This is a genomic window from Streptomyces sp. NPDC057424, assembly GCF_042803315.1.
In the GTDB taxonomy this organism is placed as follows: domain Bacteria; phylum Actinomycetota; class Actinomycetes; order Streptomycetales; family Streptomycetaceae; genus Streptomyces.
In genome coordinates this window covers 1-92,024 of the sequence record NZ_JBHVCP010000033.1, presented here as the reverse complement: position 1 = coordinate 92,024, position 92,024 = coordinate 1, and the positions used below count along the sequence as shown (strand labels likewise).

General features: G+C 72.0%; 65 protein-coding genes, 1 other RNA gene and 1 pseudogene. 28 read left to right on the top strand and 39 right to left on the bottom strand.

Annotated features, from left to right (window positions below; translation table 11 throughout):
- Window positions 1-73 precede the first annotated feature (73 nt).
- From ACFU3E_RS24495 to ACFU3E_RS24425, 15 genes are all read right to left on the bottom strand, one after another.
- Window positions 74-355, bottom strand: coding sequence for an HU family DNA-binding protein (locus tag ACFU3E_RS24495; protein WP_003990598.1), 282 nt, complete (start codon window positions 353-355; stop codon window positions 74-76).
- Window positions 356-692: 337 nt separating this feature from the next.
- Window positions 693-2,126 (bottom strand): NAD-dependent malic enzyme, encoded by a 1,434-nt coding sequence (locus tag ACFU3E_RS24490; RefSeq protein ID WP_384162003.1) that lies wholly within the window; start codon window positions 2,124-2,126, stop codon window positions 693-695.
- Window positions 2,127-2,457: 331 nt separating this feature from the next.
- On the bottom strand, window positions 2,458-4,755 hold the full coding sequence (locus ACFU3E_RS24485) for a HelD family protein (protein ID WP_384162000.1): 2,298 nt from the start codon (window positions 4,753-4,755) through the stop codon (window positions 2,458-2,460).
- 126 nt (window positions 4,756-4,881) lie between these two features.
- Window positions 4,882-5,712 carry an anti-sigma factor family protein gene (locus tag ACFU3E_RS24480; protein WP_384161997.1) on the bottom strand — a complete coding sequence of 277 codons (831 nt, stop codon included), beginning with the start codon at window positions 5,710-5,712 and terminating at the stop codon, window positions 4,882-4,884.
- Entirely contained in the window at window positions 5,712-6,233 is a 522-nt protein-coding gene (locus ACFU3E_RS24475) for a sigma-70 family RNA polymerase sigma factor (RefSeq protein WP_010039908.1), read from the bottom strand. The genes ACFU3E_RS24480 and ACFU3E_RS24475 overlap by 1 nt, the downstream gene beginning before the upstream one ends.
- A gap of 352 nt (window positions 6,234-6,585) precedes the next feature.
- Window positions 6,586-7,176 (bottom strand): CGNR zinc finger domain-containing protein, encoded by a 591-nt coding sequence (locus ACFU3E_RS24470; protein WP_384161994.1) that lies wholly within the window; start codon window positions 7,174-7,176, stop codon window positions 6,586-6,588.
- 285 nt (window positions 7,177-7,461) lie between these two features.
- On the bottom strand, window positions 7,462-8,613 hold the full coding sequence (locus ACFU3E_RS24465; protein WP_384161991.1) for a uroporphyrinogen-III synthase: 1,152 nt from the start codon (window positions 8,611-8,613) through the stop codon (window positions 7,462-7,464).
- A gap of 116 nt (window positions 8,614-8,729) precedes the next feature.
- Window positions 8,730-10,118: an MFS transporter gene (locus tag ACFU3E_RS24460; protein ID WP_384161988.1), complete on the bottom strand. Its 1,389-nt coding sequence runs from the start codon at window positions 10,116-10,118 to the stop codon at window positions 8,730-8,732.
- A gap of 189 nt (window positions 10,119-10,307) precedes the next feature.
- Window positions 10,308-11,267, bottom strand: a complete 960-nt coding sequence (locus ACFU3E_RS24455) for a hypothetical protein (RefSeq protein WP_384161985.1) — start codon at window positions 11,265-11,267, stop codon at window positions 10,308-10,310.
- Window positions 11,268-11,353: 86 nt separating this feature from the next.
- A complete protein-coding gene (locus tag ACFU3E_RS24450) occupies window positions 11,354-12,553 on the bottom strand; it encodes an acyltransferase (protein WP_384161982.1) in 1,200 nt (399 codons plus the stop codon).
- On the bottom strand, window positions 12,550-14,742 hold the full coding sequence (locus ACFU3E_RS24445; protein ID WP_384161980.1) for a bifunctional polysaccharide deacetylase/glycosyltransferase family 2 protein: 2,193 nt from the start codon (window positions 14,740-14,742) through the stop codon (window positions 12,550-12,552). The genes ACFU3E_RS24450 and ACFU3E_RS24445 overlap by 4 nt, the downstream gene beginning before the upstream one ends.
- A 307-nt stretch (window positions 14,743-15,049) precedes the next feature.
- A complete protein-coding gene (locus ACFU3E_RS24440; RefSeq protein ID WP_384161977.1) occupies window positions 15,050-16,033 on the bottom strand; it encodes a hypothetical protein in 984 nt (327 codons plus the stop codon).
- A 168-nt stretch (window positions 16,034-16,201) separates the two neighbouring features.
- Window positions 16,202-17,167: a LysR family transcriptional regulator gene (locus ACFU3E_RS24435; protein ID WP_384161974.1), complete on the bottom strand. Its 966-nt coding sequence runs from the start codon at window positions 17,165-17,167 to the stop codon at window positions 16,202-16,204.
- A 113-nt stretch (window positions 17,168-17,280) separates the two neighbouring features.
- On the bottom strand, window positions 17,281-18,129 hold the full coding sequence (locus ACFU3E_RS24430; protein WP_384161971.1) for a hypothetical protein: 849 nt from the start codon (window positions 18,127-18,129) through the stop codon (window positions 17,281-17,283).
- A gap of 12 nt (window positions 18,130-18,141) precedes the next feature.
- Window positions 18,142-18,387, bottom strand: a complete 246-nt coding sequence (locus tag ACFU3E_RS24425; RefSeq protein WP_384161968.1) for a hypothetical protein — start codon at window positions 18,385-18,387, stop codon at window positions 18,142-18,144.
- A gap of 249 nt (window positions 18,388-18,636) precedes the next feature.
- Between ACFU3E_RS24425 and ACFU3E_RS24420 the strand changes: the two genes are divergently transcribed.
- The 3 genes from ACFU3E_RS24420 (at window position 18,637) to ACFU3E_RS24410 (ending at window position 23,171) form a co-directional block, all read left to right on the top strand.
- On the top strand, window positions 18,637-19,845 hold the full coding sequence (locus ACFU3E_RS24420; RefSeq protein WP_384161965.1) for an MFS transporter: 1,209 nt from the start codon (window positions 18,637-18,639) through the stop codon (window positions 19,843-19,845).
- Window positions 19,846-19,920: 75 nt separating this feature from the next.
- Window positions 19,921-22,170: an alpha-xylosidase gene (yicI, locus tag ACFU3E_RS24415; RefSeq protein ID WP_384161963.1), complete on the top strand. Its 2,250-nt coding sequence runs from the start codon at window positions 19,921-19,923 to the stop codon at window positions 22,168-22,170.
- A complete protein-coding gene (locus tag ACFU3E_RS24410; protein WP_384161960.1) occupies window positions 22,170-23,171 on the top strand; it encodes a LacI family DNA-binding transcriptional regulator in 1,002 nt (333 codons plus the stop codon). The genes yicI and ACFU3E_RS24410 overlap by 1 nt, the downstream gene beginning before the upstream one ends.
- A gap of 48 nt (window positions 23,172-23,219) precedes the next feature.
- On the opposite strand, the gene ssrA is transcribed toward ACFU3E_RS24410, so the two are convergent.
- The 5 genes from ssrA to ftsE form a co-directional block, all read right to left on the bottom strand.
- Window positions 23,220-23,608: a transfer-messenger RNA gene (gene ssrA, locus ACFU3E_RS24405) on the bottom strand.
- A gap of 99 nt (window positions 23,609-23,707) precedes the next feature.
- Window positions 23,708-24,190 (bottom strand): SsrA-binding protein SmpB, encoded by a 483-nt coding sequence (gene smpB / locus ACFU3E_RS24400; protein ID WP_384161957.1) that lies wholly within the window; start codon window positions 24,188-24,190, stop codon window positions 23,708-23,710.
- Between the two features lie 46 nt (window positions 24,191-24,236).
- The gene (locus ACFU3E_RS24395; RefSeq protein WP_384161954.1) at window positions 24,237-25,406 is read right to left on the bottom strand and encodes a S41 family peptidase; all 1,170 of its coding nucleotides are present in this window, start codon (window positions 25,404-25,406) and stop codon (window positions 24,237-24,239) included.
- 68 nt (window positions 25,407-25,474) lie between these two features.
- Window positions 25,475-26,392, bottom strand: a complete 918-nt coding sequence (gene ftsX, locus ACFU3E_RS24390; protein WP_384161951.1) for a permease-like cell division protein FtsX — start codon at window positions 26,390-26,392, stop codon at window positions 25,475-25,477.
- A 40-nt stretch (window positions 26,393-26,432) separates the two neighbouring features.
- Window positions 26,433-27,122, bottom strand: a complete 690-nt coding sequence (gene ftsE, locus ACFU3E_RS24385; RefSeq protein ID WP_003990615.1) for a cell division ATP-binding protein FtsE — start codon at window positions 27,120-27,122, stop codon at window positions 26,433-26,435.
- A gap of 291 nt (window positions 27,123-27,413) precedes the next feature.
- Here ftsE and ACFU3E_RS24380 point away from each other — a divergent pair, with 291 nt between their 5' ends.
- Window positions 27,414-27,605, top strand: a complete 192-nt coding sequence (locus ACFU3E_RS24380; RefSeq protein ID WP_384161946.1) for a hypothetical protein — start codon at window positions 27,414-27,416, stop codon at window positions 27,603-27,605.
- A gap of 103 nt (window positions 27,606-27,708) precedes the next feature.
- On the opposite strand, the gene ACFU3E_RS24375 is transcribed toward ACFU3E_RS24380, so the two are convergent.
- From ACFU3E_RS24375 to ACFU3E_RS24360, 4 genes are all read right to left on the bottom strand, one after another.
- Window positions 27,709-28,362 (bottom strand): hypothetical protein, encoded by a 654-nt coding sequence (locus tag ACFU3E_RS24375; RefSeq protein WP_384161943.1) that lies wholly within the window; start codon window positions 28,360-28,362, stop codon window positions 27,709-27,711.
- 289 nt (window positions 28,363-28,651) lie between these two features.
- Window positions 28,652-29,758, bottom strand: a complete 1,107-nt coding sequence (gene prfB, locus ACFU3E_RS24370; RefSeq protein WP_384161940.1) for a peptide chain release factor 2 — start codon at window positions 29,756-29,758, stop codon at window positions 28,652-28,654.
- A gap of 58 nt (window positions 29,759-29,816) precedes the next feature.
- Complete coding sequence (locus ACFU3E_RS24365) at window positions 29,817-31,061, bottom strand: serine/threonine-protein kinase (RefSeq protein ID WP_384161937.1); 1,245 nt, start codon at window positions 31,059-31,061, stop codon at window positions 29,817-29,819.
- 122 nt (window positions 31,062-31,183) lie between these two features.
- Window positions 31,184-32,866: a serine/threonine-protein kinase gene (locus tag ACFU3E_RS24360; RefSeq protein ID WP_384161935.1), complete on the bottom strand. Its 1,683-nt coding sequence runs from the start codon at window positions 32,864-32,866 to the stop codon at window positions 31,184-31,186.
- Between the two features lie 362 nt (window positions 32,867-33,228).
- Here ACFU3E_RS24360 and ACFU3E_RS24355 point away from each other — a divergent pair, with 362 nt between their 5' ends.
- From ACFU3E_RS24355 to ACFU3E_RS24335, 5 genes are all read left to right on the top strand, one after another.
- Window positions 33,229-37,227, top strand: a complete 3,999-nt coding sequence (locus ACFU3E_RS24355; RefSeq protein WP_384162012.1) for an FHA domain-containing protein — start codon at window positions 33,229-33,231, stop codon at window positions 37,225-37,227.
- Between the two features lie 176 nt (window positions 37,228-37,403).
- Window positions 37,404-38,816, top strand: coding sequence for an ABC transporter substrate-binding protein (locus ACFU3E_RS24350; protein WP_384161932.1), 1,413 nt, complete (start codon window positions 37,404-37,406; stop codon window positions 38,814-38,816).
- Window positions 38,817-38,820: 4 nt separating this feature from the next.
- The gene (locus ACFU3E_RS24345) at window positions 38,821-40,167 is read left to right on the top strand and encodes a carbohydrate ABC transporter permease (protein ID WP_384161929.1); all 1,347 of its coding nucleotides are present in this window, start codon (window positions 38,821-38,823) and stop codon (window positions 40,165-40,167) included.
- Window positions 40,164-41,024 carry a carbohydrate ABC transporter permease gene (locus ACFU3E_RS24340; RefSeq protein ID WP_384161926.1) on the top strand — a complete coding sequence of 287 codons (861 nt, stop codon included), beginning with the start codon at window positions 40,164-40,166 and terminating at the stop codon, window positions 41,022-41,024. The genes ACFU3E_RS24345 and ACFU3E_RS24340 overlap by 4 nt, the downstream gene beginning before the upstream one ends.
- Before the next feature lie 142 nt (window positions 41,025-41,166).
- The gene (locus ACFU3E_RS24335; protein ID WP_384161923.1) at window positions 41,167-43,428 is read left to right on the top strand and encodes a CDP-glycerol glycerophosphotransferase family protein; all 2,262 of its coding nucleotides are present in this window, start codon (window positions 41,167-41,169) and stop codon (window positions 43,426-43,428) included.
- Window positions 43,429-43,437: 9 nt separating this feature from the next.
- Here the strand turns inward: ACFU3E_RS24335 and ACFU3E_RS24330 are convergent, their stop codons facing one another.
- Window positions 43,438-43,599, bottom strand: a complete 162-nt coding sequence (locus ACFU3E_RS24330; protein WP_384161920.1) for a hypothetical protein — start codon at window positions 43,597-43,599, stop codon at window positions 43,438-43,440.
- A gap of 32 nt (window positions 43,600-43,631) precedes the next feature.
- On the opposite strand from ACFU3E_RS24330, the gene ACFU3E_RS24325 reads away from it, so the two are divergent.
- The 4 genes from ACFU3E_RS24325 to ACFU3E_RS24310 all read left to right on the top strand — a co-directional run bounded on the left by ACFU3E_RS24325 (window position 43,632) and on the right by ACFU3E_RS24310 (window position 51,546).
- Entirely contained in the window at window positions 43,632-45,830 is a 2,199-nt protein-coding gene (locus ACFU3E_RS24325) for a CDP-glycerol glycerophosphotransferase family protein (RefSeq protein ID WP_384161917.1), read from the top strand.
- Between the two features lie 8 nt (window positions 45,831-45,838).
- Window positions 45,839-48,079, top strand: coding sequence for a CDP-glycerol glycerophosphotransferase family protein (locus tag ACFU3E_RS24320; protein ID WP_384161914.1), 2,241 nt, complete (start codon window positions 45,839-45,841; stop codon window positions 48,077-48,079).
- Entirely contained in the window at window positions 48,076-49,914 is a 1,839-nt protein-coding gene (locus ACFU3E_RS24315) for a hypothetical protein (protein WP_384161911.1), read from the top strand. The genes ACFU3E_RS24320 and ACFU3E_RS24315 overlap by 4 nt, the downstream gene beginning before the upstream one ends.
- Before the next feature lie 72 nt (window positions 49,915-49,986).
- Window positions 49,987-51,546: a hypothetical protein gene (locus tag ACFU3E_RS24310; protein ID WP_384161908.1), complete on the top strand. Its 1,560-nt coding sequence runs from the start codon at window positions 49,987-49,989 to the stop codon at window positions 51,544-51,546.
- Between the two features lie 20 nt (window positions 51,547-51,566).
- On the opposite strand, the gene ACFU3E_RS24305 is transcribed toward ACFU3E_RS24310, so the two are convergent.
- On the bottom strand, window positions 51,567-51,980 hold the full coding sequence (locus ACFU3E_RS24305) for an organic hydroperoxide resistance protein (protein WP_384161905.1): 414 nt from the start codon (window positions 51,978-51,980) through the stop codon (window positions 51,567-51,569).
- A gap of 95 nt (window positions 51,981-52,075) precedes the next feature.
- Between ACFU3E_RS24305 and ACFU3E_RS24300 the strand changes: the two genes are divergently transcribed.
- Window positions 52,076-52,591: a MarR family winged helix-turn-helix transcriptional regulator gene (locus ACFU3E_RS24300; protein ID WP_384161902.1), complete on the top strand. Its 516-nt coding sequence runs from the start codon at window positions 52,076-52,078 to the stop codon at window positions 52,589-52,591.
- On the opposite strand, the gene ACFU3E_RS24295 is transcribed toward ACFU3E_RS24300, so the two are convergent.
- Window positions 52,521-54,080 carry a hypothetical protein gene (locus ACFU3E_RS24295; protein WP_384162009.1) on the bottom strand — a complete coding sequence of 520 codons (1,560 nt, stop codon included), beginning with the start codon at window positions 54,078-54,080 and terminating at the stop codon, window positions 52,521-52,523. The two genes, ACFU3E_RS24300 and ACFU3E_RS24295, sit on opposite strands and share 71 nt — an antisense overlap.
- Before the next feature lie 157 nt (window positions 54,081-54,237).
- Between ACFU3E_RS24295 and ACFU3E_RS24290 the strand changes: the two genes are divergently transcribed.
- Both ACFU3E_RS24290 and galE read left to right on the top strand, forming a co-directional pair.
- A complete protein-coding gene (locus ACFU3E_RS24290; protein WP_384161899.1) occupies window positions 54,238-55,998 on the top strand; it encodes a glycosyltransferase family 2 protein in 1,761 nt (586 codons plus the stop codon).
- 70 nt (window positions 55,999-56,068) lie between these two features.
- Window positions 56,069-57,049, top strand: a complete 981-nt coding sequence (gene galE / locus ACFU3E_RS24285; protein ID WP_384161896.1) for a UDP-glucose 4-epimerase GalE — start codon at window positions 56,069-56,071, stop codon at window positions 57,047-57,049.
- A 342-nt stretch (window positions 57,050-57,391) separates the two neighbouring features.
- Here the strand turns inward: galE and ACFU3E_RS24280 are convergent, their stop codons facing one another.
- On the bottom strand, window positions 57,392-58,018 hold the full coding sequence (locus tag ACFU3E_RS24280) for a TetR/AcrR family transcriptional regulator (RefSeq protein ID WP_384161893.1): 627 nt from the start codon (window positions 58,016-58,018) through the stop codon (window positions 57,392-57,394).
- Between the two features lie 167 nt (window positions 58,019-58,185).
- Here ACFU3E_RS24280 and ACFU3E_RS24275 point away from each other — a divergent pair, with 167 nt between their 5' ends.
- The 4 genes from ACFU3E_RS24275 to ACFU3E_RS24260 all read left to right on the top strand — a co-directional run bounded on the left by ACFU3E_RS24275 (window position 58,186) and on the right by ACFU3E_RS24260 (window position 63,837).
- Complete coding sequence (locus ACFU3E_RS24275; protein WP_384161890.1) at window positions 58,186-59,097, top strand: ABC transporter permease; 912 nt, start codon at window positions 58,186-58,188, stop codon at window positions 59,095-59,097.
- Complete coding sequence (locus ACFU3E_RS24270) at window positions 59,090-59,920, top strand: ABC transporter ATP-binding protein (protein ID WP_384161887.1); 831 nt, start codon at window positions 59,090-59,092, stop codon at window positions 59,918-59,920. The genes ACFU3E_RS24275 and ACFU3E_RS24270 overlap by 8 nt, the downstream gene beginning before the upstream one ends.
- 78 nt (window positions 59,921-59,998) lie before the next feature.
- Window positions 59,999-62,194, top strand: a complete 2,196-nt coding sequence (locus ACFU3E_RS24265) for a CDP-glycerol glycerophosphotransferase family protein (protein ID WP_384161884.1) — start codon at window positions 59,999-60,001, stop codon at window positions 62,192-62,194.
- Entirely contained in the window at window positions 62,191-63,837 is a 1,647-nt protein-coding gene (locus ACFU3E_RS24260) for a glycosyltransferase family 2 protein (RefSeq protein WP_384161881.1), read from the top strand. Before ACFU3E_RS24265 ends, ACFU3E_RS24260 begins: the two co-directional genes overlap by 4 nt.
- A 173-nt stretch (window positions 63,838-64,010) precedes the next feature.
- Here the strand turns inward: ACFU3E_RS24260 and ACFU3E_RS24255 are convergent, their stop codons facing one another.
- The 3 genes from ACFU3E_RS24255 to ACFU3E_RS24245 all read right to left on the bottom strand — a co-directional run bounded on the left by ACFU3E_RS24255 (window position 64,011) and on the right by ACFU3E_RS24245 (window position 70,673).
- Entirely contained in the window at window positions 64,011-68,963 is a 4,953-nt protein-coding gene (locus ACFU3E_RS24255) for an NAD-glutamate dehydrogenase (RefSeq protein ID WP_384161878.1), read from the bottom strand.
- 459 nt (window positions 68,964-69,422) lie between these two features.
- The gene (locus ACFU3E_RS24250) at window positions 69,423-70,088 is read right to left on the bottom strand and encodes an HAD family hydrolase (protein WP_384161875.1); all 666 of its coding nucleotides are present in this window, start codon (window positions 70,086-70,088) and stop codon (window positions 69,423-69,425) included.
- 69 nt (window positions 70,089-70,157) lie between these two features.
- Window positions 70,158-70,673, bottom strand: coding sequence for a DUF6912 family protein (locus ACFU3E_RS24245; protein WP_384161872.1), 516 nt, complete (start codon window positions 70,671-70,673; stop codon window positions 70,158-70,160).
- Between the two features lie 646 nt (window positions 70,674-71,319).
- Here ACFU3E_RS24245 and ACFU3E_RS24240 point away from each other — a divergent pair.
- Window positions 71,320-71,976 (top strand): annotated as a pseudogene (locus tag ACFU3E_RS24240) (Rv3235 family protein); the annotation flags it as partial.
- 105 nt (window positions 71,977-72,081) lie between these two features.
- Here ACFU3E_RS24240 and secA read toward each other — a convergent pair.
- Window positions 72,082-74,928: a preprotein translocase subunit SecA gene (gene secA / locus ACFU3E_RS24235; protein ID WP_384161869.1), complete on the bottom strand. Its 2,847-nt coding sequence runs from the start codon at window positions 74,926-74,928 to the stop codon at window positions 72,082-72,084.
- Between the two features lie 280 nt (window positions 74,929-75,208).
- Between secA and ACFU3E_RS24230 the strand changes: the two genes are divergently transcribed.
- Complete coding sequence (locus ACFU3E_RS24230; RefSeq protein ID WP_384161866.1) at window positions 75,209-75,775, top strand: GNAT family N-acetyltransferase; 567 nt, start codon at window positions 75,209-75,211, stop codon at window positions 75,773-75,775.
- Between the two features lie 69 nt (window positions 75,776-75,844).
- On the top strand, window positions 75,845-77,017 hold the full coding sequence (locus ACFU3E_RS24225) for a winged helix-turn-helix domain-containing protein (protein ID WP_384161863.1): 1,173 nt from the start codon (window positions 75,845-75,847) through the stop codon (window positions 77,015-77,017).
- A gap of 9 nt (window positions 77,018-77,026) precedes the next feature.
- On the opposite strand, the gene ACFU3E_RS24220 is transcribed toward ACFU3E_RS24225, so the two are convergent.
- The 7 genes from ACFU3E_RS24220 to mtnA all read right to left on the bottom strand — a co-directional run bounded on the left by ACFU3E_RS24220 (window position 77,027) and on the right by mtnA (window position 86,201).
- Window positions 77,027-77,773: a response regulator gene (locus tag ACFU3E_RS24220; protein ID WP_384161859.1), complete on the bottom strand. Its 747-nt coding sequence runs from the start codon at window positions 77,771-77,773 to the stop codon at window positions 77,027-77,029.
- 205 nt (window positions 77,774-77,978) lie between these two features.
- On the bottom strand, window positions 77,979-78,674 hold the full coding sequence (hpf, locus tag ACFU3E_RS24215; protein WP_030837593.1) for a ribosome hibernation-promoting factor, HPF/YfiA family: 696 nt from the start codon (window positions 78,672-78,674) through the stop codon (window positions 77,979-77,981).
- 311 nt (window positions 78,675-78,985) lie between these two features.
- Window positions 78,986-79,909 carry a ComF family protein gene (locus tag ACFU3E_RS24210; protein WP_384161855.1) on the bottom strand — a complete coding sequence of 308 codons (924 nt, stop codon included), beginning with the start codon at window positions 79,907-79,909 and terminating at the stop codon, window positions 78,986-78,988.
- Between the two features lie 264 nt (window positions 79,910-80,173).
- A complete protein-coding gene (locus ACFU3E_RS24205; RefSeq protein WP_384161852.1) occupies window positions 80,174-82,003 on the bottom strand; it encodes an LpqB family beta-propeller domain-containing protein in 1,830 nt (609 codons plus the stop codon).
- Window positions 81,993-84,185, bottom strand: coding sequence for an MtrAB system histidine kinase MtrB (gene mtrB, locus ACFU3E_RS24200; RefSeq protein ID WP_384161849.1), 2,193 nt, complete (start codon window positions 84,183-84,185; stop codon window positions 81,993-81,995). The genes ACFU3E_RS24205 and mtrB overlap by 11 nt, the downstream gene beginning before the upstream one ends.
- Window position 84,186: 1 nt before the next feature.
- Window positions 84,187-84,876 (bottom strand): two-component system response regulator MtrA, encoded by a 690-nt coding sequence (gene mtrA / locus ACFU3E_RS24195; RefSeq protein ID WP_384161846.1) that lies wholly within the window; start codon window positions 84,874-84,876, stop codon window positions 84,187-84,189.
- A 176-nt stretch (window positions 84,877-85,052) separates the two neighbouring features.
- Entirely contained in the window at window positions 85,053-86,201 is a 1,149-nt protein-coding gene (gene mtnA, locus ACFU3E_RS24190) for an S-methyl-5-thioribose-1-phosphate isomerase (RefSeq protein ID WP_384161842.1), read from the bottom strand.
- A 140-nt stretch (window positions 86,202-86,341) separates the two neighbouring features.
- On the opposite strand from mtnA, the gene ACFU3E_RS24185 reads away from it, so the two are divergent.
- The 5 genes from ACFU3E_RS24185 to ACFU3E_RS24165 are packed head-to-tail and all read left to right on the top strand — an operon-like array spanning window position 86,342 to window position 91,946.
- On the top strand, window positions 86,342-87,682 hold the full coding sequence (locus tag ACFU3E_RS24185) for a glycerophosphoryl diester phosphodiesterase membrane domain-containing protein (RefSeq protein WP_384161839.1): 1,341 nt from the start codon (window positions 86,342-86,344) through the stop codon (window positions 87,680-87,682).
- Window positions 87,683-87,686: 4 nt separating this feature from the next.
- Complete coding sequence (locus ACFU3E_RS24180; protein ID WP_384161836.1) at window positions 87,687-88,454, top strand: DUF4129 domain-containing protein; 768 nt, start codon at window positions 87,687-87,689, stop codon at window positions 88,452-88,454.
- Entirely contained in the window at window positions 88,451-89,647 is a 1,197-nt protein-coding gene (locus ACFU3E_RS24175; RefSeq protein ID WP_384161834.1) for a DUF4350 domain-containing protein, read from the top strand. Before ACFU3E_RS24180 ends, ACFU3E_RS24175 begins: the two co-directional genes overlap by 4 nt.
- On the top strand, window positions 89,647-90,636 hold the full coding sequence (locus tag ACFU3E_RS24170; protein ID WP_384162006.1) for an AAA family ATPase: 990 nt from the start codon (window positions 89,647-89,649) through the stop codon (window positions 90,634-90,636). Before ACFU3E_RS24175 ends, ACFU3E_RS24170 begins: the two co-directional genes overlap by 1 nt.
- Window positions 90,636-91,946, top strand: a complete 1,311-nt coding sequence (locus ACFU3E_RS24165) for a DUF58 domain-containing protein (protein ID WP_384161831.1) — start codon at window positions 90,636-90,638, stop codon at window positions 91,944-91,946. The genes ACFU3E_RS24170 and ACFU3E_RS24165 overlap by 1 nt, the downstream gene beginning before the upstream one ends.
- Window positions 91,947-92,024: the final 78 nt, after the last annotated feature.

Here is a 92,024-nt window from a genome sequence, read left to right as displayed (position 1 = left end):
CACCCGGTTCGGGTGGCCGCCCCTTTGAGGTCACTCACTGGGTTCGTACACCGTCGGCGTACGAACGGCAGGGTTACTTGCCCTTGGCCGCTTCCTTGAGCTTCGAGCCCGCGGAGACCTTCACGCTGTAGCCGGCGGGGATCTGGATGGGCTCGCCGGTCTGCGGGTTGCGGGCGGTGCGAGCGGCACGGTGGGTGCGCTCGAAGGTCAGGAAGCCGGGGATGGTGACCTTCTCGTCGCCCTTGGAGACGATGTCGCCGACGACGTCGGCGAACGCGGCCAGCACGGCGTCGGCGTCCTTGCGGGTCACCTCGGCGCGGTCGGCCAGCGCGGCCACCAGCTCACTGCGGTTCATGTTGTTACTCCCGTGTTCATCTTGCCGTTGAGGCGTCAGATCGAAGCCGATGCTGCCAGGGTCCTCGATGAGTCCCCGGACCCGGGTCCGTCGTCAGACCCTCGCGCCCAGGGACGCATCCTGCCCCTACCTGCGGCGGGAAAGCCAATCCGGCACCGGCAGGAGTCGTGAGAACACCCTTGGGGAGTCACACGAAAAGAGGGCCTGAGCCTGGCGCCACGATAGCTGCGCTGCTGACAGGGTTCTTGCGACGCGCCGGGTTCCGGGCCGCCGTGGGGTTACTCACAGTCCCGGCCGACGGCCCCGGTCCCCCGAGGGGGACCGGACGGCCTCGGCCTCAGACGCCGGACGGGCTGCCCGCCGCCGCGCCGACCGCCTTGGCGGCCTCCCGCACGGCGCCGGCGACCGCGCCCGCGACCTTGTCGTTGAAGACGCTCGGGACGATGTAGTTCGGGTTCAGCTCGTCCTCGGTCACCACGTCCGCGAGGGCTTTCGCGGCGGCCAGCATCATCTCGGTGTTGACGGTCCGGGACTGCGCGTCCAGCAGACCGCGGAAGACACCCGGGAAGACCAGCACGTTGTTGATCTGGTTCGGGAAGTCCGAGCGGCCGGTGGCGACAACGGCTGCGGTCTGGCGGGCGATTGCCGGGTCGACCTCGGGGTCCGGGTTCGCGAGCGCGAACACGATCGCCCCGTCGGCCATGGCGGCCACGTCCTCGCCGTCGAGAACGTTCGGGGCCGAGACGCCGATGAAGACGTCGGCGCCGTGCACGGCCCCCTTGAGGGTGCCCGTGAGGCCCTCGGGATTGGTGTTGTCGGCGATCCAGCGCAGCGCCGAGTCCGGGGCGGCGTCCACCAGGTCCTCGCGGCCCGCGTGCACGACACCGTGGATGTCGGCGACGACGGCGTTCTTGACGCCCGCCGCGAGCAGCAGCTTCAGGATGGCCGTACCGGCCGCACCGGCGCCGGACATGACGACGCGGATGTTCTCCATCGCCTTGCCGGTCACACGAAGGGCGTTCGTCAGGGCGGCGAGGACGACGATCGCGGTGCCGTGCTGGTCGTCGTGGAAGACCGGGATGTCGAGGGCCTCGCGCAGCCGGGCCTCGATCTCGAAGCAGCGCGGGGCGGAGATGTCCTCGAGGTTGATGCCCGCGAAGCCCGGGGCGATCGCCTTGACGATCTCGACGATCGCGTCGGTGTCCTGGGTGTCGAGGCAGATCGGCCAGGCGTCGATGCCGGCGAACCGCTTGAAGAGGGCCGCCTTGCCCTCCATGACGGGCAGCGCGGCCTTGGGGCCGATGTTGCCCAGGCCCAGCACGGCGGAGCCGTCCGTCACGACCGCAACGGAGTTGCGCTTGATGGTGAGGCGGCGGGCGTCCTCGGGGTTCTCGGCGATCGCCATGCACACGCGGGCCACGCCCGGCGTGTAGACCATGGACAGGTCGTCACGGTTGCGGATGGGGTGCTTGGACGCCATCTCGATCTTGCCGCCGAGGTGCATGAGGAAGGTCCGGTCCGAGACCTTGCCCAGCGTGACGCCCTCGATGCCGCGGAGTTCCTCCACGATCTCGTCCGCGTGCGCGGTCGACGACGCCGCGATGGTGACGTCGATACGGAGCTTCTCGTGACCGGAGGCGGTGACATCGAGGCCGGTCACCGAGCCTCCGGAGGACTCCACGGCGGTGGTGAGCTGCGAGACGGCGGTTCCGCTCGCGGGCACCTCCAGCCGGACCGTCATCGAGTAGGAGACGCTGGGCGCCGTTGCCATGGCCGACTTCCTCTGCTTTCACCTGACGCTGAGTTGTGCCGTCCGATCGTCGCACCTACCGCTGAGTAGCAGGTAGCCGCCCTCAATTGCGAACGTTTTGTTCGCGGAACGGGCCGACAAAAAGAGACCCACGTCACGTGGACGTGGGTCTCTTCGGAAGTAAGCGGCACCGGCCCGCCATGCTCGCCTCGCGGCAAGTGGTCGCTCGTAGCGACGAAGGTTGGGCCCGGGGGCTTGGATCGAGCCGGTGCCACATCCAGGCTAACAAACAGATCCCGTAAGGCCATTCCCGTACCGGTAGTTCATTTCGCCGACAAGTGGGTAACGGGCCTCAGTCCCTGAGCAGGTCCGGAACTCCCGCCGCGTCGGGCTCGTCCCGGTCGGCCGAGACGACCGTGAGCTGCTGGGTGGCCCGGGTCAGCGCGACGTAGAGGACACGCAGGCCGGCCGGGGACTCGTCGGCGATCTCGGCCGGGGAGACCACGACCGTCGCGTCGTACTCCAGGCCCTTCGCCTCCAGACTGCCGAGGGCCACGACCCGGTCGCCGAGGCCGGCGAGCCAGCGGCGGGCCTCCTCGCGGCGCTGCATGGCGACGACCACGCCGACCGTGCCGTCGACGCGCTCCAGCAGCCGGGCCGCCTCGTCGCGGACGGTCGCGCCCAGCGTGTCCTCGACGACGGTGAAGCGGGGTTCGACGCCGGTCGAGCGGACCGCCTTCGGCGACACGGAGCCGGGCATGGCGAGGGCGAGGACCTTCGAGGCCAGCTCGGCGATCTCGGCCGGGTTGCGGTAGTTCACCGTGAGCTCGAAGCGGCGGCGGGGGCGGGTGCCGAGGGCCTCGTCGCGGGCCTGGGCGGCCTCGTCCGGGTCGGACCAGGAGGACTGGGCGGGGTCGCCGACGACCGTCCAGGTGGCGTGCCGGCCGCGGCGGCCGACCATGCGCCACTGCATCGGGGTGAGGTCCTGGGCCTCGTCGACGATGACGTGGGCGTATTCGACGCGCTCCTGAGCGAGGCGTTCGGCGCGCTCGCGCTGCGACTCCTCGCGCACCGGCATCAGCTCCTCCAGGCCGGTGAGCTGGTCGAGCGGGTCGAGTTCGCGCTTCCTTCGGGGCCGGGCCGGGGCGCCGAGGACGGCCTGCAGTTCGTCGAGCAGGGCGATGTCGTGGACCGTGCGGCCCTCGCGCCGCAGCGAGCGGGCGACCTTGCGGACCTCGCCGGGGTTGAGGATCCGGCGGGCCCAGCGGCCGAGGCGCCGTTCGTCGGCCATGGCGTCCAGAACGGCCGCGGGGGTCAGCTCCGGCCACCAGGCGTCGAGGAAGCCGATGAAGGCGTCCTCGGAGGTGATGTCCTCGTCGAAGGAGGACCGCAGCTCGGCCGCGAGCTCGGGGTCGGTGTGCCGGCCGGCCGCGCCGGACTGCTCCCACAGGGCGTCCAGGAGGAGCTTGCGGGCGCGGGGGCGCAGCAGGTTCACCGGGGCGGTGCCGCCGAGGGCGGCGCGGCGGATGCCGTCGAGCTCCCGGGCCTCCAGTTCCAGGCGGCGGCCGAAGGCGACCACGCGCAGCCGGGCCGGTGGATCGTTCAGCTCCAGGGCGCCGCGCGCGGCCTTCCGCAGCACCTTGAGCATGCGGGAGGAGCCCTTGGCGCGGGCCACGGACGGGGAGTCGTAGAGCGTGGCCTCGCTGCCCTCGACCAGGGAGCCGATGGCGCGGATGGCGACCTGGCCCTCCTCACCGAGGGAGGGGAGCACGCCCTCGGTGTAGGCGACGAGCAGCGGGGTCGGCGAGACGATCAGGATGCCCCCGGCGTAGCGGCGCCGGTCCTGGTAGAGGAGGTAGGCGGCGCGGTGCAGGGCCACGGCGGTCTTGCCGGTGCCGGGGCCGCCCTCGACGTAGGTCACGGAGGCGGCGGGGGCGCGGATGACCAGGTCCTGCTCGGCCTGGATGGAGGCGACGATGTCGCGCATGGTGTGGCTGCGGGCCTGGCCGAGCGCGGCCATCAGGGCGCCGTCGCCGATGACGGGCAGCTCGTCGCCGTCGAGGTGGGCCGTCAGCTCGGGGCGCATCAGGTCGTCCTCGACACCCAGCACCTGGCGGCCCTTGGAGCGGATGACGCGGCGGCGGACGACGCGGCCCGGGTCGACCGGGGTGGAGCGGTAGAAAGGGGCGGCCGCCGGGGCCCGCCAGTCGATGACCAGCGGCGCGTAGTCCTGGTCGAGGACGCCGATGCGGCCGATGTGCAGGGTCTCGGCGATGTCGGCGGTGTTGTCGGGGCGTACGGCCCCGTCCGCCGGCTCGATCGCGGTGTACGCCCCGTCGGGGCCCTTCTTGCCGTCCTTGCCGGTCAGCAGGTCGATACGGCCGAAGAGGAAGTCCTCGAACTCGTTGTTCAGCCGGCTGAGGTGGATGCCCGCGCGGAAGACCTGTGCGTCCCGCTCGGCGAGTGCGCCGGGGGTGCCGACCTGGCCGCGCCGGGCCGCGTCCTGCATGAGGAACTCCGCCTCGTGGATCTTCTCCTCGAGGCGCCGGTACACCCGGTCCAGGTGTTCCTGTTCGACGCGGATCTCCCGGTCACGTACCGAGTCGTGCACCGAACCGACCGCGCCTTGTCTCTGAGCCTGAACGGCCACCGGGCCCCCTTCTGACGTGCTGGGCAGCCGTCAACCGTACGCGAAGGGGGCCCCTGGAAGCTACGGGCGGGCCGACGGGCGCGGGACCATTTACCCCCATGGCGCCTGCCGTACGACCGGACAGGCCTACGCGTCGACCTCGACCAGCCGCTTGCCGTCGAACGTCACGACCTCGAAGTGGTCGATCTCGTTCGGCTCGAAGGCGGCGCCACCCTGGACGTAGAGGGGTTCCTTGGCCTTGTCGGACTTGGCGTCCGGCAGGCCGTAGCCCCACTCCGGGACGGACCAGGAGGACAGGGTCTCGCGCTCACCGTTCTTGCCGACCGCGATGAGGGCGCACTTCAGCGGGCCCTTGACGTTCTTCAGCTCCAGGACCATGCCCGTGCCCCAGTCCTTCTTCTGGACTGCGACGGTCGCGGAGACCTTGGTGCTCGGGTCGGTGGCCGTGATCTTGTCGGAGATGCCGTCGAAGGCCGCCTTGGCGGGGCTCGCCGCGACCGTGCGGTTCTCCGCGCCCCCGCTGTCGCCACCGCCGTTCGTCGCGACCGCGACGAACGGGCCGCCGATGATCAGCGCGCCGGCCGCGGCCACCATGTAGAAACTGCGGCGGCGCTTCTGGGCGCGGCGGTCGGCGACCTCGTCGACCAGCTTCTCGACCAGGCGCGGCCGGGGCTTCGCGGACAGCGACTCGCCGATCGCGGGGGTGCTGCCGGAGCCGGGCAGGTCGGCGAGGGCGGCGAGCATCGGCTCCATGCCGGCCAGTTCGTCGAGCTGCTGGGCGCACCATTCGCAGGTCGCGAGGTGAGCCTCGAAAGCGGTCGCTTCGGCGTCGTCGAGGATGCCGAGGGCGTAGGCACCGACGGTCTCGTGCTCGTTCGGCACCGGAGATTCCTGCATGGGACCAGACATACCCATGCCTCCCGTACCGAACCCTTGGTTACCCCCGTAAACACTCATCACGCCGTCACCCCCCGCTCCTCCAGTGCCAGCTTCATCGAACGCAGGGCGTAGAACACCCTGGAGCGGACGGTTCCGCTGGGTATGCCCAGGGTCTCGGCCGCCTCATTGACGGTACGCCCCTTGAAATACGTCTCGACGAGCACCTCCCGGTGGGCGGGCGTCAGGTCGTCGAGTGCGTCCGAGAGAGTCATCAGCCACAGCGCCTTGTCGATCTCGTCCTCCGCGGGGATGACCTCCAGCGGCGACGGGTCGACCTCCTGCGGCCGGGCCTGCCGGCTGCGGTGGCCGTCGATGACGATGCGCCGGGCGACCGTCACCAGCCAGGGGCGTACCGATCCGGTCGCCCGATTGAGCTGACCGGCGTTCTTCCAGGCACGGATGAGCGTCTCCTGCACGACGTCCTCGGCGCGCTGCCGGTCTCCGGCGACCAGGCGCAGGACATACGCAAGCAGGGGTCCGGCGTGTTCGCGATAGAGCGCACGCATCAGCTCCTCATCGGGTTCCGAGGGCTGGGACATGCGATGTCGGGCCCTCGGTGCACGTTCATTGGCCACGACGGAATCCTTGCGCACGCCCACCTCCGGTGTCCGGGGGTTCCCCCAGTCGGTCGCTCCACATGCCGTACGGACGCGAGCGGTTGGGCGTTCAAAGAGACCCGGCAGATTTCTTCGGATTGACGTGACGAGCGGGACATGAGGTCACATTCCCACCCCGCGTTCTTTACATTTCCGCCACATCGGCAAGATCAAGCCAGGCCTTCCCTACGGTGGCGTAGGTAAACGACGTGTAATCGAAATCACTTCGACAGCGCGGTCGCAGAAGTCGCATTTAGGACAGGGGAATTGAGTGCACGGACCACTCAATTCCGTTTCACGCGCGGGCGAGTGCCGCACGGCGACGATGCCGGGCGACGCGTTCGCGGTTCCCGCAGACCTCACTGGAGCACCAGCGCCTCCTGCGCCCCCGGGAGGTGTCGAGGTACACAATGGGGCAGTTGTCGCCTTCGCACTGACGCAGGGCCGCGCGGGCGACGGGGTCGGTCAGCAGCTCCACGGCGTCCCGGGCGACGGCCGCGAGCAGGGCGGCGCAACCGGGCGGATCCAACCGCCGCAGCAGTTGGCCGTCTTCGCCGCGGACCGCGCGCGGGGCCGGGGGCGCGGTGCGGGCCAGGTCGTTGACGCGGGCCAGGGCCAGGTCGTACGTCGCGACGCCCGGTCTCGGCCGGCTGCGCACCAACCGGTCGATCTGGGCACGCAGTTCACGGAAGGCCGGCAGCCAGCCGGTGTCGGCGTGGGCCAGGGAGGTGTCCGCCGGGACGAGTCCGGAGCCGATGATCCAGGCGCGCAGCACGTCGACGGAGTCGAGCCGTTCCTCCGGGTGCGTGGTGGAGAGCAGGTCCAGGCAGATCCGCCCGGCATCGAACCTCAGCTCGTAGGGGGCCGTGGCCGTACCCAGTGCCATGTGCCTGTCACCGCCTAGGGGTTCACCCCGGTCGCGAGGGCTTCGGTGAGACGCCAGTGAGAGGTCCGGTAAACCGTTCCCTCTTACATTGCCTGCCCGCCACGACGCCGGAAACCCCTCGCACACACCTCGCCGCGACGGGTGGCCTGGGGGACCCGCGCTCAGGCCACGCCCGGAGCCGGGCATCACACCCGGCGGCCGGACGCACGCGGACGCCCCGGGGGAGGAAGGCCGCTCCACCCCGGGCCGGTATCCGGCGTGTTCCGGCTCAACCTCCGGGCGGGCTCACGCGTCCGCGTACTTCGTCTCCGCGGTCGGGTCCAGGGCCAGGCGGTAGCCCCGTTTGACCACTGTCTGGATCAGCTTGGGCGTGCCGAGGGCCGTGCGGAGGCGGGCCATGGCGGTCTCCACCGCGTGTTCGTCACGGCCGGATCCTGGGAGGGCGCGCAGGAGGTCCGCGCGGGCGACGACCCAGCCGGGGCGGCGGGACAGGGCGCGCAGGAGGGACATACCGGCGGGCGGGACCGGTTTGAGGTGGCCGTCGACCAGGACGGCGTGGCCGCGGATCTCCACGCGGTGCCCGGCGACGGGGAGGGAGCGGGCCCGCGCGGGGAGTTCCTGGCAGAGGAGCTGGACCAGGGGGCCGAGCCGGAAGCGTTCGGGCTGGATCGTGTCGATGCCGCGGGACTGCAGGGGCAGAGCGGTGACCGGTCCGACGCAGGCCGGCAGGACGTCGTGGCTCAGCGCCGCCAGGACCTCGTCGAGCAGTCCGCGGTCCGCCGCCCGGGACAGGAGGGAGGCAGCGGCAGGGGCGCTGGTGAACGTGAGCGCGTCCAGGCCCCGGGAAACCGTCGCGTCGAGGAGACGGTCCACCGGGCCGATGTCCTCCGGCGGCATCCAGCGGTAGACGGGCACCCCGACCACCTCGGCCCCGCCCTCGCGCAGCGCCTCCACGAAGCCGGGCAGCGGCTCACCGTGCAGCTGGATCGCGATCCGCAGACCGTCGACGCCCTCCTCCAGCAGCCGGTCCAGCACTTCCGCCATGGACTCCGACGACGGCGACCACTCCTCCGTCAGCCCGGCGGCCCGCACCGCGCCCTTGACCTTCGGCCCGCGCGCCATGATCCGTACGCCGCCCAGCCGGGACAGCAGCTCCTCCCCCAGTCCCCAGCCGTCGGCGGCCTCGACCCAGCCCCGGAACCCGATCGCGGTCGTGGCCACGACGATGTCCGGTACCTGCTCGGTGATCTCCTTCGTCGCGGCCAGCAGTTCGCTGTCGTCGGCGAGGGGCACGATGCGCAGGGCGGGGGCGTGCAGGACGGCGGCTCCGCGTCGCTGCAGCAGCGCCCCGAGCTCATCGGCCCGGCGCGCGGCCGTCACACCCACGGTGAAACCCGCCAGGGGTCCGTGGTCCGGTCGCTGTTCTTCCTCGTACATGGCTCTCGTCCCGCATCCAGTCGTCGTACTTCGTGGGTACGGCGTACCTACATGCCGATCGAGCCTGTCAACGGCTCGTGACAGGCCCGGATCGGCTTGATGTCGCTGGTGTTACGTCACACCTCCGCGTAGCTGAGCTGCGGCTTCGCCTCGGTCGCCGAGGTGGCGTGGGTCTCCGAGGCGGCCGGGCGGCGAAGGTATACGGCCCAGGTGACCACGAAGCAGACGCCGTAGTAGGCGAGGAAGGCGATGAAGGCACCGGTTCCGGAGCCGACGGTGAGGAAGGACTGGCGCAGCGACAGGTTGATGCCGAGGCCACCGAGGGCGCCCACCGCGCCGATGAGGGACATGGAGGCGCCGGACAGCCGGCGGGCGTAGATCGCCGCGCCCTCACCGGTCATTCCCTTGGCCGCGGCCTTGGCGCGGTAGATGCCGGGGATCATCTTGTACGTGGAGCCGTTGCCGATGCCGGTGAGGATGAAGAGGGCGATGAACCCGCCGATGAACAGCGGCAGGGACTCCTGCACCGACGCGGTGACGATGACCGCGGTGGCGACGGCCATGAGCCCGAAGTTGCACAGCGTGACCTTGGCACCGCCGATCCGGTCGGCGAGCTGCCCGCCGATGGGCCGGATCACCGAGCCCAGCAGCGGACCGATGAAGGTGAGGGCGGCCGCCTGCAGCGGCGTACGGCCGAACTGGTTCGTCAGCACGAGTCCGAAGGCGAAGCTGTAGCCGATGAACGAGCCGAAGGTGCCGATGTAGAGGAAGGACATGATCCAGGTGTGCCCCTCCTTCACCGCCTCCTTGGCCGCCCCGGTGTCGTTGCGCACCGGCGCGAGGTTGTCCATGTAGCGGGCGCTCAGCACGGTCGCCAGGATGATGAGCGGAATGTAGATCGCCAGCAGGAGACGGGGGTGACCGGCACCGACGAGCCCGATGACCAGCAGACCCAGCAGCTGGACGACCGCGACGCCGATGTTTCCGCCGCCCGCGTTCATGCCGAGGGCCCAGCCCTTGAGGCGCAGCGGGTAGAAGTTGTTGATGTTGGTCATGGACGAGGCGAAGTTCGCCCCGCCCACACCGGTGAGGACCGCCACCAGCATGAAGGTGGAGTACGAGGTGCCGGGCTCCATCACGAACAGCAGTGCCGTGGTCGGCGCCAGCAGCAGACCCGCGCTGAAGATGGTCCAGTTCCGGCCACCGAAGCGGGCGACAGCGAAGCCGTAGGGCACCCGCAGGCAGGCGCCGACCAGGGAGGCGACGGCGACGAGGAAGAACTTGCCGGCGGGGTCGATGCCGTACTCGGGGCCCATGAACAGGGCGAGCACCGAGAACATGCTCCATACGGAGAATCCGATGTGCTCGGAGATCACCGAGTAGGTCAGGTTCCGGCGGGCGATGTGCTTGCCCTCCGACTCCCAGAAGGTCTCGTCCTCGGGATCCCACTGCTCGATCCAGCGAGACCCCTTCGGGGGTGTACTGACGGGGGTCGGGGCTGTCATCTCAGGCCTCCACGGTTCTCCGGGCTCAGGTCGCACTGCCAGTGGCTGGTCACGAAGGTAGGGAGGGCTCGTTTCCGGGCTGTGGCACCGGATGACCGGAAAGGGAATTTGCTCTCACCCGGTGGAGAGGGCGGATGAGAGGTCGTGTGGGTCGCCCTCTGCCTGAGGGCGGGACAGAGGGCGGGGGCGTCAGCGCTGCGGGGGCTGCCAGTGGGGGTTCTGCTGGTGGGGGTGAGGCTGGTGGTACGGCTGGCTGTACGGGCCGGGGGGGTGCGCGCCGTAGGGGCCGGGGGCGGGCTGGCCCTGGTACGGGCCCGGCGCGGGCTGACCTGGGTATGGGCCCGGCGCGGGCTGACCGGCGTACGGTGCCGGTGCGGGTGCGGGTGCGGGTGCGGGCTGACCGGCGTACGGTGCCGGTGCGGGCTGACCCGCGTAGGGGGGCGCGAGCTGACCGCCGTAGGGGCCGGGCGCGGGCTGGCCGCCGTAGGGGCCGGGCGCGGGCTGGGCATAGGGCCCCGGCGCCTGCTGCGCGAAGAGATTGCCCTGCCCGGGCAGCTGCGCCCCCGGCGGCAGATACCGCAGCCGGCCGGTCTCGTCGCTCACCGGCATGAACCCGGCCGCCTGCAACCGGGCCGCGAACTTGGCGTTGCGCTTGCGCGTCACGACCAGGCCGATCCCGAAGACCGCCATGAGCAGCAGCCACACCACACCGGCCGCGACGAAGTCGGTGGACTCGCCTCCGAAACGGAAGCCGAGGATCACACAGCCGGCAGTGACGCCCAGCGCCCCGTACCCCATGCGCTTCTCGGCGTTCTTGCCGGTGAGGTCGAAGTTGATGCGGGCCTTGAGGAGTTCGAACGCGTCCGGCACGAGGGGCGGCAGGGAGATCCCGTCGGCCGCGCCCGGGTACTGCGCCCAGTTCTGCCCGGCCCAGGCCCGGGCCTGCGGGCTGGGGTCGGGCAGAAGCAGCATGGTGAGCGCGCCGTTGCGGCCGTTGCTCTGGCGGACGTCGGCGTACTCGTAGCCGAACTGCTGGGCGATGAAGGCCAGCCGGGCGAGCTTCTTCACGGACGCCATCGGGCTGGTGAGTTCGACCGGTTCCCCGCTCGCCATCAGCCGCAGCATCTTCCGTGTCTGCCGCTTGCTCATCCCCACCGCTCCCGCCGACCACTTCGTTCACCAGCGCAACCCGGGCAGTTTTCCACAACGGAAGGGCCCGGGGGAACGCGGTCCCGTCAGGCGCGCCTCCGGCTCCCGCGAGCCCTCACCCGGGGCTCCCCCGTCGGCCACAACCGGGGCTTCTGCTTCGCCGCCAGGTCCTCCGCCCAGCCGAAGGCCAGGACGCAGCAGCCGATCAGGACCCAGACCAGGAACAGGACCGGCCAGACGCTCTCCAGCAGGCCGGGCACGTTCTGCTCCAGCACGGGGAAGCCCCAGAGCCGGTCCCACAGCGTGGCGGCGATCAGGATGCAGGTGTTGTGCCACAGGTAGATGGTCACGGCCCTCGAGTTGAGCAGCGTGATCGTCCCGGCGAAGGGGCGCAGCCGGCGCGGCCATTCGGTCCAGGACGGGCTGAGGTGCAGCAGCAGGAACACCGTGCCGAAGGACCACAGGGCCTGAGCCAGCGGCATGCTGTCCAGGTCGTTGCCGGTGCCGAAGCCGTGGTGCAGGGCGTACCAGAGACCGGCCAGGGCGATGACGGGTGCGACGGACGGCACGATGTAGCGCGGCAGCCGCCGCAGGATGCCCTCCTGGTAGGCCATGCCGAGGATCCAGCAGGCGCCGAAGGTGGAGAAGTCCGTGAGCGCCGAGGGGAACCGCTCCCCGGGCAGCGCGAGGTAGCCCTGCTCGAGGGCGACGGCCAGGGCGATCGGCGCGAGGATCGTGACGACCGGCAGGGCACGCAGGGCCTTCAGCAGCACCGGGGACAGCAGGACGTACCAGAGGTAGGCACGGATGTACCACAGCGGGCCCGCGAGGTCCGCGGCCCAGTTCTCGCCGATGAAGCCGTGGACGCCGGGCAGCCCCTCGGCGTACGGCGGGTCGCTGAGCGGGACGATCCAGAAGGTGAGGTGGAGCCACCACCAGCCGGGGTGCCCGTCCGCGTCCGGGCCCCAGCCCTGGAGGACCATGCCGGTGACGCCGACGACGCCGAGCAGCCACAGCGGGGGCAGCAGCCGGCGCATCCGGCCGCGGATCACCTGTACGGCCGGGCGCTTCAGCGAGCGGGCCATGAGGTTCCCGGCGAGCGCGAACATCACGCCCATGGACGGGAAGACCAGCGGCAGCCAGGCCCAGCCCGTCAGGTGGTACAGCACGACACGGAACAGGGCGAGGGCCCGCAGCAGGTCGAAGTACCGGTCGCGGCCGGGCTTCCCGGCGGAGGCCGGCTCCTTCGGCGCGGCCTCGGCCAGCGGGAGCGTGTGCGCGGTCATCCGACCGGCCTCCCGTCCATCTGCGGCCGGGTCTCGGCCGAACCGCCCCCGGGCAGGCCCACCGCGCCCGTGCGCCGCAGCTTCTGCCAGCGCAGCCGGCCGCCGGTGAGGGCGGTGATCCAGGACTGGAGCAGGACGACGTACATGAGCTGGCGGTAGAGGAGCTGCTGGAGCGGGAGGGAGATCAGGTGGGTCATGCGTTCCTTGTCCAGGTGGAACGCGTAGGCCGCGCACACCCCCTGCACCGCGAGGACGCCCAGCCAGGCGCCGATGGTCTTCTCGGTGGGGCCGAACACCAGCCCGTACAGCAGGAACACGTCGATCAACGGGGCCAGCAGCGGCGCCACGACCATGAACATCGACACCAGCGGCATGCCCACCCGGCCGAAGCGGCCCGAGGGGCCCCGCTCGACGAGGGACCGGCGGTGCTTCCAGATGGCCTGCATGGTGCCGTACGACCAGCGGTAGCGCTGGGACCACAGCTGCTGGACGGACTCCGGGGCCTCGGTCCAGGCGACGGCCTTCTCCGCGTACACCACGTGCCAGCCGTCGCGGTGCATGGCCATGGTGATGTCGGTGTCCTCGGCGAGCGTGTCGTCGCTCATGCCTCCGACGCGTTCCAGTGCGCTGCGCCGGAACGCCCCGACCGCGCCGGGGATGGTGGGCATGCAGCGCAGCACGTCGTACATGCGGCGGTCGAGGTTGAAGCCCATCACGTACTCGATGTGCTGCCAGGCGCCGATGAGCGAGTCCCGGTTGCCGACCTTGGCGTTGCCCGCGACGGCGCCGACGCGCGGGTCGCCGAAGGGCTGGACGAGTTCGCGGACGGTGGTCGGTTCGAAGACGGTGTCGCCGTCCATCATCACGATGAGGTCGTACCGGGCGTTGGCGATGCCCCGGTTGAGGGCGGCGGGCTTGCCCGCGTTGAGCTGGCGGACGACGCGTACGCCGGGCAGTCCCAGGTTCTCGACGATGCGGGCGGTGCCGTCGCTGGAGCCGTCGTCGATGACCAGCACCTCGATGGGGTGGTCGCTGGCGACCAGCGAACGGACCGTCTGCTCGATGCACTTGGCCTCGTTGTAGGCGGGCACGAGGACGGACACCGGTTCCGTGATGGGTTCGCCCCAGCGGAAGCCGCTGCGCCGGACGCGGCGGGCGTGCGCCACGGAGAGGATCAGCATCAGCCCCAGCCGCCCGAAGACCAGCACACCCACGACGGCGAGGCCGGCGACCAGGACCCCGGTCACCTTCTCGGACGCCTGCACCAGGAAGACCCACGCCTCGCCCTTCAGCGACTCCAGCCCGGCGACCGGGGTGTGCGCGCTGGGGGCGTCGAGGGCGGCGGTGAGGGTGCGGAAGCGGTAGCCCTTGTCCATCAGCCCGGAGACGTACCGGTCGAGGGCGGCGACGGTCTGGGAGCGGTCACCACCGGAGTCGTGCATCAGCACGATGGCACCGTTGCCGTTCTTCGGGGTGGCGTTGCGGATGATCTGCTCGGCCCCGGGCCTGCGCCAGTCCTCGCTGTCGGTGTCGTTGACGATGGTGATGTAGCCCTTGCTGCCGATGTACTCGGTGACCGGCCAGGTCCTGTTGTCCATGTTCTGGGCGAACGACGAGTACGGCGGGCGGAACAGCGAGGTGCGGATGCCGGCCGCTCCGGCCAGCGCGAGCTGGTTCTGCGACAGCTCCCAGTCGACCCGGCTCTTGCTCTGCAACGACAGGTCCGGGTGGTTGAAGGTGTGCAGCCCGATCTCGTGGCCCTCGTCGACCATGCGCTGGACGAGGTCCGGGTAGCGGGAGGCCATGGTGCCGGTGATGAAGAAGACGGCGTGGGCGTCGTGCTTCTTCAGTACCTCGAGGACCTTGGGCGTCCACTTCGGGTCGGGTCCGTCGTCGAAGGTCAGCACCAGTTCGTGGTCCGGGAGGTCCAGGCTGGCCGGCTTGCCTCCCCGGGTGTCGATGACGGGGCCGCCCTCGAGGATGTCCTTCGGGACGCGGTCGTTCGCCGTGGGCGGCCCGACGCGGTGGTCGGCGAGGACCTCGCTGTGCACGTAGCCGCGCAGCATGAGCATCGCCCCCAGCGCGACGAGAACGAGCAGGGGCAGCAACAGACGCATGGGCAGGCGCCGGCGCCTGGAGCCGCCACGGGCTCGGGACGCGGGCCCGGAACGGCGGGTACGGGATGCCATGGGTGGTGGTACTCCGGGTGGTGCGGGATGGGGTGGTACGGGGACGGAGGCCGCGGACGGTGGAGCGGGGACGGGTCCGGCCGGCCGGGGAGACTCGGCTGCGCGAGCGGGGCGGGCCGGTCGGAGCGGGTGCGCGAGGTGCCCCCGGCCCGGAGGGATCGGTTTTCTTCCGGCCGACCGGGCCGGGCCGGGCCGGGTGAAGGATTCAGGCGCCCGGCCGGAAGGGCGGTGGTGCGGCGCCCGGAGCGTCGGGCGCCGCATTGCGCGCGAACGCTGTCCGGGCGGCGACGCGCCTCGGTGGCGCGGTCTAGGCTTCGGCGGGCGTCTCGGCGACGGGCTGCGGCTCGGCCGGGCCCTCCGCGACGGTGCCTCCGTCGCCGCCGGTGCCCGTCGTCTCGGTGGGCGCGGGCGTGGGCTCGACCGTCGGTGTCGGGTCGGTGACCGGCGTGCTCGGCGGGTCCGCCGGTTCGTCCGGGGCCGGTTCGGTGGCCTTGGGGCCCGGTGCCGGGGTGGTCCGGGTCGCGGTCGGCGAGGGCTCGGCGGATGTGCCGGGACGACCGGGGCCGGCGGTGGCATCGGGGACGGCGGCGCTGGGGCCGGGCGCGGGGGCCGTGGCCTCGCCGGTCGCGGGCGCGCTGCCCGGTGCGGTGGCGCCGGTGTCACCGGTCGGTGCCGACTCGGTGGGCAGCGGCGGGGAGTCGACCTGCCCGGCCGGCGGGTTGTCCTCCTTGGTCGGCACGGGCAGCCAGGGGGCGTTGGAGTTGCCCGACAGCAGCGTGGCGACGATGACGACGGCGTAGACACCGCAGGCCAGGGCGATGGCCATGCCGATCCGGCGGAAGCGGCGGCTGCGGCGGCCCGACTCGTCGACGAAGACGGGCCGGTCGGCGGCCTCGGCCCCCGGGCCCTCGTCGGCCTGCCGCAGGAAGCCGTCCCCGAGCTGCACGGCGTCGAGCTGGACGGTGACCTCGTGCGGGTCGTGGGTCTGGCCTGGCGCGTCGGAGGCGTCCGCCGACGGTTCGGCTTCGGCTTCCTCCTGCCAGGGGTCGCGGACCGCGGTCCGGTGCCGCGCTTCCGCGGCGAGCGAGTCGGCCTCGCCGTCGCTCTGGCGGGGAATGCCGCGCAGTATCTCCGTCCCGGCGGGCAGCCGCCGGCCGGTCGTCCGGAGATCACGGCCGGGGTGGACCTGCGTGGCTCTCCCGTCACCGACTCTGCCGTCCGACGGGAGTTCCCCGGTAGCCGTCGCGGCCTCGGGCCACTCGGGTTGGGCGTCTTCTCGCCACTCTTTCACGCGCACGCACTTCCCCCCACGGGATGGTTCAGGGTGCGCTAGCGACCTGAGCACCCGCCGTCGGATCGGGCCCCCACCCGTCCGAGCGCCCCCCCACTTACCACACCGTGCTCAGGCGTCGAATGTAGCGCACGCGCAGGTTTTGTGTGGGCGCCGTATCGAATCGTGTCAACCGTGAGACGCCATGAGGACATCGTCTCCGGCCGGCACCCAGGCACCCGCGGGCCTGCGCAGCCAGCCCATTTCCGCAGCCAGGCGGGCTGCCGCCCGGCGCAGCGCGTCGAACGCGGGGTGGACCAGGCCCTTGCGCCACACCAGGGAGACGGGGGACATCGGGACCGGGTCGACCAGGGGCCGGACGACCGTCGACGGCGGGGCCGGGAACTCCACGACGGCCAGGATCGGGTTGCGCGTTCTGGCCATGATCCGCTGGAACTCCTCCTCTCCGACGGCCAGCGGCGCGGGTGGCGCGATTTCGATGCCCCGCCCCTCGAACAGCAGCCGGGCGAGCCCGGTCCACTCCGGCGTGCGCGGGTTGCCGGCGCCCGCGTAGACGCTCTCGCCGGCCAGCTCGGCGAGCGGCACGGACTCCCACGCGGCCAGCCGGTGGTCCTCAGGTAGTACGACCGCCATCGGTTCGAACCGCACGGGCTGGTGGTCGAGCCCGGCCCGCAGCGCCGGGTCCAGTCCGGCGAACCGTCCGAACGACGCGTCCAGCCGGCCGGCGAGCAGTTCACCGGCGGCTCCGGTCAGGCCGCTCTCGTAGCGGGCCATCAGCTCATGGCGAGGGGCGAGTTCACGCGCCTCGTGCAGTACACGGCGCGGTGTGACCAGGCCCGGGGAGTTGAGGTCGACCAGCAGCGGCCGGGCCTGGTCGAAGGCGGCGAGCAGCTCGTCCTGCGCCCGGAGCACCCGGCGGGCATACGGCAGCAGCCGCTCCCCGTCGGGGGTGAGCGTCACCTGCCGGGTGGTCCGCACGAACAACTCGGCCCCCAGCTCCCGCTCCAGCCGCCGCACGTCCCTGCTGAGCGCCTGCTGAGCCACGTGCAACCGCACGGCGGCCCGCGTGAAGTGCAACTCCTCGGCAACGGTGACGAAGGCACGCAGAAGGCGGGAGTCGAGGTGCGCGGGCATGCGGTGAACCTACAGCGGCCGGGGGCACCGGGAGCGGGGCCGCCGGGAGCCGGGGCCGCCGGGGGCCGAGGGGCGGTGGCGTCCGGGGATCGGGGGCCGGGTGGCGACGGGGTTCAGGGGCCGATGTCCCTGCGGGGTGTCTCGCCCCCGCCCGTTCGCATGCCGTCCGCAGTCCTCTGGCCGTCCGCGACCCCCGCCGGGGCGGCCTGACCCACCCGATGACGAGGTACCGACCGCATCGGTGGCCTGGTCAGGGTGATCTGACGGACGACCTGCTGGAAGCACGCCAGGGCGGCGAGGCCGGGCAGGGCGGCCGCCGCGGTGCCGAGGATCGTCCGGGGCGCCTGGACGACGCACAGCAGTACGGCGATGCAGGAGAAGACCAGGACCACGCACCAGGAGTGCACGGCACGGCGCTGGTGCAGCGCGGCCCGCAGTACGGACAGGGAGCCCACCAGCCAGGGCCCGTACACCAGCAGGGGCCACCAGGTGCGCAGACCCCGCGCCGCGGGAGACACGGCGACCAGGCGCAGCGGGTCGTAGGCGACCATGCCGCTCAGGAGGCTCACCGCGGAGGCGATGACGGCCGCCAGGGCGGCGACGAGGAAGCTGGTGGTGCGGAGCACGCCCGCGGCCTTGCGGGTGCGGACCTTGCGGTGGCGCCGGGGGACGTCCCGGACGGGCGGCAGTTCCTCGGTGATGTCCTGGAGTCGCCGCATGTGGGTGCCCGGGGCGGAAGCCGGTGCCGGGTCCGCGACCGAGGCCGGCACCGGCGCCGGCGCCGGGACCCGGTTTTCGTCCCGGGGGCCGGGAATCCTCGCCGCCTGCTCCCCGAGGGCCTCCTCGAGGATGAACGCCAGTTCCTCGGCGGGGTCCCAGGTCGGGTCCGGAGGCGTCAGGGGAGTGATGAAGTCCCGGTCCGGAGCCCGATGCCGTCCGGTGCCCTCTACTTTGTCGTACATACCGTGACCCGACTATTCGGCAAGCGCGAAAGCGGGCCAATCCGTCGCACTGATCCACCGTCGGGCGAGATCCTTTTCCAAGGTGCTCATGACGTTGATGAAATCACGCAGAACCGGCTCGCTCACCTGCAACGTGACCGGGCAACCCCCTCTGGTGAGCGTCCCGTTGACTGTCGCCGACGAGTGCGCTGGAGCGGGAATGTAGGTGTACGGGCCGAGCGTTACCGCCCAGCCGTCTTTCCTGGTCGCCTCGGTCATGTACCGACTAACCGTCGGCCCACTTCGGCGGATGCGCGGCAAACGAGTGAAGGATTTTCCCGAATGAGCATCTTTTCCATGCGCCATGAGGAGCATGAGGAATCTCTATATCTCTGTATGAAGAACAAGGAGCGAATGTTTTCCGCCATGGCGTTTCGGCCTTCTGGTCACGGATCCACAACCCGGGTGCGTGACTGCGCACGGAACAGGTGTTGGACCGCTTGATCATCCCGGGGCGACGGTGGAGGCATGCCGCGACTCTCCCCGTACCGCCGCCTGTTCCGCCTCCCGGGCGCCCGCGCGTTCACCGCAGGCAACCTCATCGCCCGGCTGCCGATGGGCATGCTCAGTGTCAGCGCGGTCGTGATGATCGCCGGGACCCGGGGCTCGTACGCCCTCGCCGGTGCCGTCACGGCGACGGGACTCGCGGCGACCGCGCTGGCCGCGCCGTGGATCGCGCGGCTCGTCGACCGGCACGGCCAGGCCCGGGCCGCCCTGCCCGCCACGGTGATCGCCGTCCTCGGTTCCCTCGCCCTGCTGCTGTGCGTGCGCCACGACGCCCCGGACTGGACCCTGTTCGCCTCCTACGCCGCCACCGCGACGACCCCCAACACCGGTGGCATGTCCCGGGCCCGCTGGGCACATCTGCTGGCCGGGGACCCGAAGGCGCTGCACACCGCCAACTCCTTCGAGCAGGCGGCGGACGAACTGTGCTTCATGCTGGGCCCGGTGCTCGCGGCCCTCCTGTGCGGAACCCTCTTCCCCGAGGCGGGCACCCTCGTGGGCGCGGTGCTGCTGCTGACCGGCATGGTCCTGTTCACGACCCAGCGCGCGACGGAGCCCCCGGTCCGCCCGCACATACCCGGCAGGGCGCCCCTGCGTGCCCCGGGCATCCCCCCGCTGCTCGCGGTCTGCCTGGCGATGGGCGGCGTCTTCGGCGCGACGGAGGTCGTCACGCTGGCGTTCGCCGACGCGCAGGGGCGGCAGTCGGCGGCCGGGGCCGTGCTCGCGCTCCAGGCCGCGGGCTCCTGTGCGGCGGGCCTGCTGTACGGCGCCGCGAAACCCACCGGGCCGGCCGCGGCCCGGCTGCCCTGGTGCGTGGCCGCGATGGCCGCGCTGCTGGCGCTGCCGCTGCTGGCCGCGGCCCTCACCGGTTCGCTCCTCGTCCTGGCGGCCGCACTGCTGGTCTCCGGGATGGCGACGGCCCCGACGATGGTCACCACCATGACGCTGGTCCAGCAGCGCACCCCCGAGGGCCGGCTGAACGAGGGCATGACCCTCGCGGTGACCGGTCTGCTCGGCGGCATCGCCTGCGGTAACGCGATCGGGGGCTGGACGGTGGAGCACCTCTCGCCGACGGCGGGTTACGTGGTCCCGGTGACGGCGGCGGCCGTAGCCCTGGCGTTGTCCCTGCGCAGCGCTTCGAATCGCTTCACCAAGTGTCTCGCATCCCATTGACGGCCTCACGCCACCCGCATACGTTAGATCGTCGAAGCGCTTCGACATCATGCGCCGGGAGAGTAGGGACCCCCCATGAAGTTCACCGACGGCTACTGGCTCCTGCGCGAGGGCGTGACCGCGGCCCACCCGGCCCAGGTCCTGGACATCACCGAGTCGGACGGCGCACTGGAGATCCACGCGCCGACGCGGCTCATCCGCTCCCGCGGCGACCTGATGACGGGCCCGGTTCTCACCGTCAAGGCGCACTCCCCCATGCCCGACGTCATCGGCCTGACCCTGACGCACTTCACCGGCGGGGATCCCTGCGGCCCCGAGTTCGAGCTCTCGGCGTCGGGCACCACCGCACAGATCTCCTGCGACGACGAGCACGCGACGCTGACCTCGGGCGCCCTGTCGGTCCGGCTGGCGCGCGGCGTCCCCTGGCACGTCGAGTTCCTCGCGCACGGCCGTACGCTCACCAGCAGCGGCCACAAGAGCGCGGGCATCATGCGGGACGCCTCCGGCGCGCACCACCTGCGCGAACAGCTGGTCCTGTCGGTGGGCACGTCCGTCTACGGCCTCGGTGAGCGCTTCGGCCCGCTGGTGAAGAACGGCCAGGTCGTCGACATCTGGCAGGCCGACGGCGGCACGTGCAGCGAACAGGCCTACAAGAACGTGCCGTTCTACCTCACGGACGCGGGCTACGGCGTCTTCGTCGACCACCCGGGCCAGGTGTCCTTCGAGGTCGCCTCGGAGGTGGTCTCCCGGGTGCAGTTCAGCGCGGAGACGCAGGAGCTGACGTACTACGTCATTTACGGCCCCACCCCGAAGGACATCCTGCGCAGGTACACGGCCCTGACCGGCCGCCCGGCCCTGCCGCCCGCCTGGTCGTTCGGCCTGTGGCTGTCGACGTCCTTCACGACCTCGTACGACGAGGAGACGGTGACGTCCTTCATCGAGGGCATGGAGGAGCGGGAACTCCCCCTCTCCGTCTTCCACTTCGACTGCTTCTGGATGCGCGAGTTCCACTGGTGCGACTTCCGGTGGGATCCCCGCGTCTTCCCCGACCCGGAGGGCATGCTGGCCCGGCTGAAGGCCCGCGGCCTGCGCGTCTCCGTCTGGATCAACCCGTACATCGCCCAGCGCTCCCCGCTGTTCGCCGAGGGCAAGGCGCTCGGGCACCTGCTGAAGCGCCCGGACGGCGGCGTCTGGCAGTGGGACATGTGGCAACCCGGCATGGCCCTGGTCGACTTCACCTCCCCGGCCGCCCGTGACTGGTACGCCGCCAAGCTGGAGGCGCTGCTCGCGCAGGGCGTCGACTGCTTCAAGACCGACTTCGGCGAACGGGTGCCCCTCGACGTGGTCTGGTCCGACGGCTCCGACCCGGAGCGGATGCACAACTACTACACGTACCTGTACAACCGCACCGTCTTCGAGGTGCTGCGCAAGCACCGCGGTGAGGACGAGGCCGTCCTCTTCGCACGGTCGGCGACGGCGGGGAGCCAGCAGTTCCCCGTGCACTGGGGCGGCGACTGCGAGGCGACGTACGAGTCGATGGCGGAGTCGCTGCGGGGCGGCCTGTCCCTCGGCCTGTCCGGCTTCGGCTTCTGGAGCCACGACATCGGCGGCTTCGAGGGCACCCCCACGCCGGCCCTGTTCAAGCGCTGGCTGGCCTTCGGGCTGCTCTCCTCGCACAGCCGCCTGCACGGCAGCAGCTCCTACCGGGTCCCCTGGCAGTTCGACGAGGAGGCGGTCGACGTGGCCCGCCACTTCACCCGGCTGAAACTCCGCCTCATGCCCTACCTGTACGAGACGGCCCGCACGGCCCACACCGAGGGCCTGCCCGTGATGCGGGCCATGGTGCTGGAGTTCCCGGACGACCCGGGGTGCGCGCACCTGGAGCGGCAGTACATGCTCGGCCCGGACCTGCTGGTCGCCCCGGTGTTCAGCGACGAGGGCGACGTCACGTACTACGTCCCCGGGGGAAGCTGGACCCACTTCGTCACCGGCGAGACGGTGACCGGACCGCGCTGGGTGCGCGAGCGCCACGGCTTCCTGAGCGCGCCGCTGCTGGTCCGGCCCGGCGCGGTGATCCCGGTCGGCGCGCGGGACGACCGTCCGGACTACGACCACGCCGACGGGGTGACGCTGCGGGCGTACGGCCTTGAGCCCGGCGACGAGGTGACGGTGCCGGTCGGGCGGGTGACCTTCACGGTCGTCCGCGAGGGAAACACCCTGCGGGCGACGTGCGCCGCCCCGACGACCGCCTGGAGCCTGGCCGCGGGCGACCGCGAGGTCCAGGCGCCCCCCGGCACGGCCCACCTCACGCTGGAGCTGGACTGATGGTCAGGATCACGGACGTGGCACGACGGGCCGGGGTCTCCCCCAGCACCGTCTCCTACGCGCTGAGCGGCAAGCGGCCGATCTCCGACGAGACCCGGCGGCGCGTCGAGGCGGCCGCCCGCGACCTGGGCTACCGCCCCCACGCGGGCGCCCACGCCCTGGCCGGCGGGCTCCCGAACGTCGTGGCGCTGGCGGCGCCGCTCCGCCCCGGTGTGCACGTCCCGGTGATGATGCGGTTGGCGGTGTCGGTGGTGACGACGGCCCGGGCGCACGACCACGACGTCCTGCTCCTCACCCAGGAGGAGGCCGAGGAGGGCCTGAGACGCGCCCTGGGCACGGCTTCGGTGGACGCTCTGCTGCTGACGGACGTCGAACTCCACGACTCCCGCCTCCCCCTGCTCCGCTCCCTGGACCGCCCGTCGGTCGTGATCGGCGTCCCGGCGAACCCGCGCGGCCTGACCTGCGTCGACCTGGACTTCAGGGCGGCGGGCGAGACCTGCGTGAACCACCTGGCGGAGCTGGGTCACCGGACGGTCGCCCTGGTCGGCTCTCCCCCGGAGGTCTACCTCCGCAGAACGGCCTACGCCCATCACCTCATGCAGGGCTTCACCACGGCCGCCACCCACCACGGCCTGGCCTCCTCCGTCCACCCGGGCGACCCCGACCCCGGCGCGGCCCCGCGGCTCGCCGAGCGGTTACTCCGCGAGCACCCCGCCCTCACCGCCGTGGTCGTCCACAACGAACCTCTCCTGGCGCCCCTGATCGCCGCGTTCGAGCACCTCGGCCTGCGCGTCCCCGCCGACCTCTCCGTCACGGCCGTCTGCCCCGACGACCTGGCAGCGACGCCCCGCGTCCCGGTCACGTCGGTGTCCCTGCCGGCCGACGAACTGGGCACCCGCGCGGTGGAACTGCTGATGCGAAAGCTGCACGGCGCCCCGGTCCCGGACAAGACCCTCCTGCCGCCACGACTGACGGAACGGTCGAGTACGCGCCACGCATGACAAAGGCCCCGCCGCTCGGAAGCGGCGGGGCCATTGCCCACATGGGATGAGTGGAGATGGCGGGAATCGAACCCGCGTCCAACGGTGCAGAATCAGGGCTTCTCCGTGTGCAGTTCGCTGCGATTTTCTCGGCCCCGGCGATCACGCGAACAAGTCGCCGACGGGCCCAGTCACTGTTTGATTTCCCATCGAGCCCCGTGACCGGGCTCGATGGTTTAGTTCCCTAGATTATGCCAGGATCCGGGCCGGGAACACTCCCGGGCTGACACCCATTTAGGGTCCTTCAGTCACTGCTTATCAGGCAGCGAGGGCGAAGGACTGGGAATCGCGCTTGGTATTGGCGATTATTTTTTGCGACATATGGTTTACGAGATCATTGCCGCTTCCTCGACACGCTTCCCCTGCTTCGACAGCCGCTGTCGAAACCGATCATCCCCATGTTGTGTTGACAATCCCCTCCGCAGAGGGGCACGCACCCGCCGTGGGGTGCAGACACCATCGTACGTGACCAACGCAGGTCGGTGCCAGCGTATTCCCTACGCCCCGCGCTGCCTCCGCTTCACCGCCGCGATCGCGCGGTCGGTCTCCCGACGGTCCTGCTTCTCACGGAGCGCCTGACGCTTGTCGTACTCCTTCTTGCCCTTCGCCAGCGCGATCTCGACCTTGGCCCGGCCGTCCTTGAAGTAGAGCGCCAGGGGCACGATGGTGTGACCCGTCTCCCCCGACTTCGACTCCAGCTTGTCGATCTCCGCGCGGTGCAGCAGCAGCTTCCGCTTGCGCCGGGCGCTGTGGTTGGTCCACGTGCCCTGGCTGTACTCCGGCACGTGCACGTTGTGCAGCCACGCCTCCTGCCCGTCGAGCTGCACGAAGCCGTCGGCCAGCGACGCCCGTCCCTGACGCAGGGACTTCACCTCGGTCCCGGTGAGGACCAGGCCGGCCTCGTAGGTGTCGATGATGAGGTAGTCGTGCCGCGCCTTCTTGTTCTGCGCGATCAGCTTGCGCCCTTTTTCCTTAGCCATAGTGCCGACCATTTTCGCACTACGGAGGGGCTTGGCGGAAAGCCGATTACGAGGGGCTCGCGAGACCGCGCAGTACGGTCCCGGCCCGCTGCAGGGCGTCCTCGCCGGTCTCCAGGTCGGGCGTGATGCCCCGGCCGTCGACCCCACGGCCGGAGGGGGTGCGGTAGTGCCCGACGGTCAGCTCCGCGACGGAGCCGTCGGGCAGCCGGCTCGGCATCTGGACCGAGCCCTTGCCGAAGGTGCGGGAGCCCACGACGAGCGCCCGTCCACGGTCCTGTACGGCGCCAGTGACGAGCTCGGCCGCGCTCATCGTTCCGCCGTCGACGAGCACGACCAGGGGTCTGGTGGTGTCCCCGCCGGGCTCGGCGTGCAGGGCGCGCTGTTCGCCGTCGACGTCGTAGGTGGCGACCAGGCCGCCGTCGAGGAAGGCGGAGGTGGTGGTCACGGCCTCGGTGACCAGGCCGCCGGAGTTGCCGCGCAGGTCGAGGACGATTCCGGCGCCGGACGGGGCCTGCCGGACGGCGTCGCGGACCTGGTGGCCGGAGCCCTTGGTGAAGGTGGCGACCTTGATGACGGTGACCCGGCCGGCGAGTTCCCGGGCGGTGACCGCGTCCGTGGAGAGCTGGGCCCGGCGCAGGGTTTCGGTCCACGCGCGCGTGCCGCGCTCCAGGCCGAGGCGGACGGCGGTGCCGGCGGGAGCGTCGGTGGCGTCCCCGCGCAGTAAGGAGACGACCTCGGTGACGGGGCGGCCGTCGGTCTTCTCGCCGTCGACTTTGCGCAGCAGGTCTCCGGGGCGGATGCCGGCGGTGGCCGCGGGCGACCCGGCGCGCACCTTCGTCACCTCGACACGGCCGTCCCGTTCTCTGCGGACCCACAGGCCGACACCGGTGTACTGGCCGTCGAGGGACTCCTCGAACTGCTCGTACTCGCCGCGGGAGTAGACGGCGCCCCAGCGGTCCCCGCTGCGGCTGACGGCGCGCTTCGCGGCCTGGACCGGGGACTTGCCGTCGGCCATGGCCTCCTCGGCCGCCCGGGCGACGTCGGTGTGGCGCCCGGGCGCACCGGCCGAACGCGCCGCGTCCAGGGCGGACTTCCCCTGGCCCTGAGGCAGCGCCCCCGTGGCCGCACCGGCGACGAGCACGCTCGCGAACACCAACGTCAGGGCGGCCCCACGACGGATACGGCGGGGCTGACAGAACGGGTCACGACCTGACATGCCGGTGAGTCTAGGACAAGGGGAAGGGCCGTACGGCCGGTTGACCGTACGGCCCCTCTTGGCGTGCGTCACACCTTCAAGTACTTGCGCAACGCGAAGAACGCGGCCAACGCGGGCATCAGAAGGCTCGTGGCGAGGATGAGCGGCAGCTTCGTGAGGACGGCGTCCCAGCCGATGAAGTTGATCAGCGTCAGCTGGTCGGCGAGGGCCAGTCCGTGATCGATGAGGAAGTACCGGGCGATCAGCAGGAAGCCGCACGCGAGGGTGCCGCCGATGAGTCCGGCGACCGCGGCCTCCATGATGAACGGCGCCTGGATGTAGAAGCCCGAGGCGCCGACCAGCCGCATGATGCCGGTCTCACGCCGGCGGCTGAACGCCGAGACGCGCACGGTGTTGACGATCAGCATCAGCGCGACGACCAGCATCAGCGCCATCACCGCGCGGGCGGCCCAGTTCATGCCGTTCAGCAGCTTGAAGAGGTTGTCCAGGATGCCCTTCTGGTCCTGCACGGACTGCACGCCGTCCCGGCCGTTGAAGGCGGTGGCGATGACCTGGTACTTCTCCGGGTCCTTCAGCTTGATGCGGTACGACTCCTGCATCTGGTCCGGCGTGAGGGAGCTGGCGAGCGGGGAGTCGCCGAACTGCTCCTTGTAGTGCTTGTACGCCTGGTCCTGCGACTCGTACGTGACCGCCTGGACGACGGCCATCTTGTCGAGGTCGGCCTTGATCTGCTTCTTCTGGTCGTCGGTCACCGCGCCCTTGGCGCAGTTGGGGTCGGACTCGGCGTCGCTCTTGTTGCAGAGGAAGACCGAGACGTTGACCTTGTCGTACCAGTAGCCCTTCATGGTGTTGACCTGGTCGCTCATCAGGAGCGACCCGCCGAACAGGGCGAGCGACAGGGCGACGGAGACGACGACGGCGAAGGTCATCGTCAGGTTGCGGCGGAGACCGACACCGATCTCCGACAGGACGAACTGGGCGCGCATGGCGACTGGTTATGCCTTTCCGTGGATCTCGGGTGCGGTATCAGTGCTGGTAGCCGTAGACACCGCGGGCCTGGTCGCGGACGAGGCGGCCCTTCTCCAGTTCGATGACGCGCTTGCGCATCTGGTCCACGATGTTCTGGTCGTGCGTGGCCATCACCACGGTCGTGCCCGTCCGGTTGATGCGGTCGAGCAGTTTCATGATGCCGACTGAGGTCTGCGGGTCGAGGTTGCCGGTGGGCTCGTCGGCGATGAGCAGCTTGGGCCGGTTGACGAAGGCCCGCGCGATGGCGACGCGCTGCTGCTCACCACCGGACAGCTCGCCGGGCATCCGGTCCTCCTTGCCGCCGAGCCCGACGAGGTCGAGCACCTGGGGCACGGACTTGCGGATCTCGCCGCGCGACTTGCCGATGACCTCCTGCGCGAAGGCGACGTTCTCACCGACCGTCTTGTTCGGCAGCAGGCGGAAGTCCTGGAACACCGTCCCCAGCTGGCGCCGCATCTGCGGCACCTTCCAGTTGGAGAGGCGGGCGAGGTCCTTGCCCAGAACGTGCACCTGTCCGTGACTGCACCGCTCCTCGCGGAGGATCAGCCGCAGGAAGGTGGACTTTCCGGAGCCGGAGGACCCCACGAGGAACACGAACTCGCCCTTCTCGACCTCCAGGGAGACATCCCTGAGGGCGGGGCGGGTCTGCTTGGGGTAGACCTTGGAGACATTGTCGAATCGGATCACGGATGCACCACGGGTCGCCGGGGGTAGATGAGCGTGACCATACGCGAACCGGGTAGGGCACCGCAGTCACCGGTGCGGTTGCGCAGCGGATGTGCCGCTTTGTACACCCCTCGGGGGCGGAGGGGAAGCACGCCCTCAGCCCCCATGGACGGCAGCCGCGGGAATCCGCGCGGCCACCCCGTTTGGGAGCGAGCCGCGCACCCTCCGGAGGAACCTGGCAGAGTAGAGGGGGGAACATTCCCTTCCCCCCACACGTTGGACAGGTGGAACCGGCGCAAGGAGGGCAAGCGCATGACGTACGACCGGCTGGTGTGCGGGAACTGCGCGTCCCCCGTGAACGAGGGCCGCTGCCCCGTGTGCCGCGCGAACCGCGAGCGGCTGCAGCAGGAGAACTTCCTCGCGGGCCTGAACCCGATGACTCTGATCGCACTGCTGACGGTGCTGATCGCCGCGGTGGCCCTGCTGGCGCACCAGACCGTGTAAGGCGGCGGGCAGCCGCACCCGGACATGACCGAGGGCCCGGAGCGTTTCGCTCCGGGCCCTCGGTGGTGCGCTGTGCGTACGGTCCGTACGGACGCGGCTACCGTCAGGCGGCAGCGCCGCCACTGCCGCCCACGAGGCGCGGCAGCAGACGGAAGCCGACACCGCCGGCGATCATCGTGGCGGCGCCGATCACCAGGAAGGTGGTCTGCGCGGCACCCGTCTCGGCGAGTTCCTGACCGTTGCCCTGGGCCTGCGGGGCCGGGGTGGAGTCCGAGCCGGTGTCGGTGAGGGCGGAGGAGCCCTCCTCCTGCGGCGAGGTGCCACCGTCGGGGTCGGCGTTGTTGCCGCCGCCGTTGCTGCCACCATTGCCGTTGCCGCCGCCGTTGCCGTTCCCGTTGCCCGGGTTCGTCGGGGCGTCGGTCGGGTCCTCGGTCGGCTCGGTGGGCTCGTCCGTGGGCTCCGGGTCCGCCGTCGGCTCGGGGTCGGTGGGCGTACCCGGGTCGGTGGGCGTACCCGGGTCGGTGGGCGTGCCCGGGTCGGTGGGCGTACCCGGGTCCGTCGGGTTCGGGTTCGTGGGAATACCCGGGTCGGTCGGGGCCGGGTCGGTCGGCTCGTCGTCGCCGGCGCTGACGCCGACACCGACGCTGACACCCAGGTCGAGAGCGGATGCCGCACCGGCGGCGGTCAGCGAGGCACCAGCGGCGATCACGGCACCGGCCGCTATCCGCGCGACACGGATCCGCGTCTTCTTCGTCATGTGGTTGCTACCCCCAGTAGCTCATCGTCATTAGGCAGCGCTCGGGGCTGTGCTCGACGGGGACAGCTGCAAGGAAAGGCCCCCGGTTCACATGCGCCCCAGAGACACGCATGCCGCGCTTAACCCTTCCCATTTTTCAAGAACACGTCAAGGCCGTTTGCAGCCGCCATGTCCAACTACGGGGGCTATGCCGGGAGTCTGAGCCTGTGAGTGTGATGTAAAACCCAGACATCCGGGCAGAGAGATGGCAACTGCCGCCGCCGCCGCGACAGTTGCCATGTCGACAAACTTACTTCTCCTGCTGCTTGCGCCAGCGAATTCCGGCCTCGAGGAACCCGTCGATCTCGCCGTTGAACACGGACTCGGGGTTGCCGACCTCGAATTCGGTGCGCAGGTCCTTCACCATCTGGTACGGGTGCAGGACGTAGGAACGCATCTGGTTGCCCCAGGAGTTGCCACCGTCGCCCTTGAGGGCGTCCATCTTGGCCTGCTCCTCCTGGCGGCGCCGCTCCAGCAGCTTGGCCTGAAGCACGTTCATGGCCGTCGCCTTGTTCTGGATCTGCGAGCGCTCGTTCTGGCAGGAGACGACGATGCCGGTGGGGATGTGGGTGAGGCGCACCGCGGAGTCGGTGGTGTTGACGCCCTGGCCACCGGGGCCGGACGAGCGGTACACGTCCACACGCAGTTCGGACTCGTCGATCTCGATGTGGTCGGTCTGCTCCACCACGGGCAGGATCTCCACGCCCGCGAAGGAGGTCTGCCGCCGGCCCTGGTTGTCGAAGGGCGAGATGCGCACGAGCCGGTGCGTGCCCTGCTCGACGGAGAGCGTGCCGTACGCGTAGGGCGCCTGGACGGCGAAGGTGGTCGACTTGATGCCGGCCTCTTCCGCGTACGACGTCTCGTAGATCTCGGTCTTGTAGCCGCGCTGCTCGGCCCACCGCAGGTACATGCGCTGGAGCTTCTCGGCGAAGTCGGCGGCGTCGACGCCACCGGCCTCCGCACGGATGTTCACCAGCGCCTCACGGGAGTCGTACTCACCGGAGAGGAGGGTGCGGACCTCCATCTCGTCCAGCGCCTTCTTCACGGCCGTGAGCTCGGACTCGGCCTCGGCGCGGGTGTCCGGGTCGTCCTCCTCCTCGGCCATCTCGAAGAGGACACCCAGGTCGTCGATGCGACCGCGCAGGGCTTCGGCCTTGCGCACCTCGGCCTGGAGGTGGGACAGCTTGCTGGTGATCTTCTGCGCCTCATCGGGGTTGTCCCAGAGGGACGGCGCGGCCGCCTGCTCCTCGAGCACGGCGATGTCTGCCCTCATCTTTTCGAGGTCCAGAACGGCCTCGATCGACTCCATGGTCGAGGAGAGGGACTTGAGCTCTTCGGATACGTCGACGACTGCCACGCCCTCCAGCGTAACGGCTCCGCCCGGCGGCCATCGCAGGGCGGCCGGAGCCGGCGGCTCAAGGAGTCTGCGGGGCCGAGTTCCTCGTGTCCTGGGGAGGTGCGCTGCCGTCGTCGCCCGACGACAGCCAGGCGCCGACGCCGATCGCCGCCGCGAGTGCCACCGCGCCCGCTCCCAGGGCCGCCCGGCGGCGCCGGGTCGCGGCACGGTTGCGGGCCGAGCCGGGGCGGGGGGCGCCCGGGGTGCGGGGAGCGCGGGCCGTGCCGTGGGCGCCGCCGGCCAGTTCGTCGGGGGCCGGTACGCGCATCGAGGTGTGGGTGTCCCGGTTGGAGTCGGCCGGCTTCGCGCCCGGCACCAGCGGGATCGCCCCGCGCCGCCGGACCCGCTCCCCGGCGGGTGCCGGACCGGCGGGCTGCTCCTCGCGGTCGGCCTCGTCCGCGGACTCGGTGTCCGGCTCGTCCACCTCCAGCGGCGGCATGCCCTCCAGCATCGGCAGCAGCTCCCGCAGCCGGGCTCCGAGCTCCGAGGCCCGCAGCCGGGAGGCCGGGGCCTTGGCCAGGCACTGCACGAGCAGCTGCCACAGCTCGTCCGGGATGCCGGGCAGCGGGACGACCGTCTCCGTGACGTGCCGGCGCAGGACCGCGCCGGGGTGGCCGCCGCCGAAGGGGGTGAAGCCCGCCAGCAGCTCGTAGAGGACCGTGGCGAGCGCGTAGATGTCGACGGACGCGCGCGGGGGCAGGCCCTCGACGATCTCCGGGGCGAGGTAGTCCGGAGTGCCGATGATCTTCGTGGCCTTGGTCCGGCGCGGGGTGTCGATGAGTTTGGCCACGCCGAAGTCGGTCAGCAGCGCGCGGTGGGAGCCGCCGGGGCCGAGCGGGCCCTGCATGTCCAGGAGCACGTTCTCCGGCTTGACGTCCCGGTGCACGACGCCCGCCGCGTGCGCGGCCGCCAGTCCGTCGGCGACGTCGGCCGCGATCGCGACGGCCGCCTCGGGGGCCAGGCGCCGGTCCCGGTCCAGCCGGGTGCGCAGGTCCGTGCCGCGGACCAGGTCCATGACGAGGGCCAGGTCGTTGCCGTCGACGACCAGGTCGCGCACCGACACGACGTGCGGGTGCTCCAGACCGAGCAGGGCGGTGCGCTCCTGGACGAAGCGTCCGACGAGTTCCTGGTCCGACGCGAGGTCCTCGCGCAGCAGCTTGATGGCGACGGGGCCCTCGGGGCCCTCGCCCAGCCACACCGTGCCGGCGCTGCCCCGCCCCAGGATCTGGTGGGCGGTGTACCGGCTGCCGATCTTCCGTGCCAAGGCTGCTCCTACCGACGCGTGTTGTCGCTAAAACTACGCGTCCGGAGAGCCAACCTTCACCGGGGAGGCGGAAATCACCCGCCAGGTGTCGACAAATCACCAACCCCGCAGGGCGGTTCCGGTCAGTTCGTGCCGGAACCGCTGCCGCCGAGCTTCTCGAACCAGCCGGTCACGGTACTGAACCAGTCGGTGAGCTGGTCCCAGTAACCCTTGGTGGTGCCGATCCACTCCTGGAGCGGGCTCAGCTCCCAGATCAGCCAGCCCGCGACGAACAGGATGATGATCGTGAAGAGGCAGCCCTTCAGGCAGCCGAGCCCGGGGATCCGCATCGGGTTGGCGCCGCGCTGCCGCGGCTGCCGGGGCTCGCGCTGGGGCCGCTGCGGCTGCTGGGGCTGGGCCGGCGGCGCGGGCGGGGCATAGCGCTGCGGCGGCTGGGGCCGCTGGGGCTGCGGGGCGTACTGCTGGGGCTGCTGCTGCGGATGGCCGTAGCCGGGCCCGGGCGGGGGTGCCTGGCGGCGCGGGGGCTGCTGCGGCCGGGCGACCTGGCGCTGGGGGCGGCGGCGCAGCGGGTCCTCGTTCGGGTCGAGGTACTGGACCTGTGTCTGCTCGTTGCGGTCGCGGGCCGCCCGCAGCTGGTTCTGCCAGGGGTGCGGGTCCTCGGGGCCGCCCTGCTGGCCGGGGTGGCCGGGCGAGCCCGGCGGCACCGGCGGCATGACGGCGGTCGGGTCGGCCGCGCCCCGGCCCGGCAGGACGGTGGTGGGGTCGGCGGCGCCGCCCGGGCCGCCGGTGTGCGGCATGACGCTGGTCGCCGCGTTCGGGTCGTACGAGCCGGCGCCCTGCGGGAGGACCTGGGTCGGGTCGGCCTCGCCGGACATGTCCGGCACCGGCGCGGGGGCCGGGTCGGGCACGAGGAGCATGCCGACGCCCTCGGCGGCGGCGATCTGCGCGGAGTTCGAGTGCACCCCGATGCCCTCGGCGACGACGCGCAGTCCACGGGCGAGGTTCTCGGCGCTGGGCCGCTCGTCGGGGTTCTTGCGCAGGCAGCGCTCGATGACCGTCCACAGCGGGTCGGGGACGGTGGACGGGCGGCGCGGTTCGGCGCTCAGGTGCTGGTGCAGCACTTCCAGGGCGGAACCGCCGGAGAACGGCGGGCGGCCGGTGACCAGCTCGTACAGCAGGATGCCGGCGCCGTAGATGTCGACGGCGGAGGTCTGCGGGCGGCCCTCGGCGGACTCCGGCGCGACGTACGCGGGCGTGCCGACGAACTCCTGGGTGCGGGTCAGCCCCGGGGAGTCGGCCAGACGGGCGATGCCGAAGTCGGTCAGCAGCGGGTGCATCCGCCCGTCGTACTGCTGGAGCAGGACGTTCGCCGGCTTGAGGTCGCGGTGGACGACGCCGTCGGCGTGGCTGGCGGCGAGCGCGTCGGCGATCTGGGCGGTGAGCAGGGCGGCGGCGACCGGGGTGAACGGCCCGTTCTCGCGCAGGTAGCGGTGCAGGTCGGGACCCTCGACGAGGTCCATGACCAGTGCCAGCAGCTCGCCCTCGACCACCAGGTCACGGACCCGGACGATGTTGGGGTGGGTCAGCCGGAGCAGGACGGAGCGCTCCCTGAGGAACCGCATGACGATGTCCGCGTCGCTGGCCAGCTCCTCCTTGAGGACCTTGATCGCGACGGTCTCGCCGGGCTGCCCCGGCACGGCCGCCTCGGCGCCCGCGGTCTCGCGCTGGCGGGCTCGCCAGACGGTGCCCGTGGCGCCGCGTCCGAGCGGCTCCTCGAGCAAGTACTTGCTGCCTACCGGCCGCACGTCATGCGCTCCCTGGTGCTTGCCTTGCCTGCTGGCCTGTCCGCCCCACTGTAGTGCCGGGCGGCCGAGGACCGGAGTGTCGTCTTTCTGTGGGTCTTACGTAGCGCCCCTCACTCCCGTTCGAAGGAAAGACGCTCACCTCGGTCTTGTGGTTGCCGGTAACGAACGTGACCGATCTCAAGCGGTCGCCTGTGGGGCTTCTCTCCGGCACTTTTGCGGGCAGAGCCGACCAATCAAGATCACCTTTTCCGGAGCGGGGGGCGCATTGTCAGGTGCAGGTGCGAGGATGCGTGCAGTACTGGCCGACGTGCTGGGGCGGGGTGGGGGACTCCGCGCCCGGGCAGAAGGGACCGCTGACGGCGATGCAGATCCGGCTGACCGTCGTAGATCCGCTGGGCCCGTCGGCGCCGGCGCGGGACCGCGCCCCGCGCAGCGACGTTCTGGTCACGGCCCCCGCCGGTACGGCGCTCGCCGCGGTGGCGTCGGCGCTCACCCAGGTGGTCTCCAGCGGTGACGGCTCGGGCACGCCCGTGCTGTACGCCGGGGAGCAGCGGCTGGACGCCCAGCGCTGCACGCTGGGCGAGCCCCCGCTGACCGACGGTGCCGTGCTGTCCGTGGGCGGGCCCGGGGAGCCCGAGCCGCATCCCGAGCTGGACGACGCCCCGGCCCAGCTCCAGGTCGTCGCCGGCCCCGACGCCGGCGGTGTCCACCTGCTGCACGGCGGCGAGATCCGCGTCGGCCGCTCCGCCGACGCCGACGTGCCCCTCGACGACCCGGACGTCTCCCGGCTGCACTGCGCGGTGACGGTGAGCGCGGACGGCCGCGTCGCGGTCGCCGACCTGGACTCCACGAACGGCACGACGGTGAACGGCGCGCGGGTGGGCGGCCGGCCGGTCCCTTTCGCACCGGGTGCGCTGCTGCGGTTGGGTGAGTCGGCCCTGCGGCTGGTCCCCGCCGGGGGGCCGGGGGGCCGGGTGGAGACGACGCCGGACGGGGAGGGGCACGTGCGCGTGGCCGGGCTCGCCGGGGACGGGGGATCCCACGCGCGCGTGGCGGATCCGAGACCGGCCGCACCCTCGGGCCCCACGCATCACGCCCACGGCTCGGCGGCCTGGGGCATGCCGGGTGCCTCGGGGTACGGCTCCGCTGCGCCGGCCGTGGTGCCGGGACAGGGTGGGGCGCCTCAGATCGAGAGCGGGGGCGCGAACCCGGGGCCCGAAGCGCCGCGGGGGCGGGGGCACAGCGGCGAGACCCATGCGGGAGACGGCCGGAACCAGACGCCGACCCGGGGCGCCGGAGGCGCGGCCCCTGCCGGAGACGGCCGGAACCAGACGCCGACCCGGGGCGCCGGAGGCACGCCCCACGCGGGAAACAGCCGGAACCAGACGCCGACCCGGGGCGCCGAGGGCGCGCCCCACGCGGGAAACAGCCGGAACCAGACGCCGACCCGGGGCGCCGAGGGCGCGGCCCCTGCCGGAGACGGCCGGAACCAGACGTCACCCCGGGGTGCGGCCCACGCGGGAGACAGCCTGAGGCAGGCGTCACACCGCAGTGCTGAGAGCGCGCCCCCTGCGGGAGACGGCAGGAGCGAGGCGCCGGCCCGGGGTGCCGGGGGTGAGGCGCATGCGCAGATGGTCGGCGAAGCCCGGCCGGGGGGGTCCTCCTCCGAGACGCCTGGAACGCGCACCGGGCAGTCCGGTACGGCGCACAGTGCCCCGCCCATGACTCCTCCCCCTGCCCCGGCACAGCCGGCGAGCGGCGCCGGGGACACGCACGTGGGGCGTTCCGGGATCGGGGCGTTCCGCGACGCGGCCCCGGACCGTGCCGGAACGGCGTACGACGCCGGGGACACGGACGGAACCGGTCTGCACTCCCGGGGCGGCGACGGACCGGCCGCTCCCGCCGGTGCCGACGACCCGGCCCTCGCGGACCAGCATGCCGGTCGTGGGCGCAAAGGCACTCCCCTGCGCGGCACCGACGTGCCCCCGGGGACGCGCAGGCGTGGCGGGCTCGGGGCGTGGGCCCGGCGGCTGGCCGGAGGGCGTGGCGAGCAGGCGGCGGACCAGCGTGAGGCCTCCGCGGACGACCCGGCCGCGGTGATGGCGGCGGAACATCACCCGGTGGTCGCGCCGGCGGTGCCGGAGACCTGGCCGGACCCGGCGACGCTGCTGCTCACGGCCCTGGGGCCCGGGCCGCGGCTGTGGGAGCGCGCCCCCGGCCACCCGGAGGCCCTCGCCGTGCGCCTCGGTACGGCCGACCGGGCGGCTCCGGACGGCTCCGGCCTGCTGCCCGCCGTGCCCGTCACCGCCGGGCTGCGCGAGGTCGGCGCACTGGGACTGGCCGGGCCGCGGGCGCGGCTGGCCGGGCTGGCCCGTGCCGTGCTGGCCCAGCTCACCACGCTGCACTCCCCCGACACGCTGGAGATCGTCCTGATCGCCGCGGACCGCTCCCGCCCTCTTGAGGAGCGCACCGCCGAGTGGTCCTGGCTGGGCTGGCTGCCGCACGTCCGCCCGGGGCACGGGCAAGACTGCCGGCTGCTCCTGGCCCACGACCGCGAGCAGGCCGCGGCCCGCACCGACGAACTCACCCGCCGCCTGGAGGACCAGCTCGCGGAGGCGGGTCCGCCCACCGGTGCCGAACCGTCCCCGGCCCGCTCCGTGCCGGCCCCCCGCCGCCCCGCCTGGGCCCGGGACGACGACACCGGCACCGGAGCGACAGCCGGTTTCCCCGGCCCGTACACCGTCGTGGTCGTCGACGGCGACCCCGGCGGCGCCGACCTGCGCAAGGCCGTGGCGCGGCTGGCGCTGGAGGGCCCCCGGGCCGGGATCCACGTCGTCTGCCTGGCCGAGACGGCCGCCGCCTCCCCGGCCTCGCCGGTGACGGAGACGTACGAGGCGGCCTGCGCGGTGGCGCCGGTGTTCCGGCAGTGCGGCGCGGTCGCGCTGCTCAGCGGCGACGTGGCGACGGCCCTGCGGCTGATGCGCGTCGCCCGGGCCGGCGGTGACGGCGCACCGGCCGGGCCCGTCGGGCACGGCACCGTCGCCACCGTCGACGCGGTCTCCGCCGCCTGGGCCGAGCGGTTCGCGCGGGCGCTGGCGCCGCTGCGGACGGACGGCCCGGCGAGCGAGCGCCAGCCGCGCGTCTCCGCACCGCTGCCGCAGGCGGCCCGGCTGCTGGACGAGCTGGGCCTGGCCCGGGCCACCCCGGCATCGCTGATGGCGCGCTGGGCGGACGCGGCCGACGACGCCGAGGCACTGGGTGGACGTGCGCGCGCGGTGCTGGGCGCCGGGCCGCGCGGCCCGGTCTGCGCGGACCTCGCGGTCCAGGGGCCGCATCTGCTGATCGAGGGCCCGCCGGGCAGTGGCCGTACGGAGCTGCTGCGGGCGATCGTCGCGTCCCTGGCCGCCGCCGAGCGGCCGGACCGCCTCGGCATGGTGCTGGTCGACGGCCGGGGCGGCCCGGGGGCGGGCGGCGGGCACGGCGAGGGGCTGCGGGTGTGTACGGACGTACCGCATGTCACCACGCTGCTCATGGCCCACGACCCGGTCCGGATGCGGGAGTTCGCGCAGTCCTTGAGCGCCGAGCTGAAGCGGCGTGCCGAGTTGCTCGGGCGGTCCGACTTCACCGAGTGGCACACCGGGCGCGAGCTGTCGGGCCGTATGGTCACCCAGCGCACGGCGACGGCCCGGGGCGGCGCCCAGGCCGACGCGGCCGCCGGGGGCGGGGCCGGCGACCTCGACTCCCCGCCCAGTTCCACCATCCGGCTGCGGCCCGGAGCGGCACGGCGGCAGTCGGAGGCGGCCGCGCCCCCGCTCCCCCGGCTGGTCGTGGTCGTCGACGACCTGGACGCGCTGGTGTCCCCGGCGCTCGGCTCGACCGGGCGGCCCGCGGCCGGGTCGGTGATGCGTGCGCTGGAGGCGGTGGCCAAGGAGGGTGACCGGCTCGGGGTCCATCTGGTGGCGGCCACCGGCCCGTGCGCCCGTACGGCGGAGACGGAACCGGCGCGCCGGGCCACCCTGCGCGTCACGCTCGACGCCCCCGCCCCGGGCCATGGGGGCACCTCCCTGTTCGAGCGAAGCCGAGAACTCGGGGGAGAGCCCGCGCCCGGGCGGGGCAGGCTGACCGGTGCGGACGGGCGGGTCACCCCGTTCCAGGGCGGGCGGGTCACCGGCCGGATCCCCCGGACTGCGACGCTGCGCCCCACGGTCGTCCCCCTGGAATGGCACCGCATGGGTGACCCCCCGGCCCGGCGTCCGGTGCGGGAGCTCGGAAACGGCCCGACCGACCTGGCACTGTTGGCCAGCGCGCTGGAAAGGGCGGCGCGGGAGGTCGCGGCGGCGAAGGTGCCGTCGCTCCTGTGACGGGGGACGACCTCCGGCGCCACCCGGCGTCATGCGGCCGCGTCCCTGGTCACGAGGGAGTCACGATCCCCCGCTTGACAGCCGACGCCATCTTGCCGCCCCCGCACACCCGGGCGTAGACCAGATCGCACGGGAGCGCGCTCGACGTTCGACGAGGAACGAAGAACGGGGCAGTCATGCGCATGACGAGCAGCACCATCCGGACACGCTGGTCGCCCAGGCGGGACACGGCGACCCCCCAGCACCGCAGAGCCACCAGGGCCGCGGCAGCCGTCGCAGCGGGAGCGCTCGCGCTCTCGCTCTCCGCCTGCGGAGGCAGCGACAACGACAGCGGTGGAAGCACGGGCGAGACCGAGGAAACCGGCAACAACGTCACCCTTCCGAAGCTGGACGGGACGAGCCTGGAGATCGCCGCCGTGTGGAGCGGCACGGAACAGGCCAACTTCAAGAAAGTCCTGGCGGAGTTCGAGAAGCGCACGGGCGCCGAGGTCACGTTCGTGCCCGCCCAGGACCCGATCATCAACTTCATCGGCTCCAAGGTGGCCGGCGGGCAGCCGCCGGACATCGCGATGCTGCCGCAGCCCGGCGCCATCAAGCAGGCCGTCGACCGGGGCTGGGCCAAGCCCCTCGGCGACGACGCCCTCAAGGAGCTCGGCGAGAACTACTCGCAGGGCTGGCAGGACATCGGCAAGGTGAACGGCACGCAGTACGGCGTCTACTACAAGGCCGCCAACAAGTCCCTGATCTGGTACAACAACCAGGTCTTCGAGAACGCCGGGGCCATTGAGCCCGAGACCTGGCCGGACCTGCTCAACACCGCGCGGACGGTCTTCGACTCCGGCGTCACCCCGTTCTCCGTCGGCGGCGCCGAGGGCTGGACGCTGACCGACTGGTTCGAGAACGTGTACCTCTCCCAGGCAGGGCCGGAGAAGTACGACCAGCTGGCCAAGCACGAGATCAAGTGGACGGACCCGTCCGTGAAGGGCGCGCTGACCACGCTCGCGCAGGTCTGGGGCAAGCCGGACTACATCGCGGGCGGGGCGAACGGGGCGTTGCAGACCGACTTCCCGGCGTCCGTCACCCAGGTCTTCACCGGCGGGGACCAGCCCAAGGCCGCCATGGTGGCCGCAGGAGACTTCGCGCAGGTCAACATCCCCTCCAGCATGAAGATCGGCACGGACGCGAAGGTGTTCCCGTTCCCGGCGGTCGGTGACAACGGCCCGGTGGTCTCGGGCGGCGACGCGGCCGTGATCCTGGAGGACACGAAGGGGGCGCAGGCCCTGGCCACCTGGCTGGCCTCGCCCGACGCGGCTCAGATCCAGGCCAAGCTGGGCGGCTACCTCTCGCCGAACAAGAACGTGCCGAACTCCGCATACCCGAACGCGGTGCAGCAGAAGATCGCCAAGGCGCTCATCGACGCCGGTGACGACTTCCGCTTCGACATGTCCGACCAGGCCCCGCAGGCCTTCGGCGGTACGCCCGGCAAGGGCGAGTGGAAGATCCTGCAGGACTTCCTGAAGAACCCGAAGGACATCGCGGGGACGCAGGCGAAGCTGGAGGCCGAAGCGGCCGCGGCGTACGGGAACTGACGTCATGACGCCGGTTCCGGCGGCAGGGGGCACCGAGCCCCCTGCCGCTCCCAAGTCGCGCAAGAGTGTGACCGGCACCCGCAGGACCGTCGCGGCGCTGTTCCTGCTGCCCGCGCTCGTCCTGCTCGGCGCGCTCGTGGTGTACCCGATCGGGTACTCGGTCGTGCGCAGTTTCTACGACCAGTCCGGTGACGGCTTCGCCGGAATAGACAACTACCAGGCCCTCTTCACCGACGAGGGCATCCGCACCGCGCTGAAGAACAACATCATCTGGGTGGTGTTCGCGCCGACGGTCGCGACGGCGCTCGGCCTGATCTTCGCGGTGCTGACCGAACGGGTGCGCTGGGGCACGGCGTTCAAACTGGTCGTCTTCATGCCGATGGCGATCTCGATGCTGGCGGCGGGCATCATCTTCCGCCTGGTGTACGACCAGGACCCGGACAAGGGCGTCGCGAACGCCGTGTGGGTGGGCGTGCACGACACGTTCTCCCAGGCGTCGGCGTTCCCGAAGGCCCACCCGGGCCGGGACTCGCCCCTGGAGCCGGCCGGCGGCGGCGCGTTCATCACCACCTCGCCCGTCCGCACCGGCGAGACGGTCGCACTGCCCCTGGTGGGCGTGGCGCCGGGCATGATGCCGGACGGCGCGAAGGCGGCCGCGGCACCGAAGCCGGAGCCGGACCAGGTCACGGGCACGACCTGGCAGGACTTCACCCGCGGCAAGGGCGTGGGCCGGCTCAACAGTGTCGACACCGGCGAACTCGGCTATGCCGGCATGAAGATCGAGGCCGTCAAGGACGGCAGGGTGGTGGCGTCGGCGACGGCCTCCGGCGACGGCACCTTCACGCTGCCGGCCTCGGCCGACGGGGCCCAACTCCGGCTTCCGGCGAGCAACTTCAAGGAGCCGTACAACGGCCTGGACTGGCTCGGCCCGTCCCTGGTCACCCCGGCCATCATCGGCTCGTACATCTGGATGTGGGCGGGTTTCGCGATGGTGCTGATCGCGGCCGGGCTCGCGAGCGTGCCACGGGAGCTGCTGGAGGCGGCCCGGGTGGACGGCGCGAGTGAGTGGCAGGTGTTCAGACGGGTCACGGTGCCGCTGCTGGCGCCGGTCCTCGCGGTCGTCGCCGTCACTCTGATGATCAACGTACTGAAGATCTTCGACCTGGTCTTCATCATCGCTCCGGGCTCCTCCCAGGACGACGCGAACGTCCTCGCCCTGGAGCTGTACCGCAAGGGCTTCTCCGAGAACCAGCCGGGCATCGCCAGCGCCATCTCGGTGTTCCTGCTGCTGCTCGTGATCCCGGTGATGTGGTTCAACGTACGCAGGCTGCGGCGGGAGGTGCGGCGATGAAGGCGAGACAGTCGCTGGGATCGCGGCTCGTCGAGAGGGTCGGCGGCGGGCTGCTGCGGGTGTTCCTCATCGTCGTCGCACTGTTCTGGCTGGTGCCGACGATCGGGCTGCTGCTGTCCAGCCTGCGTTCGCCGGAGGACATCTCGGCGAGCGGCTGGTGGAAGGTGTTCACCGAGCCCTCGCAGATCACCTTCGACAGCTACGCGAAGCTGCTGGAGAACGAAGACATCACCGGCTCCCTGCTGAACACGGTGTGGATCACCGTCCCGGCGACCCTGCTGGTGGTGATCATCGGCTCGCTGGCGGGCTACGCCTTCGCCTGGATGGAGTTCCCGGGGCGGGACTGGTGGTTCCTGGGCGTGGTCGGTTTGCTGGTCGTCCCCGTGCAGGTGGCGTTGATCCCGATCGCCGAACTCTTCGGCGGCATCGGCATCTTCGGCTCGGTGCTGGGCGTGGTGCTCTTCCACGTCGGCTTCGGCCTGCCGTTCGCGGTGTTCCTGCTGCGGAACTTCTTCGCGGAGATCCCACGCGAGCTGCTGGAGGCGGCGCGCCTGGACGGGGCGGGTGAACTGCGCCTGTTCTTCCGCGTCGTGATGCCCCTGGGCGGTCCGGCGATCGCCGCGCTCGGCATCTTCCAGTTCCTGTGGGTGTGGAACGACATGCTGGTCGCGCTGATCTTCTCGGACTCCGGGAGCCAGCCGATCACCGTCGCACTGCAGACGCAGGTACGGCAGTTCGGCAACAACATCGACGTGCTGGCACCCGGCGCGTTCATCTCGATGGTGGTACCGCTGGCCGTCTTCTTCGCGTTCCAGCGGCAGTTCGTGTCGGGTGTGATGGCAGGCGCAGTCAAGTAGAGGCCAGCACAGGGCAGTTGAAGGGGCGGGCCGGGAGTGGTCCGCCCCTTCCGCGTTCCCCCGGATGCCGTATCCACCGTAACCAAGTCGGCCCATCGGCCGTTCCCGGGCCGAACGCCCGCGCCGACCGATGGATGGCCTCTTGCCCAGGTTCAGTGTCATTGTCCCCGCGTACCAGGTTCAGGCGTACCTGCACGAGTGCCTCGAATCGGTGCTCTCCCAGTCCTGTCCGGATCTGGAACTGATCGTCGTCGACGACTGCTCGCCGGACGCGTGCGGCGCGATCATCGACGAGTTCGCCGCCCGCGATCCGCGCGTACGTCCCGTCCACCTGCCGGAGAACGTGGGCCTGGGCCGCGCGAGAAACGCCGGTGTGGCGCATGCGAGCGGCGACTACCTGCTGTTCCTCGACAGCGACGACACCCTCACGCCCGACGCGCTGCGGTCGATCGCCGACCGGCTGAAGGAGACGGGCGAGCCCGACGTGCTGGTCTTCGACTACGCGCGCACCTACTGGACGGGGGAGGCGATCCGCAACCAGGCGGCCCTGCAGCTCACCGAGCAGGGCCCGGCGCCGTTCCGCCTGGAGGACCGGCCGGGGCTGCTGCGGCTGCTGATGGTGGCCTGGAACAAGGCCTACCGGCGGGAGTTCGTCGAGCGGCAGGGGTTCGCCTTCCCGCCCGGGGTCTACGAGGACACGCCGTGGACGTACCCGGTGCTGATGACCGCCGAGTCGATCGCGACCCTCGACCGGGTCTGCGTGCACTACCGGCAGCGGCGGCAGGGCAGCATCCTGCGCACCACCAGCGAGCGGCACTTCGACGTCTTCGAGCAGTACGACCGGGTCTTCGCGTTCGTCGACGAGCGCCCCGGACTGGCCCAGTGGCGGCCGGTGCTGTTCCGCCGCATGGTGCACCATCTGACGATCGTGTACTCCCGGCGGGACCGGCTTCCCCGGGGCTCGCGCGCCGACTTCCTGCGCCGGGCCCGCGCCCACTACCGCCGCTACCGCACCCCCGGCGTGCCCGTCCCCCTGCGCTGCCGGGTCCACCACGTCCTGATCCGCTTCGGCCTGCACCGCACCTACCGCACCCTCCAGCTCACCTCGGCCCTGCACCGCGCCGCCGCCCGGGCCGGCGGGAGGCTGCTGCGGGGCGTGCGGTCCGCCGCCCTCAGGACCCACTACCGCCTCCAGCGCTGCCTGCCGCTGCGCGCCGACCGCGCCGTCTTCGCCGCGTACGACGGCCGCGGCCACGGCTGCAACCCCGGCGCGCTGGAGACCGCGTTCCGCGACCTCGCGCCACACATCCGCACGGCGTGGATCGCCCGCCGCGAGCACCACCACACGATCCCGCCCGGCCCGCGCCGCCTCGTCCCCGGGACGGCCGCCTACTGGACGGCGCTCGCCCGCTCCCGCTACCTGGTCAGCAACACCGGCTTCGACGACCGCCTGGCCAAGCGCCGGGGCCAGGTCCTGATCCAGACCGGGCACGGCACCCCGCTGGGCCACATCGGCCTCGACCTCCAGGAGCGCCCCGCGGCGGCCCGCGGCCGGGACTTCGCCAGGCTGCTGAAGAACGTCGACCAGTGGGACTACGTGCTCTCCGCCAACCGCCACACCACGCTGACCCACGAGCGTGTCCACCCCGGCCGCTACACCACGCTGGAGTACGGCTACCCCCGCAACGACGTGTTCCGCACGGCGACCCCGGCGGACGTGGCCCGGCTCCGCGCCTCGCTCGGCATCCCGCAGGGCGCGGTGGCGGTCCTGTACGCGCCGACCCACCGCGACTACCGCCGCTCCCAGCGCCACCCCCTCGACCTCCAGCGGATCGTGCGCCGCCTCGGCCCGCGCTTCGTCGTCCTGGCCCGCTCCCACCACGCCTACGACGCCCCGCTGACCAGCACCTGCGGCCGGGTCGTCGACGTCTCCGGCCACCCGAGCGTGGAGTCGCTGTGCCTGGCGTCGGACGCCCTGGTCACGGACTACTCGTCGCTGATGTTCGACTACGCCAACCTGGACCGGCCGATCGTGGTCCACGCCGACGACTGGGAGGCGTACGACGCGGCCCGGGGCACCTACTTCGACCTGCGTGACTTCCCGCCGGGCGCGGTCGCCCGCGGTGAGGACGAGCTGATCGACATCTTCGCCACCGGCCACTGGCGCGGCTCCCGCTCGGCCCAGCTGCGGGCGGCGTTCCGCGAGCGCTTCTGCACCTACGACGACGGCCGGGCCGCCGAGCGGGTCGTGCGCCGGGTCGTCCTCGGGGAGTCGGAGCTGCCGCCGGTCGTGCCGCTCGGCGAGCGCCGCCCGGTGCCCTCGCATGCGGCCTCTCTGACGCGTGAACCACTCACCACGGTGCCGCTGCCGACCGGTCCCCACGCCGTCATCGACAGCCTCTGACCACGGTTCTCACTCCGGGGAGTCCCATGCCCTCCAGCCCGTCGCGGCCGACACCCAGCCGGCCGCCCTCCTGGCGCCCGTCCGGGCGGCCGGGTCGCCCGCGCGCCGCGTGAGGCGGCCCGCCCCCGGCAGACCCGCCCCCGGCAGGCCCGCCACGAGCAGACCCGCCACGAGCAGACCCGCCTCCTGACAGAAAGAGCAGAATGCCCCGCTTCAGCATCGTCGTCCCGTCCCATGGGGTCGCGGGCCGGCTGTCCCAGGCACTGGACTCCGTCCTCGCCCAGTCGTTCGGCGACTTCGAGCTGATCCCGGTGTGCGACGCACCCGACGCACCGGCGGCGGACGTCGTCACCGGCTACGCCGAGCGGGACTCCCGGGTGACGCCGGTGCACTCGCCGCCGTCGGCCGGACTGGCCGGGGCGCGCAACACCGGTCTGCAGGCGGCGGTCGGCGGCCATGTGCTGTTCCTCGACGGCGACGACGTCCTGGCCCCTGGGGCGCTGGCGGCGCTGAACGCCCGGCTGAGCACGGTGGGCGATGTCGACGTCCTGCACTTCGAGCACGAGCGCACCCCCTGGTGGGAGGGCGAGCCGGCCAACCCGGCAGCGCCCCTGCTGGCCGGGACACCGCACGCCGCCTTCTCCCCCTGCCGGGCCCCGCAGCTGACGGGCGTGTCGCTCCCGGCGTGGAGCGCGGCCTACCGCCGGGCCTTCCTCACCGAACAGGGCATCAGCTTCCCCGGCGGCCACTTCACCGACGTCGGCTTCGGCGGACTGGTCGCACTGCGGGCGGAGCGGGTGGCGACCCTGCGCACGGTCGTCGTCCGGCATCTGCTGCGCCGGCAGGGCAGCCGGCTGGGTCTTCCCGGCGAGCACCACACCGAGCTGCTCGACCAGACCGAGCTGGTGCTGGCGCGGGCCGCGGAGCAGGACCTGCCGGCGGACCGGCTGACGCCGTTGTTCGAGCAGCTCTTCGCCGCCGTACTGAAGACGGCCGCCCACCCCCGGCGGCTGACGTCCGGACGCCGCGCCTTCTTCCGGCGGGCGGGCGTGCTCTACCGGCGGCACCGCCCCTCCGGCTACCGCACGCCCGGGGGCAGCCTCGGCGTCCAGCACCGGCTGCTCGCCTCCGGGTCGTACCCGGCGTTCCGCGCCCTGCGGGCAGCCAACCGGACGGCGCTGCGGGCCACCGCGCTGCTCCCCCGCCCGCGGGGGCTGCGCACCCGGCTGCGGTACGCGGCGGGCCTGCGCCTCCCGCTCGACCAGGACCTCGTCGTGTACTGCGCGTACTGGGGCCGCGGCTACGCCTGCAACCCGGCCGCGATCCACGCCAAGGCCCGCGAACTCGCCCCGCACCTGCGCGCGGTGTTCCTGGTGGAGCCGGACGCGGTGGGCAGCGTGCCGCCGGACGTGGAGTACGCGGTGATCGGCAGCCGGAAGTACTGGGAGGTGCTGGCCCGCGCCAAGTACCTGGTCAACAACGCCAACTTCGCCGACGCCGTGGTCAAGCGCCCCGGCAGTGTGCACCTCCAGACCCAGCACGGCACCCCGCTGAAGACGATGGGCGCCGACCAGGCGACGTACCCCGTGGTGGCCGCGGCGACCGGCAGCTTCGCCAGGCTGCTGGCCCGGGTGGACCGCTGGGACTACAACCTCACCTCCAACCGGCACTCCACCGAGATGTGGGAGCGGGCGTTCCCGAGCGCCCACGAGACCCTCGAGTACGGCTATCCGCGCAACGACGTCTACTGCACGGCGTCCGCCGAGGACGTCGCCCGCGTCCGGAAGGAACTGGGCGTCCCCGACGGCAAGAAGGCCCTGCTCTACGCGCCCACGCACCGCGACTACGCCACCGGCTTCGAGACGGGCCTGGACCTGGCGGAGTTCTGCGAGGCGATCGGCGACGACTACGTGGTGCTGCTGCGCGCCCACTACTTCTACGACCGGGGCTCCTCCCGGGGCGGCGGCCGGATCATCGACGTCACCGGGCACCGCTCGTCGGAGGACGTGTGCCTGGCCGCCGACGCGCTGATCACCGACTACTCGTCGATCATGTTCGACTACGCCAACCTGGACCGGCCGATCGTGGTGTACGCCGACGACTGGGACGTCTACCGGGAGACCCGGGGCGTGTACTTCGACCTGATGGAGCTCCCGCCGGGCCGGGTCGCCCGGACTCCCGGGGAGCTGGCGGCCGTCTTCCGCGACGGCTCCTGGGCGGACGAGTCCGCCGCCGCCCTGCGGGCCGCGTTCCGGGAGCGCTTCTGCCAGTTCGACGACGGGCGGGCCGCCGAGCGCGTCGTGCGCCGGGTGCTGCTGGGGGAGCCGCCCGAGTCGATCCCGCCCGTGGTCCCGCTCGCACAGCGCGTCCCGGCCCCCGCCGCCATCCTCGTGAGGAGCTGACCGAAGAAGTGCCCCGCTTCAGCATCATCGTCCCCGTCTACAAGGTGCAGGGCTTCCTGCGGGAGTGCCTCGACTCGGTGCTCGGCCAGTCCTACGGCGACTTCGAGGTGATCGCCGTGGACGACCGCTCGCCCGACGGCAGCGGCGCGATCCTCGACGAGTACGCCGCCCGCGACGCCCGGGTGCGGGTGCTGCACCTGCCCGAGAACGTCGGCCTCGGCCGGGCCCGCAACGCCGGTCTCGCGCAGGCGGCCGGCGACTACGTCCTGTTCCTGGACAGCGACGACCACTACACGCCCGGCCTGCTGGCCGCCGTCGCCGCCCGCCTGGCCGCGACCGACGACCCGGACATCCTGGTCTTCGACCATGTGCGCACCCACTGGTGGGGCCGGGGCGGGCGCAGCGAAGCGGCGGACCTGCTGGCCTCGGCGGGCCTGGAGACGTTCCGCATCCGGCAGAGCCCGCAGTATCTGAACCTGTTCCTGGTCGCCTGGAACAAGGCCTACCGGCGCTCCTTCTTCCAGGAGCACGAGCTGGAGTACGCGCCGGGCCTGTACGAGGACGCGCCGGTCACGTACCGGTCGATGGTGCTGGCCGACCGGATCGCCTGCCTGGACCGGATCGGTGTGGAGTACCGGCAGCGCCGGCGGGGCGCGATCACCAAGACGCCCGGGCGCCGGCACTTCGAGATCTTCCCGCAGTACGAGGGCCTGTTCACGTTCCTGGAGCAGCGCCCCGGCCTGGACTGGGCGCGTCCGCTGCTGCTGGAGCGGGCGCTGGACCACATGCTGTTCGTGCTGGCCCGCGAGGACCGGGTGCGTCCGGCGGACCGGGGCGACTTCTACCGCGAAATCCGCTCCTTCCACCGCCGTCACCTCCCCGAGGGGGGTTTCCCGCAGCCGGACGGCTGGCGCGGGGCCGAGATGCGGCTGCTGGCCTCGGCGCCCTACGCGTCGTACGCGGCGGTGCGCGGGCTGCGGGATCTGCGCGCCGCCGCGCTGGGCGGGCAGCGGCGGGTGGTGAAGAAGGCGTCGGAGACCGCGGTGCGCGGCTGGTACGCGGCCCAGTCGAGGCGTCCCCTCGATCCGCACCTCGCCGTCTACTCGGCGACCCACCACCGCGGGGTGTCCGGCGACCCGGCCGCGATCCACGCGAAGGCGCGCGAGATCGCCCCGCACATCCGGGGCGTGTGGGTGGTGAGGGAGGACGCCGTGGACGCGCTGCCGCCCGGCATCGAGCACGTGACGCCGGGCTCGCGGCGCTACCACGAGGTCATGGCCCGTGCCACGTACTGGGTGAACAACGTCAACTGGCCCGGCACCCTGGCCAAGCGGCCCGGCAGCGTGCACATCCACACCCATCAGGGCACCCCGCTCAAGTACATGGGCGCCGATCTGCTGACCAAGCCGGGCGCCCGGCACGGCTTCGACGTGCCGCAGATGCTGCGCCGCGCCGACCGCTGGGACTACAGCCTGGTCGCGGGGCGGCACGCGGAGCGGGCCTGGGAGCGGGCGTACCCGTGCCACTTCACCTCGCTGCGGACCGGCAGCCCGCGCAACGACGTGCTGGTCGGCGCCGGTCCGGAGCGGGGCCCGGAGGTGCGCGAGCGGCTCGGCGTCCCGGCCGGTGACACGGTGGTGCTGTACGCGCCGACCCGCCGGGACTACCGGCGGGGCGGCCACGTGGACCGGTTCGACCTGGCCCGGTTCGCCGAGGACCTGGGCCCCGCGCACACGCTGGTCGTGCGCCTGCACCCGTCGCTGGCCGGAGGTGTTGCGCGGGGGCTCGGCCTGGCCGACCTGCACCGGCGGGGCGTGCTGGTGGACGCGACCGACGAGCCGCACGTCGAGGACGTGATGCTCGCCTCCGACGTGCTGGTCACCGACTACTCCGCCCTGATGTTCGACTACGCCCTGCTGGACCGGCCGATCGTCGTCCACGCCGACGACTGGGGGGCGTTCGCGGCGAGCCGGGGCGCCTACTTCGACATCACGGCCGACGCGCCGGGCCATGTGTCGCGCTCCTACCGGGAGCTGGCCTGGCTGTTCGCCTCCGGCACCTGGCAGGACGGGGAGGCCGCGCGGCTGCGGGCGGGCTTCCGGGACCGGTACTGCGAGTTCGACGACGGGCGGGCCGCCGAGCGGGTCGTCCGCCTGCTGATGCTGGGCGAACGGGGCGGATCGCTGCTGCCCGCGGCCCGCCGGACCGGAGGTTCCCGCACACGACCCGAGGCGCTGATCGAGAGATGAGAACTCCCGCGACCCCCGAGGCCGCCCCCTCCCTGCCCGGCCAGCGGGCCTCCTCGGCCCGGCCGCCGGCCGCCGCCGAGCCGCTGCGGCCGGTGCACTGGTGGCATGCCGCCCTGGTCGCCGTGCCCACCGCCGCCCTGTTCGTGCTGGGCTACCGGCGCCGCTGGATCTGCGACGACGGGCTCATCTATCTGCGCCCGGTCCGGCAGATCCTGGCGGGCAACGGGCCCGTGTTCAACGTCGGTGAGCGGGCGGAGAGTTCGACCGGCACTCTCTGGCAGTGGATGCTCGCCCTCACCACCTGGGTCACCGGCGAGGACCCGGCGTTCCTCGCGGTCGGGCTCGGCCTGGTGCTGAGCACCGCGGGGTTCGCGTTCGCCCTGCTCGCCACGTGCCGGCTGCACCGGGGCGCCGGGCTGCTGCTCCCGGCGGGTGTGCTCGTGCTGCTGGCCGTACCGCCGTTCTGGTCGTACATGACCTCGGGTCTGGAGAGCGGCCTCGGCGCCTTCTGGACCGGCCTGTCGTGGTGGCTGCTGACACGGACCCGGCGCGGTCAGGAGGCCCGGGAGACGTGCACGGCCGCTTTCGTGCTGGGGCTGGGTCCGCTGGTCCGGCCCGATCTCGCGGTGGTCACGGCGTGCTTCCTGGCGGCCCAGTGGTGGGTGCTGCGCCCCTCCGGGCGGGGCACGGCGGCGATGCTGGCCTCGGCGGGAGCGGTGCCGCTGGCGTACGAGGTCTTCCGGGCGGGGTACTACGGGATCCTGGTGCCGCTGCCCGCCATCGCCAAGGAGGCGAGCGCCAGCGACTGGAGCCGGGGCGCCGGCTACGTGCAGGAGACGCTCGGGCCGTACTGGCTGTGGCCGGTCGTCCCGGTGCTCGGGGCGCTGGCCGTGCTGCTGGTGCGGCGCACCCGCCGGGAGCAACGGGACCACGCCCCGGGCCGGGCCTCGCTCGCGGTGCTGGTGGCGCCGCTCGCGGCCGGCCTGCTGCTGGCCGGGTACGTCGTCCGAGTCGGCGGCGACTACATGCACGCCCGCATGATCCTTCCCGCGCTCCTGCTGCTGCTCCTGCCGGTGCTGATCGTCCCCGCGACCCGGTTCACCGGCGTGGCGGGCGTGCTGCTGGCGGTGTGGCTGTGCGCGGCGGTCAGTCCGCTGCGGACGCCCTTCGACGTGCGCAGCACGCCCGGGTCGTTCAACGTGCGCAGCTCCGACGTGGAGGGCCTCGGCGACCACAACCCGGTGCGCACCGCCACCTGGGTGGCCAACTGGCCGGCCCTGCCGGAGGGGCGCGCCATGCTGGCGCGGGCCGAGCGCGCTGCCGGGCCGACGCTGCTCTACTTCGACGCCGAGCGGCGGCTGCACGCGACACCGATGCGCGCGGACTCCCCGTACCGGGTGGTGATCGTGGGACGTCATCTCGGAGTGACGGGGGCTGCGGCGCCGCTGGACGCCTATGTCAACGACGCCTGGGGGCTGGCCAGTCCCATCGGGGCGCATCTGGCGCTGGAGCGGTGGAGCTGGCCCGGGCACGAGAAGTTCCTGCGCAACTACTGGGTCTTCGCCGAGTGGGCGGCCGAGCACCCGCCGCAGCGCGACCTGATGCGGGCCGGGGCCCCGCGGGAGGCGGTCGAGGCGGCCCGGGCCGCGCTGGGCTGCGGCGAACTCGCCGAGTTGAGGGAGTCGGTGCGTGCACCGCTCACCGCCGAGCGGTTCTGGCGGAACCTCACCGGGGCGGTCGAGCGGACCCGGTTCCGCTTCGCGCGCTGGCCGGCGGCGGCGCAGCAGGCGCTGTGCGACCGTCCGGCAGGTGGGCGTAGCGGCCTCACCCGATGAAGTGATCCGGGGTCAGGGCATGCGTAGGGGCGGGAACATTCGGCGCATGCCCCAGACCCCTTACACCCTCCTGTGAGCGTCCCGGTCCTGGTCCGGAGGGCCGTGCGCGGTGCGACGGCGCTGCGCGGCGGCCGTGCCGGGCGGCTCACCCCCTACCAGTTCTACGGCGCCCTGTTCTGGCTGGTGATGACGCTGGCGTACTGGCGGATCCCGCTGTGCTGCGACGCCGGACAGCACGCGGCGGTCGTCGAGCGCCTCAAGGCCGATCTGCTGCACCCGGCCCACACCATGGCGGACCTGCCGGGCGAGGGCAGCCCGTACTACGGGCCGTACGCCGTCGCCCAGGGCGTGGTGGCGCGGCTGACGGGGCTGTCGGGCTGGGAGGTGGTGAAGCTCGCCGGGCCGGTGCATCTGCTGGTGCTGCTGACGGGGCTCGGCCGTTTCGTCAGGACCCTCACCCCGCGCCCCTGGGCGCCGGTGTGGGCCCTGCTGTTCATGACGCTGCTGTGGGGCACCGCGCGGATCCTGTGGAGCGGCTACCTCGGGCTGATGTCGATGACGACGAACCTGGGCTACCCCTCCGCGCTCGCGATCGGCCTGACGTTCTGGGCGTGGGCCTGGACGGGCACGCGTGCCCGGGACGACACCCGCGCCGTGCGGTTCGTCGGCCCGAGCGGGCTCGGCGGCTGGTGGGGGTACGCCGGGATCGGTGCCCTGTACGGGCTGGTCCTGCTCACCCATCCCGTCACGGCCGCCTCGGCACTCACCGGGGCGGTGGCGATCGTGGCGTCCCGGCAGCGCGGCTGGCGCCGGCCGGTCGTGGCGCGCTGGGCGCTCACCGGGGCGGCCTTGACGACGGTGGCCCTGACCTGGCCGTACTACGACGTCCTGACGCTGGTGGGCGACACCGGCATGGACGCGATGCACCGGCAGCTGTACGAGCGGATGCTCGCCAACTCCTGGCTGGCGCTGCTCGGTCTGCCCGCGCTGTGGGTGCGGGCCCGCCGGTCGGCGCGTGATCCGCTGGTGTGGATGTTCCTGCTGGAGTGCCTGCTGGTGGCGTACGGCTGGGTCAGCGGGCACTACACGTACGCCCGGGCCCTGTGGGCCGCGCTGGTGCCGTTGCAGTTCGCCCTGGCGGTGGAGCTGGCGGCGCCCCGGCCCTGGCAGCGGGCCCGGCGGGTGCTGGGCGGGGCGGCGGCGGTGGGGGCGTGCGTCGGGTTCGTCACCGTGCACGCCGGAGCGGTCGTGCCGCGCTCGGTCGACCCGGTGGGGTTCACACAGCCGACGCGCTGGCCGTCGTACGACTGGGCGGCACGGCACATCGGGCCCGGCGAGGTCGTGATCACCGACGGGTACTTCGCCAGTCACGCCATCGCCGGGTACGGGCCGAACCTCGCCGCACCCATCTGGCCCGACCCCGCCCTGGACGAGCGGCGGCGCGAGCGCCGGGCGGCCGACGTCCGCGCCTATCTCGCCCCCGGCTCGACCCGCGCCGGGCGGTCCGCCGTCGTCCGCCGCTACCACGTGCGCTGGCTGCTGCTGACGCGCTGGCACCCGGTGCCCGAGGAGGCCGTGGTGGTGGCGTGGAGCAGTCGGACGGGGGAGGTGCTGGCGCGGGTCGGGGGGTGACTGCGGCCAGGTCTTCGGGACTACTCGATGACGAGGTCGACCTCGATGTTGCCGCGGGTGGCGTTGGAGTACGGGCAGACCTGGTGGGCCTGCTCGACCAGCTTGCGGCCGGTCGCCTCGTCCACGCTGTCGGGCAGCTCCACGCGGAGGGTGACGGCGAGCCCGAAGCCCTCACCCTGCTTGCCTATGGAGACCTCGGCGGTCACGGCGGCGTCGCTGACGTCGGTCTTGGCCTGGCGGCCGACGAGGCCGAGGGCGCTGCCGAAGCAGGCGGCGTAACCGGCGGCGAAGAGCTGCTCGGGGTTGGTGCCCTGGCCGTTGCCGCCCATCGCCTGGGGCACGCCCAGCGGGAGGTCCAGCACACCGTCGGAGCTGACGGCGCGGCCCTCGCGGCCGTGGGTGGCGGTGGCGACAGCGGTGTAGAGCGCGTCCATGGAAAACCTTCCCTCTCACGTCAACGTTCGGCGGCCCGCTTCCGGGCCGCCTGACCTCCAGAATTAGAGCACACAATTAAGTTGTGCGCAATTAAATGGTGGATTCGAGCTACCCTGGAGGTATGAACACGCCCGACGACGACTGGCTCCGCCTGGACCAGCAGATCTGCTTCTCCCTGCACGCGGCCTCCCGCGCCTTCAACGGCGTCTACCGCGGGATCCTCAAGGACCTCGGGCTCACCTACCCGCAGTACCTGGTGATGCTGGTGCTGTGGGAGCACGACGAGCTGCCCGTGAAGAAGCTCGGCGAGCACCTGCGCCTGGACTCCGGCACGCTGTCGCCGCTGCTCAAGCGGCTGGAGGCGGCCGGTCTGGTGCGCCGGGAGCGCAGTGCGCGCGACGAGCGGTCGGTGGAGGTGCGGCTGACCGAGGAGGGCGTCGCGCTGCGCGGGCGGGCGCTTCGGGTGCCGCGCCGGATCGCCTCCTCGACCGGCTTCGACCCCGAGGAGGTCCGCGCCCTGCGCGCCCGCCTGGACGAGCTCACCACCGCGCTGGACGCGGCCGCGCTCGCGGAGCCGCAGGGCGGCCCGCCGGCAGACGAGCGGTCGTAGCGGCGCCGGGCGGCACCTCGGACACACCCGGCGGCACCTCGGCCGGCTCCCGCCGGACGTGGAGACGGAGCACCACGTCGTCCCTGACGTGTTCCTCCCGGACGGTGAACTCCTTCTCCAGGACGGCGAGCTTGGTGCGTTCGACCGGGTCGGGCGGCAACCAGCGCGGATCCAGCGCAGACCGCTCGGCGACCACCCAGACACGCTCCACCGAGGCGAGCCGCCGCCGCAGCTCCCCGGGGGTCGCCTCCAGCCCCCACAGCGTCCCGGAGCGGGGCGCGGACTCCCGCAGCGCGATGTCCCGCGCCCGCCGGAACCCCTTCGGGTAGGCCAGCGCGGCGAGCCTGCCGACCGACGGCACGAACAGCACCGGGTCGCCGGGGCGCATCTGGCGGACGGCGAGCGCGGAGACCACGGCGAGGTTGTCCCGGCGGTGGGCGGCGGAACGGTCCTGGCGATGCACCGGAAGCTGATTCAGGAAGACGGCGGTGAGGGCGAGAACGCCGGTGACGCCCACGACGGCCCGCACCTGCCGGCCACCCACCCGCAGCCGCCGCCCGTCGAACCGCACCCGCCCCAGCGCCCGGGCCACCCGCCCGGCCCCGGCCGCGACCAGCAGGGAAGCCCCCGCCAGCGCGTAGAGCACGTACCGGTCGTGGTAGAGCGGCCGGACCTGCGACACGGTCATCAGGATCCCCGGCGGCACCAGCAGCAGCGGAAGCGCGACCGCGGCCGTGCGCCGCTCGCGGAGTCCCACGGCCATCAGCAGCAGCGCCCCCCAGAACACCGGCCCCGCCCGGCCGGGAGAGAAGTTCCGGGCCAGCCTCTCCACCCGGTCCCACCCCGGCGACTCCAGCCACGCCACCTGCCCGGACTGCCCCAGCGACACCCACGCCAGCGGCAGCAGGAGCAACGCCACCGCTCCCGCCGCACGCCCCCAGCCGGACCAGACCCTCCCCGGCACCCGGAGCAGGGCCAGCGTCACCGCGTGCGCGCCCAGCACCGGCAACGCCAGTTCGTGCAGCACACAGGTCAGGGCGGCAACCGTCCCGTACGGCCACCAGGCCCGGGCACCCGCTCCGTCCACGGCCCTCAGGAGCAGCAGCGTCGCCCCCGCCGCACCCGCCGCGACCAGCGCGTACGACCGTCCCTCCTGGGCGTAGTGGCCGGTCATCGGCGTGATCGCGTAGAGGACCCCGGCCCACAGGCCGACCCGGGGCCCGGCCAGCCGGACGCCCAGGGCCGCGACCAGGCCGGCGGTCGCCGTCGCCGCGCACACCGACGGCAGGCGCAGTACGACCTCGCCCGGGTGGACGGCGAGGACGGCGTGCAGGAACAGGTAGTACAGGCCGTGCACCGCGTCCACGTCGTGCAGCAGCCGCCAGATCTGCGGGACCGTGCGCTGCGCGACCTGGAAGGTGACGCTCTCGTCGCCCCACATGCCGCCGCGGTCCAGGCCCCACAGCCCGGTCGCGAGCATCACCGCCATGGGCACCGTCACGGGCACCACCCCCGCGCCGAAGCCGCCGATCCCCCTCGCCCGTCCGCTCTTCACGGCCCGATTCTGAGCCGAATCAGAGGCTTGGTACGGGTTTAATGGTGTGTTATCACTTTTATGTCATTCGCCCGGCTTACGATCCGCCGTGATGAATGCCGAGAAGGAGACCGAGAGGGACACCGGGAGGCCGCCCGCCGAGGTCGCCGTCGTGGTGATCGGTTACGAGGACGCCGGGCATGTGACGGCAGCCGTGCGCTCGGCGCTGGCTCAGGGCCCGGCCGTGCGCGAGGTGGTGGCCGTCGACGACTGCTCGACGGACGGCAGCGCCGGTCTGCTCGACCGGCTCGCCACCTCGGAGCCACGCCTGAAGGTGATCCGCCGCCGGGTCAACAGCGGCGGCTGCGGCACCCCGCGCAACACCGGGCTCGACGCGGTGACCTCGCCCTACGTGATGTTCCTGGACAGCGACGACGTCCTGCCGCCCGGTGCGGTCGACGTGCTGCTCGAAGCGGCCGAGGGGGCGCACGCGGAGGTCGCGAGCGGGCTGTGCGTACGCCGCGAACTGCCGTCGGGGCGTGAAGTCCCCTGGCAGCCGCGCCTCTACGCGCTGCACGCCGTGGTGCCGCACCCCGCCCGGCGGCCCCGCCTGGTCCACGACACGCTCTGCGTCAACAAGCTCTACCGCACCGCCTTCCTGCGCGCGCACGGCATCCGTTTCCCCGAGGGCCGCTTCCCGTACGAGGACGTCGTCTTCACCGCGCGCGTCCTGGCCGCGGCTCCGCGCGTCGTCCTGGTCCCGGACCGGGTGTACGTCTGGCACGTGCGCCGGTCCGCCGGGCGGCTGTCGATCTCCCTGGACCGGGCCGGTGCCGAGAACTGGCGGGCCCGTACGGAGGCGTGCCGACAGGCGTACGAGGTGCTGCTGGGCGCCGGACAGAAGGAACTCGCGCGGGCCGCGCGCGCCAAGTTCCTCGACCACGACCTGCGCATGTACGTGCGCGAACTGGGGTTGCGCGATGCCGCCTACCGGCGCGCGTGGTGGGAGCTCACGCGGGCGCACCTCGCGGAGTACGACGCCGACGACTGGGCCCGGAACCCGGCCGCTCCCGGCCGGCTGATCGGGCGGGTCGTCCTGGCCTCCCCGGAGCCACGCGACCTGCCCCGGCTGCGGGAACTCGCCGCCCGCCCGGCCCGGCTGTACCCGCCGTACGCCCGTGCGGCGGACGGCACGCCCGTCTGGTCGGCGGGCCTCCCGCAGGTCTCCCTGGAGCCTCTTCAGGCCCGGCCGGTACGTGCGCTGCCCCTCGCCGTCGACGCGGAGCTGCGGCCGACGGCGCGTGGCACCCGGCTGCGGCTGCGCCTGCACGAGCTGTACGGGCGTGTGGCGCAGGCGGGACCGGAGACGGTGGACGTGGAGTGGCGGTTCCGGGACGACGGGGACGTGGTGGTCCCGGGTGCGAGCGCGGTGCTCGTGCCGTGCGCGGAGACCTCCGGGGCCTCGGGGGCCTCCGGGACCGCCGAAGCCTCCGGGGCCGTCGGGGCCTCCCGGACCGCCGAAGCCTCCGCGGCCGTCGGGGCCTCCCGGACCTCCGGATCCGGGCCTGTCTCCGCCGCCGCCTGGTCGGCGCAGACGGACGTCGACCTCCCCGCACTGGCCGCGCCCGGCGTGGGCACCTGGGACCTGCGCCTTCGCATCCGCTTCCGCGACGGCACGAGCCGCGATGTCACGGCGCACGCCCTCACGGGCGCCGGTCTGCTGCGCCGCAGCGCCGTCCCGAGCGCCCGGCACGGCGTGGTACTCGTACAGCCGTACACCACCCACTCCGGCGCGCTGGCACTGCGGGTGGCCCCCGGCGTACGCGGTGTGCTGGCGGTCGTACGCGCACGACTGCGCCGCCTGCTTCACTGAAGGCACGACCACCACGACGGATCAGCGCACAGCACCACCACGGGTCAAACTCTTGAGGGGACGGCCGCACATGACCTGGTTGATCACCGGCGGCGCCGGCTACATCGGCGCGCACGTCGTACGGGCGATGACCACGGCGGGGGAACGGGCGGTGGTGTACGACGACCTGTCCACCGGCATCGCCGAGCGCGTTCCCGACGGGGTGCCGCTGGTGGTGGGCTCGACCCTGGACGCCGAGCGGCTCGCCCGCGCCCTCGCGGACCACTCGGTCACCGGCGTCGTCCACCTCGCGGCGAAGAAGCAGGTGGGCGAGTCGGTCGAACGGCCGCTGGACTACTACCGGGAGAACGTCGAGGGCCTGCGGATCCTGCTGGACGCCGTGACGGCGGCGAAGGTGCCGTCCTTTGTCTTCTCCTCCTCGGCGGCGGTGTACGGCATGCCCGACGTGGACCTGGTCACGGAGGAGACGCCGTGCGTGCCCATGTCGCCGTACGGCGAGACCAAGCTGGCCGGTGAGTGGCTGGTCCGCGCGACGGGCCGGGCGTCCGGGCTGTCGACGGCGTGCCTCCGCTACTTCAACGTGGCCGGCGCGGCGGGCCCGGAGCTCGCGGACGCCGGCGTCTTCAACCTCGTCCCCATGGTCTTCGAGAAGCTCACGGAGAACACGCCCCCGCGGATCTTCGGCGACGACTACCCGACCCCCGACGGCACCTGTGTGCGCGACTACATCCATGTCGTCGACCTGGCCGAGGCCCATGTCGCGGCGGCCCGGGTCCTGCGCTCCTCCCCGGGCCGCGACCTCACGCTCAACATCGGCCGGGGCGAGGGCGTCTCCGTCCGGGAGATGATCGACCGCATCAACGCGGTCACCGGATACGACCGGCCGCCCGCGGTCACCCCCCGCCGCCCGGGCGACCCGGCCCGCGTCGTCGCCTCCGCCGACCGCGCGGCCACCGAACTGGGCTGGAAGGCCCGGCTCGGCGTGCAGGACATGATCACGTCGGCGTGGGAGGGGTGGGTGCGGCTGCACCCGGAGGCGGGGCGCGACTGACCTGCCCGGTCACGGACCCGGGCGGCTCGGCGTCCGCCCGGGCGCCCTCATGCGAGGCGCAACCCGCCGGCTCGGCCGGGGTCGCCGGGCCACTTTCATGTGAGGCGCGCATCGCAGGATCCGGGCCCGTGCCTGCCCGGGCCCCCTCACCCGAGGCGTACACCCGCCTGGGCCGGGCCACCCGCCCCGGGGGTCTGGTGCCCGCCGTCGGCCTGGCTCGCCCGCGGCCTCGCACCCCGACCGCCGGGGCCCCTTCGGCGCGACGCCCCCTGCCGGCGCCGGCCCCGGCCCCGGCACCGGCACCGGCACCGGCACCGGCACCGGCACCGAGGAGACTCCGCCCTACAACGCCTTCAGTCCCTCCGCCGTGGCCCGGGCCAGCGCCCCGAGGTATCCCTGCGGCAGCTTCGGGTTGCGGATCACCACCGAGCGCCAGTACAGCGGGCCGGAGATCAGGTCGAGGGCGAGGTCGCGGTCGATGCCCGGGCTGAGTTCGCCGCGGCGTTCCGCCGCCGTCACGATGCCGGTGGCGACGCCGTCCTGGCCCTCACGCAGGGCCTTCTGCATGGCCTCGGCGATGTCGGGGTTGCGGGCCGCCTCGGCCTGGAGGTCAGGGATGACCTGCGAGGCGACGGGGTGGCGCAGGGCCCGGGACGTCACCTCGTAGAGGAGCCGCAGGTCGCCCTCCAGGGAGCCGGTGTCCGGCGCCGGCAGGCCCTGCACCGCAAGGGCCGAGACGAGGTCGAGGACCAGGTGCAGCTTCGAGCGCCAACGGCGGTACACCGCCGTCTTCCCGACCCCCGCCCGGCGCGCGATCCCCTCGATGGACATCCGCGCGTAGCCGACGGCCGCGAGCTCCTCGAAGACGGCCGCCCGGATCGCCTCCGTCACGTCCTGGCGCAGTACGGCCGCCCCCGCGGGGGCCCGGCGGCGCGGGGGCTGCTGGGGCTCGTCGGGCTTCGTCGTCATGCCGACAGCATAGGGCGTCACGACGAAACGGTTGCGTTCCGACGCTCGTACGACGTACGCTCCCGTTGCGACGATACGGTCCCGTCCCGACGTAAGAATTCGGGAAGAGTCCGGTAAAAACCGCCTCCTTCCGGGCCTCCCCCAACCCCCGAGCGAAAGCAGCGGATGTGAGCACGGTCCTCGACACACCGCCCCAGACCCCGGCCCCGGCCGACGACCTCGCGGCCCTCGCCGCCCGCCACGGCCTCTCGGTCAGCGGCGCCCGGCCCTCCCTGCCCGAGTACGTCCGGCAGCTGTGGGCCCGCCGCCACTTCATCACCGCGTTCGCCACCGCCAAGCTCACCGCCCAGTACAGCCAGGCGAAGCTCGGCCAGGTCTGGCAGGTGATGACCCCGCTGCTGAACGCGGCGGTCTACTACTTCATCTTCGGCGTGCTGCTCGGCACCAAGCACGGCGTGCCGGACTACGTCCCGTTCCTGGTCACAGGCGTGTTCATCTGGACGTTCACGCAGAGCTCGATCATGGCGGGCACCCGCGCGATCTCCGGCAACCTCGGCCTGGTGCGCGCCCTGCACTTCCCGCGCGCCGCGCTGCCGCTGTCGTTCTGCCTCCAGCAGCTGCAGCAGCTGCTGTTCTCGATGGGCGCCCTGGTCGTCATCCTGCTCTGCTTCGGCGTACCGGTCGGCGCGTCCTGGCTGCTGGCGCTGCCGGCCCTGTTCCTGCAGTTCACCTTCAACGCCGGCGTCTCCATGGTCATGGCCCGGATGGGTGCCAAGACCCCCGACATCGCCCAGCTGATGCCGTTCGTGCTGCGCACCTGGATGTACGTCTCGGGTGTCATGTGGAGCATCGACAAGCTGGCGCAGAAGGACAGCCTGCCCCACGTGGTGACGCTCGCGCTGGCGGCCAACCCGGCCGCCGTCTACATCGACCTGATGCGCTTCGCCCTGATCGACAGTTTCCACGCGAACCAGCTCCCCACCCACGTGTGGGCGCTCGCCGCCGGCTGGGCGCTGGTCGCCGGCGTCGGCGGCTTCATCTACTTCTGGAAGGCTGAGGAGACGTACGGCCGTGGCTGAGCACCTGAGCGAGAAGATCCCGACCGTCGTCGCCGACGGCGTCGACATCGTCTACCGCGTCAACGGCACCGGCGCCGGGCGCGGCTCCGCGACCGCCGCCCTCAACCGCATCATGCGCCGCAAGCAGGCCGAGAAGGCGTCGGGCGTGCGCCGGGTGCACGCCGTGAAGAACGTGTCCTTCGTCGCCTACCGGGGCGAGGCCATCGGCCTGATCGGCACCAACGGCTCCGGCAAGTCGACCCTGCTGAAGGCCGTCGCCGGTCTCCTGCCCGTGGAGAACGGCCGTATCCACACCGACGGCCAGCCCTCCCTGCTCGGCGTCAACGCCGCCCTCATGAACGATCTGACCGGCGAGCGCAACGTGCACCTCGGCGGCCTGGCCATGGGCATGTCCCGCGAGCAGATCAGGGACCGCTACCAGGAGATCGTCGACTTCTCGGGCATCAACGAGAAGGGCGACTTCATCACGCTGCCGATGCGGACGTACTCCTCCGGCATGGCCGCGCGGCTGCGGTTCTCCATCGCCGCCGCCAAGGACCACGACGTCCTGCTGATCGACGAGGCGCTGGCCACCGGCGACCGCTCCTTCCAGAAGCGCTCCGAGGCGCGCATCCGCGAGCTGCGCAAGCACGCGGGCACGGTGTTCCTGGTCAGCCACAACAACAAGTCGATCCGTGACACCTGCGACCGGGTGCTGTGGCTGGAGCGCGGGGAGCTGCGCATGGACGGGCCGACGGAGGACGTCCTCAAGGAGTACGAGGCGTTCACCGGGGACAAGGCACCGAAGCCGAAGCCCAAGCCGAAGGCCGCCGTTCCCTCGTGAGGCGCACCCGGTCGGCCCTTTTGCCTCATTGATGGCAGCATGACCGCATACGGTGCAGCTGCGAGAGGGGTCCCCGTGATGGCCGAGCTCAGTGTCATCGTCCACGGGCCGAACGTCCAGGACCATCTGACCGAACTCCTCGGCTCCCTCGCCGCCCACCCCCTTCCGGACGCCGAGGTGATCGTGGCCGCGGCCGGCGACTGGGCCCGGGAGACCGCCGAGCGGCACACCCCGGAGATCCAGGTCGTACCGCTGCCGGACGGTACGGGCGACGCGGCGGCCCGGGCGGCGGGCGCGGCCCGGGCCTCAGGCCGCTGGCTGCACTTCGTCCACGCCAAGGACGGCCTGCCCGCGGGCGCCCCGCGCACGGTCGCCGAGCGGGTGGCCGAACTCCCCGGCGAGGTCGATGTCCTCCTGCTCGACCACGTCCGCAGCACCTGGCACACCTCCGGCATGCCCTCCCCGGACGGCTCGCTCCTCGCCCGGGCGGGCCGCGCCGACGTCGCCCTCGACGACTGCGCGCCCCTGCTGCGGCTGACCCCGCTGCTCGGCACCCGCGTCCTGCGCGCGGACTTCTGGAGGGCGCACCAACAGCGGCTCACCACCGACGACGAGCCCTACGCCGCCCTGGCCGTCCTGCTGCTCGCCGACCGCGTCGCCTGCCTGCCGCACGTCGCCTACGAGGACCGCCGGCTGCGCCCCGCGAGCCTGCCCCCGGTCACACCCGAGCAGCGCTACGGCCTCGTGGAGCGCTACGAGTCCCTCCTCGACCTCACCCGCGACCGGCGCGCCGCGCACACCGTGCTCTACGACCTCATGGTCCGCGAATGCCTGCGCACCTTCGCACGCGGCGGCATGCCGGAGGAGGTCGCGCGGGAGTTCTTCCGCCGGGCGTCCCTGGCCGCCCTGCGCCGCCGCCCGGAGAACCACCGCCGCCCGGCCGGACTCGAAGGCGTCCGCCGCTCCCTGCTCGAGGAGGGCGCCTACACGAAGTACCGGGCCTTCCAGACCGTCAACCGCACCCGCCGCACCGCCAGGTCGGCCGTTCGGACCCGTAAGCGCCAGGTCGGCGCCAAGCTCCGCGACCACCAGTACCGCAGGGCGCTCGGCCGCCCCGTCAACCCGCATCTCGCGGTGTTCTCGGCGTACTGGAACCGCGGCTTCGCCTGCAACCCCGCCGCGATCGCCGCCAAGCTCGCCGAACTGGCCCCGCAGATCCACGCGGTGTGGGTGGTCACCGAGGAGAACGCGGCCCTGCTCCCGCCCGGCACCGACCACGTCGTGCCCGGCAGCCGCCGCTACTGGGAGGTTCTGGCGACCGCCAAGTACCTCGTCAACAACGTCAACTTCGCGAACGCGGTGGTCAAACGCCCGGACGCGGTCCACGTCCAGACCCATCACGGCACGCCCCTGAAGCGCATGGGCATCGACCAGATGGCGTTCCCGGCCGCCGCGCAGGGCCTGGACTTCCGGGCGCTGCTGGAACGCATCGACAAGTGGGACTTCAGCGTGTCGGCCAACCGTCACACCACCCGCATGTGGGAGCGGGCGTACCCGTCGCGCTATGTCTCACTGGACCACGGCTATCCGCGCAACGACATCTACTACACGGCCGGTGCCGACGACATCCGAACGGTCCGCGACCGTCTCGGCATCGCCCCGGGCCGCCGGGCCGTCCTCTACGCACCCACCCACCGCGACTACGAGGCCGGCTGGACCCCGCGCCTGGACCTCGCCGCCCTCGCCGACCGCCTGGGCGAGGACACGGTCCTGCTCGTGCGCGGCCACTACTTCTACGGCGGCGCCGCCTCCCCGCTCACGAACCTGCGCCGCACGGGCCGGATCATCGACGTCTCCTCCTACGACCCGGTCGAGGAGCTGTGCCTGGCGGCGGACGCCCTGGTCACGGACTACTCCTCGATCATGTTCGACTACGCCAACCTCGACCGGCCGATCGTGATCTACGCCGACGACTGGGAGACCTACCGCACGACCCGGGGCGTCTACTTCGACCTGATGGCGGAGGCCCCGGGCCCGGTCGCCCGCACCCAGCAGGAGCTGACGGAGATCCTCACCACCGAGGCCTGGCGCGACGAGAACGCGGCGAAGACCCGGACCGTCTTCCGGCGCCGGTTCTGCGAGTACGACGACGGGCGCGCCGCCGAACGCGTCGTCCGCCGGGTCTTCCTCGGCCAGGACGAACGGGACCTGCCGCCCGTGCTGCCGATCGAGGAACGCACCCCGGCCCCGGCCCCGCAGGAGGCGACCGCATGAGCACCCCCGACGTCACCGTGGCGGTCATCGTCTACAACGACGCCGAACGCCTCACCCGCGCGGTCGACTCGGTCCGCCGCCAGACCCACGCGAACCTCGAGATCATCATCAGTGACGACCACTCCACGGACGCGACCCCGGCGGTGGCACAACGGCTGGCGGCCCAGGACCCCCGCATCCGGCACCTCCGCCTGGAGCGGAACAGCGGCGGCTGCAGCGCCCCGCGCAACCGCGCCCTGCGGATCGCGCGGGCGCCGTTCCTGATGTTCCTCGACAGCGACGACGAACTCCCCGGCAACGCCGTCGAACTGCTGCTCGCCGCGCACCGCGAACGCGAGATCGACTTCGCGATGGGCGCGGTGCAGCGGGTCCGGGTGGACAACGGCCGCCGCTCGACGTGGATGCCGCACCTGGTCGCCGAGCGCCGCACCCTCGACGGCATCGAGGCCGATCCGCGCCTGCTCTTCGAGCACCTGGCCACCAGCAAGATGTACGCCCGCGCCTTCCTCGACCGGCACGGCCTGCGCTTTCCCGAGGGCATCCACTACGAGGACCAGCTGTTCTCGGCACAGGCGTACTGCCTGGCCAAGACCTTCACGATCGTCCCGGAACCGGTCTACCGCTGGTACGTGGCGCCCTTCGCGGCCTTTGAGGCGGCCTCGATATCCAACCAGCGGCACAAGCTCGCCAACGTCCGGGACCGGGTGCACGTCCAGCACCTCATCGACATGTTCCTGGCCGAGAGCGGGCACGAGTCGCTGCGCGAGGACAAGGACCACAAGTTCCTCAAGCACGACTTCCGGATGTACGCCGGTGACCTGCCCTACCGGGACGACGCCTGGCTGACGTCCTTCGCGGACATCGTCACCCCCTACCTCGACACGCTCACCCCGGGCGCCTTCGCCCGCCTCCCGCGCGCCGAGCGCGTCGTCATCCAGCTGATCCGCGACCGCCGCCTGCCGGAGGCCCGCCTGGCGGCCCGGGGCCTGGGGCACGGGGTGGCACCGAGGTGGGTGGCCGCCGATCCGGAAGGCCGCACCTACTGGGGGGACAGGGTCCCCGAGTCGGAGTGGTCCCGCCGTGAACTGGACATCTCCGACCTGGAGTTGGAGACCCGCCCCTTTCCGAGCGCCCAGTTCCGGCATGAGATCAAGGAGATCACCCGAGGCCCGGGCGCTTCGATCGACCTCACGATCCGCACCTACGACCCGGCGCTGCGCCTCCCCGTCGGCCCCCAGCGCGCGACGCTCCTCATCGCCCCGGGCGGCCGCCGTCTCCGCGTCCCCTTCCGCCTCTCCCCCGTCCGTCCCGGCCTCTTCGAGGGTCACGTCCATCTGGACCTCGGGGCGGCTCCGCTCCCCCTCCAGGGCTTCGCCGGAATCCGCCACCCGTTGCTCCGCCTCCAGCACCAGGGCCTGTCCCACACGGGCCTGCTGCTGGCCCCGTTGGCCTTCCCTGCGCTCACGACCCGCATCCCCTCCCACCGCCTGACGGTGGAGCCGGAGGGCCACGGCCCGGGCCGCCTGCAGGTCCGCTGGGAACCGGTGGGGGTGACGGCGAGGGTGATCCGCCCGGCCGTGCGCAGGGTGGCCCGCCCGAGGGTGAAGAGGGCGGTGCGCTTGGTGGCGAGTGCACTGAAGTAGCCGCCTGGCCGCGGGCAACTGACGTAGCCGCCTGGCCGCGGGCAGTCGTGCCGCTGAGAAGCGTGGGTGGGCGCGGCGGCGCCCGCTCCGCGCCGTCGCCCCGGGACACGGCAGGAAGAAGCGCCCCGGGCCGGAAGCGGCCCGGGGCGCCTGTCACGCCGTACGCCGTGCGACTACGAATGCGTGCGCAGCAGCGTCCTCATCGTGCGCATCGCCACCGACAGGTTGGCGAGGTCGAACGCGTCGGAGCTCTGGATCTCCTCCAGTGTGCTGCGGGCGCGGCCGAGGATCGCCGCGTTCTTCTGCTCCCAGGCCTTGTAGCGCTGCTCGGGCGTCGAGGTGTCGTCGCCCACCGCCAGGACGTCGGCGGTCAGCGCCGCGTGCGCCGCGTACAGGTCCTCGCGGATCGCCGCGCGGGCCATGGACTGCCAGCGGTCGGCGCGGGGCAGCTCGATGATGCGGTCCATGAGCTGGGTGATGCGCAGCCGGTCGGCCAGGTCGTAGTAGACCTCGGCGACGTCCAGCGGCTCCCGGCCCATGCGGTCGGCGATCGAGACGATGTCGAGCGTCGGGAAGGCCGAGGAGAAGCCCGCCACGCGGGTGGCGAGTTCGTCGGGGACGCCGACGCCCGTCAGCTCGTCGTAGATCTTCTGGTACCACTCCTGGTCGGCGCCGCGCAGCAGCTTGGGCAGCTGCCCCCAGACCTGCTCGACCCGGTCGGCGAAGAAGTCGACGGTCTCGGCGAGCTCCAGCGGCTGCGGCCGGTTGTTGAGCAGCCAGCGCGTGCCGCGCTCCACCAGGCGGCGGGCATGCAGCCGGATGCGGGTCTGGACCTCGGCCTCGACCTTGTTGTCGAGCGCCTCGACCCCGTCCCACACCGGGGACTGACGGAAGATCGCCCGGGCCGCGGTCTGCGCCCGCACGATCTCCTCCAGCGATGCGCCGGTCTCCTCGCGCAGCCGGTGCAGGTACGTCGTACCGCCCGTGTTGACCGTGTCGTTGACCAGGACGGTCGTGGTGATCTCGCGGCGCAGCGGGTGGCCGTCGAGCCGCTCGGGGAACTGCTCGCGCAGCTCGGTCGGGAAGTAGGCGTGCAGCAGACCCTTCAGGTACGGGTCGTCCGGCAGCGAGGTGTGCAGCAGCTCCTCGGCGACCGTGATCTTCGTGTAGGCCAGCAGTACGGCCGTCTCCGGGCCGGTCAGGCCCTGGCCCTGGGCGAGCCGTTCGCGGATCTGCCGGTCGGTGGGCAGGAACTCCAGCGCCCGGTTGAGGTGGCCTTCCCTGACCAGGTGCTTCATGAAGCGCTGCTGGGCGTGGAGCATGGCGCTGGACTGGGCGAGGGCGTTGCCGATCGCCGTGTTCTGCGCGTAGTTGTTGCGCAGCACCAGGCGGCCGACCTCGTCGGTCATCTCGGCGAGCAGCTTGTTGCGCTGCTTGACGGTCATGTCGCCGTCCGTGACCAGGCCGTTGAGCAGGATCTTGATGTTCACCTCGTGGTCGGAGGTGTCCACGCCCGCGCTGTTGTCGATGGCGTCGGTGTTGATCCGGCCGCCGTGCAGCGCGAACTCGATCCGGCCGAGCTGGGTCAGGCCGAGGTTGCCGCCCTCGCCGACGACCTGGACGCGCAGGTCCCTGCCGTCGACGCGGATGGCGTCGTTGGCCTTGTCGCCGACGTCCGCGTTGGACTCGGCCGAGGACTTGACGTACGTGCCGATGCCGCCGTTCCACAGCAGGTCCACCGGCGCGTGGAGGATCGCCTTCATCAGGTCGGCCGGGGTCAGCTTGGTGACCTTGGCCTCGATGCCGAGGGCTTCGCGGATGTGCGCGTTGACCGGGATCGCCTTGGCCGTGCGCGGGAAGATGCCGCCGCCGGCCGACAGCAGCTCCTTGTCGTAGTCCTCCCAGCTGGAGCGGGGCAGCTCGAACAGGCGGCGGCGCTCGGCATAGGAGGTGGCGGCGTCCGGGTTCGGGTCGATGAAGATGTGCCGGTGGTCGAAGGCCGCGACCAGGCGGATGTGCTCGGAGAGCAGCATGCCGTTGCCGAACACGTCACCGGACATGTCGCCGACGCCGACGACCGTGAAGTCCTCGGTCTGGGTGTCCACACCCATGTCGCGGAAGTGCCGCTTGACGGACTCCCAGGCGCCGCGGGCGGTGATGCCCATGCCCTTGTGGTCGTATCCGGCGGAGCCGCCGGAGGCGAAGGCGTCACCGAGCCAGAAGTTGTACTGCTCGGCGACCCCGTTGGCGATGTCGGAGAAGGTCGCGGTGCCCTTGTCGGCGGCGACGACGAGGTAGGTGTCGTCCTCGTCGTGCCGGACGACGTCGGCGGGCGGGACGACCTCGCCCGCGACCATGTTGTCGGTGATGTCGAGCAGGGCCGAGATGAACGTCTTGTAGCTGGCGACGCCCTCGGCGAGCCACGCGTCCCGGTCCACGGAGGGGTCGGGCAGCTGCTTGGCGACGAAGCCGCCCTTGGCGCCGACCGGCACGATGACGGTGTTCTTCACCATCTGCGCCTTGACCAGGCCGAGGATCTCGGTGCGGAAGTCCTCACGCCGGTCGGACCAGCGCAGGCCACCGCGCGCGACCTTGCCGAAGCGCAGGTGCACGCCCTCGACGCGCGGCGAGTACACCCAGATCTCGAACGCCGGGCGGGGCGCCGGCAGGTCGGGGATGGCCTGCGGGTCGAACTTCATGGAGACGTAGGCGTGCGGCTTGCCGCCCGCGGCCTCCTGGAAGAAGTTGGTCCGCAGCGTCGCCTTGATGACCGTCAGGAAGGACCTGAGAATCCGGTCCTCGTCGAGCGAGGCCACCTGGTCGAGGGCCGCGTCGACCTCCTCCAGCAGCGCGTCCACGATCTCGTGCCCCGCGCGCTGCCGGTCCGGCGACATCCGCGCCTCGAACAGGGAGACGAGCAGGCGGGTGGTGTGGACGTTGTTGCGGAGGGTGTCCTCCATGTAGTCCTGGCTGAACGTCGACGCCGCCTGACGCAGGTACTTGGCGTACGCCCGCAGCACCGTCGCCTGGCGCCAGCTCAGCCCGGCGCTCAGCACGAGGGCGTTGAAGCCGTCGTTCTCCGCCTTGCCGGTCCAGGTGGCGGCGAAGGCGTCCTGGAAGCGCTCGCGGGCGTCGTCGCCGAAGTAGTCCCCGGCACCGTTCGAGCGGGGCATGCGCAGACCGAAGTCGTAGATCCAGGCCACGCTGCGGTCCGAGCAGCGCAGCTCGTACGGCCGCTCGTCGACGACCTCGACACCGAGCCGGTTGAGGACCGGCAGGACGGCCGAGAGGGAGATCGCGTCGCCCGTGCGGTAGATCTTGAAGCGACGCTCCTCGGGGGCGGCGCCGACCGGCTCGTACAGGCTGAGCGCGAAGTCCTTGTCCGCCTCGGCGTTCAGCTGCTCCAGGTGGACGAGGTCGGCGACCGCGGCGCGCGGGTTGTGGTCGGCCTTGTAGCCCTCGGGGAAGGCGTGCGCGTACCGGCGCATCGCTTCGGCCGCGTGCTCCTCGCCGAGCTCGGCGTTGAGCGCCTCGGCGAACGCGTCCTCCCAGGAGCGGGCGGCCTCCACCAGCCGGGCCTCGATGCGCTCCTTGTCGGAGTCGGACAGCTCCGGCAGCTCGGTGCCCTGCGGGACCCGGACCACGAAATGCAGCCGGGACAGGATCGACTCGGTGTTCCAGGCCGTGAAGTCGACGCTGATGCCGCCCAGCTCCTCCTTCAGGATCTCGATGATCCTGAGACGCACGCCCGTGGTGTAGCGGTCGCGCGGGAGGTAGACGAGGGCGGAGTAGTAACGCCCGTACTCGTCCTGGCGCAGGTAGAGCCTGAGGCGCCTGCGCTCCTGGAGGTAGAGGACGGAGGTGACGATCGACCGCAGCTCGTCGACCGGGGTCTGGAACAGCTCGTCGCGCGGGTACGTCTCCAGGATCTGCAGCAGGTCGCGGCCGTCGTGGCTGTTGGGCGAGAACCCGGCCTGCTCCAGGACCTCCTCGACCTTGCGCCGGATGACCGGGACCCGGCGCACGGACTCGGTGTAGGCGGCGGAGGAGAACAGGCCCAGGAAGCGCCGCTCGCCGATGACGTTGCCGTCGGCGTCGAACTTCTTGACGCCGATGTAGTCCAGGTACGACGGCCGGTGCACGGTCGCCCGGCTGTTCGCCTTGGTCAGCACGAGCAGCTTGTGCTCGCGCGCCTTGGCCCGGGCGTCGGCCGGCAGCCGCTCGAACGACGGGCTGACGGGGTGGCTCTCCTCGGCGGCGTGGTGCGGGTCCGCGCGCAGTATGCCGAGCCCGGTGCCGGGCACGGCGGCCAGCGAGTCGTCGTCGCGCAGCTGGTACTCGCGGTAGCCGAGGAACGTGAAGTGGTCGTCGGCGAGCCAGCGCAGCAGCTCGCGGGCCTCCTCGACCTGGGGTCCGGGCAGGTCACCGGGGATGGGCTCGTCCGGCAGCCCCTCCGCCAGCCGGATCGCCGCCTCCCGCATCTTGCCCCAGTCCTCGACGGCCTCACGGGCGTCGGACAGCACGCGCAGCAGGTCGGCGGTGATCTGCTTCAGGTCGGCACGGTCGGTCTCGCGGTCGATCTCGACGTGGATCCAGGACTCGACGTGCGCGTCGTGCGGAAGGTCGCCGGTCGCCGGGGTCGACAGGACCTCGATCAGCTTGCCGGTGACATCGCGCCGCACCACGAACTGGGGGTGGATGACGACGTGGATCCCGCGCCCCTGACGCGTCAGCTCATTGGTGACGGAGTCGACGAGGAAGGGCATGTCGTCGGTGACGACCTCGACCACGGAGTGGCTGCAGGTCCACCCGTTCTCCTCCACCGTGGGGGTGTGCACCCGCACGTTGGCCGTGCCCTGGGGGCGATTCTCGGCCAGCCGGTAGTGCGATACGGCAGCTCCGAAGACATCGACCGGGTCGCGGTCGGTGAGGTCCTCCGGGGCCGTGTGCAGGTAGTAACGCTGGAGGAACGTGCGGAGGGTCTCGCGGTCCGGGGCTTCCTGGGCGTCTGGGGTCTCCTCGCCCGTCGACCCGGTCGGTAGGTGCCCCCCGACCGGGCTGTTCTCAGCTACCCGGGCGGCCCTCTCGAGCAACTCGGCCTTGGCTTCGTCCAGCTTGGTCTGCATTGTCCTCTGGCTCCTGTCGCGCGCCGTTGCGTGACGTAGAAGGAAGTACGGCCTCTGCGCTTACGACCTCACGTCGTGACACGGGGTATCCGGTCTGTTCCGACGCTATGCCGCAAGGTGAGATGAGCGGGGGTGTCTGAGCCATTCTTGAGCTGCTGCACCGGTGTGATGCTGCTCTCTGCGACGCCCGTGTCCTGGTGATGCTCGGCGTCCCGGGAGCCCTCGATGTCACATCCCGCCCGCGAAGACCAGCGACCGCCGCCCGGTCACGGATGTCGTCCGTGCTCTCCGGGCGCAGGGCAGGGACGACGACGTCCCCGCGAACTATCGCGCTGATCACGCCACCTAGGCTATCGCTCCCCACAGGGGCTCCGTCATGAGCCGTATGTGTACAAAACCAGCCCCGGAAGTTTGACGTTCTGCACAGTGCCGCCACGGGTTCCGGTGGGCGGGCTCCGGTCAGGCCGCGAGCCGCTCCGCCTCAGCGACCGCTTCCTCCAGCGTGTCCACGACAGGAACACCGACGGCTTCCAGGCTCACCCGGCTGTGCGACCCGCCGGTGTACAGCACGGCGCGGGCCCCCACGTGCAGGGCGGCCACCGCGTCGTCCGCCGCGTCCCCGATCACCACGGTGCGCTCCGGCGCCACCCCGCTCAGCGATGCCAGGTGCCGCACCATGTGCTCGGCCTTGCTGCCCCCCGACGGTCCGGTCCGGCCGTCCACCCGTATGAAGTGCGGCTCGATGCCGAACCCCCGGACCAGCGGAACGAGCTCCTCGTGCACGTACATGCTCAGGATCGACTGGCTGCGCCCTGCCGACCGCCACCCGGTCAGCAGCTCCACGGCTCCCACCGTCAGCTCGCACGCCGTCCGGTGCTCGGCGTAGTACCGGTGGAAGATGTCGTCCATGGCCTCCCACTCGGCCTCGGTCGGCAGCCGCCCCATCAGCCGCTCATAGAACTTCGGCACCGGTACGCAGTACAGCTCCCGGTACTTCTCCAGCGTCAGCGGCTCCAGCCCCAGCTCTCCGAAGGCCGCGTTCGTCGCCCCGATGATCGCGTCGATGTCGTGGAACAGCGTCCCGTTCCAGTCCCAGACAATGTGCGCGCCCGTCTTCGTCCCCATGCCCAAGAACGTACCCGCCCCCACTGACAATCAAGAGAACGGCACCTCAACGCGCCCCCCGCGGCCGGTTCAGACCCCGCGTCCCACCAGGTTCGCGATCTCCTGCGTGGCGAACCACAGCAGCTCGTGGTCCTCCGCCGCATCCACCGCGAGCCGGGCGTCGTCGTCCCCGCCGTCCGCCGCCGGCAGCGCCTCGGCGGCCGTCGTCACATCGGCCTCCGCGTCCGCCGCGTCGACATGCACCGACGCGGCCTTGCCCAACGGCACCGCACCCGCGACCCGCACCTCCCCCGGCGCCGCCGCTTCGGGACCCTGGCCGGGATCCGCGCTCACGACCCGGTCGGCCACGTCGACGGCGATCACGACCCGTCGCCGCGGCGCCTCGGGCTCGGCCGCCAGCAGACGCAGCGAGGCCTGCGCGGCCCGGCCGAGCGCCGCGTACTCCAGTTCCTCGATGTCCTCGGAGGCGTACCACTCGCGCAGCCCGGGCGTCACGGCGTACGCGACGAACGGCCCGGCTCCCAGCTCACCCGTCCTGTACGCCTCGGCGAGACCGGGGAGGGTCAGGGGCACGTAGACACGCATGGGTGGCCGCTTTCGTGGTCGTGGTCTGAGAGCTCCGGAGAGCTCCGGAGGGCTTCAGGATACGTGCGGCGCGTCCCCTTTCGAGTCCCGCCCCGTGCCCCCGGACGCGTCCACCCCGGGCCCGGAATTCACCCGGCCCGCCCCCGTGCCCACGAGGTCCACGACCCCGACACCACTCGGATAAGTGAACATTCCGGCGCCCGCGACCCGGATCGCGCTTCCTTGCCGCCGCCCCCGTCGGCCCCGTACAAGATCACCAACCCGAAGTTACTCCCCGGTATCCACCGGGCCCACGAAAACGGGGACCCCCATGCACAAGGTCATGACCAGGACCCAGCACCGCCCGACCCGCCACGACGCCCACCGCACCACGACGACCACGACGCCCCACCCGCCAGTGCCCACCACACCCCGCCCTCCCGCCGTCAGCACCACACCCCGCACCCCGGACAGCACAGCACCCCGCACTCACGCGAGCACGGCATCCCGCTCTCGCACGAGCACCGCACCCGGCACTCCCGGCGGCACAGCACCCGGCACTCCCGGCAGCACAGCATCCCGCTCTCGCACGAGCACCGCACCCGGCACCCCCGGCAGCGCCACCCCACGCACCCCCGCCGGCACCGCTCCCCGCACCCCCGTCGGTACCGGAGCCACGCCGCCCGCTCCCGTCGAAGCCACGCCGCCCGCTCCCGTCGGTGCCGCGCCCCCGCGCTCTCCCGGCAGCGGGCGTGCCCGGCCTCCGGCGGCGGGCGGCCGCCCGCCGGCCTCGGCCCGCTCCAAGACCTCACGCACCCGCCCGGCGGACACACGCCCACCAGGCCCCTCCGCGACCCGCACAGCCCTCCGCAGGACCACGGGCACCACCACCCCGGCGCGCGGCACGGACGCCACCGCCCCCGCTTCCCCCGAGACCGCCCCACGTGTCCCGGCCCAGGGCTCCCGCCGAGCGGCGATTCCCCAGCCCCTCCCCACCGATGTCTTCGCCGACCTCCTGGTCGCCGTGCTGAGCGGCCACCGCCCCGTCCACTCGATGCTCCGCCACACCCGCGGCCGTGCCTACGACGAGCTGGCGTGGCTGGCCGAACGCGGCCCCCTGCGCACCCGCGGCGCCCGCCCCGTCGTCCGCGACATCGGCTACTTCGAACCCCGGCCGGGCGCGATCGAGGCCTTCGCCCGCATCGGCGCGGGCGACCGGCTGCGCGCCATGGCCTTCCGCCTGGAACTCGGCCAGGACCTCCGCTGGCGCTGCACCGCGGTGGAACTCGGCGGCCCGCGCCCACCCCGCCCGGAGTGCGGCTGACGCCTGGTGCGGCCGCCTGAAGCCAGGCGCGGCCGCTCCCAGCACGAAGGGCCGGACACCCTGAGGTGTCCGGCCCTTCAAGCCGCTACGGCGCCTGGGCGACCGTCACTTCTTGCGGCGCCCCCGGCCCCGCGCCTGCTTGCGCCGCTCCGCGCGCGTCAGGCCGTCCGCCTCGGAGCGCACCGGCTCACCGTCCTCGGTGAAGTCGCCCTCGATGGTGCCGCCCTCGCCGTCGACCGTCGGCGCGGAGAAGTGGAGGTTGCGCCGCTGCGGGACGTCGAGACCCTTGGCGCGGATCTCCGGCCGGGAGCCCGCCTGCGCCGGCACCGCGTCCTGCTTCTCGAGGTCGGCCACCGGCTTGGTGTCCTCCACCGGAACCTCCTCGACCTGCTGCTCGACCTGGACCTCCAGGTTGAACAGGTAGCCGACGGACTCCTCCTTGATGCCCTCCATCATCGCGGTGAACATGTCGAAGCCCTCGCGCTGGTACTCGACCAGCGGGTCCTTCTGCGCCATGGCGCGCAGGCCGATGCCCTCCTGGAGGTAGTCCATCTCGTAGAGGTGCTCGCGCCACTTGCGGTCCAGGACCGACAGCACGACCCGGCGCTCCAGCTCCCGCATGATCTCGGAGCCGAGCTGGTCCTCACGCGCCTGGTACTGATCGTGGATGTCGTCCTTGATGGAGTCGCCGATGAACTCGGCGGTCAGCCCGGCCCGGTCGCCGGCCGCCTCCTCCAGCTCCTCGATCGTGACGTTGCACGGGTAGAGCTGCTTGAAGGCGCCCCACAGCCGGTCGAGGTCCCAGTCCTCGGGGAAGCCCTCGGCGGTCTCGGCCTGGACGTACGCGTCGATCGTGTCGTCCATGAAGTGCTGGACCTGCTCGTGCAGGTCCTCGCCCTCCAGGACGCGGCGCCGCTCGCCGTAGATGACCTCGCGCTGGCGGTTGAGGACCTCGTCGTACTTCAGGACGTTCTTACGGGTCTCGAAGTTCTGCTGCTCGACCTGCGACTGGGCGGAGGCGATCGCGCGCGTGACCATCTTGTTCTCGATCGGCACGTCGTCCGGGACGTTCGCCATCGACATCACGCGCTCGACCATCTGGGCCTTGAACAGGCGCATCAGGTCGTCACCGAGGGAAAGGTAGAAGCGGGACTCGCCCGGGTCGCCCTGACGGCCGGAACGACCACGCAGCTGGTTGTCGATGCGCCGCGACTCGTGCCGCTCGGTGCCCAGCACGTAGAGCCCGCCGAGCTTCTCGACCTCGTCCTTCTCGTTCTGGACGGCCTTCTCGGCCCGCTTGAGCGCCTCGGGCAGGGCGTGCGCCCACTCCTCGATGTGCTCCTCGGGGTCGAGGCCGCGCTGGCGCAGCTCCGCCTCGGCGAGGTCCTCGGGATTGCCGCCGAGCTTGATGTCCGTACCACGGCCGGCCATGTTGGTGGCCACCGTGACGGCGCCCTTGCGGCCGGCCTGGGCGACGATCGTCGCCTCCCGGTCGTGCTGCTTGGCGTTCAGCACCTCGTGCTGGATGCCGCGCTTGCTGAGCTGCTGCGAGAGGTACTCGGACTTCTCGACGGAGGTCGTGCCGACGAGGATCGGCTGGCCCTTGCCGTGCTTCTCCTCGATGTCGTCGACGACCGCCTCGAACTTGGCGACCTCGGTCCGGTAGATCAGGTCCGACTGGTCCTTGCGGACCATCGGCCGGTTCGTCGGGATGGGTACCACGCCGAGCTTGTAGATCTGGTGGAACTCAGCGGCCTCGGTCATGGCCGTACCGGTCATGCCGCACAGGCCGGGCTGCTCCTTGCCGCTGTGGTCGTGGCGCTTGTAGAGGCGGAAGAAGTTCTGGAGGGTGATCGTGGCGAGCGTCTGGTTCTCGTCCTTGATCGGCACCCCTTCCTTCGCCTCGATCGCCTGGTGCATGCCCTCGTTGTAACGGCGGCCCGCGAGGATACGTCCGGTGTGCTCGTCGACGATCATGACCTCGTCGTCGATGATGACGTAGTCCTTGTCCTTCTTGAAGAGCTCCTTGGCCTTGATGGCGTTGTTCAGGTAGCCCACCAGCGGCGTGTTCACCGACTCGTAGAGGTTGTCGATGCCCAGCCAGTCCTCGACCTTGGCGACACCGGACTCGTGGATGGCGACCGTGCGCTTCTTCTCGTCGACGTCGTAGTCGCCGGTCTCCTCGATGCCCTTGAGCGGCTGGCCGGCCTCGCCGCGCTTGAGACGCTTCACCAGCTTGGCGAAGTCCCCGTACCACTTGGTGGCCTGGTCGGCCGGGCCGGAGATGATCAGCGGCGTACGGGCCTCGTCGATGAGGATCGAGTCGACCTCGTCGACGATGGCGAAGTTGTGGCCGCGCTGGACGAGCTCGTCCTGGGACCAGGCCATGTTGTCGCGCAGGTAGTCGAAGCCGAACTCGTTGTTCGTGCCGTACGTGATGTCGCAGGCGTACTGCTCGCGGCGCTGAGCCGGCGTCATGTTGGCGAGGATGCAGCCGACCTCGAGGCCCAGGAACCGGTGGACGCGGCCCATCATCTCGGAGTCACGCTCGGCCAGGTAGTCGTTGACCGTGATGATGTGGACACCCTTGCCGGACAGGGCGTTGAGATACGCGGGCAGCGTGCCGACGAGGGTCTTGCCCTCACCGGTCTTCATCTCGGCCACATAGCCCATGTGCAGGGCCGTGCCACCCATCATCTGCACGTCGTAGTGACGCTGGCCGAGGACGCGCTTGGCGGCCTCGCGGACGGTGGCGAACGCCTCGGGCAGCAGGTCGTCCAGGGTCTCGCCGTCCGCGTAGCGCTGCTTGTACTCATCGGTGAGGGCGCGCAGCTCGGCGTCGGAGAGGTCGACGAAGTCCTCTTCGATGGAGTTGACCTGGTCCGCGATGCGGTGCAGCTTGCGCAGGATCTTGCCTTCGCCTGCACGCATGATCTTCGAGAGGACGGACACGGGGGTTGGTCTCCTTGCCGGTCGGGCCTGGGACGGTCGGTTACCACTTGACTTACTGAGCAACGGCCATCGTATGCGAGGACCCCACCGCGCCGGGAGGGCCTGCCGTGACGGCGACCGTCCGCTGCTTCGATTCTGATTCACGTCTGCTTCAAAGGGGACAACGTGCGGCCCCCTCGGATAGTGCCGCACCTCTCCACCGAATTGCACAACGCGTGACCACTCCCTCACCGAAGGCAAACACATGGCATCGCCGCCACCCGCCGAGCAGAATCGGCCGATGGACCCCGTCACCCTCACCACGGACCGCCTCCTGCTGCGCACGGTGGGCCCCCAGGACACCGAAGCGGTGTACGACGCCTGCCAGTGCCCCGACATCCAGCGCTGGACCACGATCCCCTCGCCCTACTTGCGCGAGCACGCCCGGAGCTTCACGGAACAACTGGCACCGGACGGCTGGGCGGACGGCTCCATGTTCACCTTCGGCGTCTTCCTGCGCTCCGGAGAACTGGCGGGCATGCTCGGCATCACGATGCGCGCCCTGGGCATGGGCGAGATCGGCTTCTGGGCCGCGAAACAGCACCGCGCCAACGGCTACGTCACCGAGGCCGCCCTCACCGCCTGCCGCTGGTCCTTCACCCACGCCGCACTCGACCGCGTCGAATGGCGCGCGGAGGTGGGCAACCGGGCTTCCCGCGCGGTGGCGGAACGAGCGGGCTTCACGGTCGAGGGCACACTGCGCTCCGCGATGAACAACAAGGGAGTGCGCCGGGACACCTGGGTGGGCTCCCTGCTCCCCTCGGACATGGGCCTCCCCTCGACGGCCCCGTACCTGCCGGCACGCTGACCGGCCCGGCCGCCCTGGCAAACCAGCAGGTCACATCCCGCTGTCAGTCCCACCCCATACTCTGCGACCATGACCACCCCGCCCCCCACCGCAGACCTCTCCGCAGACGAGGCCCGCAGAATCACGCTCCGCGCCCAAGGCTTCCTCGGCGCGCCCGACCGCCGCTCCGGCGTCCGCGGCATCCTCCGCCACCTGGGCGCGATACAGCTCGACACCATCTCGGTCCTGGCCCGCTCCCATGAACTCGTCCCGTACGCGCGCCTGGGCGCCGTCGGCCGCAAGACAGTCGAGGACGCCTACTGGCAGGACACGCACTCCTTCGAGTACTGGTCCCATGCCGCCTGCATCCTCCCCATCGAGGAGTGGCCCCACTTCGCCTTCCGCCGCCGCGCCTACCGCAACCGGCCGCACTGGAACCACGAACTCCCCGACGGCGCCTACGACCGGGTCATCAAGCAGCTCCGCTCCGAAGGCCCCCTCACCGCCACGGAGTTGGGCGGCGCGAAGAAGACGAACGACTGGTGGGACTGGTCCGGCTCCAAGGTCGCCGTCGAACGCGCCCTGATGTACGGCGAGGTGGTCTGCGTGGAGCGCCGCGGCTGGAAGCGCGTCTACGACCTGGCCGAGCGCGCCGTCCCGGAGGAGCTGCTGCACGACGAGCTGGACGACACCGAGTGCCTGCGCCGCCTCGTCCGCCTGGCGGGCCGCTCCCTCGGCGTCGGTACCCGCGCGGACATCGCCGACTACCACCGCCTCAAGGGCGAGCAGGTCGACGCGGTGATCGCCGACTCGGGCCTGGTCCCGGTCTCGGTCGAGGGCTGGGGCAAGCCTGCCTGGGCCGACCCCGCGGCTCTGGAGACGCCTCCGCGCGGCCGCCACCGCACCACGCTCCTGTCGCCGTTCGACTCCCTGATCTGGGAGCGGGCGCGCACGGAACGGATCTTCGGCTTCACGCACCGCCTGGAGGCCTACGTCCCCAAACCGAAGCGGATCTACGGCTACTTCGCGATGCCGGTGCTGGCCGGCGGCCGTCTCGTCGGCCGCGTGGACCCGGCCCGCGAGGGCCGCACGCTGGTGGCCAAGCAGGTCACGCTCGACGGCCCGAAGGCCGTACCGGCCGTCGCCCAGGCGCTGGCCGAGGCGGCGACCTGGGTGGACTGCACGGACGTCCGTGTGGAACGGGTCGACACGCCGGGCCTGCGCGAACCCCTGGCGAAGGAACTCGCCCGCCTTCTCGGCTGAGACCGCGCCCTAGCGGATCTCGAGGATCTTCTCCCGCATCGCGTACACCACCGCTTCCATCCTGGAGTGCAGCTGCAGCTTCTCCAGGATGTTGCGGACGTGGTTCTTCACGGTGTTCTCGGAGATGAACAACTCCTTGGCGATGTCACGGTTGTTCATTCCCGTCGCGACGAGCTTGAGGACTTCCAGTTCACGGTCGGTCAGGCGCGGCGCGGGCACCAGCCGGCGGTCGTCCGCGCGCTGGATCATCGACTTGAACTCGGTGAGGAGTTTCGACGCCATGGACGGGCTGATCTGCGACTGCCCGTCGGCCACCGCGCGAATGGCGGTGGCCACCTCGTCCGTGGAGATCTCCTTGAGGAGGTAGCCGGTTGCTCCCGCCTTGATGGCGTCGTAGAGGTCGGCTTCCTCGTCGCTGATCGTCAGCATGATGATCTTGGCGCTGGGTGCCACCTCCTTGATGGAGGTGCACGCCTCGATCCCGCCCCGCTTGGGCATCCGCACGTCCATCAGGACGATGTCGGGCAGCAGGTCGGCGGCCTTCTCGACGGCCTCGGCGCCGTCGCCCGCCTCCCCTACGACCTGGATGTCCTCCTCGGCCGCGAGCACGATCTCCAGGCCACGGCGGAACAAGGCGTGGTCGTCCACCACAAGGACTCTGATCGGTTCCTTGCGTGGAGTCCCCGAGTCCGGGCCCATGCCGACGACGCCGTCGTCGGCATCCTCGTCTCGCATCGGTCCGAAGCTGTCCGCCATCGTTCCTCCCCCTGAAGGCTGTGGCCTGAGGTCCTGAGCCATCGCCAACCCAGAGCAACGACCCACCGGTTGGGCCGTGGCCACCATGATTTCATGCCCGGACGGCACCGGGGTGCCGGAGCGGGGCGCGAAGTGGTCGCACGGGGGTGCCCCTGGGGGCGCACACGCGCTCCAGGGGCACCTGTTCCGCTGTCATCCGGCACGGTCAGCCGCCGAGCGCACCGCCCGCGTCCGGGGAGTGCGCCTGGGTGACCATCGTGTCCGTGCTGAGGTGGATCACACCGTAGTCGTAGGCGTGCCGCCGGTAGACGACACTCGGTTCCTTGGTCTCGGAGTCGACGAACAAATAGAAGTCGTGCCCGACCAGCTCCATCTCGTAGAGAGCCTGGTCGAGGGTCATGGGGGCTGCGACATGGGTCTTCTCGCGGACGACGATGGGGCCGTCACCCTGCACTTCCAGCGAGCCGATCTTCTTCGTGGGGACGGCCTCGGGCTCCTCCTCGGGAGCCGGCACCAGGCCGTTTCCGTTGAGCGTCGCCACGCCAGGAACGTGGTCGGCGACCTCGGCCGCCGGGATCCGGCGCGCACCGCGGCGCGAGTACCGCTTGTCATGCTGCCTGCGCAGCCGGGCTTCCAGCTTTTCCGCCGCCAGGTCGAGCGCCGCATACGGATCGCTCGCCGCTGCCTCCGCCCGGATCACCGGACCGCGCGAGCGAAGCGTGATCTCCACTCGGTCACAGCGGTCGGCCTGCCGGGGGTTGGGCTCCTTGGACACCTCGACGTCGAGGCTGATCACCTTGCCATCGAGCTTCTGGATCTTCTCCAGCTTCAGCTTCTCGGCCACGTGCTTCCGGAACCGCTCGGGCACCTCGGTCTTGCGGCCCTTGACGACGATGTCCACGCAGAACTCCGTTCCCGGATCGCTCCGCTTCGGTGCGGAGCGTCTCCCTTTTGCACCAGGCTCCGGTGAGTCCCGGAACCTCGGACTCGGTGACTCCCACCTCCTCCCCCGTGAGCGAGATCTCCACTCCACCGTCGCGAGTGATGAAGAAAAACCCGCAGCACGGCATTCGGATTTGAGAGGTGTGGCCTGCGGCTTTCCCTCTCAACCGAACATATCTCGCCCGGACGGATGGCGTCACCCTCTACTGCGGCGTACCTCCGTTCAGGTGAAAAGGCCCTCTCGTTACCTGCAACGACACAAGATCTCAGTCAGTTCCGGTTTATTTCGAAAGAGTCCGGTGACGCCGCGACCACTGCCGCGCACACCACGTCAACGACTCCGCCGGCGTCCACCGCGCCCGCGTTCACCTTCCGGGCGGGCCGCCGGCCCGTCCTCTCTCGCCTTGATCCGACGTTCTGTTCTTCTCTGCTTTCCCAGGTCTCTCCCCCGTACACGGCAGAAGTCCGTGCAGCGTTCGGAATCAGCCCAGCCGCCCCGGACGGGATCTCCGGCTCGTGCATAACCGCGCGCAGTACTCGTGCGGCCTCCGCCAGGGAGGCCCCCGTGGTCATCACGTCGTCGACGAGGACGACCGGCCCTCCGGAGAGGAGCCGGGCACCGCCCGAAGCCACCGCCAGCGCGCCCGCGAGATTGTCCAGTCGCTGCCGGGAGTTGAGCCCCGACTGGTCGGCCACGGCCCGCCGCTGCCGCAGCAGACCGACCACACGGGCCGGAAGGCCCCTCCGCCGCAACTCACCCGCTGCCGCGAGCGCGATCCGCCTCGCCGGATCATGCCCCCGGGCTCGCACGGCCCGCCGCCCTGACGGCACCGGCACCAGCAGCACGGGAGCCCTGCGGCCCCGGGACCCCGCCACCCCGGCCCCGACCGGAGCCCGGGCGTCCTGGAGTCCCGCCCGCACGGCTCCCGCCAGCGCCGCCCCGAGCGGACCGGCAAGCACCAGGGCACCCCGCTCCTTGTGGGCCAGCAGCATCGCCCGGACCTCGTCCGCGTACCGGGCCGCCGCGTGCACCACGGGCAGCCCGGGCGGCTCCGGCGCCGGCCGCACCCGACGCGCCTCGCCCCCGCTCAGCACCGCACGGCACGGCACGCACAGCGCCGTGCGAGGCACCCCGCACCCCCCGCACTCGCCCGGCAGCACCAGGTCGGTGAGGTCCTGCCACCATCCCCGCATGGAATCCACTGTGCCCACACGGGCCCCGGCCCTGCCACCCCTGTGGACCACCACCTGTGGACAACCGGCCGCCCCGCCACCTGCTCGTCCCTCACACGAGTGATGCCCGCAGATGCCACGCGCAGGAGCCACGCCGACAGCCCCGTGCACGCCCCATGCACGCCCCCGAACGCCTACGGCCGCCCCTCCCGAGTCCACCTCGGCAGCAGCGGCCGCCCGCGTCCGGCACGCCCCGGCCAGACCCGCCACCGGGGCGCTCACACCTCACCCCGGATAGACCGGCGCCGTCCCCTCCGTCACCTTCTGCCACTGCTCACCCGCCGGCAGGCGGACGATGCCGTCGACCGAGTTCGCCACCAGCGGCAGCTGGTCGTCCTCGGCGGCGGTGACCTCCTTGACGCCGGTCAGGGCCGCGGGCGCCGGCACGTCCGGCGTGGAGCCGTCGACCTGGACGTACCGCATCTGCTCGACGCCCCCGTGTTCGCGCCCGACCACCACGAGCCGGCTGTCCCCGGCCCAGGACATGGTGCTGACCTCCTCCAGCCCTGGTGTCGCGGAGCGCAGTTCGACCACCGTGACGGCCGACTTCCCACCCGGCTTCTCGTCCCGCTCGATCAGCCCGATGAGCAGGGTCTTCTTGCCGTCCTTCTCCACCACGAGCGCGATCCGCACCCCGTCGGCGGCGACCCGCACGGACTGGATCCGTCCGTCCAGGTGCGGCGTGCGCACCTCCACCGGTTCGCCCTTGCCCTCCTCGAACAGGAGCAGCCGGGGACGGTCGGGGTCGCGGTCGGCCACCCAGAGGCCGTCGTCCGCGTCCCAGCTGGGGGTCGTCAGCCGGTTCTTCTCGGCCCCGCCCCGGCTGCGCAGTACCGGCTCGCCCAGCGAACCGCCCGAGACCAGCGACCCCACGTACAGGGACCGGCCGTCGAGGCTGACGCCGGCCGCGGTGCGCTCGTCACGCGACACCGCCACCGACCGCAGCGCGGTGCCGCCCTCGCCGAGCGCCCCCGGCGCCGGGTCCGGCTTGGTTCCGCTGTTGCCCGAGGGAATCCGTACGAGCCGGTGCTCACCGTCGACGAAGTACAGGTAGTCGGGGTGCCGCGTCGAGCTCCGGGAGGCCGCCGAGTCCGCCGCCTGCTGCGTGAGCGAGCACAGTTCCGCCCCTCCGGCCCGCAGCTTGACCTCGTCCACGGCGGGGCTGAGGTTCCGCAGCGTGAACAGTATCTGTGCGGCCATCTCCTGGCACCGGTTCGCGCCGATGCCCGCGGCCTTGCCGTTGAGCGGGACCGTCAGCTTGTTCCGGTCGTCGGGCGTCAGCGCGCCGGCGCCCTTCGCCAGCGCCGTACCGGTGGGGAAGCTCGACCTGACCACGGGCCCCAGCCACCGCGTGGGCCCGTTGAGCAGGGAGTTCACCATCTGCGCCATGGGCTCCACACGCCGGCGCACGTAGACGGGGTCGGCGACCGCCGTGGGCTGTGCGTCCGACCCGGCCGCGACGCTGTTCGAGGCGAAGTAGTACTTGCTGACGGACATGTAGTTGCGCTGGAAGTCCGACTCACCCATGACGACGCCCTGCGGCAGCGCGTCGATCCGCCACTGCCGCTTGTCGTCCTGCGTCAGGTGCACGCTCCCGCCGTACGCCCCGGTCGCCGGCGCGTAGGCCTGCCGGGCGTCGACGGTGGCGACCTTGGTGCCGGTCAGCATGTACGAGATCTCGCCGGTGGTGTTCCCGCCGCCCCCCGGCTCGGGCTTGGCGCCCGGCCCGTCCGTCAGCACCGTGGCGGACACCTCGGGCCGCCACGTCTTCGCCGCTTCGCCGGTCAGGTACTGGCGCGCGGTCTTGTAGTGGGGATCGTCGCTGGTGAGCGCTTCCAGGAAGCCCTGCACGATGTCCGAGGGCGGCGCGTCCTCCCCCGGCGGCACGGCGAACACCCGCACCTGGGTCTCCTGGCGCGGTGTGGACTCCACATCCTGCAGATCCCCGCTGTCCGGCATCGAGGCACACCCCGCCAGCACCAGAACGCCACCGGCGGCGTACGTCATCACGCGCGCGGGCCTGCGCCGGCCGCGCCCTTCGCGGTCAGCGCCCACGAGATGCCTCCCCTTGCCTGTCCACGTGCCCGGGCCCGGTCTCCCGGCCGCCCGGGCCGACGGAGCCGTTGTCCTCGTCCTGCGGCCCGTTCACGACCTGATCCCGTCCGGCCCGGCCGCCGGCATCCTCGTCGCGCCCTGCCCTCTCCGGGCCCCTCACGCCCCCGCCGGGAGCCGGCAGCTCCGCCCCCGCCGATTCGTCCTGCCGCCGCGTGCCCGAAGCAGGCCTGGGCACCACACGGGAACCGTTGCCGGGCAGCGCCGTCGGATCCGCCGTGGGGGCGACACGCGGCGGTATCGGGTCCCGCTTCGCCCTCTGCGGCACCGCCCCGCTCACCTGTTGCGCCGGCACGTTCGCCCGCTTCTCGCCGTCCCCGCCGCCGCACGGCAGACCGGCGTCGTCGAGTCCCCGGTTCCGCCGTGAGTCCTTGGGCTCCAGCGGTATCGGGGAGCCCCGCAGCGGCTCGTCGGCGGTCCTGGGCAGCGTCAGCCGGAACTGCGAACCGCCGCCCGGCTCCCCCCACGCCTGCAGCCAGCCGCCGTGCAGCCGCGCGTCCTCCAGAGCGATGGACAGACCCAGGCCCGTCCCTCCCGTGGTACGGGCACGTGCCGGGTCGGCCCGCCAGAAGCGGCTGAACACCCGGGTCGCCTCGCCCGGCTTGAGCCCGACCCCGTAGTCCCGCACCGCCACGGCCACCGCGCCGCCCGCCGCGGCGAGCTTGACGACGACATCCTTGCCGTCGCCGTGCTCGACGGCGTTGACGACGAGGTTGCGCAGCACGCGCTCCACGCGCCGGGCGTCGGCCTCGGCGACGACGGGCTGCTGGTCGCCGAGGATCCGGATCCGCGTCCCCTTGCGCTCCGCGAGCGGCTCGGCGCCGCTGACCACCCGCCGCACGACGTCCCCGAGGTCTATCGGCTCCGCCTCCAGCGCGGCGGCGCCCGCGTCGAACCGGCTGATCTCCAGCAGGTCCGCGAGCAGCGACTCGAACCGGTCCAGCTGGTCGGCGAGCAGCTCCGCCGACCGCGCGGTCACCGGGTCGAAGTCCTCACGCGCCTCGTGGATGACGTCCGCGGCCATCCGGACGGTCGTCAGCGGCGTGCGCAGCTCGTGCGACACGTCCGACACGAACCGGCGCTGCATCCGCGACAGGTCCTCCAGCTGGCTGATCTTCAGCTGCAGGTTCTGCGCCATCTTGTTGAAGGCCTCACCGAGCCGCGCGATGTCGTCCTCGCCGGTGACCTTCATACGTTCCTGGAGCCGCCCGGCCGACAGCCGCTCGGCGATCCCCGCCGCCATCCGCACCGGGGTGACGACCTGCCGCACCACGAGCCAGGCGATGGCTCCGAGCAGCACGACGACGAACAGTCCGGCTGTCGCCAGAGTGCCCTTGACCAGGCTCAGCGACTTCTCCTCCTGGGTGAGCGGGAAGAGGTAGTAGAGCTGGTACGGGTCCCGGTTGGGGTCGTTGACCTGCTGGCCGATGACCAGACCGGGCTGAGAGTCCTTGGTCGCGTTGTTGTAGACGATGCGGGTGTAGCTCTGCGCGGCCGTCGTACTGCTGCCGATCCGCTCACGCAGGTCGGCGGGCACGCTCTTGCTCCAGTCCACCTCACCCGAGGCACGCTGCCCGCGTCCACCGGCTCCGTCCGCGTCGGAGGCCGGGAGCGTGACCACGTCGAAGGCGCCCTGACCGCCGCTGGACAGGGAGGAGACGAGCTCGCTCATCCACTGGATGACGTTCTGCGCGTGACGGCCGTCCGCGGTGGCGACATCGTCGCCGGTACCGCTCGCGGCCTCGTCGGCCCGCTGCTTGGCCACCGCGAACCCGCCCGTGGCCTGGCTCTGGGACGCCTTCACCTTGGCGTCCAGCAGGCCGTTGCGCACCTGCCCGATGACGACGAAGCCCAGCAGCAGCACCACGCCCAGCGACATCAGCAGCGTCGTGACGACGACCTTGAGCTGGATGTTGCGCCGCCACAGCCGCATGACGGGCAGCAGCGGCCGGCGCACCCACCGCATGAACAGGCGGATGACCGGGCTGCCCTGGACCCCGCCCTGGAGCAGCAGCCCGCTCTCCAGGAACCGCCCCCAGCGGGAGCCGGGCTTCTTCCGCCCGACAGGCCGCTCCGGGCGGGCCCCGGACCGGCCGGGCGCCGAAGCGGCACTGTCGCCGGACATGTCAGCTCGGCCCTGCCTTGTACCCGACACCACGGACGGTCACCACGATCTCCGGCTTCTCCGGGTCCTTCTCGACCTTGGAGCGCAGCCGCTGCACATGCACGTTGACCAGCCGCGTGTCCGCCGCGTGCCGGTAGCCCCAGACCTGCTCCAGCAGCACCTCGCGCGTGAACACCTGCCACGGCTTGCGCGCGAGCGCGACCAGCAGGTCGAACTCCAGCGGCGTCAACGCGATCGACTGCCCGTCCCGCTTCACCGAGTGCCCGGCCACGTCGATGACCAGGTCACCGATGGCGAGCTGCTCCGGAGCGGGCTCCTCCGACCTCCTGAGCCGCGCCCGGATGCGGGCCACCAGCTCCTTCGGCTTGAACGGCTTCACGATGTAGTCGTCAGCGCCCGACTCCAGGCCCACGACGACGTCGACCGTGTCGCTCTTCGCGGTCAGCATCACGATCGGCACACCCGACTCCGCCCTGATCAGGCGGCACACCTCGATGCCGTCCCGGCCGGGCAGCATCAGATCGAGCAGCACCAGATCGGGCTTGGCATCACGGAACGCGGCCAGCGCCTTGTCACCGTCGGCCACGAACGACGGCTCGAAACCCTCACCACGCAGCACGATGCCGAGCATCTCGGCCAGTGCGGTGTCGTCGTCGACGACAAGGACTCGTCCCTTCATAAACGACATCATCCCATTCTCATAACGGTGGCGAAGGCAGTGGTGAGGTACCTCACCGGCCAGTGACCATAGTCGCAGCAAGCGCTACTGTCTGCCCTCGCCCGCCCGCAGATGATCTCGAGCAGGGCCGGGAGGCGAAGGTGCCGGAGCCCGCCCCCGCCCCGCACACCCTCCGCAACCGCCCGGACTCAGCCCGCCGCCGCGCTGCGCGACCGCGCACACACCTCGGCGAGTGCCTCGGCCGTCACAGGCGAAACGGCACCCTCCTCCGTGACGATCGCCGTCACCAGCTCGGGCGGAGTCACGTCGAACGCCGGGTTGTAGGCCTGCGTCCCCAGCGGCGCCACCGGAATGCCGCCGCCCGCCTCCGCACCGACCACCGGCACCTGCGGCGCCGTCACCTCGGTCACCTCGTGCCCAGGACGCTGCTCGACCTCGATGGACGCCCCGTCCGCCGTGTCCAGATCCACCGTCGTCACCGGCGCCACCACGATGAACGGCACGTGGTGGTAGCGCGCCAGCACGGCCAGCGGGTAACTCCCGACCTTGTTGGCCACCGAACCGTCCGCGGCGATGCGGTCCGCCCCGACCAGCACCGCGTCCACCTCCCCCGCGGCGAACAGCGACCCCGCCGCGTTGTCGGTGAGCAGCGTGTACGCCATCCCGCTGCGAGCCGCCTCGTACGCCGTCAGGCGAGCGCCCTGCAGCAACGGCCGCGTCTCGTCCACCCACAGCCGCCGCAGCCGCCCCCTCCGGTGCGCCGCGAGCGCCACGGCGAACGCCGTCCCCTCACCGCCCGACACCAGCGAACCGGTGTTGCAGTGGGTGAGGATCCGGTGCCCGCCACCGGGCAGCAGCTCGTCCAGCAGCGCCAGCCCGTGCTCGGCCATCCGCCCACTGGCCTCGGCGTCCTCCCGGTGCAGCTGCCGCGCCGCGGCCAGCGCCGCCGCGGCCGCCTGCCTGACGTCACCGCCCCGGGCGAGCGCCGCCTCGTGGGCCGACTGGGCCCGGCGCACACCCACGGCCAGGTTCACCGCGGTGGGCCGGGCGCCCGCCAGCGCGACCGCTGCCTCGTCCACGTCGAAGCCCCGCACGGCGGCGAGCGCGACCCCGTACGCCCCCGCGATGCCGAGCAGCGGTGCCCCGCGCACGGCGAGCGAGCGAATCGCCTCCACAAGCGCGGACGCGTCCGTACAGACCAGTTCGACCTCCTCTGCGGGCAGCCTCGTCTGGTCCAGCAGGACCAGAACGGGGCCTTCCGGTGGCTCTTCCCAGCGGATCGCCGGGATCTCGGTCGGCCGCTTGCCATCGCCGCTGTGCGCGTACTGATCAGCCATGCCGTCAGTCTGCCCCCTATCGAGCGGACAATTGAAGGTACGCAGCCCATACCGCGGCCAGTCACTCCAAGACCAGCGCATGGCACGATGGCTGCCAACCTGCCGCCGCGACCGCGGACGGGCACCGTGAAGGAGCGACGATGAACGACACTCCGGGCTGGGCCTCGCCCGGATCCGCCCCGTCCGACGGGCAGAAGCCGGACCAGTCCGGCCCTGCCGAGCCCACCGACCGCCCCGCACAGCCCGCGGACCAGCCGGCTCAGCCCGGCCAGGCCCCGCAGGGCCCCGGCCCGCAGTGGTCCAAGGAACAGCCGCCACCGGCCCAGTGGTCCGCCCCCAGCGGCCCGGCCGCCCCCGGCCAGGCTCCCCCACCCCCGCCCCCCGGCCCGGGCTGGGGCAACCAGCCCCCCGGAGGCCATGGCGGATACGGCGCACCAGGCGGCCCCGGCGGCCCTGGCGGCTGGGGAAGAGGCTGGGGCGGCCCCCCGCCCGCCGCCAAGCCCGGCGTCATCCCGCTCCGCCCGCTCGGCGTGGGCGAGATCCTCGACGGCGCGGTCTCCACCATGCGCACCTACTGGCGCACGGTCCTGGGCATCTCGCTGACCGTAGCCGTCCTCACCGAGGTCATCGTCGTCCTGTTCCAGGGCCTCGTCCTGGACGACGCCAGCACCGACGCCCTCAACGACCCCAGCGCCACCCTCAACGAGCTGAGCCGCGCCATGGGCGACGCGCTGCTCAACTCCAGCGTGATCTTCGTGATCTCCCTGGTCGGCACGGTCATCGCGACCGCCCTGCTCACCACCGTCACCAGCCGCGCCGTGCTCGGCAAGTCGGTGACGATCGGCGAGGCATGGCGCGACGCCCGCCCTCAGGTCCTCAAACTGTTCGGCCTCATCTGCGTGTTGCTGCTCATCACCGTCGGCGTCGTCACCGTGGGAGCCCTGCCCGGCCTCCTCGTCACCGTCGCCGGGAACAACGGCGCAGGCGTCGCTCTCACGGTCCTCGGCATCATCGGCGCCGGCATCGTCGCCCTGTGGCTGGCGATCCGCTTTTCCCTCGCCTCGCCCGCCCTCATGCTGGAGAAGCAGGGCATCAAGAAGGCCATGAGCCGCTCCGCGAAGCTCGTCCAGGGCACCTGGTGGCGGATCTTCGGCATCCAGTTGCTCGCCACGATCATCGCGAACGTCGTCGCCTCGATCATCGTCATCCCCTTCACCTTCCTCGCCGCGGCCCTCAGCGGCGACGGACTCACCGGCTGGCTCAACACCGGTGTCGGCAGTCTCGGCTGGACGTTCCTCATCGTCAGCGGCATCGGCTCGGTGATCGGCTCCATGATCACGTTCCCGATCACGGCCGGCGTCACCGTGCTCCTCTACATCGACCAGCGCATCCGCCGAGAGGCCCTCGACCTCGAACTGGCCCGCGCCGCAGGCGTCCAGGGCTACGGCTCCACCGCCCCCGGCGCCACCCCGGGGAGCTGATGCGGTGAGCCGGGCGGGGGAACTTCTCACCACGGCGCTGCCACGCGCCGGCATACGGACGCTGCGGAGCGTCGGCGACACCTCTCTGCTGTCGTCGGCCCGCTCCGACGACGAGCCGCCCCTCACCATCCCGCGCGACCCCGCGCGCGAGGCGGCCCGACGCGAGCTCTCCAAGCGGATGTACCACGAGGACGACCCCAGCCTCTTCCAGCGCGCCCTCGACGCCTTCTGGGACTGGCTCGGCAAGCTCTTCAACACCGCCTCGACCGCCACCCCCGGCGGTACACTCGGCCTGATCGTCATCATCCTGGCCGTCATCGCGGTCCTGGCCGCCCTGTGGTGGCGCCTGGGCACCCCGCGCCGCCAACCCACCTCGTCCGCAACCCTGTTCGACGACCGCCCCCGCAGTGCCGCCGACCACCGCGCCACCGCCGAGGCACACGCCACCCAGGGCCACTGGAACCAGGCCGTCCAGGAACGCATGCGCGCCCTCGTCCGCGCCCTCGAGGAACGTGCTCTCCTCGACGTCCGCCCCGGCCGCACCGCCGACGAGGCCGCAGCCGAAGCAGGCCGGGCCCTGCCCGCCCACACCGACCGACTGCGCACCGCCGCCCGCGACTTCGACGACGTCACATACGGTGGCCGCTCGGCGACCGAGCAGTCGTACCACCGCATCGCGGAACTCGACCGCGACCTGGAACGCACCAAGCCCCACCTCGCGACCACCGCCCACAGCACGGCCCCCAACAGCAGCCAGGGAGCCGCCGGATGACCACCGAGGCCCTCCTCACCACCACCTCGGCCTCGCCCACCGCCCGCCAGGTGTGGACCCGCGCGCGCGGCATCGCACTCGCCCTCGTGGTGCTCCTCGCGGGAGCCGTCGCCATCGCCGTCATCCGCTCCGACGCCCGACACGGCGAACTCGACCCGCGCTCCGCCGACCCCAACGGCAGCCGCGCCGTCGCCGAACTCCTCGCCGACCGGGGCGTGGGCACCCGCGTGGTCACCACCCTGGACGAAGCAGCCACCGCAGCCGGCCCGGACACGACCCTCCTGGTCGCCACCCCGGACCTGCTGACCCGCAGTCAGCAGACCCGGCTGCACAACGCGTTCGCCGACTCCCACGGCCGCACGGTCCTGGTCGCCTCCGGCAGCGCCTCCATCGAACGGCTCGCCCCCGGCGTCACCGCCGACCCCGCCACCAGCCTCGCCTCGGCGCTCTCCCCCGACTGCGCCCTGCCCGCCGCCCGGCGCGCAGGCAACGCCGACACGGGCGGCGTCCGCTACACCACCACCCACCTCGGCGCCGACGCGTGCTACCCCAGCGAGCGCCTGGCCACCCTGCTGCGCATCCCCGACGACAAGGGAGGCGGCGACACCGTCGTCCTCGGCGCGCCCGACATCCTCCTCAACGACCACCTCGACGAGCAGGGCAACGCCTCCCTCGCCCTCCAGCTCCTCGGCTCCCGCCCTCATCTGGTCTGGTACCTCCCCTCGCTGTCCGACACGTCGGCCACCGGCCCCGACGACGAACGCAGCTTCCTCGACCTGCTCCCCTCGGGCTGGCTCTGGGGCACCCTGCAGCTCTTCATCGCCGCAGCCCTGGCCGCCCTGTGGCGGGCACGCCGGCTCGGCCCCCTCGTGCCCGAAAAACTCCCCGTCGCGATCCACGCCTCGGAAACCGCCGAAGGCCGCGCCCGCCTCTACCGCAAGAGCGACGCCCGCGACCGCGCTGCCGACGCTCTTCGCTCCACCACCCGCACCCGCCTCGCCCCCCTCGCAGGCGTCCCCTCCACCCAGGCGCACACGCCCGAGGCCCTGCTCCCCGCCCTGTCCGCCCACCTCCAGGGCGACGGCCAGGACCAGCACGCCCTCCTCTTCGGACCACCGCCCAGCGACGACGCAGCACTCATCGCACTCGCCGACCGACTCGACGCCCTCGAAAGAGAGGTACGCCGTCCATGATGGACCCGACCACTGACAACGCCGGGCAGACCGGGGACCCGGGCACCGCCCGAGACGCCCTGGAGGCCCTGCGCGCCGAGATCGCCAAGGCCGTGGTCGGCCAGGACCCCGCCGTCACCGGCCTCGTCGTCGCCCTGCTCTGCCGCGGGCACGTCCTCCTCGAAGGCGTCCCCGGCGTCGCCAAGACGCTCCTGGTCCGCGCCCTCGCCGCCGCCCTCGAACTCGACACCAAGCGCGTCCAGTTCACCCCCGACCTGATGCCGAGCGACGTCACCGGCTCCCTGGTCTACGACACCCGCAGCGCAGAGTTCTCGTTCCAGCCCGGCCCGGTCTTCACCAACCTCCTCCTCGCCGACGAGATCAACCGCACGCCCCCCAAGACCCAGTCGTCCCTGCTGGAAGCCATGGAGGAACGCCAGGTCACCGTCGACGGCACCCCCCGCCCCCTCCCCGACCCGTTCCTGGTCGCCGCGACCCAGAACCCGGTCGAGTACGAGGGCACCTACCCCCTCCCGGAAGCCCAGCTGGACCGCTTCCTCCTCAAACTCACCATCCCCCTCCCGTCCCGCCAGGACGAGATCGACGTCCTCACCCGGCACGCGGAGGGCTTCAACCCCCGCGACCTCCACGCCGCCGGCGTACGCCCCGTAGCGGGCCCCGCCGACCTGGAGGCAGCCCGCGCAGCGGTCGCCAAGACGACCATCTCCCCGGAGATCACCGCCTACGTCGTCGACATCTGCCGCGCCACCCGCGAGTCGCCGTCCCTCACCCTCGGCGTCTCCCCCCGAGGCGCCACGGCCCTCCTGGCCACCGCCCGCGCCTGGGCCTGGCTGACCGGCCGCGACTACGTCATCCCCGACGACGTGAAGGCACTCGCCCTCCCCACCCTCCGCCACCGCATCCAGCTCCGCCCGGAGGCCGAGATGGAAGGCGTGACGGCCGACTCCGTCATCAACGCGATCCTCGCCCACGTCCCCGTCCCCCGCTGATGGCACTCACCGGACGCGCCGCCCTCCTCGCGGCCCTGGGCTCCCTCCCGGTCGGCATCTGGGAGCCCGGCTGGACGGGCATCCTGGCGGTCAACGCACCCCTGGCCGTGGCCTGCGCCTGCGACTTCGCGCTGGCCGCCCCGGTACGCAGCCTGGGCCTGACCCGCTCCGGCGACACCTCCGTACGCCTCGGCGACACGGCGGACGTCACCCTCACCGTCACCAACCCGTCCCGCCGCCCGCTGCGCGCCCGGCTCCGCGACGCCTGGCCCCCCAGCAGCTGGCGGCCCGGCACGGAGACAACGGCCTCCCGCCACCGCCTCACAATCCCTCCGGGCGAACGCCGCCGCATGACGACCCGGCTACGCCCCACCCGCCGAGGCGACCGCCAGGCCGACCGCGTCACCATCCGCTCGTACGGCCCCCTCGGCCTCTTCTCCCGCCAGGGCACCCACAAGGCCCCCTGGACGGTGCGCGTCCTGCCCCCGTTCACCAGCCGCAAGCACCTGCCTTCCAAACTGGCCCGCCTCCGCGAACTGGACGGCCGCACCAGCGTCCTCACCCGCGGCGAGGGCACCGAATTCGACAGCCTGCGCGAGTACGTCCCCGGCGACGACACCCGCTCCATCGACTGGCGCGCCACAGCCCGCCAGACCACGGTCGCCGTACGCACCTGGCGTCCCGAGCGCGACCGCCACATCCTCTTGGTCCTCGACACCGGTCGCACCTCGGCCGGCCGTGTGGGCGACGCACCCCGCCTCGACGCCTCGATGGACGCGGCCCTTCTCCTCGCAGCCCTCGCCTCCCGCGCCGGCGACCGCGTGGACCTCCTCGCCTACGACCGGAAGGTCCGCGCCCTCGTCCAGGGCCGCACCGCGGGCGATGTCCTTCCCGCCCTGGTCAACGCGATGGCCACGCTCGAGCCGGAGCTCGTCGAAACGGACGCCCGAGGCCTCACAGCCACCGCTCTCCGCACGTCCCCCCGCCGCTCCTTGATCGTCCTGCTCACCACGCTGGACACGGCCCCCGTCGAGGAGGGCCTGCTCCCGGTTCTCGCCCAGCTCACCCGGCGCCACACGGTCCTGCTGGCATCGGTGGCAGACCCGCAGATCACCGAGATGGCCAAAGCGCGCGGCAACGTCGACGCCGTCTACGAGGCCGCCGCAGCCGCCCAGGCCCAGTCAGAACGTCACCGCACCGCAGAACAACTCCGCCGCCACGGCGTCACGGTCGTCGACGCCACACCGGACGACCTGGCGCCGGCCTTGGCGGACGCGTACTTGGCTTTGAAAGCAGCCGGACGCCTCTGACATACGGCGGCCCCCGAAAGGGGGCCTAAACGCAGAAAACCCCCGCATCAGAAGATGCGGGGGTTTTCCCAAAAATTG

Coding starts and splice junctions, on each gene's coding strand:
- ACFU3E_RS24495 (WP_003990598.1), bottom strand. CDS start 355: ATGAACCGCAGTGAGCTGGTGGCCGCGCTGGCCGACCGCGCCGAGGTG.
- ACFU3E_RS24490 (WP_384162003.1), bottom strand. CDS start 2,126: ATGGCAACGGCGCCCAGCGTCTCCTACTCGATGACGGTCCGGCTGGAG.
- ACFU3E_RS24480 (WP_384161997.1), bottom strand. CDS start 5,712: ATGAGTGTTTACGGGGGTAACCAAGGGTTCGGTACGGGAGGCATGGGT.
- ACFU3E_RS24475 (WP_010039908.1), bottom strand. CDS start 6,233: ATGTCCCAGCCCTCGGAACCCGATGAGGAGCTGATGCGTGCGCTCTAT.
- ACFU3E_RS24470 (WP_384161994.1), bottom strand. CDS start 7,176: ATGGCACTGGGTACGGCCACGGCCCCCTACGAGCTGAGGTTCGATGCC.
- ACFU3E_RS24465 (WP_384161991.1), bottom strand. CDS start 8,613: ATGTACGAGGAAGAACAGCGACCGGACCACGGACCCCTGGCGGGTTTC.
- ACFU3E_RS24460 (WP_384161988.1), bottom strand. CDS start 10,118: ATGACAGCCCCGACCCCCGTCAGTACACCCCCGAAGGGGTCTCGCTGG.
- ACFU3E_RS24455 (WP_384161985.1), bottom strand. CDS start 11,267: ATGAGCAAGCGGCAGACACGGAAGATGCTGCGGCTGATGGCGAGCGGG.
- ACFU3E_RS24450 (WP_384161982.1), bottom strand. CDS start 12,553: ATGACCGCGCACACGCTCCCGCTGGCCGAGGCCGCGCCGAAGGAGCCG.
- ACFU3E_RS24445 (WP_384161980.1), bottom strand. CDS start 14,742: ATGGCATCCCGTACCCGCCGTTCCGGGCCCGCGTCCCGAGCCCGTGGC.
- ACFU3E_RS24435 (WP_384161974.1), bottom strand. CDS start 17,167: ATGCCCGCGCACCTCGACTCCCGCCTTCTGCGTGCCTTCGTCACCGTT.
- ACFU3E_RS24430 (WP_384161971.1), bottom strand. CDS start 18,129: ATGTACGACAAAGTAGAGGGCACCGGACGGCATCGGGCTCCGGACCGG.
- ACFU3E_RS24425 (WP_384161968.1), bottom strand. CDS start 18,387: ATGACCGAGGCGACCAGGAAAGACGGCTGGGCGGTAACGCTCGGCCCG.
- ACFU3E_RS24420 (WP_384161965.1), top strand. CDS start 18,637: ATGCCGCGACTCTCCCCGTACCGCCGCCTGTTCCGCCTCCCGGGCGCC.
- yicI (WP_384161963.1), top strand. CDS start 19,921: ATGAAGTTCACCGACGGCTACTGGCTCCTGCGCGAGGGCGTGACCGCG.
- ACFU3E_RS24410 (WP_384161960.1), top strand. CDS start 22,170: ATGGTCAGGATCACGGACGTGGCACGACGGGCCGGGGTCTCCCCCAGC.
- smpB (WP_384161957.1), bottom strand. CDS start 24,190: ATGGCTAAGGAAAAAGGGCGCAAGCTGATCGCGCAGAACAAGAAGGCG.
- ACFU3E_RS24395 (WP_384161954.1), bottom strand. CDS start 25,406: ATGTCAGGTCGTGACCCGTTCTGTCAGCCCCGCCGTATCCGTCGTGGG.
- ftsX (WP_384161951.1), bottom strand. CDS start 26,392: ATGCGCGCCCAGTTCGTCCTGTCGGAGATCGGTGTCGGTCTCCGCCGC.
- ACFU3E_RS24380 (WP_384161946.1), top strand. CDS start 27,414: ATGACGTACGACCGGCTGGTGTGCGGGAACTGCGCGTCCCCCGTGAAC.
- ACFU3E_RS24375 (WP_384161943.1), bottom strand. CDS start 28,362: ATGACGAAGAAGACGCGGATCCGTGTCGCGCGGATAGCGGCCGGTGCC.
- ACFU3E_RS24355 (WP_384162012.1), top strand. CDS start 33,229: ATGCAGATCCGGCTGACCGTCGTAGATCCGCTGGGCCCGTCGGCGCCG.
- ACFU3E_RS24350 (WP_384161932.1), top strand. CDS start 37,404: ATGCGCATGACGAGCAGCACCATCCGGACACGCTGGTCGCCCAGGCGG.
- ACFU3E_RS24345 (WP_384161929.1), top strand. CDS start 38,821: ATGACGCCGGTTCCGGCGGCAGGGGGCACCGAGCCCCCTGCCGCTCCC.
- ACFU3E_RS24340 (WP_384161926.1), top strand. CDS start 40,164: ATGAAGGCGAGACAGTCGCTGGGATCGCGGCTCGTCGAGAGGGTCGGC.
- ACFU3E_RS24325 (WP_384161917.1), top strand. CDS start 43,632: ATGCCCCGCTTCAGCATCGTCGTCCCGTCCCATGGGGTCGCGGGCCGG.
- ACFU3E_RS24315 (WP_384161911.1), top strand. CDS start 48,076: ATGAGAACTCCCGCGACCCCCGAGGCCGCCCCCTCCCTGCCCGGCCAG.
- ACFU3E_RS24305 (WP_384161905.1), bottom strand. CDS start 51,980: ATGGACGCGCTCTACACCGCTGTCGCCACCGCCACCCACGGCCGCGAG.
- ACFU3E_RS24300 (WP_384161902.1), top strand. CDS start 52,076: ATGGTGGATTCGAGCTACCCTGGAGGTATGAACACGCCCGACGACGAC.
- ACFU3E_RS24295 (WP_384162009.1), bottom strand. CDS start 54,080: ATGGCGGTGATGCTCGCGACCGGGCTGTGGGGCCTGGACCGCGGCGGC.
- ACFU3E_RS24290 (WP_384161899.1), top strand. CDS start 54,238: ATGAATGCCGAGAAGGAGACCGAGAGGGACACCGGGAGGCCGCCCGCC.
- galE (WP_384161896.1), top strand. CDS start 56,069: ATGACCTGGTTGATCACCGGCGGCGCCGGCTACATCGGCGCGCACGTC.
- ACFU3E_RS24280 (WP_384161893.1), bottom strand. CDS start 58,018: ATGACGACGAAGCCCGACGAGCCCCAGCAGCCCCCGCGCCGCCGGGCC.
- ACFU3E_RS24265 (WP_384161884.1), top strand. CDS start 59,999: ATGGCCGAGCTCAGTGTCATCGTCCACGGGCCGAACGTCCAGGACCAT.
- ACFU3E_RS24260 (WP_384161881.1), top strand. CDS start 62,191: ATGAGCACCCCCGACGTCACCGTGGCGGTCATCGTCTACAACGACGCC.
- ACFU3E_RS24255 (WP_384161878.1), bottom strand. CDS start 68,963: ATGCAGACCAAGCTGGACGAAGCCAAGGCCGAGTTGCTCGAGAGGGCC.
- ACFU3E_RS24250 (WP_384161875.1), bottom strand. CDS start 70,088: ATGGGGACGAAGACGGGCGCGCACATTGTCTGGGACTGGAACGGGACG.
- ACFU3E_RS24245 (WP_384161872.1), bottom strand. CDS start 70,673: ATGCGTGTCTACGTGCCCCTGACCCTCCCCGGTCTCGCCGAGGCGTAC.
- ACFU3E_RS24230 (WP_384161866.1), top strand. CDS start 75,209: ATGGACCCCGTCACCCTCACCACGGACCGCCTCCTGCTGCGCACGGTG.
- ACFU3E_RS24225 (WP_384161863.1), top strand. CDS start 75,845: ATGACCACCCCGCCCCCCACCGCAGACCTCTCCGCAGACGAGGCCCGC.
- ACFU3E_RS24220 (WP_384161859.1), bottom strand. CDS start 77,773: ATGGCGGACAGCTTCGGACCGATGCGAGACGAGGATGCCGACGACGGC.
- ACFU3E_RS24210 (WP_384161855.1), bottom strand. CDS start 79,909: ATGCGGGGATGGTGGCAGGACCTCACCGACCTGGTGCTGCCGGGCGAG.
- mtrB (WP_384161849.1), bottom strand. CDS start 84,185: ATGTCCGGCGACAGTGCCGCTTCGGCGCCCGGCCGGTCCGGGGCCCGC.
- mtrA (WP_384161846.1), bottom strand. CDS start 84,876: ATGATGTCGTTTATGAAGGGACGAGTCCTTGTCGTCGACGACGACACC.
- mtnA (WP_384161842.1), bottom strand. CDS start 86,201: ATGGCTGATCAGTACGCGCACAGCGGCGATGGCAAGCGGCCGACCGAG.
- ACFU3E_RS24185 (WP_384161839.1), top strand. CDS start 86,342: ATGAACGACACTCCGGGCTGGGCCTCGCCCGGATCCGCCCCGTCCGAC.
- ACFU3E_RS24175 (WP_384161834.1), top strand. CDS start 88,451: ATGACCACCGAGGCCCTCCTCACCACCACCTCGGCCTCGCCCACCGCC.
- ACFU3E_RS24170 (WP_384162006.1), top strand. CDS start 89,647: ATGGACCCGACCACTGACAACGCCGGGCAGACCGGGGACCCGGGCACC.
- ACFU3E_RS24165 (WP_384161831.1), top strand. CDS start 90,636: ATGGCACTCACCGGACGCGCCGCCCTCCTCGCGGCCCTGGGCTCCCTC.